The sequence below is a fragment of the Pseudomonas sp. NPDC090201 genome (assembly GCF_044746825.1).
In the GTDB taxonomy this organism is placed as follows: Bacteria; Pseudomonadota; Gammaproteobacteria; order Pseudomonadales; family Pseudomonadaceae; genus Aquipseudomonas; species Aquipseudomonas putida_AD.
In genome coordinates this window covers 1-89,181 of the sequence record NZ_JBIVCX010000019.1, presented here as the reverse complement: position 1 = coordinate 89,181, position 89,181 = coordinate 1, and the positions used below count along the sequence as shown (strand labels likewise).

72 protein-coding genes, 1 tRNA gene, 2 rRNA genes and 3 pseudogenes are annotated in these 89,181 nt (G+C 61.1%); 44 read left to right on the top strand and 34 right to left on the bottom strand.

The features are described 5' to 3' along the window. The coding region (locus tag ACIPOO_RS27050; protein WP_400611109.1) for a GTP-binding protein at positions 1-1,110 on the bottom strand (1,110 nt) is incomplete at its 3' end. A gap of 141 nt (positions 1,111-1,251) precedes the next feature. After that, positions 1,252-2,706 carry a tRNA uracil 4-sulfurtransferase ThiI gene (gene thiI, locus ACIPOO_RS27045; RefSeq protein ID WP_400611107.1) on the bottom strand — a complete coding sequence of 485 codons (1,455 nt, stop codon included), beginning with the start codon at positions 2,704-2,706 and terminating at the stop codon, positions 1,252-1,254. A gap of 331 nt (positions 2,707-3,037) precedes the next feature. On the opposite strand from thiI, the gene glnA reads away from it, so the two are divergent. The 6 genes from glnA to ntrC all read left to right on the top strand — a co-directional run bounded on the left by glnA (position 3,038) and on the right by ntrC (position 9,297). Further along, entirely contained in the window at positions 3,038-4,444 is a 1,407-nt protein-coding gene (gene glnA, locus ACIPOO_RS27040) for a glutamate--ammonia ligase (RefSeq protein ID WP_274135166.1), read from the top strand. Between the two features lie 194 nt (positions 4,445-4,638). After that, on the top strand, positions 4,639-5,199 hold the full coding sequence (locus tag ACIPOO_RS27035) for a chorismate mutase (RefSeq protein ID WP_400611105.1): 561 nt from the start codon (positions 4,639-4,641) through the stop codon (positions 5,197-5,199). A 119-nt stretch (positions 5,200-5,318) separates the two neighbouring features. Continuing rightward, on the top strand, positions 5,319-5,843 hold the full coding sequence (locus ACIPOO_RS27030; protein ID WP_400611103.1) for a DUF4124 domain-containing protein: 525 nt from the start codon (positions 5,319-5,321) through the stop codon (positions 5,841-5,843). Then, entirely contained in the window at positions 5,827-6,471 is a 645-nt protein-coding gene (locus ACIPOO_RS27025; RefSeq protein ID WP_400611101.1) for a DUF4124 domain-containing protein, read from the top strand. Before ACIPOO_RS27030 ends, ACIPOO_RS27025 begins: the two co-directional genes overlap by 17 nt. A 307-nt stretch (positions 6,472-6,778) precedes the next feature. Further along, positions 6,779-7,864: a nitrogen regulation protein NR(II) gene (glnL, locus tag ACIPOO_RS27020; protein ID WP_274135162.1), complete on the top strand. Its 1,086-nt coding sequence runs from the start codon at positions 6,779-6,781 to the stop codon at positions 7,862-7,864. Beyond that, a complete protein-coding gene (gene ntrC / locus ACIPOO_RS27015) occupies positions 7,861-9,297 on the top strand; it encodes a nitrogen regulation protein NR(I) (protein ID WP_274135160.1) in 1,437 nt (478 codons plus the stop codon). The genes glnL and ntrC overlap by 4 nt, the downstream gene beginning before the upstream one ends. A gap of 126 nt (positions 9,298-9,423) precedes the next feature. On the opposite strand, the gene mgrA is transcribed toward ntrC, so the two are convergent. Further along, positions 9,424-10,461 (bottom strand): L-glyceraldehyde 3-phosphate reductase, encoded by a 1,038-nt coding sequence (gene mgrA, locus ACIPOO_RS27010; protein WP_400611098.1) that lies wholly within the window; start codon positions 10,459-10,461, stop codon positions 9,424-9,426. Between the two features lie 131 nt (positions 10,462-10,592). Here mgrA and ACIPOO_RS27005 point away from each other — a divergent pair, with 131 nt between their 5' ends. Beyond that, positions 10,593-11,417, top strand: coding sequence for a LysR family transcriptional regulator (locus tag ACIPOO_RS27005; protein ID WP_400611096.1), 825 nt, complete (start codon positions 10,593-10,595; stop codon positions 11,415-11,417). A gap of 109 nt (positions 11,418-11,526) precedes the next feature. On the opposite strand, the gene betT is transcribed toward ACIPOO_RS27005, so the two are convergent. Beyond that, on the bottom strand, positions 11,527-13,521 hold the full coding sequence (gene betT / locus ACIPOO_RS27000; RefSeq protein WP_400611094.1) for a choline transporter BetT: 1,995 nt from the start codon (positions 13,519-13,521) through the stop codon (positions 11,527-11,529). A gap of 353 nt (positions 13,522-13,874) precedes the next feature. Further along, complete coding sequence (epsC, locus tag ACIPOO_RS26995) at positions 13,875-14,837, bottom strand: serine O-acetyltransferase EpsC (RefSeq protein WP_400611092.1); 963 nt, start codon at positions 14,835-14,837, stop codon at positions 13,875-13,877. A gap of 200 nt (positions 14,838-15,037) precedes the next feature. Between epsC and ACIPOO_RS26990 the strand changes: the two genes are divergently transcribed. The 10 genes from ACIPOO_RS26990 to ACIPOO_RS26945 all read left to right on the top strand — a co-directional run bounded on the left by ACIPOO_RS26990 (position 15,038) and on the right by ACIPOO_RS26945 (position 24,884). Next, a complete protein-coding gene (locus ACIPOO_RS26990) occupies positions 15,038-16,036 on the top strand; it encodes a D-cysteine desulfhydrase (RefSeq protein ID WP_400611090.1) in 999 nt (332 codons plus the stop codon). 315 nt (positions 16,037-16,351) lie between these two features. Continuing rightward, positions 16,352-17,149 (top strand): cystine ABC transporter substrate-binding protein, encoded by a 798-nt coding sequence (gene tcyJ / locus ACIPOO_RS26985; protein ID WP_400611088.1) that lies wholly within the window; start codon positions 16,352-16,354, stop codon positions 17,147-17,149. Beyond that, positions 17,146-17,814 (top strand): cystine ABC transporter permease, encoded by a 669-nt coding sequence (tcyL, locus tag ACIPOO_RS26980; protein WP_274134193.1) that lies wholly within the window; start codon positions 17,146-17,148, stop codon positions 17,812-17,814. The genes tcyJ and tcyL overlap by 4 nt, the downstream gene beginning before the upstream one ends. Positions 17,815-17,817: 3 nt before the next feature. Further along, entirely contained in the window at positions 17,818-18,561 is a 744-nt protein-coding gene (tcyN, locus tag ACIPOO_RS26975) for an L-cystine ABC transporter ATP-binding protein TcyN (RefSeq protein ID WP_274134192.1), read from the top strand. 562 nt (positions 18,562-19,123) lie between these two features. Continuing rightward, a complete protein-coding gene (locus ACIPOO_RS26970) occupies positions 19,124-19,858 on the top strand; it encodes a hypothetical protein (protein ID WP_400611085.1) in 735 nt (244 codons plus the stop codon). Positions 19,859-20,055: 197 nt separating this feature from the next. Next, complete coding sequence (locus ACIPOO_RS26965) at positions 20,056-21,423, top strand: LLM class flavin-dependent oxidoreductase (RefSeq protein ID WP_400611083.1); 1,368 nt, start codon at positions 20,056-20,058, stop codon at positions 21,421-21,423. A 118-nt stretch (positions 21,424-21,541) separates the two neighbouring features. Beyond that, a complete protein-coding gene (locus ACIPOO_RS26960; RefSeq protein ID WP_274134189.1) occupies positions 21,542-22,336 on the top strand; it encodes a MetQ/NlpA family ABC transporter substrate-binding protein in 795 nt (264 codons plus the stop codon). Positions 22,337-22,338: 2 nt separating this feature from the next. Beyond that, positions 22,339-23,466, top strand: a complete 1,128-nt coding sequence (locus ACIPOO_RS26955; protein ID WP_400611080.1) for a methionine ABC transporter ATP-binding protein — start codon at positions 22,339-22,341, stop codon at positions 23,464-23,466. Further along, positions 23,456-24,100 (top strand): methionine ABC transporter permease, encoded by a 645-nt coding sequence (locus ACIPOO_RS26950; RefSeq protein WP_400611078.1) that lies wholly within the window; start codon positions 23,456-23,458, stop codon positions 24,098-24,100. The genes ACIPOO_RS26955 and ACIPOO_RS26950 overlap by 11 nt, the downstream gene beginning before the upstream one ends. A 157-nt stretch (positions 24,101-24,257) precedes the next feature. Next, positions 24,258-24,884, top strand: coding sequence for a class I SAM-dependent methyltransferase (locus tag ACIPOO_RS26945; RefSeq protein ID WP_400611076.1), 627 nt, complete (start codon positions 24,258-24,260; stop codon positions 24,882-24,884). A gap of 118 nt (positions 24,885-25,002) precedes the next feature. On the opposite strand, the gene ACIPOO_RS26940 is transcribed toward ACIPOO_RS26945, so the two are convergent. The 7 genes from ACIPOO_RS26940 to ACIPOO_RS26910 form a co-directional block, all read right to left on the bottom strand. Beyond that, complete coding sequence (locus ACIPOO_RS26940; RefSeq protein ID WP_274134185.1) at positions 25,003-28,131, bottom strand: efflux RND transporter permease subunit; 3,129 nt, start codon at positions 28,129-28,131, stop codon at positions 25,003-25,005. Beyond that, the gene (locus ACIPOO_RS26935; protein WP_400611074.1) at positions 28,128-29,198 is read right to left on the bottom strand and encodes an efflux RND transporter periplasmic adaptor subunit; all 1,071 of its coding nucleotides are present in this window, start codon (positions 29,196-29,198) and stop codon (positions 28,128-28,130) included. Before ACIPOO_RS26935 ends, ACIPOO_RS26940 begins: the two co-directional genes overlap by 4 nt. Then, entirely contained in the window at positions 29,195-30,322 is a 1,128-nt protein-coding gene (locus ACIPOO_RS26930; RefSeq protein ID WP_400611072.1) for an efflux RND transporter periplasmic adaptor subunit, read from the bottom strand. The genes ACIPOO_RS26935 and ACIPOO_RS26930 overlap by 4 nt, the downstream gene beginning before the upstream one ends. Positions 30,323-30,553: 231 nt before the next feature. Then, positions 30,554-31,573, bottom strand: a complete 1,020-nt coding sequence (locus ACIPOO_RS26925; protein WP_400611070.1) for an ABC transporter substrate-binding protein — start codon at positions 31,571-31,573, stop codon at positions 30,554-30,556. Positions 31,574-31,691: 118 nt separating this feature from the next. Then, positions 31,692-32,558: an ABC transporter permease gene (locus ACIPOO_RS26920; protein WP_400611068.1), complete on the bottom strand. Its 867-nt coding sequence runs from the start codon at positions 32,556-32,558 to the stop codon at positions 31,692-31,694. 129 nt (positions 32,559-32,687) lie between these two features. Next, on the bottom strand, positions 32,688-33,569 hold the full coding sequence (locus ACIPOO_RS26915; RefSeq protein ID WP_400611066.1) for an ABC transporter ATP-binding protein: 882 nt from the start codon (positions 33,567-33,569) through the stop codon (positions 32,688-32,690). A 28-nt stretch (positions 33,570-33,597) separates the two neighbouring features. Further along, complete coding sequence (locus tag ACIPOO_RS26910; protein ID WP_400611064.1) at positions 33,598-34,494, bottom strand: TauD/TfdA dioxygenase family protein; 897 nt, start codon at positions 34,492-34,494, stop codon at positions 33,598-33,600. Between the two features lie 261 nt (positions 34,495-34,755). Between ACIPOO_RS26910 and ACIPOO_RS26905 the strand changes: the two genes are divergently transcribed. After that, on the top strand, positions 34,756-34,914 hold the full coding sequence (locus ACIPOO_RS26905; RefSeq protein ID WP_400611062.1) for a hypothetical protein: 159 nt from the start codon (positions 34,756-34,758) through the stop codon (positions 34,912-34,914). Between the two features lie 128 nt (positions 34,915-35,042). On the opposite strand, the gene ACIPOO_RS26900 is transcribed toward ACIPOO_RS26905, so the two are convergent. From ACIPOO_RS26900 to ACIPOO_RS26885, 4 genes and pseudogenes are all read right to left on the bottom strand, one after another. Continuing rightward, positions 35,043-35,825: a MetQ/NlpA family ABC transporter substrate-binding protein gene (locus ACIPOO_RS26900; protein WP_274134179.1), complete on the bottom strand. Its 783-nt coding sequence runs from the start codon at positions 35,823-35,825 to the stop codon at positions 35,043-35,045. Between the two features lie 315 nt (positions 35,826-36,140). Next, positions 36,141-36,956: pseudogene (locus ACIPOO_RS26895) on the bottom strand (sigma 54-interacting transcriptional regulator); the annotation flags it as partial. 99 nt (positions 36,957-37,055) lie between these two features. Continuing rightward, complete coding sequence (locus tag ACIPOO_RS26890) at positions 37,056-37,637, bottom strand: alpha/beta hydrolase (RefSeq protein ID WP_274134178.1); 582 nt, start codon at positions 37,635-37,637, stop codon at positions 37,056-37,058. 242 nt (positions 37,638-37,879) lie between these two features. Further along, entirely contained in the window at positions 37,880-38,923 is a 1,044-nt protein-coding gene (locus tag ACIPOO_RS26885; protein WP_400611059.1) for a fatty acid desaturase, read from the bottom strand. A 112-nt stretch (positions 38,924-39,035) separates the two neighbouring features. Here ACIPOO_RS26885 and ACIPOO_RS26880 point away from each other — a divergent pair, with 112 nt between their 5' ends. Further along, complete coding sequence (locus tag ACIPOO_RS26880; RefSeq protein ID WP_400611057.1) at positions 39,036-40,040, top strand: AraC family transcriptional regulator; 1,005 nt, start codon at positions 39,036-39,038, stop codon at positions 40,038-40,040. A gap of 3 nt (positions 40,041-40,043) precedes the next feature. On the opposite strand, the gene ACIPOO_RS26875 is transcribed toward ACIPOO_RS26880, so the two are convergent. After that, positions 40,044-40,748, bottom strand: a complete 705-nt coding sequence (locus tag ACIPOO_RS26875; RefSeq protein WP_400611055.1) for a Crp/Fnr family transcriptional regulator — start codon at positions 40,746-40,748, stop codon at positions 40,044-40,046. A 107-nt stretch (positions 40,749-40,855) separates the two neighbouring features. Between ACIPOO_RS26875 and ACIPOO_RS26870 the strand changes: the two genes are divergently transcribed. Then, positions 40,856-41,392, top strand: coding sequence for a DUF962 domain-containing protein (locus tag ACIPOO_RS26870; RefSeq protein WP_400611053.1), 537 nt, complete (start codon positions 40,856-40,858; stop codon positions 41,390-41,392). A gap of 111 nt (positions 41,393-41,503) precedes the next feature. Here the strand turns inward: ACIPOO_RS26870 and ACIPOO_RS26865 are convergent, their stop codons facing one another. From ACIPOO_RS26865 to dibA, 6 genes are all read right to left on the bottom strand, one after another. Continuing rightward, positions 41,504-42,493, bottom strand: a complete 990-nt coding sequence (locus ACIPOO_RS26865) for a sulfate/molybdate ABC transporter ATP-binding protein (RefSeq protein WP_400611051.1) — start codon at positions 42,491-42,493, stop codon at positions 41,504-41,506. 3 nt (positions 42,494-42,496) lie between these two features. Beyond that, on the bottom strand, positions 42,497-43,369 hold the full coding sequence (gene cysW / locus ACIPOO_RS26860) for a sulfate ABC transporter permease subunit CysW (RefSeq protein WP_400611049.1): 873 nt from the start codon (positions 43,367-43,369) through the stop codon (positions 42,497-42,499). A 13-nt stretch (positions 43,370-43,382) separates the two neighbouring features. Further along, entirely contained in the window at positions 43,383-44,204 is an 822-nt protein-coding gene (cysT, locus tag ACIPOO_RS26855) for a sulfate ABC transporter permease subunit CysT (RefSeq protein ID WP_274134171.1), read from the bottom strand. A gap of 161 nt (positions 44,205-44,365) precedes the next feature. After that, positions 44,366-45,376 carry a sulfate ABC transporter substrate-binding protein gene (locus ACIPOO_RS26850; protein ID WP_274134170.1) on the bottom strand — a complete coding sequence of 337 codons (1,011 nt, stop codon included), beginning with the start codon at positions 45,374-45,376 and terminating at the stop codon, positions 44,366-44,368. Positions 45,377-45,444: 68 nt separating this feature from the next. Next, entirely contained in the window at positions 45,445-45,627 is a 183-nt protein-coding gene (gene oscA, locus ACIPOO_RS26845; RefSeq protein ID WP_274134169.1) for a sulfur starvation response protein OscA, read from the bottom strand. Positions 45,628-45,857: 230 nt separating this feature from the next. Beyond that, positions 45,858-47,783, bottom strand: coding sequence for a phosphodiesterase DibA (gene dibA, locus ACIPOO_RS26840; protein WP_400611046.1), 1,926 nt, complete (start codon positions 47,781-47,783; stop codon positions 45,858-45,860). Positions 47,784-47,960: 177 nt separating this feature from the next. On the opposite strand from dibA, the gene desA reads away from it, so the two are divergent. Together desA and ACIPOO_RS26830 are read left to right on the top strand one after the other, a co-directional pair. Further along, entirely contained in the window at positions 47,961-49,145 is a 1,185-nt protein-coding gene (gene desA, locus ACIPOO_RS26835) for a delta-9 fatty acid desaturase DesA (RefSeq protein WP_400611044.1), read from the top strand. 139 nt (positions 49,146-49,284) lie between these two features. Then, the gene (locus tag ACIPOO_RS26830) at positions 49,285-50,256 is read left to right on the top strand and encodes a sensor domain-containing diguanylate cyclase (protein WP_274134166.1); all 972 of its coding nucleotides are present in this window, start codon (positions 49,285-49,287) and stop codon (positions 50,254-50,256) included. A gap of 135 nt (positions 50,257-50,391) precedes the next feature. Here the strand turns inward: ACIPOO_RS26830 and ACIPOO_RS26825 are convergent, their stop codons facing one another. From ACIPOO_RS26825 to gabD, 3 genes are all read right to left on the bottom strand, one after another. Beyond that, on the bottom strand, positions 50,392-51,615 hold the full coding sequence (locus ACIPOO_RS26825; RefSeq protein WP_400611042.1) for an HDOD domain-containing protein: 1,224 nt from the start codon (positions 51,613-51,615) through the stop codon (positions 50,392-50,394). 154 nt (positions 51,616-51,769) lie between these two features. Beyond that, positions 51,770-53,053, bottom strand: coding sequence for a 4-aminobutyrate--2-oxoglutarate transaminase (gene gabT / locus ACIPOO_RS26820; RefSeq protein WP_274134164.1), 1,284 nt, complete (start codon positions 53,051-53,053; stop codon positions 51,770-51,772). Positions 53,054-53,348: 295 nt separating this feature from the next. After that, a complete protein-coding gene (gene gabD, locus ACIPOO_RS26815) occupies positions 53,349-54,791 on the bottom strand; it encodes an NADP-dependent succinate-semialdehyde dehydrogenase (protein WP_400611039.1) in 1,443 nt (480 codons plus the stop codon). A gap of 336 nt (positions 54,792-55,127) precedes the next feature. Between gabD and ACIPOO_RS26810 the strand changes: the two genes are divergently transcribed. From ACIPOO_RS26810 to ACIPOO_RS26790, 5 genes and pseudogenes are all read left to right on the top strand, one after another. Then, positions 55,128-55,204 (top strand) — tRNA-Arg (locus ACIPOO_RS26810). A gap of 335 nt (positions 55,205-55,539) precedes the next feature. Next, positions 55,540-57,791: pseudogene (locus ACIPOO_RS26805) on the top strand (type VI secretion system Vgr family protein); the annotation flags it as partial. 1,664 nt (positions 57,792-59,455) lie between these two features. Beyond that, a complete protein-coding gene (locus ACIPOO_RS26800; RefSeq protein WP_400611037.1) occupies positions 59,456-60,094 on the top strand; it encodes a DUF2931 family protein in 639 nt (212 codons plus the stop codon). A 45-nt stretch (positions 60,095-60,139) separates the two neighbouring features. Further along, positions 60,140-60,775: pseudogene (locus ACIPOO_RS26795) on the top strand (DUF2931 family protein). Positions 60,776-60,821: 46 nt separating this feature from the next. Beyond that, a complete protein-coding gene (locus tag ACIPOO_RS26790) occupies positions 60,822-61,460 on the top strand; it encodes a DUF2931 family protein (protein WP_400611035.1) in 639 nt (212 codons plus the stop codon). A 110-nt stretch (positions 61,461-61,570) separates the two neighbouring features. Here ACIPOO_RS26790 and ACIPOO_RS26785 read toward each other — a convergent pair whose 3' ends face one another. Continuing rightward, positions 61,571-62,290 (bottom strand): DUF4431 domain-containing protein, encoded by a 720-nt coding sequence (locus tag ACIPOO_RS26785; RefSeq protein WP_400611033.1) that lies wholly within the window; start codon positions 62,288-62,290, stop codon positions 61,571-61,573. 162 nt (positions 62,291-62,452) lie between these two features. Beyond that, on the bottom strand, positions 62,453-62,797 hold the full coding sequence (locus ACIPOO_RS26780; RefSeq protein ID WP_400611031.1) for a transcriptional regulator: 345 nt from the start codon (positions 62,795-62,797) through the stop codon (positions 62,453-62,455). Between the two features lie 297 nt (positions 62,798-63,094). On the opposite strand from ACIPOO_RS26780, the gene ACIPOO_RS26775 reads away from it, so the two are divergent. The 4 genes from ACIPOO_RS26775 (at position 63,095) to cysC (ending at position 68,052) form a co-directional block, all read left to right on the top strand. Beyond that, the gene (locus ACIPOO_RS26775) at positions 63,095-64,789 is read left to right on the top strand and encodes a molecular chaperone HscC (RefSeq protein ID WP_400611029.1); all 1,695 of its coding nucleotides are present in this window, start codon (positions 63,095-63,097) and stop codon (positions 64,787-64,789) included. 5 nt (positions 64,790-64,794) lie between these two features. Beyond that, on the top strand, positions 64,795-66,402 hold the full coding sequence (locus tag ACIPOO_RS26770) for a J domain-containing protein (RefSeq protein WP_400611027.1): 1,608 nt from the start codon (positions 64,795-64,797) through the stop codon (positions 66,400-66,402). 317 nt (positions 66,403-66,719) lie between these two features. Continuing rightward, positions 66,720-67,415, top strand: coding sequence for a sulfotransferase family 2 domain-containing protein (locus ACIPOO_RS26765; RefSeq protein ID WP_274134154.1), 696 nt, complete (start codon positions 66,720-66,722; stop codon positions 67,413-67,415). After that, positions 67,408-68,052 (top strand): adenylyl-sulfate kinase, encoded by a 645-nt coding sequence (cysC, locus tag ACIPOO_RS26760; RefSeq protein ID WP_400611025.1) that lies wholly within the window; start codon positions 67,408-67,410, stop codon positions 68,050-68,052. The genes ACIPOO_RS26765 and cysC overlap by 8 nt, the downstream gene beginning before the upstream one ends. Before the next feature lie 7 nt (positions 68,053-68,059). Here cysC and ACIPOO_RS26755 read toward each other — a convergent pair whose 3' ends face one another. Next, entirely contained in the window at positions 68,060-69,547 is a 1,488-nt protein-coding gene (locus ACIPOO_RS26755; protein ID WP_400611023.1) for a YdgA family protein, read from the bottom strand. A 178-nt stretch (positions 69,548-69,725) separates the two neighbouring features. Between ACIPOO_RS26755 and ACIPOO_RS26750 the strand changes: the two genes are divergently transcribed. After that, positions 69,726-70,418: an HAD-IA family hydrolase gene (locus ACIPOO_RS26750; RefSeq protein WP_400611021.1), complete on the top strand. Its 693-nt coding sequence runs from the start codon at positions 69,726-69,728 to the stop codon at positions 70,416-70,418. 200 nt (positions 70,419-70,618) lie between these two features. Beyond that, entirely contained in the window at positions 70,619-70,921 is a 303-nt protein-coding gene (locus tag ACIPOO_RS26745; RefSeq protein WP_400611019.1) for an addiction module antidote protein, read from the top strand. Positions 70,922-70,973: 52 nt separating this feature from the next. Here the strand turns inward: ACIPOO_RS26745 and ACIPOO_RS26740 are convergent, their stop codons facing one another. Continuing rightward, entirely contained in the window at positions 70,974-71,939 is a 966-nt protein-coding gene (locus ACIPOO_RS26740; protein ID WP_274134149.1) for a LysR family transcriptional regulator, read from the bottom strand. A gap of 306 nt (positions 71,940-72,245) precedes the next feature. Between ACIPOO_RS26740 and ACIPOO_RS26735 the strand changes: the two genes are divergently transcribed. The 5 genes from ACIPOO_RS26735 (at position 72,246) to ACIPOO_RS26715 (ending at position 77,324) form a co-directional block, all read left to right on the top strand. Then, positions 72,246-73,124 (top strand): amino acid ABC transporter permease, encoded by an 879-nt coding sequence (locus tag ACIPOO_RS26735; protein WP_274134148.1) that lies wholly within the window; start codon positions 72,246-72,248, stop codon positions 73,122-73,124. Positions 73,125-73,145: 21 nt separating this feature from the next. After that, on the top strand, positions 73,146-73,910 hold the full coding sequence (locus ACIPOO_RS26730; protein ID WP_400611016.1) for an amino acid ABC transporter ATP-binding protein: 765 nt from the start codon (positions 73,146-73,148) through the stop codon (positions 73,908-73,910). A gap of 22 nt (positions 73,911-73,932) precedes the next feature. Continuing rightward, positions 73,933-74,754, top strand: coding sequence for an ABC transporter substrate-binding protein (locus ACIPOO_RS26725; protein WP_400611014.1), 822 nt, complete (start codon positions 73,933-73,935; stop codon positions 74,752-74,754). Between the two features lie 169 nt (positions 74,755-74,923). Next, a complete protein-coding gene (locus ACIPOO_RS26720; protein WP_400611012.1) occupies positions 74,924-76,111 on the top strand; it encodes an MFS transporter in 1,188 nt (395 codons plus the stop codon). A gap of 208 nt (positions 76,112-76,319) precedes the next feature. After that, a complete protein-coding gene (locus tag ACIPOO_RS26715) occupies positions 76,320-77,324 on the top strand; it encodes an aldo/keto reductase (protein WP_400611010.1) in 1,005 nt (334 codons plus the stop codon). Between the two features lie 103 nt (positions 77,325-77,427). Here ACIPOO_RS26715 and lapD read toward each other — a convergent pair whose 3' ends face one another. Next, positions 77,428-79,371, bottom strand: a complete 1,944-nt coding sequence (lapD, locus tag ACIPOO_RS26710) for a cyclic di-GMP receptor LapD (protein ID WP_400611008.1) — start codon at positions 79,369-79,371, stop codon at positions 77,428-77,430. Positions 79,372-79,398: 27 nt separating this feature from the next. Beyond that, positions 79,399-80,109: a cysteine protease LapG gene (gene lapG / locus ACIPOO_RS26705; RefSeq protein ID WP_400611006.1), complete on the bottom strand. Its 711-nt coding sequence runs from the start codon at positions 80,107-80,109 to the stop codon at positions 79,399-79,401. 328 nt (positions 80,110-80,437) lie between these two features. Here lapG and ACIPOO_RS26700 point away from each other — a divergent pair, with 328 nt between their 5' ends. The 6 genes from ACIPOO_RS26700 (at position 80,438) to ACIPOO_RS26675 (ending at position 88,539) form a co-directional block, all read left to right on the top strand. Then, entirely contained in the window at positions 80,438-81,181 is a 744-nt protein-coding gene (locus ACIPOO_RS26700) for a GntR family transcriptional regulator (RefSeq protein WP_274134141.1), read from the top strand. A 175-nt stretch (positions 81,182-81,356) separates the two neighbouring features. Further along, positions 81,357-82,112, top strand: a complete 756-nt coding sequence (locus tag ACIPOO_RS26695; RefSeq protein WP_400611004.1) for a thioesterase II family protein — start codon at positions 81,357-81,359, stop codon at positions 82,110-82,112. Positions 82,113-82,792: 680 nt separating this feature from the next. Beyond that, the gene (locus ACIPOO_RS26690; RefSeq protein ID WP_274134139.1) at positions 82,793-83,569 is read left to right on the top strand and encodes a DUF3050 domain-containing protein; all 777 of its coding nucleotides are present in this window, start codon (positions 82,793-82,795) and stop codon (positions 83,567-83,569) included. Between the two features lie 49 nt (positions 83,570-83,618). After that, a complete protein-coding gene (locus ACIPOO_RS26685) occupies positions 83,619-84,563 on the top strand; it encodes a diiron oxygenase (protein ID WP_400611002.1) in 945 nt (314 codons plus the stop codon). After that, complete coding sequence (locus tag ACIPOO_RS26680) at positions 84,560-88,009, top strand: non-ribosomal peptide synthetase (protein ID WP_400611000.1); 3,450 nt, start codon at positions 84,560-84,562, stop codon at positions 88,007-88,009. The genes ACIPOO_RS26685 and ACIPOO_RS26680 overlap by 4 nt, the downstream gene beginning before the upstream one ends. A 41-nt stretch (positions 88,010-88,050) precedes the next feature. After that, on the top strand, positions 88,051-88,539 hold the full coding sequence (locus ACIPOO_RS26675) for an SRPBCC family protein (protein WP_400610998.1): 489 nt from the start codon (positions 88,051-88,053) through the stop codon (positions 88,537-88,539). A gap of 333 nt (positions 88,540-88,872) precedes the next feature. On the opposite strand, the gene rrf (ACIPOO_RS26670) is transcribed toward ACIPOO_RS26675, so the two are convergent. Together rrf (ACIPOO_RS26670) and rrf (ACIPOO_RS26665) are read right to left on the bottom strand one after the other, a co-directional pair. Further along, positions 88,873-88,988, bottom strand: a 5S ribosomal RNA gene (gene rrf / locus ACIPOO_RS26670). Positions 88,989-89,095: 107 nt separating this feature from the next. Continuing rightward, positions 89,096-89,181 (bottom strand): 5S ribosomal RNA (rrf, locus tag ACIPOO_RS26665); the annotation flags it as partial.

Genomic DNA, 89,181 nt, shown 5'->3' with positions numbered 1-89,181 from the left:
GATCAGTACCGAGAGGTGCAGCTCACCACGGCCGGAGACTTTGAACTTGTCGGCGGTGTCGCCTTCTTCAACGCGCAGGGCAACGTTGTACAGCAGCTCTTTGTCCAGACGGTCCTTGATGTTACGGGACGTCACGAACTTGCCTTCCTTACCGCAGAATGGCGAGTCGTTGACCTGGAAGGTCATGGAAACGGTTGGCTCGTCAACGGTCAGAGGCTTCATCGCCTCGACGGTGTTGATGTCGCACAGGGTGTCGGAGATGAACAGCTCGTCGAAACCGCTGATGCAGACGATGTCGCCGGCAGCTGCTTCTTCAACGTCCACGCGGTGCAGGCCGTGGTGACCCATCAGCTTCAGGATACGACCGTTGCGGCGCTTGCCGTCAGCGGTGATCGCGACAACCGGAGTGTTCGGCTTGACGCGACCACGAGCGATACGGCCAACACCGATAACACCCAGGAAGCTGTTGTAGTCCAGAGCGGAGATCTGCATCTGGAACGGGCCGTCACGGTCAACGGCTGGCGCTGGAACGTGGTCGACAACCGCCTGGTACAGCGCGGTCATGTCTTCGCCCATTTCGGTGTGGTCCAGACCGGCAATGCCGTTCAGGGCCGAGGCGTAGACGACTTTGAAGTCCAGCTGTTCGTCGGTGGCACCCAGGTTGTCGAACAGGTCGAAGATCTGGTCCAGAACCCAGTCAGGACGCGCGCCCGGACGGTCAACCTTGTTGATCACGACGATCGGCTTCAGACCGGCTTCGAAAGCCTTCTTGGTCACGAAACGGGTTTGCGGCATAGGGCCGTCTTGAGCGTCGACCAGCAGCAGAACGGAGTCGACCATCGACATCACGCGCTCTACTTCACCGCCGAAGTCGGCGTGGCCAGGGGTGTCGACGATGTTGATGTGGTAGCCATTCCAGTTGATCGCGGTGTTCTTCGCGAGAATGGTAATACCGCGCTCTTTTTCCTGGTCGTTGGAGTCCATCACGCGTTCGTCGTTGAGCTCGTTGCGCTCAAGAGTGCCGGACTGACGCAGGAGCTTGTCGACGAGGGTAGTCTTACCATGGTCAACGTGAGCAATGATGGCGATGTTACGTAGATTTTCGATCACTTGTGTATCTCGATCAGAGGATTCGGTGAGCTGACTGATTGTAGCCAGCTATGAAAGCGAACAACCGGCGAAAGCCGTTACGGCTGACGACTGGTGTCGGGGGGCCGGTGACGCAAGCCACAGGCAAACAGCCCCGGGCACTTAGCTCGGTCGATAAACGCGCACATTGGCATGCCCCTCACTGAGCAGATGGTGAGCATGCAGGCGACTCATGACGCCTTTGTCGCAATAGAGCAGGTACTGGCGCGTGTCATCCAGTTCCTTGAAACGGCTGTTCAATGCAAAGAACGGCAGCGTTTGTACTTCGATGCCTGCCAGCTCCAGCGGGCGGTCTTCGGCTTCATCCGGGTGACGGATGTCGATGACCACTTGTCCGGCCAGGGCCTGGCTGACTTCCTCGACCTGGACGTCCTGGCCCAACTCCTCGATCACGCGGTCGATGGGCACCAGACGGGCGTTTTCGAGCGCACGCTCGAGCACGGCCATGTCGAACTCTTTTTCTTCATGCTCGACGCGGTGGCGCTTGGCTGCCGTTTTCGGGTTCACCGAAATCACGCCGCAGTATTCAGGCATGTGGCGGGCAAAAGCGCCGGTGCCGATCTGATCGGCTTCATCGATGATGTCCTGCTTGTGACTGGCGATCAGCGGGCGCAAGACCAGCTTCTCCGTCACGCAATCGATGACCGACAGGTTGGGCAGCGTCTGGCTGGACACCTGGGAAATCGCCTCGCCGGTGACCAGCGCGTCGATTTCCAGCCGGTCGGCAATATTGGTCGCAGCGCGCAACATCATACGCTTCAATACTACGCCCATATGACTGTTATCGACTTTTCCGAGAATTTCTCCCAGAACTTCCTCGAACGGTACGCTGACGAACAGCACACGCTGGGAACTGCCGTACTTCTTCCAGATGAAATGCGCGACTTCCATCACGCCCAGCTCATGGGCCCTGCCGCCCAGGTTGAAGAAGCAGAAGTGGCTCATCAGGCCGCGGCGCATCACGTGGTAAGCCGCAACCGTGGAGTCGAAACCGCCGGACATCAGTACCAGGGTCTGCTCCAGCGAGCCCAGCGGGTAACCGCCGATGCTGTTGTGCTGGCTGTGGATCACGTACAGGCGCTGGTCGCGGACTTCGATCCGCACCTCGACCTCGGGGTCCTTGAGGGAGATGCCGGCCGCACCGCACTCGCGACGCAGCTTGCTGCCCACGTAGCGCTCGACGTCCATGGAGCTGAAGTCATGGTGGCCGCCGCGCTTGCAGCGTACCGAGAAAATCTTGCCGGGCAGGGCATCGCCGAAATGCAGTTTGCACTTCTCATAGATGTCGTCCATGTCGCCCAGCGGGTACTGATCGACCTGCAGGAAATGCGCGATGCCGGGCATGCAGCTCAGGCGCTCGGTCATTTCGTGCAAAATTTTCGCGTCCTCGACCTTGGTTTCGACCTCGAGGTTGTCCCACACGCCATCGACCACCAGCGCCGGGTCCAGATCACGGAGCACGGTGCGGATGTTCTTGGCCAGCTGCTTGATGAAGCGCTTGCGTACAGGCCGGCTTTTGATGGTGATTTCCGGGAAAACTTTAACGATTAGTTTCATGAAAACAGCGCGCGAGGTGCCGGTCGAAAAAGGGGGGCGCGGATTATAGCGGAAATTGCTCAAGGTTTGACCAACTATCTCACAGCCGATCATCAGCGCACCAAAATGGCACTGTATACAATCCATGAGCACCAATAAGGTGCATCGATTTTCACAATTGCGACGTTTAACGCCCTAAAACAGGTGGTTTTCGCGGAAAAACCCATGACGGGGCACTGGCATGCAAATTGCTCCCTTGTGAGGCAGGTTGCCTTGGCCGACTATTCGCGCCCGGCATCACCCAAATTTAAGGGCCCACAACTACCCGCCCTAATCCACCCCGGAGGACAACATGTCGAAGTCGGTTCAACTCATCAAAGATCATGACGTTAAGTGGATTGATCTGCGCTTCACGGACACCAAAGGTACTCAGCACCACGTGACCATGCCTGCTCGCGATGCGCTGGAAGATGACTTCTTTGAAGTCGGCAAAATGTTCGACGGTTCGTCCATCTCCGGCTGGAAAGGCATCGAAGCCTCCGACATGATCCTGCTGCCAGACGACGAAACTGCCGTTCTGGACCCGTTCACCGAAGAGCCGACCCTGATCCTGGTTTGCGACATCATCGAACCTTCGACCATGCAAGGTTACGACCGCGACCCACGCGCCATCGCTCACCGCGCCGAAGAGTACCTGAAGACCACCGGTATCGGTGACACCGTATTCGCAGGCCCAGAGCCAGAATTCTTCATCTTCGACGAAGTGAAGTTCAAGTCCGACATCTCCGGCTCCATGTTCAAGATCTTCTCCGAACAAGGCTCCTGGATGTCCGACGCTGACATCGAAGGCGGCAACAAAGGCCACCGTCCAGGCGTCAAGGGTGGTTACTTCCCAGTTCCTCCGTTCGACCACGACCACGAAATCCGCACCGCAATGTGCAACGCCCTGGAAGAAATGGGCCAGGTCGTCGAAGTTCACCACCACGAAGTGGCAACCGCTGGCCAGAACGAAATCGGCACCCGCTTCAACACCCTGGTGAAGAAGGCTGACGAAGTTCAGACGCTGAAGTACGTTGTTCACAACGTTGCCGACGCTTACGGCCGCACCGCTACCTTCATGCCTAAGCCTCTGTACGGCGACAACGGCTCGGGTATGCACGTTCACATGTCCATCGCCAAAGATGGCAAGAATACCTTCGCTGGCGAAGGCTATGCCGGCCTGTCCGACACCGCTCTGTACTTCATCGGCGGTATCATCAAGCACGGTAAGGCACTGAACGGCTTCACCAACCCGTCGACCAACTCCTACAAGCGTCTGGTCCCAGGTTTCGAAGCTCCAGTAATGCTGGCCTACTCGGCTCGCAACCGTTCCGCCTCGATCCGCATTCCTTACGTCTCCAGCCCACGTGGCCGTCGTATCGAAGCTCGCTTCCCGGATCCGGCTGCCAACCCATACCTGGCTTTCGCAGCTCTGCTGATGGCCGGCCTGGACGGTATCCAGAACAAGATCCACCCAGGCGATGCTGCTGACAAAAACCTGTATGACCTGCCGCCTGAAGAGGCCAAAGAGATCCCACAAGTTTGCGGCAGCCTGAAAGAAGCCCTGGAAGAGCTGGACAAAGGCCGTGCGTTCCTGACCAAGGGCGGCGTTTTCAGCGACGACTTCATCGATGCCTACATCGCTCTGAAATCGGAAGAAGAAATCAAGGTTCGTACTTTCGTACACCCACTGGAATACGAGCTGTACTACAGCTGCTGATCCGGTGACGCTGGCGCAAGCCGCGTGATTTGAAAGAGGCCTCCTTCGGGAGGCCTTTTTTATGCCCGCGATTTTGTCCGCAGCATAAAACGCGGTATCAAAGGCAATATCCTGATACCGCACACTCACCGAATGATCAGGGAATAATCGCCAGCACGGCCCGACACGCTTCCCACACCAAGAAGGACCCCGACATGTTCAAGCCCATTGCCTACATCCTCACGACCCTGGTCCTGATCTCAGGCTGCGCCACGGCGACGTCCCCCGCGCCTGCAGCGCTGCGCCCCCTGATCGATGCCCTGGGCCAGCGGGCGGAAGTGGCCAACGATGTCGCGCTGAGCAAGTGGTACAGCGGCAAGGAGGTGCAGGACAGCGAGCGCGAGCAGCAGGTGATTCTCAATGCCGAAAATCAGGCCACGGCCTACGGTTTGGCCAAGGACGATGTACGTCGCTTCATGACCGCGCAAATCGAAGCCAACAAGCAGGTGCAGTACGCCCGCATCGCCCAGTGGCACGCGACCGCCCAGGTTCCCGCCGAGCCTGCCGCCAGCGCCTTTCAAGGTATTCGCGCCCGCCTCGACACCCTGCAACCGGTGATGATGCAGAAGTACGCAGCCTTTCTGCCCTGGCAACATGACGCCGCCTGCCCGGACTGGGTACAGGCGGAAATACACCGTCACACATCCGACCCGATCATCGTGACCGCAATGCAGACCGCCACGGCTACCCTGTGCAGTGCACCCGGCAAAGCCTGAGTCCAGGCTCGCCGCGAATGACACGATCGCCACGCTTTGCTCTATGCTGGCGCCTGTGCCGCGCGTCGTACGTGCGCGGCACAACCAGTCGTTCTCCTGATCGTGGTACTGGAGCAGTCATGCGTCAAAGCCTTGCCCTTTTGCTGCTGTTTTTAGCCTTGCCCGCCGTCGCGCAGATCTACAAGTACACCGACGCCAACGGCAACACGGCGTACACCAATCAGCCGCCCGATGGCATCAAGGCCCAGACGGTGGATCTGCCGCCGCTCAACAGCGTGCCCACCAACACGCCCCCGGCCCCGTCCGGTGCGCCTGCGCCACAGGGCCAGGCACCGCAGAACACAGCGGCCTATCAGGTGCTCGCCTTGACCGACCTGCCCACCGAGGAGGCGCTTCGGGCCAACAACGGCAACTTCACCGTTGGCGTGGCGATTCAGCCGCGCCTGCAACAGGGCCATCTGCTGCAACTGATCATCGACGGCAAGCCTTACGGCCAGCCGACCAACGTGCCGCGCATGCAGGTGATGGAAATCGACCGTGGCGAACACAGCCTCTCGGTGGCAGTACTCCAGGGCAACCAGGCGATCCAGCAAAGCCAGACCATCAACCTGACAGTGCAGCGGGTCCATGTCGGCAAGCCTTGATGTGAAGCGATTCGGAACAGTCCTCGTCTGCCTGCTGATGCTCTGCTGCCAACTGGCCGTAGCCGATGTGTACACCTACGTCGATGCCGAGGGGAACCGGGTCTACACCGATCAGCCCCACCGTGGCGCGAAGAAGGTCGATATCGCCCCCAGCAACCAGATCAAGGCTGCCCCCAAGGCCCCTCGCCAGGCAGCCAGCAGCAAACAGCAACCCGGGCCGCTGTTTCGTTACCAGTTGCTGCGCATTCTCGCCCCGGAACCGGACAGCACCATCCGGGACATCCAGGGCAACCTGATCGTGACCGTCACCAACGATCCCGAACTGCAACCTCGCCACACCTACCGCCTCTTGCTGGACGGCAAGACCTTCAGCGAGCAGGGACGCAGCCCGGTGTTCCCGATGACCAACATCGACCGCGGCACCCACCAGTTGTCCATCGAAATCGTCGACGAGTTTGGCCGGGTGGTCGAGCGCACTCCCAATCAACCTTTTCACATGATGCGCATCTCACTGGCGCAGAAACGTCTGGCTCAACCGTGCAAGACGGACGACTACGGCGTGCGCCCCGAATGCCCGCTCAAGGACAAGCCGCCAGAAGAGAAAAGCAGCATCCTGCCTTTTTTCTAATGGCGCCCTTTTCAGGGTCTAAGCTCCAAAATGGTGCATAAGCTGAACGAACGACCTGACCAAAACACCATTTTGGGTCACAAATTGCGCCGCTCGGCCGCCCACTCGATCAAACGGTGCAGAAAAGGCCCGAAATGACTCGGCCAACGCTTCTTTTCGGAGCTTGGTTTGGTTTTTGCATTTTCCAGCGAATATGCGAGGAATACGCCCCTGAATCAGTGGCTTTTCCACGCTGGCCAAGACCAACCAGAGCCTGCACTTTCGGGCTTGCCCCAGTGCGATGTGCCAAAAGAGGTCAACGAGATTCATGACTATCAGCGATACGTTGCACCGACTGCTGCTCGACAACCTGACCACTGCCACGATTCTGCTCAATTCGGATCTGCGCCTTGAGTACATGAACCCGGCTGCCGAAATGCTGCTCGCCATCAGTGGCCAGCGCAGCCATGGGCAGTTCATCAGCGAGCTGTTCACCGAATCCGCCGAAGCCTTGAGTTCGCTGCGTCAGGCGGTGGAGCAAGCCCATCCGTTCACCAAGCGCGAGGCAATGCTGACCGCGCTGACCGGCCAGACGCTGACGGTCGATTACGCCGTGACGCCGATCCTGTCCCAGGGCGAAACCCTGCTGTTGCTGGAAGTCCACCCTCGTGACCGCCTGCTGCGGATCACCAAGGAAGAGGCACAACTGTCCAAGCAGGAAACCACCAAGATGCTGGTGCGTGGCCTGGCTCACGAAATAAAGAACCCGCTGGGCGGGATTCGCGGCGCGGCACAACTGCTGTCCCGCGAGCTGCCCGATGAGGGCCTGAAGGACTACACCAACGTCATCATCGAAGAGGCCGACCGCCTGCGTAATCTGGTCGACCGCATGCTGGGTTCGAACAAGCTGCCTTCGCTGGCGATGACCAACGTCCACGAGGTGCTGGAGCGCGTCTGCAGCCTGGTGGAGGCCGAAAGCCAGGGCTGCATCACTTTGGTGCGCGATTATGACCCAAGCATTCCTGATGTATTGATCGACCGCGAGCAGATGATCCAGGCCGTGCTCAACATCGTGCGCAACGCGATGCAGGCCATCAGCGGGCAGAACGAGCTGCGCCTGGGCCGCATCAGCCTGCGCACCCGGGCCATGCGCCAGTTCACCATCGGCCACGTGCGCCATCGCCTGGTGAGCAAGATCGAGATCATCGACAACGGCCCCGGCATTCCCCAGGAACTTCAGGAAACCATTTTCTACCCAATGGTCAGCGGCCGCCCGGACGGTACCGGGCTGGGCCTTGCCATCACCCAGAACATTATCAGTCAGCACCAGGGGCTGATCGAGTGTGACAGCCATCCTGGCCACACCACTTTCTCGATCTTCCTGCCGCTGGAACAAGGAGCAGCTTCGACATGAGCCGTAGTGAAACTGTCTGGATCGTCGATGACGACCGTTCCATCCGCTGGGTACTGGAAAAGGCCTTGCAGCAAGAAGGCATGACCACGCAGAGCTTCGACAGCGCCGATGGCGTGATGAGCCGCCTGGCGCGCCAGCAGCCGGATGTCATCATCTCCGACATTCGCATGCCCGGCGCCAGCGGCCTGGATCTGCTGGCGCGCATCCGCGAACAGCACCCGCGCCTGCCGGTCATCATCATGACGGCGCATTCGGACCTGGACAGCGCGGTGGCGTCCTATCAAGGCGGCGCCTTCGAATACCTGCCCAAGCCGTTCGACGTCGATGAAGCGGTGGCGCTGGTCAAGCGCGCCAACCAGCACGCCCAGGAACAACAGGGCATGGACGTTGCGCCAACCCTGACCCGCACCCCGGAAATCATCGGCGAAGCGCCGGCGATGCAGGAAGTGTTTCGCGCCATCGGCCGCCTGAGCCACTCCAACATCACCGTGCTGATCAACGGTGAATCCGGCACTGGTAAAGAGCTGGTGGCCCATGCGCTGCATCGCCACAGCCCGCGTTCGGCCTCGCCTTTCATCGCCCTGAACATGGCGGCGATTCCGAAAGACCTGATGGAATCCGAGCTGTTCGGTCACGAAAAAGGCGCGTTCACCGGCGCTGCCAACCTGCGTCGCGGCCGTTTCGAACAGGCCGATGGCGGCACGCTATTCCTCGATGAAATCGGCGACATGCCGGCCGACACCCAGACCCGCCTGCTGCGCGTCCTGGCTGACGGCGAGTTCTATCGCGTGGGCGGCCATGTGCCGGTCAAAGTGGACGTGCGCATCATCGCCGCGACTCACCAGAATCTGGAAACCCTGGTGCAGGCCGGCAAATTCCGTGAGGACTTGTTTCACCGCCTCAACGTGATCCGCATCCACATCCCGCGCCTGTCGGACCGTCGCGAAGACATCCCGACCCTGGCCAAGCACTTCCTCAGCCGCGCCGCGCAGGAACTGGCGGTAGAGCCCAAGCTGCTCAAGGCCGAGACCGAGGAATACCTCAAGCACCTGCCATGGCCAGGCAACGTGCGCCAGCTGGAAAACACCTGCCGCTGGATCACGGTGATGGCGTCGGGTCGCGAAGTGCACATCAGCGACCTGCCACCTGAACTGCTTAGCCTGCCCCAAGACGCAGCGCCAGTGACCAACTGGGAGCAAGCACTGCGTCAATGGGCCGACCAGGCGCTGGCCCGCGGGCAGTCAAGCCTGCTGGACAGCGCCGTGCCGACCTTCGAACGCATCATGATCGAGACAGCTCTCAAGCACACCGCAGGCCGCCGTCGCGACGCCGCCGTGCTGCTGGGCTGGGGCCGCAACACCTTGACCCGCAAGATCAAGGAGCTGGGCATGAAGATCGATGGTGGGGATGATGATGAAGGGGATGAGGGTTAACCGTCTCTAACAAACGCCACCGAACTGTAGGAGCGCGCTTGCCCGCGATTGCGGTGTGCCTGTCACGGATATGGTGGCTGACACAACGCTGTCGCGGGCAAGCGCGCTCCTACAGGCGTAGGTGCCTCACTCCGCCAACGACGGCCTGGCCCACAGGTTGATCCCGCCTTCCTGCGCGAACCGGTCGATCTCGGCCAGTTCTTCCTGGCTGAACACCAGGTTATCCAGCGCGCCCACGTTCTCGATGATCTGCTCCGGACGGCTCGCACCGATCAGCGCCGAGGTGACGCGAGGGTCGCGCAGAGTCCAGGCCAGGGCCATCTGTGCCAGGCTCTGGCCGCGACGCTTGGCGATCTCGTTCAACGCCCGCACATGTTCGATGTTCTGCTCCGACAAGTGCGAAGCCTGCAGCGAACCTCCGCCCGGACGATTGACCCGCGCATCCTTCGGAATGCCGTTCAGGTACTTGTCCGACAGCAGCCCCTGTGCCAGCGCCGTGAACGCAATCACCCCCGAGCCCAGCTCGTCGGTGGTGTCCAGCAAGTCCTTCTCCACCCAGCGGTTGAGCATGTTGTACGCCGGTTGGTGAATCAGCAGCGGCACTTTCCATTCTTTCAGAAGCCCTGCGATTTCCCGCGTCTTGGCGCCCGAGTAGGAAGAGATACCGATGTACAGCGCCTTGCCCTGCTGCACGGCGGTGGCCAGCGCGCCTGCGGTTTCTTCCAGCGGGGTGTCCGGGTCGAAGCGATGCGAATAAAAGATATCCACATAGTCCAGGCCCATGCGCGCAAGGCTCTGATCCAGGCTTGCCAGCACGTATTTGCGCGAGCCGCCGCCCTGGCCGTACGGGCCTGGCCACATGTCCCAGCCGGCCTTGGTGGAGATAATCAGCTCGTCGCGGTACTGCTTGAAGTCTTCCTTGAGCAGACGCCCGAAGTTGATTTCGGCGCTGCCATAGGGCGGGCCGTAGTTGTTGGCGAGGTCGAAGTGGTTGATGCCCAGATCGAACGCCGTACGCAGCATGGCGCGCTGGGTGTCCAGCGGCGTGCTGTCGCCGAAGTTGTGCCACAGGCCCATGGACAGCGCCGGCAGTACCAGGCCGCTGCGGCCTACGCGGCGATAGGGCACGCGCTCATAGCGGTTTTCGGCAGCGATATAGGTCATACGGTCCTCTCTTCTGTATCTGAACGGATCAGCGATAAGAAACGCCAATGGATAAGCAGTGAAGCGAGTATATTCAGCCCTCGCTTACGCTGAAAAATGCTTTATTCCTCTGGCTGACATCGGTTCTTGATATGGATATTCGCCAACTCAATGCGTTCATCGCGGTGTTCGAAGAACGCAACATCACTTCGGCCGCCCAACGCCTGTTCACCAGCCAGCCCACGCTGTCGGTCACCATTCGCCAGCTGGAAGAGGCACTGGGCACGACGCTGTTCGAGCGCATGCCACGGGGCGTGGAAGTCACCGACGACGCGCGCACGCTGTACCCGCAGGCCCGTCGATTGCTGGCCGAAGCCCAGGCGCTGAGCAATCAGTTTCGTCAGCGCAATGACCGGTTGCTGCTGGGGATCGGGGTCGAGGGCGATATCGCCGCCAGTCATCTGGAAGCGTTTCTGGAGATGGCCTACCGGGTGGTGCCCAATCTGCAACTGACCCTGCAGGACGGTTGCAGCGGCGATGCGCGGCTGTCGGTGGAAGAGGATTGCTGCGAAGACGAGCTGTTTCTGCCGCTCTGGGAAGAGACTTTCGTGCTGGCGCTGCCCGCTGACCATGCCCTTGCTGGACGCGCCGAGTTGAGCGAGGCCGATCTGCTGGATGTGCAGTGGATTACCTGCCCCTCGCATCCGTCTCATCAGCGCTTGATGGAGTTCTACACCCGCAGCGCCGTACCGGTGGCTGCGGTGGCAGGTTCGTTGACTCTGGCGTTGCGGCTGGTCGCAGCGGGTGCGGGGCTGGCGATGCTGCCGGCGTCGATGCTCAACGCGCATCAGGGGGTCGTCACCCTCCCCGCGCCGATCCCCAACCTCATTCGCCGAGTCGGGCTGTGCTACGCGGCACAAGCCCTCGACACCCCGGCGTTGACGTTGCTGCATGGGCATCTGCAAACCCGCAGCTAACGCACCTGTAGGAGCGCGCTTGCCCGCGACAAGGTTGTGTCAGCCAATATATCCATGACCGACACACCGCAATCGCGGGCAAGCGCGCTCCTACAGTAGCTAGCCAGGCCTATCGCACCAAATGCAAAAACTGCATATGCCGCTCGTACTGATCGAGGATGTCGTTGATGACCTGCTCTTTGGTGTAACCCACCAGGTCGTAATCCTGGCTGCCCTCGCTCAGGTGCACCTCGGCGCGGTAGTAGCGGCGGTTGTTCAGTTGTTTCGAGCCCATCCCCGCACGGGCGAACGACGGCGTGAAATACCCGCGCATCGCCACCTGGTAGATGAATGGCCGCTCTTCGCCGTGGCCGATTTCCAGGCTGACGGTGTGGGTGACCGGGTCGGGCTGGGCGATGACGCTCAGGCCTTTCTCGACGAACACTGCCGTCACCTCTTCGATGGCCGGGCGCACCGTCTGGTCGAGGAAGCGATAGACCTCGTCCCGGGACGGAAAATGCACCGCCTGGCTCAACCGCTGACGCCAGCCGCCACGACGTGATCCGGACACCGGCGCCAGCGAATACAACTGCGCGATCTGCCGCTGGGACTCCATGTAAAAGGCCTTGTGCAGCCCCCACATCATCGTCAGCAGAATCAGCGAGAACGGCAGCGAGGTCAGCACCACCGCCGACTTCAGCGCATCGATGCTGCCGGAGAACAACAAGCCGCTGGTAATCAGCGCCGTCATCACGCCCCAGAACACCCGCAGCCATTTCGGCCCGTCTTCGTCCGGGCTGCCGCCTTTGGCCGACAACGTGGACAGCACCACGGTGCCGGAGTCTGCCGAGGTAACGAAGAACACGAAGCTGATGAACACCGTGACCGCGATGACGGTCTTGCTCCACGGGTAATTTTCCAGCATCAGGTACAAGGCCATGGACGGGTCGTCGATGGCCGCCTGCCCCAGCGCCGTCATGCCGTGATTGAGCAACTGGTCGATGGCGCTGTTGCCGAAGATCGACATCCACGCCAGGGTGAACCCGAGCGGGATCAGCAGCACGCCGAAGACAAACTCGCGAATCGTCCGGCCCCGGGAAATACGCGCGATGAACAGGCCCACGAACGGCGACCAGGCGATCCACCAGGCCCAGTAGAACACCGTCCAGTCACCCAGCCAGGCGCTGGGACCGTCATAGGCGTACACATCGAAACTCTTGACCGGCAACGCCCCGAGGTAATCACCGATGTTCTGCACCAGGGTGTTGAGCAAATGCTGGGTGGGACCTGCGAACAACACGAACAGCAGCAGCGCGCAGGCCAGCAGCATGTTGATGTCGGACATGACGCGCACGCCCTTGTCGACACCGGCCACCGCCACCAGGATCGCCGCGCCCATCATCAGGGTGATGAGTCCGACCTGAATCCACTGGGTATGGGGCACGCCGAACAGGTAATCCAGCCCCGAATTCAGGTGCAGCACGCCAAAACCCATGTCGGCGCCCAGGCCGAAGATGGTGGCGATGATGCCGAAGCCGTCCACCGCATAACCGATGGGCCCGTTGATGCGCTTGCCGATCAGTGGGTACAGCGCCGAACGCAGCGCCAGCGGCAGGTTGTGGCGATAGGCGAAGTACGCCAGCGCCATGCCGACGAACGCAAACACACCCCAGCCGTGCAAGCCCCAGTGCAGAAACAGCAACTGCATGGCCTGACGTGCAGCCTCGGTGGTGCCGCCTGCGCCTTGTGGCGGTTGCTGCAAATGAGTCAGCGGCTCGGACACGCAAAAGAAAAACAGCGTGATGCTGATCCCGGCGGCGAACAGCATGCCGGCCCATGACAGGTAGCTGAACTCCGGTTCGTCATGATCGGCACCGAGCTTGATCTTCCCGTAACCGGAAAACGCCGTGACGATCACGAACAGCAGGTACAGGGTCATGGCCAGCATGTAGTACCAGCCGACGGTATTGGCCGCCCAGTTCTGCGCAGCGAGCAGCCACTGGCCTGCGGCCTCGGGGAAGCTGATGACCACCAGCCCGAAGATCAGGATGAAGGACGCAGCGAAGTAGAAAACGGGGGCATTCATGCGGACCGGCGCGCTGTTCTGCGCGTTCGGAACACTCATGCGGCCACCGTTGCGAAGGTGGAAGAAACGTTCATGCAAGGCTGATGCGGCAAGGGTAGGCCTCCTGTTGTGAGGGCAGCGAACCACCGGTTTAACTTGATTGAACGTTCAATTAAAGCACGGATAGGGGGTGGAGGACCAATTGGAGGGACTGACGGGTACACATGAGACCCGTCGCACCACGTCCATGTAGGAGCGCGCTTGCCCGCGAAGGCGTTGTGTCAGCCACCATATCCATGTCAGACACACCGCCGTCGCGGGCAAGCGCGCTCCTACAGGCGGTCTTCGACGCGGAGCGTCACATGATGGTTACCACGCAGAGCGTGGGAACCATCAAAAGATCAGCGAGGGATTTACTTCTGCGTCCCGTCATCATGCTGCAGGTTCGCCTGGTTGACGTTGCTGCCCGCCGGTACGCCGCGGGTCAGCCAGACGTTACCGCCGATGGTCGAGCCCTGGCCGATGGTGATGCGTCCCAGAATGGTCGCCCCGGCATAAATCACCACGTCATCTTCCACAATCGGATGGCGCGCATGGCCCTTCTGCAACTGGCCGTCTTCATCGGCCGGGAACCGTTTGGCGCCCAGGGTCACGGCCTGATAAATCCGCACGCGCTCGCCGATGATCGCCGTCTCGCCGATCACCACACCGGTGCCGTGATCGATGAAGAAGCTCGGGCCGATCCTGGCCCCAGGGTGGATGTCGATACCGGTGGCCGAGTGCGCCAGCTCCGAGCTGATCCGCGCCAGCAGCGGCAGGCCGTTGAGGTACAGGTGGTGGGCCAGGCGGTGATGAATGATCGCCAGAATGCCCGGGTAGCACAGCAACACCTCATCGACACTGCGCGCCGCCGGGTCACCGTGATAGGCGGCCAGCACGTCGGTATCGAGAATCCGGCGGATGCCCGGCAGCGCACTGGCGAAATCCTGAATCAGCCGCTCGGCGTGCACGTCGGCGCAACTGGCGTCTTCGCCACGCTGGCGAGCGACATAACGCAGCTCAAGGCGCGCCTGGGCCAGCAGGGAATTGAGCGCCACGTCCAGGGTGTGGCCCACGTAGAAGTCTTCGCTTTCCTCGCGCAGATCAACCGGCCCCAGACGCATCGGGAACAACGCACCACACAAGGCTTCCAGGATGTCGCGCAGGGCTTCGCGCGAAGGCAGCTCGCGGCCGCCCTTCTCGCCACTGATGCGGCCGTTGCTGGTGCGCCAGTCATCACGTGCGGCGCGCAACTCACCAACGATCCGCTGCAATTGCCAATGGCCGGTCACGCCCTGGGCACAGTCTTGCGGGGACAGTTCAGGAATAGTGCTCACGCAGATTTCTCCTCAGTTCGACGGCTCGTCAGGCTGGACATGGCCGAAGGTTGGATCACTCTACGGCAATCATTCAGGGCAAAAAAATAACAATTTTCGTGAGGTCATAACCCGCAGTCATCAGCGATCGGTCAGGTTGCCCTGCAGGAAGGGTCTGCCTATAGTCCAGCGACTCACTCGCAAGACGTACCGACATCATCATGATCAAACAACAGCTCGACCGCTTCAATCGCCTGGAACTGCTGGGCGCGCCAACGCCACTTGAAAAGCTCGAGCGCCTGTCGGCCTGGGCCGGCCGCGACATCTATGTGAAGCGCGACGACATCACGCCGCTGGCGATGGGCGGCAACAAGCTGCGCAAGCTCGAATACCTGGCTGCCGATGCGCAGGCGTTGGGCGCCGACACGCTGATCACCGCAGGCGCGATCCAGTCCAACCACGTTCGCCAGACCGCGGCACTGGCCGCCAAATTGGGTCTGGGTTGCGTTGCGCTGCTGGAAAATCCGATCGCCACGGATGACAGCAACTACCTGGGCAACGGCAACCGCCTGCTGCTGGATCTGTTCGACGCCAAGGTCGAGCTGGTGGAAAACCTGGACAACGCCGACGAGCTGCTCCAGGCCCTGGCCGCGCGCTTGCAGGCCAGCGGCAAGAAGCCGTACCTGGTGCCCATCGGTGGCTCCAATGCGCTGGGGGCCCTGGGTTATGTGCGGGCAGGCTTCGAGCTGGCCGAGCAGATCGAGGCCACAGGCGTTGATTTCGCTGCCGTGGTGCTCGCCTCCGGCAGCGCAGGCACCCACAGCGGTCTGGCGCTGGCGCTGGCCGAAGCCTTGCCGCAGTTGCCGGTGATTGGCGTGACGGTCTCGCGCCCGGAAGAAACCCAGGCACCCAAGGTTCAGGGCCTGGCCGAGCGTACCGTGGAACTGCTGGGCACATCGCTGCCCCAGGCGTTCAAGGTGCAACTGTGGGACGAGTATTACGGCCCGCGTTATGGCGAGCCCAACGCCGGCACGCTGGCGGCGGTCAAGCTGCTGGCCAGCCAGGAAGGCCTGTTGCTGGACCCGGTGTACACCGGCAAGGCCATGGCCGGGCTGCTGGATGGCATCGGCCGCCACCGCCTGGACGACGGCCCGGTGATCTTCCTGCACACCGGCGGCGCGCCTGCGCTGTTTGCGTACCCGGATGTGTTTTCGGGCTGATCAGCACCCCGTAGCAGCACGGCTTGCCGGCGGGCGCGGTGGGTCAATCGATACTGCATTGCCTGACACGACGCCCCCGCCGGCAAGCCGTGCTGCTACGGGAAGGTGTCGTGTCACCTGGTTGCGCAAAGTTCTATATTCAAAAACAAGATAAGCGATTCATTTTTAATTATTTTTAATCCTAACCAACGCCTCATATGATTCACGCCAGCACCCGCCAAGCGCGCTAAAAAAGCTGGATAAACACGCGGTGCCACAGTAGTTTCGTCAGGTCTGACGCTAACCTGACATACCAATTAAAAACAGGGGACTCACATGAACATGTCTGCTATCCGTCGTACCTTCCTGCTATCGGCTCTGGGTCTGGTGCTGGGCACCGGCCTGGTGACTCAGGCCGTCGCTGGCGAGCAACTGGCGACCATCAAAAAGAACGGCACCCTCAACGTCGGCCTGGAAGGCACCTACCCGCCTTTCAGCTTCGTGGGTGAAGACGGCAAGCTGACCGGTTTTGAGGTCGAGTTCTCTGAAGCGCTGGCCAAGGAGCTGGGCGTCAAGGTCAAGCTGAGCGCCACCCCATGGGCCGGCATCCTGGCAGCGCTGGAATCCAAGCGTCTGGATGTTGTGGTCAACCAGGTGACCATCTCCGACGAGCGCAAGAAGAAATACGACTTCTCCGAACCCTACACCGTCTCGGGTATCCAGGCGCTGGTGCAGAAGAAGGACGAAAACAAGTTCCCGACGCCCAAGGACCTGGATAACAAGAAGGTCGGCGTGGGCCTGGGTACCAACTATGAGCAGTGGCTCAAGGAAAACGTGCCGGGCGCCGTCGTCAAGACCTACGACGATGATCCAACCAAGTACCAGGACCTGAAAGTCGGCCGTATCGACGCCATCCTGGTTGACCGCCTGGCGGCACTGGACCTGATCACCAAGACCAAGGACAACCTGGCCATCTCCGGCCCCGCGTTCTCCCGTCAGGAAGCCGGTATCGCACTGCGCAAGGGCGAGCCTGAGCTGCTGGAAGCCCTGAACAAGGCCATCGACAAACTGCGCGCCGACGGCACCCTGGCCAAGCTGTCCGAGAAGTACTTCAAGGCTGACGTGACCAAATGATTTCAGAGAGCATTCAGCTCGCGCTGGACTCCGCGCCCTTTCTACTCAAGGGCGCGTACTACACCGTTGGCTTGAGCCTGGGCGGAATGTTTTTCGGATTGGTGCTGGGCTTCGGCCTGGCACTGATGCGTCTGTCCAAGGTCTGGATCATCAGCGCCATCGCCCGGGTCTACGTGTCGTTCTTTCGCGGCACGCCCCTGCTGGTGCAGCTATTCGTGATCTATTACGGCCTGCCTGACCTGGGCATCGAACTGGATGCCATCAGCGCAGCCTTGATCGGTCTGTCGTTGAACATGGCTGCCTACGCCTGCGAAATCCTGCGTTCGGCCATCGGTGCCGTGGACAAGGGCCAATGGGAAGCGGCCGCCAGTATCGGCATGACCCGTGCCCAGACCATGCGCCGGGCGATCCTGCCGCAGGCTGCACGCACGGCATTGCCGCCGTTGGGCAACAGCTTCATTTCGCTGGTCAAGGACACGGCCATGGCCGCCACCATCCAGGTGCCGGAAGTGTTCCGCCAGGCGCAGTTGATCTCTTCCAGAACCCTGGAAGTCTTCACCATGTACATCACCGTTGCGTTGATCTACTGGGTACTGTGCAGTGTGCTCGCGCACTTCCAGAACCGTCTTGAATCGCGGGTCAACCGCCATGATCAGGAGTCCTGAGGCATGATCACGGTTGAGAAACTGACCAAGGAATTCAAGGGCAACCAGGTGCTCAAGGGCATCGATCTCAAGGTACAGCCGGGCGAGGTGGTGGCGATCATCGGCCCCAGCGGCTCGGGCAAGACCACCCTGCTCCGCTGCCTGAACCTGCTTGAGGAACCGAGCAGCGGCACCATCACTGTGGGTGACATCAGGATCGACGGCAGCAAGCCGCTGAGCCAGCAAACCGCACTGATCCGCCAGTTGCGCCAGCACGTGGGCTTCGTGTTCCAGAACTTCAACCTGTTCCCCCATCGCACCGCGCTGGAAAACGTCATCGAAGGCCCGACCGTGGTCAAGAAGGTGCCGCGTGAACAGGCCATCGAACTGGGCCGCAAGCTGCTGGCCAAGGTCGGCCTGGCAGGCAAGGAAGACGCCTACCCACGGCGCCTGTCGGGCGGGCAGCAACAGCGCGTGGCGATTGCCCGGGCGCTGGCGATGGAGCCTGAGGTGATTCTGTTCGACGAACCCACCTCGGCCCTCGACCCGGAACTGGTGGGCGAGGTGCTCAGCGCCATTCGCGCCCTGGCCGAGGAAAACCGCACGATGGTCATCGTCACCCACGAGATGAAGTTCGCTCGCGACGTGGCCAACCGCGTGGTGTTCATCGACAAGGGCGTGATCGTCGAACAGGGCGACGCGAAGGAGTTGTTCGCCAATCCCAAAGAGGAACGTACCCGGCAGTTTCTGGAACGCAGCAGAAACTAGTCCTACACCTCTGCTACTTGAAACGGCGCCATCGAGCGCCGTTTTCTTTTTTCTAACATTTGGCAAACACCGAACAGGTCAGTTTTTTTGGGGCCTCAAGCGTTGGTGCTTGCGTCTCCTATCAGGTTTTTCTATCAAACCTGGCTGCATCTGCCTTTTCCCTTCCCCCCGACAATTGAGTCTCTACGCGCGGACAAATAACCGGTTCACAGCGCCCCCCCCCTACTCGGTAGGCATCAGATAAATGGGAGCCGTGAGTAGGACACAAGGGCAGTCGCCCGCACCCCTGATAGAGAAAACTCTGTAGGAACATTCTGTTTCACTCACTAATAAAGCCTCATATCTTTTTGATTGTTGACTTAAATGCTGCAACACAATTAGCTCAGTGACGGCCTCGAAAATAATCTCGGAAAAATAGCAATCCTGAATATTGCACCGTTTGTAATGTTTGCCTTCGCTAGACATCAGGCATGTACTAGCGGCGCCGCTGTGAACTTGCACTTGCGTTGAACAACATCGGCAAACGCCTTTTCTGTCGTTTAATTCCAATGAGTATTCGAACATGATCAAGACCCCTGTCAGCCACACACCCCTCCAGCTCCTGGCGCCTTGTCTGCCGCAGTCGAACAAGCACGGTATTGGTGCCCTGGCGGCCGCGAACCTGGTGGTTCACATCCCTGCCTACAGCGAAATGGAATGCGCAGACCTCATCGAACTGTTCTGGGGAGACTGTTACGTCGCATCAAAACTGTTATCCGAGTCCGACATAGGGAATACATGCGTCCTACATGTTCCGGAAAGTTTTCTACAAAGTGGAAAGGTGAAGACTTACTACAAAGTAACCAAGATCGGCAGCGAACCCGTGCAATCACCGGCATGCAAACTTTGGGTCAAACTGGAGATGCCTGGCGGTCATTTGGTGAGTGCCGACGGAGAGGAAAACCAGGGATTGGCACCCGTGACCTTTGCAAGCGCGGTGATGCGTGATGGCCTGAGTACACAGCAACTCGAACGCGGCGTCGACATCACCATCGCCGGTTATCCCAACATGCAGGCTTACGACGAAATCACATTGCGCTGGGGGGATATCCGGATGGACCTGCCGGTACTCACCGAGCATCAGGTCGGCAAGGCTATCGACGTCCACGTCCCGGCTGAACTGATACGGGAAGCCGGGGAAGATCTGCATCAGGAGGTGACCTATTGCGTCATCGATCGGGTCGGAAACAACTCGCGCTGGGCGCCGGCCAGGTCGATCCGGGTGGGCGTCGATGGCACTCGGGATGACGATGCATGAGAGGGCGGAAAGCGTCGATGCTCCCTTCTATGGTTATTCCGAAATGTTAGTTCTGTAATTTTTTATAAGCGATTAGGGTATATGCACCGGACCACCGGACCCCATTCAGTTTTCCTGCCGCTCAAGCGGTATCGAATTGAGGTTCCAATGGTCACGTACAACCACCAAAGTGCCCGCGCTCAGGGGGCTACCCGCCCATGAGCAAGAAAAAAATCCTGCTCAATGCGTTCAACATGAACTGCATCGGCCATATCAACCACGGGTTCTGGACCCATCCACGGGACACCTCGACCCAGTACAAGACGCTCGACTACTGGACGAATCTTGCACAACTGCTTGAGCGCGGACTCTTCGACGGCCTATTCATCGCGGATATCGTCGGCGTATACGACGTCTACCAGAAATCCATCGACGTGCCGTTGAAGGAGTCGATCCAGCTTCCCGTCAACGATCCGCTGCTGCTGGTTTCGGCCATGGCAGCGGTCACCAGGCACCTGGGGTTCGGCCTGACCGCCAACCTCACCTACGAAGCGCCCTATCTGTTCGCCCGGCGCATGTCGACGCTCGATCACCTGACGCGCGGCCGGGTGGGCTGGAACATCGTCACCGGCTACCTGGACAGCGCCGCCAAGGCCATGGGCCTGACGGAGCAGATCGAGCACGACCGCCGCTACGACCAGGCCGACGAGTACCTCCAGGTGCTCTACAAGCTCTGGGAAGGCAGCTGGGAAGACGATGCAGTGATCGAGGACCGTGCCAGGCGCGTGTATGCGCAGCCGGAAAAAGTGCACTACGTGCGCCACAGCGGCGAGTTCTACCAGGTCGAGGGCTACCACCTGTGCGAGCCCTCGCCACAACGCACGCCGGTGCTGTTTCAGGCTGGCAGCTCGGAGCGGGGCCTGGCGTTCGCCGGCAGCAATGCCGAGTGCGTGTTCATCAGTGGGCAGAACAAGGCCGCGACCCGCGAGCAGGTCGACAAGGTACGCGCCAGCGCCGTGGCAGCCGGCCGCAACCCGGACGACATCAAGGTGTTCATGGGGCTGAACGTGATCGTCGGCGCCACCGAGGAGGCGGCTCGGGCCAAGCACGCCGAATACCTGGGATACGCCAGCGCCGAGGCAGGGCTGGCGCATTTTTCGGCGTCCACTGCCATCGATTTCTCTGAATACGAACTCGACGAGCCGATCCAGCACGTCAAGAGCAACGCCATTCAATCGGCGACGAAGATCCTCAAGAATAACGACTGGACCCGCCGCAAGCTGCTGGACCAGCACGCGCTGGGCGGGCGCTATATCACGGTGATCGGCTCGCCGCAGCAGGTGGCCGACGAACTGGAATCCTGGATCGCCGAGACAGGCCTGGACGGCTTCAACCTGACCCGCATCGTCACCCCGGAGAGCTATGAGGATTTCATCGACCTGGTGATCCCCGAGCTGCAAAGGCGCGGCTCGTACAAGACCGCCTACGAACACGGCACCTTGCGCCAGAAGCTGTTTGCCGAGGATTCAGCGCGACTGCCTGAGCGGCATCCCGGAGCCCAATTCAGAACACACACAACCCTGTAGGAGCGCGCTTGCCCGCGACCGCGGTGTGTCTGTGCCAGGAGCGCCGCCTGACACACCGCCTTCGCGGGCAAGCGCGCTCCTACAACGACTTCTTCAGACTGAACAATCGGACGACAACATGACAAAAACCCTCCTCACCCTGGCCCTCTCACTGGGCCTGTTCACCGGCATCACCCACGCCGCCGAACAACCCTTGAAGGTCGGCACCACCGCCGCGTTCGCCATCCCGCTGGAAGCCGCCGTGGCGGAGGCCGACAAGCAGGGCCTTAAAGTCGAACTGGTGGAGTACACCGACTGGATCGCGCCCAACGTCAGCCTCAACGCCGGCGACATCGACGTGAACTACTTCCAGCACATCCCTTTCCTGGAAAACGCCAAGGCTGCTTCCGGTTTCGACCTGGTGCCTTTCGCCCCCGGGATCATCAACAACGTGGGCCTGTATTCGAAGAAGTACAAAAGCTTCGACGAGCTGCCCACCGGCGCCAGCGTGGCCATCGCCAACGACCCGATCAACAGCGGACGCGGCCTGCAACTGCTGGCCAAGGCCGGGCTGATCACCCTCAAGCCGGGCGTGGGCTACAAGGCCACCGAAGACGACATCACGGCCAACCCCAAGAAGCTCAAGATCATTCAGGTCGAGGCGGTGCAACTGGTGCGCGCCTATGACGACGCCGACCTGGTGCAGGGCTACCCGGCCTACATTCGCCTGGCGAAAACTTTCGACGCAGGCTCGGCGATTCTCTTCGACGGCCTCGATCACCCCGAGTACGTGATCCAGTTCGTCATCAAGCCGGACCACAAGAACGACCCGCGCCTGGCGAAGTTCATCGACATCTACCAACACTCCCCTGTGGTACGCGCCTCGCTGGATAAAGTGAATGGCTCGCTGTACCAGGTCGGCTGGAAGAACTGACCATGACCGCCACCGCGCAACGCTCACTGTCGCTGCAAACGCCCGATAGCCATAGCGCCGTCCAGACCGAACTGCACCCGGAAAAAGCCAGTGCCCACGTGCGTTTCAGCCAGTTGGGCAAGGTGTACGAGGGCCAGCAGGGACCGGTTGCGGCACTGCAAAGCATCGACCTGGATATCCAGCGCGGCGAGGTGTTCGGCATCATTGGCCGCAGTGGCGCAGGCAAATCGTCGCTGATCCGCACCATCAACCGCCTTGAACAACCCAGCAGCGGCCGGGTGCTGATCGATCAGATCGACATCGCCGCCTTCAACGAAGACAAACTGGTGGAACTGCGTCGACGCATCGGAATGATCTTCCAGCACTTCAACCTGATGTCGGCCAAGACCGTGTGGCAGAACGTCGAGTTGCCGTTGAAAGTGGCCAAGGTGCCCAAGGCGCAGCGCCAGCGCAAAGTCGCCGAGTTGCTGGAGCTGGTGGGCCTGCAGGATAAGCACCACGCCTACCCGGCGCAACTGTCGGGCGGCCAGAAACAGCGCGTCGGGATCGCCCGCGCCCTGGTGCATGACCCGGCCATCCTCCTTTGTGACGAAGCGACTTCGGCACTGGACCCGGAAACCACGCAGTCGATCCTGGGCCTGCTGCGCCAGATCAATCAGCGCCTGGGCCTGACGATCATTCTGATTACCCACGAGATGGCCGTGATCCGGGAAATCTGCGACCGCGTGGTGGTGCTCGAACAAGGCCGGATCGTCGAGCAAGGCCCGGTGTGGCAGGTGTTCGGTGACCCTCGCCACGAGGTCAGCAAGACCCTGCTTGCGCCCCTGCAACACGCGCTCCCGGATGACCTGCAGGCACGTCTGCAACCCCAGCCGTCGGCCAGCCATGCCAGCGTGGTACTGGACCTGCAATTCACCGGCGGCAATGGCAGCGAGCCGGACCTGTCCGCGCTGTTCAATGCCTTCGGCGGACGGGTCAGCCTGTTGCATGGCGGCGTCGAACGGATTCAGGGGCGGGCTTTGGGTCACCTGTTGCTCGCCGTCGCTCACTCGCCACTGTCGGTGGACGAACTGCTCATCCGCGCCCGCAAACAGGCGCAACACGCGAAGGTACTGGGTTATGTGGCTTGATCGTTTGTGGCAAGGCGTCATCGACACCTTTCTGATGGTGGGCGTGTCATCGCTGATCGCGCTGATTCTGGGGATTCCGCTGGCAGTGATCCTGGTCACCAGCGGCAAGGGCGGTATCTTCGAAGCGCCGAACGTCAACCGCGTGCTCGGCGCCTTCGTGAACATCTTTCGCTCGGTGCCCTTCCTGATCCTGATGGTCGCGCTGATCCCTTTCACCCGCCTGATCGTCGGCACCACCTATGGCGTATGGGCCGCCGTCGTGCCACTGACCATCGCCGCCACACCGTTCTTCGCCCGCATCGCGGAAGTCAGCCTGCGCGAAGTCGACCACGGCCTGATCGAAGCCGCCCAGGCCATGGGCTGCCGCCGCTGGCACATCGTCTGGCACGTCCTGCTGCCCGAAGCCCTGCCCGGCATCGTCGGAGGCTTCACCATCACCCTGGTGACCATGATCAACTCATCGGCCATGGCCGGCGCCATCGGAGCAGGCGGCCTGGGCGACATCGCCTACCGCTACGGATACCAGCGTTTCGACACGCAGGTGATGCTGACCGTCATCGTGTTGCTGGTGATTCTGGTCGCCGTGATCCAACTGGGCGGCGACCGGCTGGCGTTGCGGTTGAACAAGCGCTGACCTCGTAGCAGCACGGCTTGCCGGCGGGGCGGTGTGTCAGTCGGAAATTCTTTATCTGACACACCGCTCCCGCCGGCAAGCCGTGCTGCTACGGGGCAGGTTGCGGGAAGCGAGGGGCGGGGTATATTGGCCGCTTCCCCGCTCAGAATGTGTACCGATGAAACTCGATCCGCAGGACCTCGCCCAGATCACCGCCGTCACCCTTGGCAACTACAACGATGTTGCAGAGGATTTTCGTGAGGGTACGCGCGATCACGATGTCAGCCAGAACATCGACGCCTTGTTGCGCAATATTCAGGGCCAGGGGCCGTTTCAGATTCTGGATTTCGGCTGCGGACCGGGGCGGGATCTGCGCACTTTTACCGCCATGGGGCATGTCGCGGTCGGTCTGGATGGCTCTGAGCGCTTCGCCGAGATGGCCCGGGCCGACAGTGGTTGCGAGGTTCTTCATCAGAACTTTCTGGTGCTGGACCTGCCTGACCAGCGCTTTGACGGGATTTTTGCCAATGCCTCGCTGTTCCACGTTCCCCGGCAGGAGTTGCCGCGTGTACTGAAGGAGTTGCGGGCGGCGTTGAAGCCCGGCGGTGTGCTGTTCAGTTCAAACCCGAGGGGGAGCAATCAGGAAGGCTGGAAGGGCGAGCGCTATGGCTCGTTCCATGATCTGGCGTCCTGGAGTGGGTTGCTGACTGAGGCGGGGTTTGTCGAGGTCGAGCATTATTACCGTCCGGCGGGATTGCCGCGAGAGCAGCAGCCGTGGCTGGCGAGTGTCTGGCGCAGGGTTTGAGACACCCGCATCCCGTAGCAGCACGGCTTGCCGGCGGGGGCGGTGTATCAGTCGAATAATGTTTGGCTGACACACCGCTCCCGCCGGCAAGCCGTGCTGCTACGGAGTAACCTGAGGATCATTCCACTGCTGGATGTGCCCCTTCGTCGCTCTGTTCCTCCTTGCGCCGCTGTTTCTCGGCTTCGGCCTTCTCGCGCTGCTCTTTGGTTGGCTCCTTGATCTTGTACCAGGCCACATACAGCGCCGGCAAAAACAGCAGAGTCAGCAGTGTGGCGATGATGATCCCGCCGATCATCGCGTAGGCCATCGGCCCCCAGAACACTTCGCGGGCGATGGGGATCATGCCCAGGCTCGCGGCTGCGGCGGTGAGCAGGATCGGCCTGCGGCGGTGCTCGGTGGCTTCGGCCACGGCGTCCCACGGCAGGTAGCCGGCCACCTCGTACTCGTGAATCTGCGTCACCAGAATCACCGAGTTGCGGATGATGATGCCGATCAGCGCGAGGATCCCCAGGATCGCCACGAAGCCCATCGGCGTGCCGGTCGGCACCAGCGCCAGCACCACGCCGATCAGGCCCAGCGGCGCGACGCTGGCCACCAGAAACATCTTCTGCACGCTGTGCAGCTGGATCATCAGGAAGGTCGCCATCAAAAAGATCATCAACGGCACCACCTTGGCAATCGGCCCCTGGGCCTTGCCACTCTCCTCTACCGTACCGCCCGTGGCGATCTTGTAACCCACCGGCAGGTCGGCCGCGAACTTGTCGATATCGGGCTTGAGCTGCTTGACCAGATCGGTAGGCTGGATCTCGTCGCGCACCGCCGCCTTGAGGGTAATCGTCGGTTTGCGGTCGCGGCGCCAGACCAGCGGCTGCTCCAGCTCGTACCGCACATTGGCGAACGCCAACAACGGAATCGAGGTGCCGCCCTGGGTGACGATCTGCAGGTTCTGCAGGGTTTCCGGCGAGCCGCGCTCCGAATCCACCGCACGCCCGACCACGTTGATGAGGTAGATGTCGTCACGCACCTGGGTCACGTTGGCGCCCACCACGATGGTGTTCATCAGTTGCGCCACGTCCTCGGACGACAGCCCCAACTGGCGGGCCTTGTCCTGGTTGATGTCGATGCGCAGCACTTTGCCCGGCTCGTTCCAGTCGTAGATCATCTCGCCGATGTGCTGGTTCTTGTCCAGCAGGGTGGCCAGGTCGATGGCGTGCTGACGCACCTGATCGATGTTGTCGCCGCTGACCCGGTACTGAATCGGCCTTCCCACCGGCGGGCCCATCTCCAGCGGCTGCACGTAGGTACCGATGCCAACGAAGTCCTCGCGCAGGCGCTTTTTCAGCCGTTCCATCAGCGCGCCCCGCTCTTCCAGGCCCTTGCTGACGATCACCAGTTGCGCGTAGTAAGGGTTTTCCAACTGCTGGTCCAGCGGCAGGTAGAACCGCACCGCGCCCTGGCCGATGTAGGTGCTCCAGCGCACGATGTCCGGGTCGTCCTTGATGATCGCTTCGAGCCTGTCGACCGCCTTGCGCGTCTCGTTGATTGAAACGTTCTGCGGCAGGTTGAGGTCCAGCAGGATTTCCGGACGGTCCGATGACGGGAAAAACTGGTTCTGCACGAAGCGCATGCAAAACAGCGCGGTGGCGAACAGCGCGATGGTGATGATGATCGCCAGCCAGCGATTGCGCATGGCCCAGAACATCGACGCGTTAAAGCCCCGGGCGATGCGTCCCGGTGGTTTCTCGTCATGTTTCTTGATCTTGTCGCTGAGGATGTGAACCCCGATCACCGGCGCGAACAGCACCGCGACCACCCACGACACCAGCATCGCCACGGCAATCACCGCGAACAGGGTGAAGGTGTACTCGCCCGCCGAACTGGCGTTCAGGCCGATGGGCACGAACCCCGCCACGGTCACCAGGGTCCCGGTCAGCATCGGGAATGCCGTGGAGGTGTAGGCGAAGGTCGCGGCCTGTTCCTTGGAATCCCCAAGCTCCAGGCGGGTGACCATCATCTCCACGGTAATCATCGCGTCGTCCACCAACAGGCCCAGCGCGATGATCAGCGCGCCGAGAGAGATACGCTGCATGGTGATGCCGCTGTATTCCATGAACACGAAGACCATCGCCAGCACCAGCGGGATCGAGCAGGCCACCACCAACCCTGCCCGTACGCCAAGGCTGATGAAGCTGACCACCAACACGATGATGACCGCCTCGAACAGCGCGCTGGTAAAGCCGCCCACGGCCTTCTCGACCACCTGCGCCTGATCGGACACGACGTGCACACCCACCCCGATGGGCAGGTCGGCGGTGGCCTGGTCCATGCGCGCGTGCAGGTCCTTGCCGAACTCCTGGACGTTGCCGCCCTTCTTCATCGCGATGGCCAGGCCGATGGCAGGCTTGCCGTCGAAGCGGAACAGCGGCTTGGCTGGATCGACATAGCCGCGGCTGATCTCAGCGACGTCGCTCAACCGATAGAAACGGTCGTTGAGCCGCAGATTCACGTTCTCGAGATCTTTCTCCGACTCGAACTGCCCGGAGGTGCGCACGGAAATCCGCTCGGGCCCGGCTTCGATCACCCCCGCAGGCGTCACGGCGTTCTGCGCTTGCAGGCTCTGCACGACCTGCCGCTGGTCGAGCCCCAGCGCCGCCAGCTTACGAGTGGAGAAATTCAGGTAAATCACTTCGTCCTGCTGGCCGATCATCTGGATCTTGCCCAGCCCCGGCACATCGCGAATCTGCACCCGCACCTGCTCCACGTAATCGCGCAACTGGCGCAGGGTCAGGCCGTCGGAAGTGAAGGCGTAGATGGAGCCGAACACGTCACCGAATTCGTCGTTGAACGCAGGCCCCTGAATGCCTTGGGGGAAGGTGCCGCGAATGTCGTCGATCTTCTTGCGCACCTGGTACCAGATTTCAGGAATCGCGGCGGCGCTGGTGGTGTCCCGCAGGTAGACGTAGACCGTCGATTCCCCTGGCCGGGTGTAGCTTTTCACGTAGTCGAGGGAGTCGAGCTCTTCGAGCTTCTTCTCGATGCGGTCGGTGACCTGTTCGAGGGTTTCGTCCACCGTCGCGCCCGGCCAGCGGGTCTGGATGACCATGGTCTTGATGGTGAACGACGGGTCTTCCTCGCGGCCCAGGTTCATGTAGGAGAACACGCCCATCAGCAGGCCGACGAACATCAGGTACCAGACGAAAGACTGATGCTTGATCGCCCATTCGGAGAGGTTGAAGTTCCCTTTCATCGTGGGCTGTCCTTATCGACTTTGACTTTCTGGCCGGGCTTGAGGCTGTTCACCCCGGCCGTGACCACACGCTCGCCACCCTTGACTCCACCGGCCAGCACCACGGTGTTGCCGTCACGGCTGACGACTTTTACCGGGTGCGGGGAAACGGTCTGGCTCTGCATGTCGACAATCCAGATCCGGGTCTGGCCGTCGGCCTCCTGCAGCACGTTGGCGGGCAACTCGATGCGCGGCTCGATGGCCGAACTCAGGGTGACGCTGATCGCCGTGCCCAGCCGGAATGCCGTTGGCGTGTCAGCCAGCGTCAGGCGTGCACGACGGGTGCGGGTCGAGCTTTCGGCCTGGGGTTCCAGCTCGCGAAGGGTCGCGGTGGTGTTGATGTCCGGCTCAAGCTGACTGGCGACCTTGAACACCACATCCTGCGGCAACTGTTCGGCCAGCGGCGCGGGCAGGTCGATCACCGCTTCCTTGATGTCGGGGCGAGCCAGGGTCACCACCTGTTCACCGGCGCTGACCACTTGCCCGGCCTCGGCTTTCCATTGAGTCACGACGGCGGCGTGGTCGGTTCGCAATTCGCTGTAGCTCAATTGATCCTGCGCCTGCTGCACCGAAGCCTTGGCCTGATCGAAGGACGACTGGGTGGTTTTCAGGTCGGTCACCGCGACGTCCAGCGCCGCCTGGGCGCCCACGCCACGGTCGAACAGTTCCTGCTGGCGCCGGGCATTGGCCTGGGCATTGATGTACTGCGCCTGCACCCTGGCCAGGTCGCCCTGGCTGGCGCGTACCTGGTTTTGCAAGTCCGTGGGGTCGAGGGTCGCCAGCAGCTGGCCTTTTTCGACTTCGCTGCCGACGTCGACGCTGCGCGACGCGATGCGTCCCGAGACACGAAAACCCAGGGTGCTTTCATAGCGCGCCGCGATGTTGCCGGCGAAGCGACCCAGGCTCTCTTCGGCCTGAGGCTTGACCTCCATGAACAGCACCGGACGAACCGGCTCCGGCGCAGGCTCTTCCTTGCTACAGGCCGCCAACAGCAGCGCGCCCATCATCACCAGCGGCAGACGCTTCATTGCGTTGCTCCCGTCGGTTGTTTGTAGACTTGGGCCAGTTCGACCTGCATGTCCGGGTGCAGCAGCTGATTGCCCGCGATCACCACCTTTTCGCCGTTTTTCAGGCCATCGACGATGATGACTTTCCCGGTCAGATAGCGCCCCACCTTGACGCCGCGCAAGCTGGCCTTGTTCTGGTCATCGACCACCCACACCGCAGGCTGGCCGAGCTGATCGCCCAGGCCCTTGGTCAGCGCCGACCACGGCAGTTCGACACTTTGCCTGGCGGGCACCGTCAGCGCGGCGCTGACCACTGAACCCAGGTCCATGCCTTCGGGCAACGAACTGAGGGCGATTTTCACCTGCAAAGTTCCGGTCTGCGCGGACACCGCCGGGGTGACTTCGCGCACCTTGCCGCTGGCCTTGATTTTCGGGTTGTCGAGCAGGGTGACTTCCACCGGTTGATCGGTGGGCGGCTGAACGAACAGTGATTCGTAGACGTTGAACACCGCGTCACGTTCGCCATCGCGGGCCTGGCTGAAAATCGGCATCGTCGCCTGCACCACCTGGCCGACTTCCGCCTGACGCGCGGTGATGATCCCCGGCGCATCGGCGATCAGCGCGGTGTAACCCAGTTGCTCGCGGGCATTGGCCAGTTGCGCCTGGGCGGCCTTGAGCGCGCTCTGGCTGCTGCGCAGTTGCGTCTGGGCGGAGTCATATTCGCTCTTGCTGGTGTAACCCTTGGGCAGGAGTTTCTGCTGGCGCACGAACGCCGCAGCGGTCTGTTTGACCCGCGCCTGCTCGGCGGCTTCGGCAGCCACGGCCGAATCGACGCTGGTTTGCAAATCCTTGGGGTCGAGCCTGGCCAGCACTTGCTTGGCGGTGATGCGATCGCCGACATCCACCGAACGCTGAATGATCTTGCCGCCTACGCGGAACGAGAGCTGGGTCTGCACCCGGGCCTGAATATCGCCCGTCAGGGTGACGGCGGCGGCGAATTCGGCGGTTTTGACTTCCTGAATCTGAACGCGCGGACGCACCGGTTCGCTGGGTTTCTTGTCGCCACACCCGGCCATCAGCGCCAGGCAAAGGCACAGCCCAAGGATGGGCAGTCTGAATCCACGCGTCGAAGGTTGGGCGGGCATGCAAGCTCCTTTGCGGCGAGTCCGTTGTCCACAACGTGGCCAGAAAGACTGGCGCGACGTGACCATGCGACTCTGAGCGTAGATCAGGGTTCCTTTCAACGCTCATGGCATTGCCCAAACCGCCCCCACCACAACCATTGTAGGAGCGCGCTTGCCCGCGACCGCGATCTGCCTGTGCCACACTTTCCAGCTGACACACCGCGTTCGCGGGCGCGCTCCTACAGGATGGGATCAGCTACCCGCGCCGCCGTGGGCTTCTTCGAAGAAGAAATCCTTCCAGCTGTCGGCCTTGTTCTTCAGCACGCCCAGTTCATGCAGCTTCTCGGCGTAGATGAAGGTACGTTGCGGCACGACGGTGAAGTCGATTTCCGGATCGGAGACGATCTTCTCCACCAGCGGCAACGGCAGCCTGGACTTCTCGACCTCGATGTAGGTCTTGGCCGCTGCGTTCTTGTCGGCCTTGATGATCTTCTCGGCCTCAGCCAGCGCGTCGTAGAACGCCTTGTAGGTCTTGGGGTTTTCGTCGTGGAATTTCTGGGTGGTGTAGAGCACGTTGAACGTCGCCTGGCCGCCCAGCACGTCGTAGGAACTCAGCACCTTATGCACCTTGTCGTTTTCCAGTTCCTGATACTGGAACGGCGGGCTTGAGAAGTGCGCGCTGATTTCCGAGCCGCCTGCGATCAGCGCCGAAGTGGCGTCCGGGTGCGGCAGGCTGACAGAGATGTTGTCGAATTTCTTGAAGTTGTCGTTACCGAACAGCTTGGCGGTCTCGATCTGCAAGGTCCGCGACTGGAAGCCCACACCGGCGGCCGGCACGGCAATGCGGTCCTTGTCGGTGAAGTCGTTGAGGGTCTTCACGTTCGGGTTGTTGCTCAGCAGGTAGTTGGGCATCGATCCCAGCGAGGCGATGGCTTTCACGTTCTGCTTGCCCTTGGTGCGGTCCCAGATGGTCAGCATCGGCGGCACGCCAGCCGATACCACATCCAGCGCGCCCGCCAGCAGCGCTTCGTTCATCGCGGTAGCGCCGGAGATGCTATTCCAGTCGACCTTGATGTCGATGCCCTGCTCCTTGCCGTGCTTCTCGATCAGCTTCTGTTGCTGCACCACGTCGAGAATCAGGTAACCGATACCGAATTGCTGGGCGATGCTGATCTTGCCTTCGGCCTGGGCACCGCTGCTCGACAGCACGCCCACCAGACCCAGAGTTGCCGCCAGCGCAGTCAGCAGCGGGCGTTTGATTGAATTCCCCATGAAGCCCTCACAAATAAAAAACCATTGAAGTGGATGAAGATTTCGTAGCAGCACGGCTTGCCGGCGGGAGCGATCTTGAGTACGTCCCCGCCGGCAAGCCGTGCTGCTACGGGAACAGTTAGCGCTGCATGCCCCACCGCTTCACGGTCAGGCGCTCTACATTGCTGAACAACAGGTTTTCCACCAGCAGGCCGATGATGATGACCGCCGCCAGCCCCGCGAAAACCTTGTCGGTGTACAGCTCGTTGCGGTTCTGGAAGATGTACCAGCCAAGGCCGCCCTTGCCCGACGAAGCGCCAAACACCAGCTCGGCGGCGATCAGGGTGCGCCAGGCGAAGGCCCAGCCGATCTTCAAGCCGGCCAGGATCGACGGTAGCGCGGCGGGAATCAGGATGTGCCAGACGAAGCGAATGCCCTTCAGGCCATAGTTGCGACCGGCCATGCGCTGGGTTTCCGAGACGCCGAGAAACCCTGCGTAGGTGTTCAGCGCCAGCGCCCACAGCACCGAATGCACCAGCACGAAAATCAGGCTGTTTTCGCCCAGGCCGAACCACAACAGCGACAGCGGCAACAGCGCGATGGCCGGCAGCGGGTTGAGCATGGAGGTCAGCGTGCTGAGTAGATCGCGGCCCAGTTGGGTCGAGACGGCAAGGGTGGTCATGCCGAACGCCAGCACGATGCCGATCAGGTAACCCTTGACCAGCACAGTCAGGGAAATCCACACCTTGGCCAGCAGCTCGCCAGTGACGACGCCGTCGACAAAGGCCTTGGCGGTTTGCAGGAAGCTGGGCAGCAGCAGGTCGTTACCCTGGATGCGCGCCGCGATCTCCCAGATCACCGCCAGGGCAATCAGGATCACGGTCTTGCGCACCCAGCCCTGTTGCCAGATGCGTTGGGCCAGAGGAATCTCACGCGCAAGGTCAGCCTGGGTGAAAGGCTCCAGCGCGATTTCGTATTCCTCGCGGATCGGAGGGGAAAGGCTCATGGTGAAGTCTCGTATGGGCCACCGTCCTGTAGGAGCGCGCTTGCCCGCGATGGCGTTGTGTCATTCAGCGGTTGCGTCGCTGATCGATCGCAGTCGCGGGCAAGCGCGCTCCTACAAGAGAGGGCGGTGTTAGTAGGCAATCCGGATATCCTGAAACCGCAGATCCTGCTCGACCACCGGCGCATCGCCCTCGTCGAACAGCAAGTTGTGGATGCGTTGGGCCGAGCGCTGGAAATCCACGCCGCCCAGGCTTTTCAGGTCGTACTGGTGGCTGTTGATCTCCGCCCGCACACGCCCCGGATGGGGCGACAGCAGCAGGATCCGGTTGCCCACCACCAGCGCTTCCTCGATGGAGTGCGTGACGAACAGCAAGGTGAAGCGCACCTCTTCCCACAGCTCCAGCAGCTCTTCCTGCATCTTGCGGCGGGTCAGGGCATCGAGCGCCGCGAACGGCTCGTCCATCAGCAGGATTTTCGGCTGCATTGCCAGCGCACGAGCAATCGCCACGCGGGCCTTCATGCCGCCGGACAAGGTGTGCGGATACGCATTGGCAAACGCGCTAAGCCCGACCTTCTCCAGATAATGCCGCGCCCGCTCCTCGGCCTCGCGGCGCTTGAGGGTGCGCGACGCCAGCAACGGGAACATGACGTTCTCGATCACCGTTTTCCACGGCGGCAACTGGTCGAACTCCTGGAACACCACGATGCGGTCCGGGCCCGGTTCCCTGACCTGCTGGCCAGCGAGACGAATCTGCCCTTCAACCGGGGCGATGAACCCCGCCACGGCCTTGAGCAGCGTCGACTTGCCGCAACCCGAGGGGCCGAGCAGCACGAAGCGGTCGGCCGGGTCGATTTCAAAACTCACCTGGTGAGTGGCGCGCACCACGCGTTCCGGCGTGCGGTATTCAAGGCTTACGCCCTGGACTTGCAACAGCGCTTCAGCGGTAGGCTGGTTGGCCTGTTGCGCGTTCAAGCGATCGCTAGCCGTGTGGCTTTGCAGAACAGCATTCATGGAGCGGGCTCCCGGATTGGTGCATGAATCAGAACGGAGCATCGCCCTGGATGGTGGTGCGGTGCAGACGACGGCGCAGGTGATCCGGCGTGCCGCCCGCCAGGTGGATAAGCGAACGGTTGTCCCAGAAGACCATGTCGTTTTCCTGCCACTTGTGACGCAGCACGTTTTCCGGACGCACGCTGTGGGCGTAGATCTCGTCCAGGATTGCGCGGCTTTCGTCTTCAGGAATACCGACGATATGAGTGGTGAAGCCTTCGCTGACGAACAGCGCCTTGCGGCCGTTCTCAGGGTGCGTGCGCACGATCGGGTGGCTGACCACGGCGACCTGGGCCAGTTGCTCGGCGCTCAGGGTCGGGCGCCAGTTTTCGGCGTTGCGGCCATCGCGGTAGCGCGAGGTGTAGCTGTGCACGGCACTGCGGCCTTCGACGGCTTTGCGCAGGTGCTCAGGCAGGGTTTCCCAGGCCTGGTGCATGTCGGCGAACAGGGTGTCGCCCCCTTCGCTTGGCAGCTCCTGGGCGTAAAGCATCGAGCCCAGGCTCGGCAGTTCCTTGTAGGACAGGTCCGAGTGCCAGTATTTGCCGGCGTCACCCAGGCCCACCGGCTGACCGTTCTCGACGATGTTGGAGACGATCAGGATTTCCGGATGGTTGGCGAGCAAAAACTGCTTGAGCACGTGAATCTGCAGCACGCCAAAGCGGCGGCTGAAATCGATCTGCTGTTGCGGGGTGATCTGCTGGTCGCGGAAGACCACGACGTGGTGATCCAGGTGCGCGCGATGCACACGGGCGAAATCTGCGTCATTGAGCGGGCGGGACAGGTCCAGACCGACGATCTCGGCACCCACCTTCTCGGCGAATGGACGTACATCGAACTGCTGATCCGGCGCTTGTGCGGACGTAGAAGCTTGGGAGGCTGCTGGCATGAGTACTCCGACTCCAAAAAGGCATTGGCTTTGAAGTAGAGACTTTATAGATATAAGAAACGATATTTAAATACCGTTGGGGAATATGGTTAGCGCTGAACGTGCTAGCGCTATTGATATGCCATCTCCTGGTAACCACGGCGTTACCAAATTCTCATCTTCGGGTGCGAACCCAGGGAGCAAGATGAGTGTCTATCCCCGGTCTCGCAGCGAAGCAGCTGCGATCCACCGATGTCAGGGATAACAAAAAGAGGACCGATCATGCCGGTACGTGGAAACGACAACGCGCTCGACAAGGCTCAGGAAGACAACGTCAAGCTGCTCATTGCCCTTGAGCGTGCGTTGGGCCGTGCCCTGGGCACGCACGCAAAAACGCCGACGCGGGTACAGGCCGTCGGCGTTGGAAACGTAGGGCAGTGAGCCTCGTAGGAGCGCGCTTGCCCGCGATTGCCATCTGTCTGAGAAAACCACTCGACTGGCACACCGCGGTCGTCCGGATGCGGCCCAGGCCAAGCGCGCTCCTACAATGAAATGCGTTTCAGTTTGAATCAGAACGCTGGCAATACCGCGCCGTCGTACTTCTTGTTGATGAAGTCCTTGACCTGCTGGCTGGTCAGCGCCTTGGACAGCTTCTCGATAGCGTCAGCATGGGCGTTGTCGGTGCGGGTCACCAGGTAGTTCACGTACGGCGAGTCGGCACCTTCCAGGATCAGCGCGTCTTTTTTCGGGCTCAGCTTGGCTTCCAGCGCGTAGTTGGTGTTGATCATGTCCAGGTCGACCTGATCCAGAACACGTGGCAGTACAGCCGATTCCAGCTCGCGGAACTTGAATTTCTTCGGGTTCTCGGCGATGTCTTTCGGCGTTGCCAGAGCGTCGGTCGGGTTTTTCAGCTTGATCAGGTCAGCCTTCTGCAGCAGCAGAAGTGCACGGCCGGCGTTGCTGCCTTCGTTTGGAATGGCGATGGTCGCGCCCACTGGCAGGTCAGCCAGGGACTTGTACTTCTTCGAGTAGCCGCCGAACGGTTCAACGTGTACGCCAACGCCGGTGACCAGGGTCGCGCCCTTGCCTTTGTTGAAGCCGTCCAGGTAAGGCTTGGTCTGGAAGTAGTTGGCGTCCAGGCGTTTCTCGTTCAGTTGAACGTTTGGCTGTACGTAGTCGGTGAAGACCTTGATTTCCAGATCCACGCCTTCCTTGGCCAGCTCAGGCTTGATCAGCTCCAGGATCTCGGCGTGGGGAACCGGCGTCGCGCCGACAACCAGTTTCTCGCCGGCTTGAGCCGCGCCGATGGAAAGGGCAGCCGCGAGTGCGGTGAACAACAAGGTCTTTTTCATGCGAATTCCTTAGGATGAACCGGTCACCTTGTGGGCAACCCTTATTGAGAGTGCCGCGGAGTCGAACCGGTCGGGTTGGCGGCTGAGGCGGACATTACCGAGATTTTTTATTCCGAGACAATACTTTTTCATCTCGGATATATGCTTTTTAGTTCTCAGAAGGCTTTTGGCCACTAGCGATGCGTCTAACATGCACCTTGTAGGAGCGCGCTTGCCCGCGACGGCGGTGTGTCTGTCATGGGTATGGTGCCTGACACACCGCCGTCGCGGGCAAGCGCGCTCCTACAAGTGCTCACCGCAAATTCAGACTTTTTGCGGGAGATTCAAATGCTCCGGCAGAATCTCCGCCCCGCTGCTGACCAGCAGCGCAAAGTGAATGACATTCTCAAGCTCCCGGGTATTACCCGGCCAGTAGTGCGCTTCGAGCACACTCTGGGCGGCTTCACTGATCAACGGCATCGCGAAATCCAGGCGCTGGCTGTAGATTCCCAGGAAGTACTCGGCCAGCGGCAGGATGTTGCCCGGCTGTTCGCGCAGCGCCGGCAGATCCAGCCGCCCCTCGCTCAGGTAACGATACAACCGCTCGTGAAACTTCCCGGCGGCCACGGCCAGGCTCAGGTCGATGCTGGTGGCCGCAACAAGGCGTACGTCCACCGGGCTCGGCTGGGACGCGCCCACGCGGGTCACTTCGTGATTTTCCAGCGCCGCCAGCAGCTTGATCTGAATCGTCAGCGGCAGATCGGCGATTTCATCCAGGTAAAGCGTGCCGCCCGTGGCCGAACCAAACCAGCCCGCCCGGCTGCTGGCCGAGCCGCTGTGGGCGCCTGCGGCGTAGCCGAACAACTCGGCATCGGCGTAAGTAGGGCTGATCGAGCCGCAGTTGACCGATACAAAAAGCCCCGAACGGTCGCTGCCGCGATGAATGTGCCGCGCCAGCAGTTCCTTGCCCGTGCCCGGTTCGCCACGGATCAGCACCGGCAGGTCCAGCGGCGCCAGTTGCTCCATTTCTTCGCGCAGGCGGCGTGAGCGCGGGTCGAAAAACACCAGCGCCTTGGCGCGTATGCTCAGGGGGCTTTTTTCAGCTTCGGGGAATGTGAGGAGGGGCTGGGTGGGTACGTCGGTCTGGCTCATGGCAGTCTCCCGCCCAAGCCTTCCGTGGACTTGAGCGTTAAAAAAAAGGCCGCAGCGCCTGTCGGATCACTGCGGCGAAAAAGATCGTGTTATGCGCACTCATGCTCGGCGGCGAGCCTGTTGTTCGATGCGGCTCTGCAGGCGGTAGAGGTAGGCGAAACCCTGCTCCCAGCGCTGATGACCGGACTTCACGTTGATGTGCCCGGCGCCGCTCAGGATGCCGATCTCGGCGCCCCAGTTGCGGGCCATTTCCATCGCCCGCAAGGCGCTGACGGCAGAGTCGTTGTCGGAGCTGACCACTTGCGCCGGGAAGGGCAGCAGGTGTTCGGGAACAGGCGCAAAATTGCGGATGGCAGGCGGGCAGTTGGGCCGCTCGACGTCTGCCGGGGCGACCAGCAGAGCACCACGCACCTGACGCAAGGTTTCCAGCGGCGCCAGTTGCGCCCAGTGAGCCACGGTCACGCAGCCCAGGCTGTGGGCGATCAGGATCACCGGCGAGCTGTCGGCGGCGATGGCCCGTTGCAACTCACCGACCCAGTCTTCGCGCCGCGGCGTCAGCCAGTTGGCCTGCTCCACGCGCACACTGTTGGGCAAGCTGTTTTGCCAATGGGTCTGCCAATGGTCTTCGGCGGATCCTTGCCAGCCTGGCACGATCAGGTAACGGATCGATTCGTTATGCATGGCCTTCGCCTCCTGCATTTTTGCGTTCATGGCGGCGAGTATAGGGATGGGATATATATTCGAAAAAGAATAAGAAGATATTTATTAATAACTCGAATTCATATATCGCAAAAACAGGTGATTGCCGCCGGAAAAAAAGAGGGCCACCCCCTGCCTTAAGGAGCGGCCCTGATAAATCACGCTGTCTGCCCCCAGCTCGCCGGGGATGAGCAGAGAATACGGTGGGGTTGTTACAGAAATTTTTATCCCGCGAGACTTTTCGCAAATCTGTTCGCCCGGGCGAAGGTACCGAAGTCGTTGAACCTCACACCCATCTCGGCCATGACCCGGTGCGCGACCGGCGCGGTCAACTGGCGGATGTAGAACGGCTCCTTCACCACAAAGTGATGGATGCCATGGGTGCTGCCGAAATTGAAACAGAACGCCTGCATCGGCCACAGCCACCACGGGTTGAGCACCTGGGTCTGTTGCATGACGTTGCCACTCTCGATATCGCCGTAGTAATGCATGTTGGAACTGACGAAATGCAGGCAGAACGTGCGCAATACATTGGGACCCACCAGCACTACCACGGCGATGTCGATCACCTGCATCACGGCCAGGGTGTCGCTGGACCAGGCCAGCGAAGTGCCCATCAGGCTCGCAACGCCGTTGGCCGCATGAAAGCCGAGGAACACATACCAGGCGCCCCAGTTGAGCAAGGCCAGCGGCGCATACACCCGCAAGGTGCGCTTGAGGATGCTCAACTTGTGCGTCCAGGTTCTGGCCCGCAGCATGCGGATCAGCGACGACATGACGTTGTCGCCCACCATCAGCAGCCGCGCGATGCCCCAGGGTTCGCCGTTGGTGATGGCCCGCTCTTCCATGTCCGCCTCGGTGCCGGACACCTTGTGGTGATTGAGGTGCAGGTGCCTGCGAATCCATGGGTTGATGGTGCTCGGGCGCGCCATCCACACCAGCGCCATCATCAGGTTGTGGGGCACACGCTGCTTGCGAAAGTACATGCTGTGGATCAGGTCATGCTCCAGTTCGTGGATCAGCGAGGCGAAGAAGGCATTGAGCAACAGGCACACCCACCAGGCCATGTAACCCCCAAGGTAGAGCGCTGCGCAGCCAGTCATGCCCGCCAGCGCGAACAGCAGAATGCCGGCGCCGATTGCATCCTGATGCGCAAGGATCGGGTAGCGCTGGCGCAACTCGACACCGCGGGCCGTAACCACCGCGCGAATATGGGCTGATCGCTGTTGTGCATTCAGTCCGGCCGCACTTGCAGAAGTCTCGTGCATGCTTCCATTCTCCGGTTTTATGATGAAGAAAAACGAGGCTCCACTGTGCCGTGCAGGGCCCAAGACTGCCCGGCCGTGGACGCCAAGCTGTTGACCGCAGGCGCCAATCTTTATGTCTGACCCAAGTGTTCTCGCCAGCTGGACCCGTGCCCTGCGCAAGCAACTCGACGCGCTGGGCCTGGACAGTCTCGCGCTGAGCCAGGCGGCGGGGCTGGACCCGCACTTGATGGACGACCCCAACGCGCGCTATCCGGTGGCCGTGACCACGCGCTTCTGGGAGTTGTCGGTGCAGGCCAGCGGCGATCCGGCGCTGGGTTTGCGGGTGTCGCGGTTCGTCAGCCCCACCACCTTTCACGCCCTGGGCTACGCGCTGGTGGCCAGCGGTTCGTTGCGTGAAGTGTTCGAGCGGATCGTGCGCTACCACCCCGTGGTCAGCGACGCGCTGGACCTGAGCTTCATCCGCGTGGGCGAGCGTTACGAGTTTCGCTTTCGCGTGCCCGAGGGCGGCCCGATGCCGGCCAATGAGGCCATGGATGCCTTCGCGGCGATTTACGTGAGGACGTGCCGCAACCGTCTGGGCCGGCATTACGCGCCGCTGGCGGTGCATCTGGTCAGGCCCGAACCTGCCGACGCCAAGCCCTGGCATGACGTGTTCCGTGCCCCGCTGCACTTTGCCGCCACGGAAAACCTGCTGGAGTTCGCCTGCGCCGATTTCGACAGCCATCTGGACGATGCCAACCCGGAACTGGCCGAGCACAACGAGGCCGTGCTCAATCGCACGCTGGAAAAACTCAGCCCCCTGACCTGGGAGCGCAAAGTGCGCGCGGCCATCGAAGCGCAACTGCCCGAAGGCGAACCCTCGGCGGAGCGCATCGCCCAGCACCTGCACCTGAGCCTGCGCAGCCTGCAACGGCACCTGGCCGATGAAGGCTGCAGCTACGACCTGCTGCTCAACCAGTGCCGCCAGAACCTGGCATTGCTGCACATGCGCGACCCAGGCAGCTCGCTCAGTGAAATCGCCTTTCTCCTGGGCTTTGCCGACACCAGCAGCTTCAGCCGGGCGTTCAAGCGCTGGACCGGCATGACGCCCAGCCAGTACCGCGACGGGATGCGCTGACTGCTAGCCCCCGGTCAGACGGTGACGCGCAGCCTTGCGCAAGCGCTCGACGTCGAGCACGCTGATGAAATCGCCGTCGCGGTGCACGATGCCGCGTTCCGCGAAATACCCGACCACCCGGTCGACGACTTCCGGCGTCAGCCCTAGCCCCCGCTCGCTCAGCACGTCGTTGATGGAAACGCTGCGGGTCGAGCGGTCGATTTCACCGTAGCCTTCGGTGAGCAGCAGCAGGCGATAGGCGACACGCTCATCGGTGGGTAACAAGGTCACGTGATCGTTCGGCGGCACCTCAAGGCCGAGCTTGCGCCCCAGAAGTCGTGCGAAGTAGCGCCAGTGGTGCGGATTGTCTTCGAGGATTCTGGTCAGGATGGCCTGGGGCAGATGCAGCACGATGATCTGGTCTTCGGCGAAGACATCGTGCAGTCGAGGCAACGCGTCGAACAGCGAAACCTCGCCGAACCAGTACGGCATGCGGGTTTTGGCAGGTGGCAGGTCCAGGCGTTGCTGCTTGATACCGTTGAAGCGGATCGACCCGGCCAGCAGGGCGTACAGGCCGCAGGACGGCTCGCCATGCTCGAAGACCAGTTTGCCGGGCGTGAACCGCCGCTGCCGCATCCCCACCAGCAGGCTATCCTGCAAGGAAGTGGGCAGATCGTTGAACCAGTTGTCGTTATCCAACCATGAGCGCCATTGGGTTCCATTCGTCACGTGAATCTCCTTTTTCTTGATGGCGTTTTATTGCAGGCTGGTTCCTCCGATGGATCCGCCAGATAGAAATGAGCGGGCATGATCCACGTATCCATAGAGGAATAACAATGAAAAACCTCGTCGATCATCTCAGTCAGTACGCGTCCTACCACCGTGACACCCGCAACATCGCCACGCATTTCGTGGGCGTGCCGCTGATCGTGCTGGCAGTTTCCGTGCTGCTGTCACGCCCCGGCTGGAGCAGTTGGGCACTGGGCGAGCTGTGGCTTTCCCCGGCCCTGTTGGCGACCGTGGCGGCCACCTTGTTCTACCTGCGCCTGGACAGGCCGCTGGGCATCGCGCTGGGCGTCGTGCTGGCGCTGTTCCTGTGGATCGGCGCACATCTGGCGCAGCAGAGCACCATGGTCTGGCTCGCGTCGGGCGTGGGCCTGTTCGTGGTGGGCTGGATCATCCAGTTCGTGGGGCATTATTACGAAGGTCGCAAGCCGGCGTTTGTCGACGACCTCTCAGGCCTGATCATCGGCCCGCTGTTCGTCACGGCCGAAGCGGCGTTTCTGATGGGAATGAGGAAGAAGTTGCAGGGCAACATCGAAGGCCGCGTGGGCCGTACCCATAAGCGAAACCTGAAGAAAGCCGCCATATAAGACGTACGACTGTAGGAGCGCGCTTGCCCGCGACCGCGATCTGCCTGTGCCAATTGCATCGGCTGACACACCGCCATCGCGGGCAAGCGCGCTCCTACAAGTCATCTTTGGTTAGATATTCCCGACCTTCTGCCAAACCTTCGGCTTGAAGAACAGCGTCTCCCCGCGCGCCAGGCCGATCAGGCTGTCGTGGTCCTTCACCACTTCGGCCTCAATCAGGTCCGGCTGGCCTTCAACCTTCAAGGTCACACGGGTGGTCGCACCCAGCGGGCGAATGTCGCGCACTTCGGCGACGTGGTGTCCTTCCACTTCATGCCGCGACAACGACACTTCATGGGGACGGAACAACACATGGTTGTCTTCGCCCAGGTGCAGGCGGTTGGAGTCGCCGAGGAAGTGGTAGACGAAATCACTGGCCGGATTTTCGTACACCTCGCCCGGTGAGCCGATCTGCTCGATCACGCCCTTGTTCATCACCACGATGCGGTCGGCGACTTCCATGGCCTCTTCCTGGTCGTGGGTCACGAATACCGACGTCAGGTTGATGTCTTCATGCAGGCGCGCCAGCCAGCGGCGCAGTTCCTTGCGCACTTTGGCATCCAGGGCACCGAACGGCTCGTCGAGCAGCAACACTTTCGGCTCCACCGCCAGGGCACGAGCCAGGGCGATACGCTGGCGCTGGCCACCGGACAACTGCTCCGGGTAGCGATCGGCCAGCCAGTCCAGTTGCACCATGTTCAGCAGTTCGTGAACCTTGGCGGCGATCTGGGATTCGTTCGGGCGCTGGTTCTTCGGCTTCATGCGCAGGCCAAAGGCGACGTTGTCGAACACCGTCATGTGGCGGAACAGCGCGTAGTGCTGGAACACGAACCCGACGTTGCGATCACGCACATCGTGACCGGACACATCCTCGCCGTGGAACACGATGTTGCCCTGGTCCGGCGTTTCCAGCCCGGCAATGATGCGCAGCAGCGTGGTCTTGCCACACCCGGACGGACCCAGCAATGCCACCAGCTCGCCGCTCTGGATATCCAGATCGATGCTGTTGAGGGCCTTGAAGGCGTTGAAATTCTTGCTGACGTTACGGACTTCGATCGACATGAATTATTCCTCCGCCGCGCTTTGGCGCAGACGGCTAATGCGCGCTTCGCTCCACTGCTTGAGCAGCAGGATGAACAGCGCAAGGATCAATAACAGGCTCGCCACGGCAAATGCAGCCACGTGGTTGTACTCGTTGTAGAGAATCTCGACATGCAGCGGCAGGGTGTTGGTCACGCCGCGAATGTGGCCGGAAACCACCGACACCGCGCCGAACTCACCCATGGCCCGCGCGGTACAGAGCACCACGCCGTAGATCAGGCCCCATTTGATGTTCGGCACGGTGACGTGCCAGAACATCTGCCAGCCATTGGCGCCCAGCAGTCGCGCTGCCTCTTCTTCCTGCGTGCCCTGCTCCTGCATCAGCGGGATCAGCTCACGGGCCACGAACGGCACGGTGACGAAGATGGTCGCCAGCACGATGCCCGACAGCGCGAAGACGATCTGGATGTCGTGATCCTGCAGCCAGGGGCCGAACACGCCACGGGCGCCGAACATCAGGATGTAGACCAGACCGGCGATCACCGGCGACACCGAAAACGGCAGGTCGATCAGCGTCACCAGGAGGGCCTTGCCACGGAACGAGTACTTGCTCACGCACCAGGCCGCCGCCACGCCGAACACCACGTTCAAGGGCACGGAAATCAGCACCGCGTAGATCGTCAACTTCAGGGCCGACAGTGCGTCCGGCTCAAGGATGGCGGTGAAGAATCCGCCCAGGCCGTTCTTCAGGCCCTGGCTGACCACCACCACCAGTGGCAACAACAGAAACAATGCAAAGACCAGCCAGCCAAGGCCGATCAGGATGCGCCGCGACACCGCACTGCCACGACGGGCAGCGTTGGCGGAGGAAGCGGCGATAAGCGATGGACCAGACATAACGTGCGCCTCCTCAGTTAGGGGTTTCGATGCGTCGCTGCAACAGGTTGATCAGCAGCAGCAGGATAAACGACACCACCAGCATCATCACGCCGATGGCTGTTGCGCCGGCGTAGTCGTACTGATCGAGCTTGACCATGATCAGCAGCGGCAGGATCTCGGTTTTCATCGGCATGTTGCCGGCAATGAAAATCACCGAGCCGTACTCACCCACGCCCCGGGCGAAGGCCAGCGCAAAGCCGGTCAGCCAGGCGGGCAGCAGGGCCGGAACCAGGATGTAGCGGAACACCTGCAGCGGCCGGGCGCCCAGGCAGGCGGCAGCCTCTTCGACTTCACGGGGAATGTCCGCCAATACCGGCTGCACGGTACGCACCACGAACGGCATGGTGACGAAAGTCAGCGCCAGGGTGATGCCCAGGGGGGTGTAGGCGATCTTGATACCCAGGTCAGTCGCGAATTGCCCCACAAGGCCCGTCGGCGTGTACAGCGCGGTCAGCGCGATACCGGCAACGGCGGTGGGCAATGCGAACGGCAGGTCGATCATCGCGTCGATGATCTTGCGTCCCGGGAAGGTGTAGCGCACCAGCACCCAGGCCAGCAGCGTACCGATGATGCCATTGATGATCGCCGCGAAGAACGCCGTGCCGAAGCTCAGCTTGAGCGCGGCCAGCACCCGTGGCGCGGTGACGATGTTCCAGAACTGGGCAGCGCTCAGCTGGGAGGCGTGGATGAACATGACCGCAAGCGGTATCAGCACAATCAGGCTGAGGTACACCAAGGTGTAACCCAGCGTCAGCCCGAAGCCGGGTATGACGGGGGATATGCGTCGAGACATAAGTGTCCTTGGTTGATACAGGTTACCCGGAGCGAGTCCGGGTAGGTTTTATCTGCAATGTCCTGCGCTTGTAGGAGCGCGCTTGCCCGCGACCGCGATCTGCCTGTGCCAATTGCATCGGCTGACACACCGCCATCGCGGGCAAGCGCGCTCCTACGGCATTACTGCGGTACGTAGATCTGATCGAACACGCCGCCATCATCGAAGAATTTAGGCTGCGCCGATTTCCAGCCGCCGAAGTCCTTGTCGATGGTCACCAGGTCCAGTTTCGGGAACTGCTTCTCGTACTTGGCCGCCACTTCCTTGTCACGCGGACGGTAGAAGTTCTTCGCCGCGATTTCCTGGCCTTCCTTGCTGTACAGGTGCTTGAGGTATTCGGTGGCGATTTCGGTGTTGCCTTTCTTCTCGGCGTTCTTGTCGACGACCGCCACAGGTGGCTCGGCCAGGATAGACAGCGAAGGCACGACGATATCGAACTTGTCGGCGCCGCCGTCTTCTTTCAGCGACAGGAAGGCTTCGTTTTCCCAGGCCAGCAGCACGTCGCCCAGGTTGTTCTGCACGAAGCTGATGGTAGCGCCGCGAGCACCGGTGTCCAGCACTGGAACGTGCTTGAACAGCTCGGTGATGTAGGCCTTGGCCTTGGCTTCGTCACCGTTGTTGGCCTTCAGGCCGTAGGCGTAGGCGGCCAGGAAGTTCCAGCGAGCGCCGCCCGAGGTTTTCGGGTTTGGCGTGATGACCGAAACGTCTTTCTTGACCAGGTCACCCCAGTCCTTGATGCCTTTCGGGTTGCCCTTGCGCACCAGGAACACGATGGTCGAGGTGTACGGGGTGCTGGCGTCCGGCAGGCGTTTTTGCCAGTCGGCAGGCAGCGATTTGCCCAGCTTGGAGATTTCGTCGATGTCGCCGGCCAGCGCCAGGGTCACCACGTCGGCAGGCGAGCCGTCGATCACCGAACGGCCCTGTTTGCCCGAACCGCCGTGGGACTGGTTGATCTTGACCGTGTCGCCTGGGTGGGCCTTGGTCCAGTAGTTGATGAACTCGGCGTTGTAGTCCTGATACAGCTCACGCGTCGGGTCGTAGGACACGTTCAACAGCTGGTAATCCTTGGCAACGGCGGATCCGGCAAACACGGCACTGGCCAGAGCAGCCAGCGCGTAACGGCGAATGGACATGAATCAAGCTCCTGGAAATCGGTGTTGTTGGCGTTTTTCTAGTTTTTGGTGAAGCTTTTTTCCGTCAATCAGCCCTGCTGTTTGCCCGGGTTCTGCAAACGGAATTTTTCCTTGCGCTCGATCTGCACCACCTGTGCGTTGTGCACGGTGATTTCCACCGCGCCGAAGCGCAGATCGCGCAGCGCGCTTTGAATTTCACGCAGAATGCTTTGTTCGTCCTGACCGTCGACGCTGCGAAGAGATGCGCTCATTGTCGTGCTCCTGAAAATGAAGTGCCCGCAGCGTCGTGGGAAGGCAGCTGCTTGTGGCGTAGGAGCGATATTAGAGAGGAGCGGTTATTCTTAAAAATACTATTTAAGAATGCAGATATAACCAAAATGAATTTAGCGGTGAACCGCTGTAGGAGCGCGCTTGCCCGCGACCCGAACCCCGCGCTGTGTCGGGCACACCGCGTTGAATGTGTTCGCGGGCAAGCGCGCTCCTACAAGGCTTGTGCGAAGACCGGTGCATGCTCCCAGTCGATCTGCTCGGCTGGCACCGGGCGGGCGAACCAGTAGCCTTGGCCCAACTCGCACTGGTTATGCAACAGGAACGCCGCCTGATCGGCCTGCTCGATGCCTTCGGCCAGCACCCGCATGCCCATGGCTTTGGCCAGCGCGATGATCGCGCGAACGATGGCGATGTCGTCATCGTCCCCCGGCAGGCCCGCCACGAATCCCTGGTCGATCTTGAGCTTCTGCACCGGCATGCGTTTGAGGCGCAGCATCGACGAATACCCGGTGCCGAAATCATCGATGGACAGCTTCAGCCCCAGCTCACGCAACCGGTGCATCTGCTCGATGGCCTGCTCGGGGTCGTCCATGACCGCGCTCTCGGTCACTTCAAGCTCCAGGAACTCAGGCGCCAGCCCCGTTTCGGCCAGCACCTGGGCAACGCGAGTGTCCAGGTCACCACGCCCGAACAGCCGGCTCGACACGTTGACCGCCACGAACGACAGCCCGACTCCCGCCTCATGCCACAGGCGCATCTGCCGACACGCCTGGGTCAGCACCCAGTTGTCGATGTCGGCGATCAGGCCGCTCTGCTCGGCCACCGGAATGAACTCCCCCGGCGATACCATCCCGCGCTGCGGATGGCACCAGCGCACAAGCGCCTCGACGCCTTCGATACGGCGAGTCTTGAGGTTGTGGATCGGCTGGTAGAACACCCGCAACTCGTCCAGCTCGATGGCCCGCCGCAATTCAGCCGTCAGCTCCAGCCGGCGCTGGGCGTGGGCGGTGAGTTCTTCGGTGTACAGCGCATAGCCTTCACGGCCCTGACTCTTGGCCTGGAACAGCGCCGTGTCGGCATTGCGCAGCAGTTGCGCGGCGTTCATCGCGTCATTGGGGAACAGGCTGATGCCGATGCTGGCCGTCAGAAACAGCGTCTGTTCAGCGATGACAAACGGCTCACGCAGCCCGTCCAGCAGCGCCTGCGCCAGCTCCACCACATGCACGGACTGCCCCGGGCCCTCCACCAGCACTGCAAACTCATCGCCGCCAAGCCTGGCCAGCGTCGCGCCCTTGCCCACCAGCCGGACCAGCCGTTCGCTGACCGCCTTGAGCACCTCGTCGCCGGTGTTGTGGCCCAGGCTGTCGTTGATGTGTTTGAAGTGGTCCAGATCGATCAGCAGCAGCCCCAACGACTGCTTGCTGCGCCGGGCATGGGTGTGAGCCTGCTCGGCACGGTCCGAGAACAGCAGACGGTTGGGCAGGCCGGTCAGTGCGTCGTAATGCGCCGCATGGGCCAGTTCCTGCTGGGAATGCTTGATCGAGGAAATATCGGAAAAGACTGCAACGAAATGTGTGATCGCGCCCTGATCGTTCTTGACGGTGCGAATACTCTGCCACTGCGGGTAGATTTCACCGCTCTTGCGCCGGTTCCAGATTTCGCCGCTCCATTGCCCTGCACTCAGCACAGTCTTGTACATGCGCTCGTAGAAATCAGGGCCGTGGCGCCCGGACTTGAACTTGCTGGGCCGCTGGCCGAGCACTTCGTCCTGCTGGTAGCCGGTGATTTCCATGAACGCCCGGTTGACGTGGACAATCACTCCGTCGGCGTCGGTGACCAGCACCCCTTCCAGCGTGCAGTCGAACACCGCCGCGGCCAGCCGCAGGCTTTGCATGTCCTTGTCCTGGCGGGCGCGGCTCCTTGCGCTCATCAACCCCGACAACCGCGCACGAGCGAGGAAAATGCACAGCGCACTGAGCGCCAGCCAGCCATAACCGCTCATCAGTTGGGCACGGGCGAGCTGAATCGAATCATCGATCAGAAGGGGGAGCAGGTAGTCGCTGAACGCTAGCCAGAAAATCGACAGCAGCCCATACAACAGTGCGGTTTTGAGCGCATCACGGGTAATAGTCGACATGGAAAAGCCAAAGCCATACGAAATAAACGGATTATAGAGGAAGAAACATCCTGCGACGCTTTACGAAATCGCCGACTGGTTTTCTCTGCTGGCTAAGTGATAATGCGCGCTGCCGCATCGGGTCGGTCCATCGCCGCCCGCCATCTGTTCGCGTTACAACCGAGGGCATTTCAGCCTATGTGGAACAACGGTCTGCTCGACCTTTCCGTCTGGCAATTGGTCGCAGTCATTCTGGCAATGACCCACGTCACCATCGTCGGCGTCACGGTCTATCTTCATCGCTATTCAGCTCACCGCTCGCTGGAACTCAACGCCGGCCTCAAGCACTTTTTCCGTTTCTGGCTGTGGCTGACCACGGCGCAGAATACCCGCGAGTGGACGGCCGTCCACCGCAAGCACCACGCCAAATGCGAAACCGCCGACGACCCCCACAGCCCGGTGGTCAAGGGCCTGTCGACCGTTCTGCGCAAGGGCGCGGAGCTGTATCGCAGCGAAGCCGAGAACCCTGAAACGCTGCGCATCTACGGCAAGAACTGCCCCGAAGACTGGATCGAACGCAACCTGTATTCGCGCTACCCGAAACTGGGCATCGGGATCATGGCGGTCCTGGACCTGGCGCTGTTCGGCGTCATCGGCATCACCGTCTGGGCGATCCAGATGATGTGGATTCCGCTGTGGGCTGCCGGCGTGGTCAACGGCCTGGGTCATGCCGTGGGCTATCGCAATTTCGAATGCCGCGACGCGGCGACCAATCTGGTGCCGTGGGGCATCCTGATCGGCGGCGAAGAACTGCACAACAACCACCACACCTACCCCAACTCGGCCAAGCTCTCGGTCAAGCGCTGGGAATTCGACATGGGCTGGGCGTGGATCAAGCTGTTCTGCTGGCTGCGCCTGGCCAAGGTGCAGCGGGTCGCCCCTATCGCGCACCGCGTCGAAGGCAAAGGCCACGTGGACATGGACACCGCCATGGCGATCCTCAACAACCGCTTCCAGATCATGGCCCAGTACCGCAAGCTGGTCATCGCGCCGCTGGTCAAACAGGAACTGGCCAAGGCCGACGCCTCGGTTCGCCACCAGTTCCGCCGCGCCAAACGCCTGCTGTCCCGGGAAACCAGCCTGCTGGATGACAAGCATCAGTTGCACATCCAGACCATGCTCGAGCACAGCCAGGCGCTGAAGGTGATCTACGAAAAACGCCTGGCGCTGCAACAGATCTGGGCCCGCACCAGCAGCAACGGCCACGACATGCTGGCCGCCATCAAGGACTGGGTACACGAAGCCGAAGCCAGCGGCATCCAGTCCCTGCGCGACTTCGCCGATCAGCTCAAGACCTACTCGCTACGCCCCTCTCACGCCTAGGCCGTTAATCAGCGCGTGCTCCATGAGCACGCGCTCGTCGGAACTTAGTGCCACTATGCCCATCTCATTAGCACCTTCGCACTATGCTGTGTGACATGTTGTGGCTGTGCGCCGCACCTTATTCTGAGATGCAGTGCTCATGGACAACTCGACATCCTCGATCGAAACACCCGCAACAGCAGAAACCCTGCTGGCATTGATGCACGCACAGGCCGAAGTGGCACGCCTGAGCGAGCGGGAACAGCTTTTCAGTTCTCTTCTGGTCAGCGTCAACGCGGTGCTCTGGGCGTTCGACTGGCAGACCCAGCGCATGATCTACGTAAGCCCCGCGTACGAGCGTATTTTCGGTCGCTCCGCAGGGCTGCTGCTGGCCGACTTCGGCGAGTGGCGCGACAGTATCTACCCCGACGACCTGGACTACGCCGAGCGCAGCCTGAGTGAAGTGCTGGAAAAGGGCTCCATCGAAGATCGCGAATACCGCATCATCCGCGCCGACGGCCAGGTGCGCTGGCTCAGTGACAAATGCTTCGTCAGCCATCAGGCCGGCCAGCGCCTGACCGTGGTCGGCATCGCCGAAGACATCACCGAGAAGAAACAGCTCGAAGATGAACTTCAACGCCTGGCCACCACCGACGTCCTCACCCAGAGCAGCAACCGTCGTCACTTCTTCGAGTGCGCGCAACGCGAGTTCGAACAGGCCCGCCTGCAAGGCACGCCGATGGCGTTTCTGCTGCTGGACGTGGATGACTTCAAGCTGGTCAATGACACCTATGGGCATCAGGAAGGCGACGTGGTGCTGCAACGTATTGCCGAATGCGGTCGCAAGACGTTACGACGCGGCGACCTGTTCGGGCGGATTGGCGGCGAGGAGTTCGCAGCGGTGTTCCCTGGTTGCGCACCGGACATGGCCAAGCAGATCGCCGAACGTCTGCAACGGGAAATCCAGCGCCTGGTGTTCACCCGTGACGACAAGAGCTTCGGCATCACGGCAAGCCAGGGACTGACCAATCTCGGCAAACAGGACCAGAGCCTGGAAGCCCTGTTCGCCCGCTCCGATGCGGCGATGTACCAGGCCAAGCGTCAGGGCAAGAATCAGATTGTGTTGGTATAAAAGCCGCGCGAATTAATCCGCGAATCCATCGTAGGAGCGCGCTTGCCCGCGATGGCGGCGTGTCAGCCAACACAACTGGCACAGGCAGATCGCAATCGCGGGCAAGCGCGCTCCTACAAGCGCTTGGTTCCCATCTCACGCCACCAGCTTGTTCCGCACCCGCTCAAGATCCGTCGCATTGACCTTCAGCAGCCGCGCCGATTTGCTCTTGGCCAGCGTCTCCAGCGGATCCTCCAACCCCAGCCGCCCCATTTGCCCAGCCAGGTTCATCGCCAACACCTCACGGGTATAGACCCCGGTGTTGTACTGATAAACCGCTGCTATCAGCTCACGCAGCTCCAGCGGCAAGCGCCAGCGGGTGCGCAAGGCCGAGCCGAACGCGGCGGAATACTGCTCAAGGGCACGGGCGATGGTGGTCTCGTCCAGCGTGCCGCCGGCCTGCAACCACTCCTGCAGACAACGCACCACGGACAGATCCCCCAGGCTTCTGAGCAATCCGGCGCAATAACAACGCTCGTGGTTCAAATCCAGCGTGCGCGCCAGGATGCGCGCATAACCTGCGGTGCGCCGCGAGACATCCCAGATCTGGCTGGCCTGCAGGATGAGATTGGCGTCCGTGAGGATCGCGCCGCGCTTGAGTGCCAGCCCCTGAACCAGATTCGCGCTTTGGGTGGCGCCCAACGTGGTCAGCGCCTGGCCGAGGGTCTGCTGCGGTTTGCCCTGGTGCTGCGAGGCGCTGTTGGATGCCGCAATCAGCACAGCCGTGACATGCGGGTCCTCGATCAGCTCGTGTTCCAGCAGCTTGAGATCGACGCCAGCGGCGTTACGGCTGCGCGTCAGCACTTCTCGCACATCGACGTACAACGGCCCGCCATCGGCCAACTCGCGACGCTTTTCCAGAAATGCATCCAGCCCCACGCCCGGAGCCAGTGCCGGCACTTCGCAGGCCACGTGGGCGCCATCGCGCAGCAACAGGTTTTCCAGCCGCTGACGCAGATTGTCGATATTCAGGGGTTTGGTCAGGTACGCCGTGGGCGCCAGTTGCACGGCCTCGCGCACACTGGCGCTGTCGTTGCGGCTGCTGAGCAGGATGAAGCGTACGGGCGTCTGGCGTTTGAGCATCCGCACGCCACGCAGCAGGCTCAGGCCATCCACGCCGGGCAGCTCGCGGGAGGCGATCACCAGGTCAGGAATGAACCCGCGCATGAGGTCCACCGCCTGCTTTCCATCCGGGCACACATCCAGTTGTGCATCGCAACGCACATTCAGCACCAACTCACTGAGCATCTCACGGGCCCAGGGATCGGCTTCGGCGATCAACACACGGGGAACGGAAGGCGCCTCTACAACGGTCATCATGACTCTCCGGCATCCAGTCTTCGTACATTAGTCAAAGACTGGCGTGGGAGACAGGCCGAAAGCAAAATTTCTGACGTCAATAAACGAAAAAACCTGCCGAAGCAGGTTTTTTCTGACAAACAGGTCACATTTTCAACAATGCGCCCTTCTGGCATCAGCCGATTTCAGCGAAGCACTCTTCGATGATTTTCAGGCCCTTGTCCAGTTGCTCGTCTGGCGAGGTCAGCGGAACCAGCACGCGCAGCACGTTACCGTAGGTGCCGCACGACAGCAGGATCAGACCCTTCTCGCGCGCCTTGGCGACCACGGAAGCCACGGCAGCGGCGTTTGGCTTGTGGGTGTCACCGTTCTCGAAGCACTCGACAGCGATCATCGCGCCCAGGGCACGCACTTCACCGATCACGCCCGGGTGCTTGGCCTGAATGGCCTTCAGACCGGTCACCAGGTGCTCGCCGACAGCCTTGCAGCGGTCCAGCAGGTGTTCTTCTTCGAACACTTCCATCACCGCCAGGGCCGCCGCGCACGCGATCGGGCTACCGGCGTAGGTGCCGCCCAGGCCGCCTGGAGCGATGGCGTCCATGTATTCGGCCTTGCCGCAGACACCGGCCAGCGGGAAGCCGCCAGCGATGGACTTGGCGAAAGTGGTCAGGTCGGCGGCAACGCCCATCTGTTCCATGGCGAAGAAAGTGCCGGTACGGCCAGCGCCGGTCTGCACTTCGTCAGCGATCAGCAGGATGCCGTGCTTGTCGCACAGTTCGCGCAGGCGAGCCATGAAGGCTTTCGGCGCGACGTAGAAACCGCCTTCGCCCTGCACTGGCTCGATGATGATCGCAGCGATGTCTTTAGGCTCGGCGTCGTTCTTGAAGATGCGCTCGATGCTGGCGATGGAGTCATCAACGCTCACACCGTGCAGCTCGTTCGGGTACAGGGCGCGGAAAATGCCGCCTGGCATCAGGCCCATGCCGGCCGAGTAAGGCACGACTTTACCAGTCAGACCCAAAGTCATCATGGTACGGCCGTGGTAAGCGCCGGTGAACGCGATCACGCCAGCACGGCCAGTGGCAGCGCGAGCGATCTTGACGGCGTTTTCAACGGCTTCGGAACCGGTGGTGACCAGCAGGGTTTTCTTGTCGAAGTTGCCTGGAACCTTGGCGTTCACTTTTTCGCACAGCTCGACATACGGCTCGTACGCCAGCACCTGGAAGCAGGTGTGGGTCAGCTTGGTCAGCTGCTCTTGAACGGCCGCAACGATTTTCGGGTGCAGGTGACCGGTGTTCAGTACCGCGATACCGCCTGCGAAGTCGATGAACTCACGACCTTCAACGTCGGTAACGGTAGCGTTCTTCGCGGACTCGGCGAAGATCGGGTGAATTTGACCAACGCCACGTGGTACAGCGGCTTCGCGGCGTTTCATCAGGGATGCGTTGGTTTTGCTCATGATTTCCTCATTCACCGCTCATCGGGCGGCGTGGTTCAAGGATCAAGCGGCGGGGTCAACAGCGGCAGCATACGATGATCGACTGCCGCGGCCTCCCGGCCACCAAATGGGTGGGTGCTACAAATACCCGCGCAACGTCGCTCTCGCGCTACGCGGGTTAGATCTTCTACCGACTCTTGAAGCGTCGCGAGCGACGGTCAGGCAAGGCGGCAAGGTTCGAAGAAAACGGAGTTGGCTGTAGCCAATGAGTATTTTTTCGAACCTTGCCAACGCAGCCTCACCGAGCGCAGCAGCTTCAAACGCTAAGGCAGAGGTATTTGATCTCCAGATAGTCTTCAATGCCATATTTCGAGCCTTCACGGCCCAGGCCCGAAGCCTTCACGCCACCGAACGGCGCGACTTCGTTGGAGATTAGGCCGGTGTTGATACCCACCATGCCGTACTCCAGCGCCTCGGCCACGCGGAACACGCGGCTCATGTTCTGAGCGTAGAAGTACGACGCCAGACCGAACTCGGTGTCATTGGCCATCGCGATCACTTCCGCTTCGTCTTTGAAGCGGAACAGCGGCGCCAGCGGGCCGAAGGTTTCTTCCTTGGCCACGGCCGCGTCCTTGGACACGTTCACCAGAATAGTCGGTTCGAAGAAGTTACCTTCCAGGCTGTTGCCGCCGCTCAGCACTTTCGCGCCTTTGCCCAGCGCATCAGCGATGTGTTCCTTGACCTTGGCGACCGCTTTCTCGTCGATGAGCGGGCCAGTAGTGGTGCCATCGGCCAGGCCGTCGCCAACCTTCAACTTCGCGACCGCCGCCTGCAGCTTCTCGGCGAACGCGTCGTAGACCGAATCCTGAACATAGATGCGGTTGGCGCAGACGCACGTCTGGCCGTTGTTGCGGTACTTGGAGATGATCGCGCCTTCGACGGCCTTATCCAGATCCGCGTCGTCGAACACGATGAACGGCGCGTTGCCGCCCAACTCCAGCGAGACCTTCTTGATGTCGTGGGCACATTCGGCCATCAGCTGACGACCAATCTCGGTCGAACCAGTGAACGACAGCTTGCGCACAATCGGGTTGCTGGTCAGCTCGGTGCCGATGTCGCCAGCGCTGCCCGTCACGACACTGAACACGCCAGCAGGAATGCCCGCACGCTCGGCCAGTTCAGCCAGCGCCAGCGCGGAGTAAGGGGTTTGCGAAGCAGGTTTCAGAACCATGGTGCAACCGGCAGCCAGCGCAGGGCCGGCTTTACGGGTGATCATCGCAGCCGGGAAGTTCCACGGGGTGATCGCAGCGGTCACGCCGATTGGCTGCTTCAGCACGATCAGGCGCTTGTCCGGCTGGTGGCCAGGAATCACGTCGCCATACACGCGCTTGGCTTCTTCAGAGAACCACTCAATGAACGACGCAGCATAGGCAATCTCGCCCTTGGCTTCAGCCAGCGGCTTGCCCTGCTCCAGCGTCATCAGACGGCCCAGGTCTTCCTGGTTTTCCAGCATCAGCTCAAACCAGCGACGCAGCTTCGCGCCACGCTCTTTGGCAGTCAGAGCACGCCAGGCCGGCAGCGCCTTGTCGGCAGCTTCGATCGCACGGCGGGTTTCGGCCGCGCCCATCTTCGGCACGGTACCCAGAATCTCGTTGTTCGACGGGTTGTTGACCTTGATGGTCTGGCCACTGTCGGCATCGGCCCAGGCGCCATTGATGTACGCCTGCTGGCGGAACAACTTCGAATCTTTGAGCTGCATGTCGGCCTCCTAAACAGCACCGCGCAAGGCGGGGCGAATTATTGATTGTTCAAAGGCGCCTCTTATAGAGGCTGCCGTCAGGAAAACTGCTGCTGGCCCCTGCGCATCTCGCAGACAGCAGGGCGAGCGAATGGGAGCGTTTGAAATCTCAAACGAATCCTAGGTTCAACAGCAGCAAAGGACAATAGGGTGTTCGAAAAAAAGAACGCACGCCGTCGCATTGGCAAAAAACTCTGGTCGACGCTGCTTACAACATCCGGAAACGTACGAAATCGACAACAGTCACTCGCCAGCATGGACGCACGCAGGCCAGATGAGTATCATGGCGCCCGCGTTGCACCTGTAGCTCAGCTGGATAGAGTACTGCCCTCCGAAGGCAGGGGTCGTGGGTTCGAATCCCGCCAGGTGCGCCATTTTTTGATTCCAGTGCGTGCGAGATGTTCTGTGAATCAGCTGTATATAAAAAGCCCGCCGATGTGCGGGCTTTTTGTGGGTGGGGGTTTGGTGTGCCTCAGGTAGCAGGCTGAATTTGACGCGGTCTTTCTGCGCCCTCCCGATTTTGTAGGAACCGTCTCCAAATCCCGTATGAACGGTCCCGATTCCGGGTTCCCCTCTAGAGCCTCGCTCTGAAATCCCTCATCGTCCCTCCCTCCTGAAAAGCGCTGACACCTGTCGGCGATCACACCTCATCCCGACCACCGCGCCATGGAGGCCCCGGGTCACTGCTGCCTGCCATGGATGCCTGCACATGCTCAACGAACTGCGCACCTTCTTCGATCATTCCCGCCACAAACTCTGGATCAGCGAACTCGACACCACCCTCGACGTGCTCGTCTTCACCGGCACCGAACGCCTCAGCGAGCCGTTTTCCTACACGATTGAATTCACTTCAACCGACCACGACATCGCTGTCGAGCGCGTGCTCAATCGGCAAGCCAGCTTCAGCCTGTATGCCGCGCCCAAGCCGTTGCTCAAGGCCTTTCCCGGCTTTCCCGAGCCCCAGATCAAGCCGTTGCGCACCCTGCACGGCGTCATCACCGGCTTCCAGCGCCTGTCCGGTTCCAACGACGAAGCGCGCTATGCCGTGACCCTGGAACCGCGCTTGGCCCTGTTGGGCCGGGGCAAGCAGACGCGCATCTACCAGCATCAATCGGTGCCGCAGATCGTCGAAAAAGTCCTGCGCAGCCGACACGAGTTTTTGGGCCAGGATTTCTACTTCAACATCGTCCGCGAGTACCCGCCGCGTTTGCAGGTGATGCAGTACGACGAGAGCGACCTGGCCTTCATCACCCGGCTGCTGGCCGAGGTCGGCATCTGGTTCCGCTTTGCCACCGATGAGCGCCTGCGCATCGAAGTGGTCGAGTTTCACGACGACCAGCGCCATTACCTCGACCCGCGCCCGAGCCTGCCTTCGCGACCGCCTTCGGGCCTGAGCGGCGGTGATCAGGACGCGGTATGGGCCCTCCAGGCCAGTCATCAGGTGGTTGAGCAACGCATCAACTTTCGTGCCTATGATCCGCGCAAGGCCACGGCCTGGCTGGACGGCGAAGTCGATCAGACCCGCGGCGCCATCACCACCTACGGCGAGGCCTATCACTACGCCGAGGCATACACCGAGCTGGGCGGCAAGCTGGACCAGGACGAAGACCTGCTCAGCGAAAGCGGCTTCTTCTATGCGCGCCTGCGTCACGAACGCTACCTGAACGAACAGACTCGCCTGAGCGGCACCAGCAACAGCCCCACGCTAGCCCTGGCCCACGTACTGGAAATCTCCGGCGCAGCTCCGCAAGCCTTCGCCCCGGGCGCGGTGATTACAAGCCTCACCTTGAGCGCTGCCCGCGACACCAGCCTGCTGGTGAACTTCGAGGCGATTCCCTACGTGGAAACCGTCTGCTTCCGACCGCCGTTGCAGAAAAAACCCAGCATCGCCGGCACGCTGCCCGCCCGCGTCACCAGCAACCGCGCCAACGACCCTTACAGCCACATCAACCTGGAAGGTCGCTACAAGGTCAGCTTCCTGTTCGACCGCGACGAATGGAAACAGGGCGAAGAAAGCCTCTGGCTGCGCCTGGCCCGGCCCTATGCCGGCGACACCCACGGCCTGCACCTGCCACTGATCTGCGGCACCGAAGTGGCCATCGCCTTCGAACAGGGCGACCCCGACCGCCCCTACATCGCCCACGCCCTGCACGACAACAAACACCCCGACCACGTGACCCTGGAGCGCCGTGACTACAAGCGCAACGTGCTGCGCACCCCGGCCAACAACAAGCTACGGATGGAGGACGAGCGCGGCCAGGAACACATCAAACTCAGCACCGAGCACAGCGGCAAGAGCCAACTCAACCTCGGGCACTTAGTAGATGCGCAGAAGCAGAACGTGGTGAGGGGTTTGAACTGCGTACCGATGGCTGGGGCGCGATTCGCGGTGGCAAGGGCATCTTCATCAGCGCCGAGGCACAGGACAAAGCACAGGGCGAGCAACTGGAGATGGCCGCCGCCGTCGAGCGTTTGCAGCAGGCCGGCGAGCAACTGCAAAACGTCTCCGACGATGCCGCAGCCTCGGAAACCGACCCCGCCGACGTGCAGGCGCAACTGGACCTGCTCAGAAAGGAAATCGACCAGCTCAAGGCCTCAGGATTGCTCCTCAGCGCCCCGGACAGCATCGCCGCCACCAGCGGCAAGCACCTGCAACTGGCGGCTCAGCGCAACCTGATGCTCAACGCCGGGCACAACGCCGATGTCAGCGTGGTCAGGCAACTGTTCATGGGCGTCGGCCAGGGTCTGCGCCTGTTCGTGCGTAAGCTCGGCATCGACCTGATTGCCAACAGCGGTCCGGTCAGGGTGCAGGCGCAAAATGACCAGTTGGAAATCCTCGCCCGGCAGGGCCTGACCATCACCAGCACCGAAGACGAAATCCACATCACCGCCAAGAAGAAAATCGTGCTGAACGGCGGTGGCAGCTACATCAGCATTGATCCATGCCGAATCGAGTCGGGCACGGCCGGAGACTACAAGGTCAAGGCGGCCGACTTCGAGTACAGCGACCGGATTAGCCAGGACGCCATCGTACCGGCGCTGCCGCCACTGCTCGACATACCGCCTGAGTTGCATGCCTTCTTGCCGAGTTTCAGCGGCGGCAGCGGCCCTGCGTCTCAGGTGCAGCCCAAGCCTGAGGATGTCGAGGAGCTGGAGGAAGAAGAGGAAGAGGAGGAGCTCGCCGAAGGCATCACATTGCGCATAGGGCTGTTCTTCGACGGCACGGGCAACAACATGGCCAATTCGGCGGCGACCGAACAGTGCCGACGTGAAGACCTGGAGATGTACAGCGAAAGCGATCTGGAGAGCATTGCGGCGGCGTGTCGCGAGTATGGGTTTGATGGGTTTACCGGGAGTGCGTTTACTCGGGCGCCGGACAATAGTTACGGGAATGCGCCGAGTAATGTGGTGTATTTGCAGGAGCTGTACCCGGACAATGCAGCAACTCGTGTGTCAGCGAAAGCAGAGGTCGGTTATATCAAGGTCTATGTGGAAGGCATTGGTACTCGGAGTGGAGGCAAGGATGCCACCGTAGCGGGGCAAGGCTTGGGTCGTGGTGAGACGGGCGTTGTCGCTCGAGTTGACCAAACGCCCAGATTGCTCAAAGAGCAATTGAACCTCTTCCAGCAAACAAATCTGCATAGAGCTGTTCAACGTATAGAGGTTGATATCTTCGGCTTCAGTCGCGGAGCAGCTGCAGCCCGTCATTGCGCCAACGAGTTCCTAAAAACCGGTCGCGGTGTGTTTGGCGATCTACTGGAAGCCGGGCGGTTTGGACTACTGGAAAGCTTTGATCCATCTGTGGACATCAGACTTAACCTGATCGGTCTGTTCGATACCGTCACAGCCATCTCCACTCCAGAGCGTGGCGACTTCAGCCCAGCCAACAACGAGAACCACGGTATCAACCTGTACCTGCCGCCCGGCTGTGCGCGCAAAGTCATTCAGCTTTACGCCCGTGACGAACACCGGCTCAATTTTGGCCTCAACGCGGTAGGGAGCGATCACTTGCAGATCGCCTTGCCCGGCGTGCACTCCGACGTCGGGGGCGGCTACCTGCCCTATGCAACCGAAAGCGTCTGGCTGGTGCAACCTCAGCGGATCACCGTGGACGCTGGAAAATCCCTGGAGTCGCACCCGGAATGGCAGGCGATGGTCGTACAGGCGCAGCGCCTGCGGGATAGGGGACTGACAATCAGTGGCCGCGTCGAAGCCAAGGCTTGGCTCGCTGCTCAGACGCCTCCACAAAAAAATGCAAAAGAAACTCAAGCTTACTGGACGACAGTGACCCTTGAGCGCGACATTCGTGGCGAACTGGCGCTCGTGGCCCTGCGTGTGATGCGGGAGCTTGGCGTGCGTCATGGCGTGCCATTTGACGAAATCAGTGACGAAGACTCTCGCTTCAAGATGCCTGTGGAGTTACGCCCAGTTGCCGAGCAGGTACTGCAGCAGGTGCTGGCAGGTTCATCGGTCAAGCTGTCCATCGTGCAGGAAAGTCTTTTGCGTGAAAGATACATCCACCGCTCAGCTCACTGGACGCCCACCAAAGGATTCATGCTTGCCAAGCCAGCGCCGGATATCCGTCGCAATGTCTTCCCCGATGAGCCACAGCCGGGGTACCCCCAATGAAACGACTGATCGGAATGACGGGCCTAATGATCAGCCTGTGGGCATGTGCGAGCGGGCCTGTTCCACTCCCCTCCCCAAAGTTACCGTATCAATTTTGGTATGTAGGATTGGTCGCGCCCAAACATATGGAAGTTTGGGTAGAAACAGTGGATGTGCTCGACCAGCGACGATTGCCGTTTTTCCATGTAACTGGAGGGGTCGCCAGTTACACGGGCAAGTCTCAAGGTTGGCATAACGGAGTCTCGGGGGGGATGCCCGTCAACAACGTGGATCTCCCGGAACGGTTGTTTCTGCGCTGGCAATCGTTGGTTGAACCTCAGGCCTACAAACTCCGTATTCCTATTCCACAATGGGTGCGAGACGAAATGGTGAGACCTGAGAAGGTGTACTGCCAAGGAGCAAAAGAGTGGATCAATGATTATCGGAAAGTGATCTCACTTGGTATGGCTCCTGGCGGCATCGTCAAAGTCTGGCTCGGGGGACCGTGCCTAAGCTTCAAAGAAGTAGGCCGGTACCAGGCGGAAATCGAACCACGCGGCCCGTTCCTGAGCGGTCGGGGCATCTACTACCGAGAACCAAAGCCGGAAGCCAAGGCGTGGATAGAGAAGAATGGAATCCCCTATGGCAGCTGGTAACCGTCGCAATGTCTTCCCCGATGAGCCACAGCCGGGGTACCCGCAATGAAGCGATTGATTCTTGCTGTCGGGATGTTGATGAGCTTGTGTGCTTGCGCTAATGGGCCGTCATCTGTGGCACCGCCACAGTTGCCATACGACGCTTGGCATTTAGCATTGGCAGCTCCCAAGCATATGGAGGTCTGGGTTGAGACCGTAGACGTTATTGATCTGCGAGGGCTACCGTTTTTTCACATACACGGTGGCGTTGCAGGCTATCCCCGTAAAACAGTGGGCTGGCATGTCGCAGGCTCTTAAAAGCCCATCAATAATGTAGATCTGCCAGAACGGCTTTTCCTCCGCTGGCAGTCTTTGGTTGAGCCACAGGCGTACAAGATTCGCATTCCAATCCCGCAATGGGTTCGTGACGAAATGATTAAGCCGGAGCACGTGTTCTGTACTGGGTCAAAAAAATGGAAAGTCGACTACCGAGATATCATCACGTTGGGCATGGCTCCGGGTGGAATTGTAAAAGTGTGGATCGGAGGAGCCTGCCTAAAAGATAAAGAGATCGGCCGCTTTCAAGCTGATGTCGAACCACGCGGACCTTTTCTGAGCGGGAGGGGCATCTATTACCGTGAACCGAAACCGGAGGCCAAGGCGTGGATCGAAAAGAATGGGATCCCCTATGGCAGCTGGTAACCGTCGCTATGTTCATCCCTGATGAGTCACGACAGCGATACCCTCAATGATTCGTTTGACTCTCGCGGCTGGATTGCTGGTTAGCCTCTGCGCCTGTGCGGGTGGGCCACCTTCCGTGGCACCACCAAAACTACCTTACGACGCTTGGTATGTGGGCTTGGTCGCGCCTGCGCATATGGAGGTCTGGGTCGAGACTGTTGACCTTATCGACCAGCGAGGGCTGCCATTTTTCCACGTAACTGGAGGTGTTGCCAGTTACACCGGTACGCCGGAAGGCTGGCACAACGGAGGGTCGGGGGGGATGCCCATAAACAACGTAGATCTCCCTGTGCGGCTTTTTCTTCGCTGGCAATCGCTGGTTGAACCTCAAGCTTACAAGGTACGTATTGCCATACCCCAGTGGGTACGCGACGAAATGGTCAAGCCACAGACGGTATTTTGTAAGCCCGCCAGAGAAACCCTCACCCTACACCGCAACAAGATCACACTGGGCATGGCTCCCGGCGGTATCGTCAAAGTCTGGGTAGGAGTTGGTTGTCTGGGATACATCGAGGTAGGCCGCTTTCAGGCGGAAATCGAACCACGCGGCCCGTTCCTGAGAGGTCGGGGCATCTACTACCGAGAACCAAAGCCGGAAGCCAAGGCGTGGATCGAGAAAAATGGAATCCCCTATGGCAGTTGGTAACCGTCCCAATAGGGCGATCTGCAACTAAACCGAATGCTTCACAAGAGAACCCCGTCTGGCGCAATTCTTAGTGGAGGATTTTAGGAGAGCCCCTCAAGCCTCTCCTCCACTCAATCATCCCCCAACCCCAACAACACCTGCGCCTGATCCAGCCACACCGCCAGCGGCTTGCCGCCATTGCCCGCGACCTCCGCACGCACCCACCCGCCATTCGCTATAGACGTCACGCTGATCGGCGTGCCTTGGGCGATGAATTGGCGTTTGTCGCTGCACGTCGGGTTGGGCGCCTGATAGATCCACGCCCTGCCGCCGATGACTTTGCCCTGCAACGACGGCGTGTAGGTTTCTTCGTGCATGCCAACTTTCTGGTTCAGCAGTTCGCAATCCACAGGCGCAGCCTTCATGCCGCTGACCAGTTGCACCTGCTGCATCAACACTTGAGTGTGGTGAAAGCCGGTAACAGCGCCGAACAGTGTGCCGTTGAGCACCACCGGCTGGTCCAGATAGGGGCGCAGGTTGTCGTAGTCGGTGGCCTGGAGTACCAGTTGCACCAGTGTTTCGTTGTCTTCGACGCTGATGTCGGCCTCGTTCTGGTTGCCGGTCATGCACAGGGGCTCGGAGAGCGACAGGTAGAAGCCTACTTGTGGTTCGTCACCGGTGACCACGTCTTCAAAGCCTGGAGGGCCGGGGAAGACCTGGCGCGTCAGGGTACCGCTCAAGGTCGCATCTGCGGGCTCGTATTGATTGCATTCGCTTGCATGCGCGACAGCCATTGATGACAGACAGAGGGCGAACATCAGGAACTGATAGAGACGCGAGATGACAGTCATGGAGGCGGTATCCGGCAAGACACGGGAAGGCATGATGAGAGGTTAGAGAAATCTCTGATGGGTGCCAGTGATTCGACGCGGATTACCGAGAAATAAGGGAAAGTAAAGGCGTCAACAACTCTTCAGTCTGCGGATGCTCCATGTAGATATAGGCACGAGACATCAGAAGTCCTCCGGCTTGGGTTTGACCAGTCTTACCCGCCGGGACGCGAGGCTTTGGTAGGTGTCGTCGTCCTGGACATATCGGCTGATCTGCGACGACTGCTCGATCCCGTCCAGCGAGGCAAAGACTTGTTCGGTGAGCCCCAGGCGCCAGAGCACGAGCATGAAAGACCGCAGGTCTATGCGTTCGGAGCCGCCTTCGATCTTGCGAAGGGTATGGGCGGAGACGCCGATGGCTTGGGTGATGTCGGACTGACGCAAGCCCAGGGCCAGGCGCCTGGCCTTGACGAGAAGTCCGATTTTGCTGAGGCTATCGGCGCAGGCGACGGGGAAGAAGGCTTCCATAATGTTCACTGAATTGAGCGTTAGGCTAGATAATATCGACTTTAGCACGCTTTAAAAGATGGACTACGGCTATTTAATGTTTGCCAGAATAGACATTATCTGACTTAACACTCACTAAAGTAGATATTAAGTTTGGCCGACACTGAGGGAGTTTGTGCAGCACGGCTTCGTGGCCAGGGCTCAGAACGCACCCCAATCTCAAGCCCACCCCCTCCCCGCCGATAACCTCTAATCACCACCCTGTCTTTTTCGTCTACCTGATACAGACACAGCAGTCCCGCAAGGAGCACGTTCGGCATGATCGTCGGTATAGATCTTGGTACCACCAACAGCCTGGTCGCCGTCTGGCGCGATGGCGCCACGCAACTGGTCAGCAATGCGCTGGGGGAGTTGTTGACGCCTAGTGTCGTCGGGCTGGATGACGAGGGGCATGTGCTGGTGGGCAAAGCCGCTCGCGAGCGTTTGCAGACGCATCCGGGTACGACTACGGCGCTGTTCAAGCGGCACATGGGCAGTGCTCATGAGGTGAAGCTGGGTGCGCGCAGTTATCGGCCGGAGGAGTTGTCGGCGCTGGTGCTCAAGAGTCTGAAGGCGGACGTGGAGCGCGCCTTTGGCGAACCGGTGACGGAGGCGGTCATCAGTGTGCCGGCGTATTTCAGTGATGCGCAGCGCAAGGCGACGCGGGTAGCCGGTGAGCTGGCGGGGCTGAAGGTCGACAAGCTGATCAACGAACCCACGGCGGCGGCGCTGGCCTACGGGCTGCATCAGAAGGAAGGCGAGACTTCCTTTCTGGTGTTCGACCTGGGCGGCGGCACGTTCGACGTGTCGATTCTGGAGTTGTTCGAGGGTGTGATGGAGGTGCGCGCCAGCGCGGGGGATAACTTCCTGGGCGGCGAGGATTTCGATCAGTTGCTGATGGAGCATTTCGTTTCGCTGCACAAGGGCGAGACGGCGTTCCCGACCATTCACTCGGTCAAGCAGGCGCTGCGCCGCGAGGCGGAGCGGGTGCGCAAGGCGCTGGGCCAGGAGGCGAGCGTCGATTTCGTGCTGCGTCACGCTGACCGCGAATGGCGCCAGAGCATCACTCAGGACCAGTTGATCAAGCTCTACACGCCGCTGCTCGACCGCCTGCGCGCGCCCATCGAGCGTGCGCTGCGGGATGCGCGTATTCGCGTCGCGGATCTGGACGAAATCCTGCTGGTGGGCGGCACCACGCGCATGCCGCTGATTCGTAAGCTGACGGCCAGTCTGTTTGGCCGCTTCCCGTCCATCACCCTCAACCCCGACGAGGTGGTGGCCCAGGGCGCGGCGATTCAGGCGGCGCTCAAGGCTCGGGATTCGGCGCTGGAAGAAGTGGTGCTGACGGATGTCTGCCCTTACACGCTGGGCATCGAAGTGTCGCGCACCATGGGCAAGGTTCAGGAGGCAGGCCATTACCTGCCGATCATCGAGCGCAACAGCGTGGTGCCGGTGAGCCGGGTGAAAACGGTGAACACCCTGCAGGACAACCAGCGCCACGTGATCGTGAATATTTTCCAGGGTGAAAGCCGGCTGGTGAAGGACAACATTGCGCTGGGCGAACTGGAAATCCAGGTGCCGCCACACAAGGCGGGCGAGGTCGAGATCGACGTGCGTTTCACCTACGACAGCAACGGCATCCTGGAAGCCGACGTGCGCATCCCCATGACCGGCGAGGCGCACACGCTGGTCATCGAGAACAACCCCGGCGTGCTGTCTGCCGCCGAGATACAGGAGCGGCTCAAGGCGCTGGAGTCCTTGAAGATCCATCCACGCGAGCAGCAGGTGAACACCCATATGGTGGCGCGTCTGGAGCGGCTGTATCAGGAATACCTGGGTGATGCCCGCGAGTTGATCGGCATGTGGGCGAGTCAGTTTCAGCAGGTGCTGGAGACTCAGGATGAACGCCAGATCGGCGAGGTGCGCAAGCGTCTGGTCGAGCAGGTGGACCGGTTCGAACGCGGGGAGTGGTAAGCCAGATGGATCATTGGAGCGTTCTTGAACTGGACCGCGATGCTGACGAGCGCAGCATCAAGCGTCAGTACGCCAGGCTGTTGAAGGTCAATCGTCCGGACGACGATCCGCAGGCGTTTCAGCGCCTGCGCGAAGCCTATGAACATGCGCTCAACTGGGCGCGGATGCGCGAATACGAAGACGAGGACGAGTACGTTGAGGTCGAGATTTCCTCGATCAGCGACGAGCCTGAAATCGCGCCGCAGCAGATGAGTGCCGAGCAGCCTGCGCTGACCGATTGGGGCCCGACGTCTTCGGAGCTCGCCGCCAAGCTGGCACTGGAGCTGGCCAGCCACACGACCGACAGCAACCTGCAGCAACAGTATCTGCAAGCCCAGGAGCAAGGCTGCGCGGCGCCGTTCCAGCAGGCGTTGCTCAACCGTTGCCTGCAGGACCCCAAGGCCAATATTCCCCTGTTGCAGGCGGGTATTGCGCACCTGCACTGGCTGACGCCCTGGCAAACCACGCCCATCAACCCCGATCAGGAAGGCTGGCTGACCGAAGCCTTGCTGGACGACCAGCGCGAGGGCTTCGAGGCGTCGCTGGCCAAGGGCGACGAGCGTGGTCTGTTCGGTGCCATAGAAACCTTGAGCCGCCAGCCGTGGCTCAATGCCCTGGAGCGCCGCCAACAGTTGTATCGCTGGATGCTGGTGTTTCTGCACAACACCCAGGGCTGGTCGCCATCGCTGTTCGACCGGATCTGCACCTTGTTTGGCTGGGACATCAACAGCCGCACGACACCGCAGCCCGATTTCATCTGGCACGGCCTGATCGAGCGTTGCGAGAAACAGGAGTACCTCAAGCAGCTTCAGCGCAGCCTGATCCGTGGCTCGACCCGCACCGATGAGCAAGCCGCCGTACTGGTGCTCGACCCACCCGCCAGCAATGCCGAGCGTGTGCATCTGGTGCGCAACGGCAATGCCGATCTGTGGGAAGCCTGCGAGCTGTTGTGCAGCAAGTTGACCCATCGCTTCCCGGACCTGCTGGAGCATTTCCCCAATGCCGACCTGCAAGGCTGGCGTGAATTGCACACGCGCCCGGTTCACGTGCGCCGCTGGCTGTGGATTGGCTGGATGCTCATGGCGCTGACCTGCACCCTGCCGCAGCACATGCTGTCGCGGCCGACCTCGTTTGCGGATGTCGCGGCACTCTTGGGTGTGTACCCGGTGCTGATGACTGCGGTGTGCATGTTCGTCATGCGCATCTGGGGGCCGGTCGCGACCGCCCTGCAACGTCAGGACGAGTGGCTGAGCAGCCGGTTGCTGCCGGATTGGCTGAGCTGGCCCGGGTGCCAGGCGCTGGTGATGCGTCACGGCGTGCCGCTGGCGCTTGCGAGCTACATGGGTTCGCAAGTGGGGGCGTGGGAATCGGGGTGTTTTGCCGTGCTTATGCTGCTGTGGATATTTGCCTCGCCCGGACGCTATCCGAAGGCATATGCGGCGCTGCGCGAGAAGATCGGTGAGCGGTTTGCCAGGGTGAAACGCGGGCCGCTGATATTTGCCGCGGTGGTGCTGGTGTTTACGGCGTACAAGGCGCTGACCTACCCGGAGTTTCAGGTCTGGTTCGCCCGGTAAGCCTGTAGGAGCGCGCTTACCCGCGATTGCGTCGTGTCATTCAACACATTTGGCACAGGCAGATCGCGGTCGCGGGCAAGCGCGCTCCTACAAGGTGAGCGGTGATTCACAAAATAGATACTTTTTAACAGCAAGGAAAACAGCCAGTTAGTGCATGTTACAAAATCCAAAACAGGAACATGTAACAACAACCATACAAACTATACATTTATCAGTTGAACTTGCCACTTACGTAAAGTATTTGCAAAGTTCGCCCCGCCCGTTATAACTGCCTGTAACCTGAAATTCGCTACATACCTCGTTACAGGTCACCCCTCATGAATCACCTACTCTGGAAGTTGTTTCCAAAGAGCCACCGCGAGTTTCTGCTGGAGCGGCTTTCTGTCGTCGACCGCCAGGTGGTCAACAAGACGCTGTCGCGCAAGGCCCGGTTTCCCGAGGCTTTCGACCATTTCGAATGCATCTTCATCCACGTCCCCAAGTGCGCTGGCAGCAGCGTGGCGATGTCGATATTTGGCGACACGCCCACCGGTCATCTGCCGTTGTACTGGTATGAGAAGCAGTTCAAAGACCGCTATGAGCAATACTTCAAGTTTGGCTTTGTACGCGATCCATTACATCGAGCACTGTCGGCTTATCGTTACTTACTGCAAAATCCGCAGCCCCGGGATAGAGCGGCTTACGAGTTGGTCAGCCGTTATTCGCGCTTCGACGCATTCGTGGATGGCTGGCTGCATCCGGAAAACGTATCGAAACAAATACATTTCGCGCCGCAATATCATTTTCTGCAAAACAGCATGGGCCAGATCGCCGTCGATTTCATTGGCCGCCAGGAACACCTGGAGTCGGATTTCGCCGCGCTCTGCGAGCACCTGGATATCAGCGCTCAACTGCGCCACCTCAACCGCTCGCCCGGCCCGCGCTATCAGACCGCCGGCCTGTGTTCCGACGCCTCGCGCAAGCGAATCCGCGAGGTCTACGCCCGAGACTACGAGTTGTTTTCCTATGATTGAGCCACGTCCGACCATCATCGCCTCGCCCCTGTCCGTGGGCCAGGACGAGCGTGAATCGCTCAAGCGCCAGCGCGCCTGCTGCATCTGGTTCACGGGGCTGTCCGGGGCCGGCAAGACCACCCTGGGAAACCGGCTGGACCAGACACTCGTCGCCCACGGCCTGCACAGTTACCTGCTTGACGGAGATCGCCTGCGTCGGGGCCTGTGCCAGGATCTGGGCATGTGCGAGCAGAGCCGTCGGGAAAATGTCCGGCGCATCGGCGAGGTCGCGAAGCTCATGGTGGATGCGGGGCTGATCGTGATCGTTTCGGCGATTTCGCCGTATCGCGAAGACCGTGATGCCTGTCGCCAGCTCTTCTCCGAAGGGCAGTTCATCGAGGTGCACGTCAACACGCCGCTGAGCGAATGCATGCGCCGCGATGCGAAGGGGCTGTACAAAGCTGTGCGCGAAGGACGGATCCGCAACTTCACCGGCATCGACAGCCCTTACGAGCCGCCGATCGAGCCGGAGTACGTAGTCGATACCAGCGTGGAAAACGGCGACCAGTTCATCGACCAACTGCTTGCGCAACTGCTCGAAACCCGGCCGCCGGGTGCTTACCGCGCGTTCACCGGCTCACACGCGCTGGCAAGATAACGGTGGTTCACTGCCCGCCGTTGAGCATGACCACTTTGCCCATCATCGCGGCGGCAAACTGCTGGGCGCTCATCTTCACGCCGTTGAAGTCCACCACATCATCGGCGTAGTGCAGATTGGAGACGATGTTGTCGCCTTCGACCTTGCCCACTTGCAGCATCACCGCCATGCCACCGACCGATTCGGCCGTGCCTTGGGCGTGCTGTGCGATGGCGGCGGGGTCGGTCTGGCCAGCAGATTTGGCCTGCAGCGCGGCCAGGTCCTGAATCATCGGCTTGGACAGCACCAGCCTGGCGTCCAGTTGGGTCAGCAGTTGCTTGAGCAGTTGCGCGCCAGGCTGGTCGAGGGAAGTCGGGTTGGCCAGGTCCATCGCCAGGCTGAAATGGCTTTCGCCGCTTGCGGTCTTGAGGGACAGCTTTTCCAGCTCGATATGGGGTTTGGCGGTCAGCAGCTTGCCGACTTCAGCCTGCACCAGCGCCTGGTCCGCTGCGCTCAGATGTGGCGTATAGGATTCGCCCATCGCCGCTGCGGCCTGGGCCTGCGGCTGGACTTTTTCCTGATAGATCTTCAGCAGGGCCTTGGTCGAGTCGATGTCGAAGTTGGCGAATTTCCAGAGCATCCGCGCAGAGCCGATCTCCTTGCCATCGACGTTGATCGTGCCGATGTCGTAGCTCACCTGGGCGTTGAGGTTGCCTTCGACTTCCTGCAACAGGCTGGTGTTGACGAAGTTCTTGAACTCGATCGGCGGGCGACCGGCAGCTTCGAACATCGCCGAGCTTGCCTTCGCATCGCTGTGGCCCAGATAGAAGCCGGACTTGCCTTTGGTGCCACCGGTGTTGAACGTCAGATCGCGCAGGCTCAGTTTGACCGGGCCCTCTTCGGAGGTGGCGGTCACGTCCAGGCTACCCAACAAGCCGTTGGCTTCGAGCTTCTCGCCATCGGCGCTGCCAGTGGCATTGAGGGTAAAGCCAGAGAAGCTGAACGAGCCTTGCTGATTGCTGAACTGGAACGGTCGCACCTCGACGCGGCCTTTGGTGGCCCGGTCGTAGCCCATGCTGAAATGCCCGGTCAGCGGCGGCTGGTCGCCCGTCATGGCGAACCATTTTTCGGCGTAGAGGTTCTTCTCCAACTGCGTGTTGCTGGCGGCCATTGCCGGCACCAGTTGCAGGGATTTCACGCGGCTCCATGGAAACGGACCGTGCTCGATGTTATCCACGAACAGCAACTCGACCGGCTGGCCGTCGTTGAGTTTTGGCGTCTGGAAAGTGAGCTTGTAATGCGCGGTGCTGGTGAAGAAATGGCGTTCGAGGGAAACCAGTTGCACGCTCCCGCTGCCCTGGTGGCCGACAAGCGCAGCCTGCATCTGCTGATTGGCCTGGGCAACGGCATCACCGAGCACGCCCTCAAGACGCGTCCCTGTGTACCAGGCGCCTGCGGTGATGACAGCGCCTGCAACCACGACGATGCCTACGGCAAATTTGGCTGATTTATTCATGTATTGGCTCGAAGATGTCCGTTCTTGAAAAGAAATCGTGTCTTCCCTGACCCCGAAGGGCGGCGAGAACTGCGCCGAGGTTAGCACCTGCCGAGGGTATTTTGCAGTCGTTGCGCCTAGCCATGGCCCTTGCACCGGCGTTAGGCTGGGTTTCAACCTGCGATAAGGGATCGATGAGATGAGCGACACGCGCAAGCCCAAGGGACCGATCAAGGCGGTGATCTTCGACATGGACGGCCTGCTGCTGGACACCGAGGGCATCTACACCGAAGTGACCAACACCATCGCAAACTGGCACGGCAAGACCTTCGACTGGTCCGTCAAACAGCACTCCATCGGCCGCGGCTCGCAGGACTTCGCCGAATACGTGATCGGTGCGCTTGAGCTGCCGATGTCCGCCGACGAATTCCTCACCGTGCGCCAGCCCATGCTCGACGAGCGCTTCCCTCACGCCCAGCCGATGCACGGCGCCGAAGCGCTGGTGCGTCATCTGGCCGAGCACAACATTCCGATTGCCGTGGGCACCAGTTCCTCGCTGCACTACTTCCACGTGAAGACGAGCAACCACCGTTCCTGGTTCGAGCTGTTCAGGCACGTGGTGACGGCTGACCACCAGGACGTGACCGCCGCCAAGCCTGCGCCGGACATCTTCCTGGTCGCCGCGCGCAATCTGGGCGTAGATCCTGCCGATTGCCTGGTGTTCGAGGACTCGCCCTTTGGCGTGACAGCCGCCAAGACAGCCGGAATGTACGCCGTAGCCGTGCCGGACTCGAACATGCCCGCCGAGCAGTACGCCCACGCCGACCTGATGCTGGGGTCGCTGGCTGAGTTTCCGCTGGAAGACTGGGGCCTGCCGGGGTATGGCCGCTAAGACTTGCGAAATTCAGAGGTAGCAGTCCGGCTTGCCGGCGATAGCGACTTCGCAAACGCCGTCGCCGGCAAGCCGGACTGCTACGGGCATAGGCAACCCATTTTTTGGCTGCGGTCGGCTATCGGTCATAGCGTCCGATCAATTCACATCCAGCGGGTAAACCTGGGATGTACCAACCACCTCACCCAGCGGAGAAAGCCATGACCAGATCACGTGATCACGACGATACAGTCATTGCGATGATTCGTGATGATCCACAATTCGCGGCGGAATATCTGCGGATCGCGTTCGAGGAGTTGGACCAGGAAGGCGGTGAGTCTGCCTTTCTGTCAGCCTTGAGGCATGTGGTTGAAGCACGCGGCGGCCTGGCCGTGGTAGCAGAGAAAACCGGGCTCTCCCGTGAAAGCCTGCGTCGGGCACTCGCCCCAAGCGGCAATCCAACCTTGAAAACAATGCGCCGGGTTGTCCACGCAACCGGGCTGACATTTGCAGCTATCGCCTGATTGCCGACGCTTTGCGGGCAAGCTCCCGCACAGCGAGCGAACTCGACCGCGCCTACACCTCCCGCTTCAAATCCACCCCCAACGCCTGTGCGAACGCTTTGACCAGCGGGCTGCGTGGGGCGTTGTGGCGCAGGATGAGGTTGAAGGGGGTGCGCAGGTGGATGAGGTCCGGGCGCAGGGCGCGCAGTTGGCCGTCGCGAACCAGGTTGCGGGCGTAGTGCTCCGGGAGGAAGCCGATGAACCGTCCCGTCAGGATCAGGATCGCCACGGCTTCGACCTGTGAAGCGGACGCCGACTGGCTGTCGTAGTTGACGAAACTGGCCTTGTCCCGGTGGATTGCGTAACGGTGGTTGATGACCTGATGGTGGCGCAGGCTGTCGACGTCTAGCGCCTGGTCGTCGGCGTCGAACAGCGGATGCCCCTCGGCGCAGTAGGCGTGGGCATGTTCTTCGTACAACTCGAAATAGTCGAACTCTTCGCGGCGCTGGTAGACCGGCACGATCCCGACGGTCAGCCGACCTTCGACCACCCCGCGTTCGATTTCATCAAGTTGCGAAGCATGCAGGCGCAGTCTTACTTTGGGCGCTTCATCGTGCATTGTTCGAAGCGATGTTATTAAGGGCGAACTTTTATCGGACATCGTGTTGTCGATAACGCCGATACTCAAGTCTCCGATCAGTTCGTTCTGCGCCGAACTTATGCGGTCGCGGAAAGTGTCCACCGAGGCAAATAGTTCGATGGCGGCCTGATAGACCAGCTTGCCTTCTTCTGTCAGATGAAACCCTTCCCGGCCCCGGGTACACAGCCGCATGCCGATGCGGATTTCAAGGTCCGAAATCTGTTTGCTGATCGCGGCGAGCCCCACGTTCAGCTCGTTCTGCGCGGCGCTGAAGCCGCCGGCCTCGACCACCGCCTGAAACACTCGCAGCAGTTTGAAGTCCATCCCGCTGAGGGAAATGGGTGGGCGATAGCCCGGTTGAGGTGGCACGTTTCCAGAAGTGGAAAGTGGAGTTTCCATAATGCTGATTTACCTCGCCCGTCATATTCAACAGGCTTTGACCCGCAACAAAAACATGCCCGAATGACAATAATGACCACAGAAAATGGCGATTGGCAACCATCGACTCGACGCCCGGATCAATGACCCGGCCGCTGATCTAAGCCCCATGAAACCTGACACTTCGATCAGGACTTTTAACGCAAGACTGCCCCTCACTCTCAGCGAACACCCAGCCTCGAAAGCGTGCCCGAACACACTGACCGGCCCGACGATGACTCGCTGAAATCGAATACGCACGGCCAGCACACGCTTCGGAGACACACCATGAACCAGAACCAGGCAGAGCGTCTGCAAGCCGAACGCAAGAAGACCGAGAACGAGTTCGACATCACCCAGTACGAACACGTCCCGCGTCGCTATTACGGACGGATCTTCTTCGCCACGCTGATCGTCATCGCCCTGGCGGGCCTGGCCCGGGCATTTGCCAACGGGCAGATCGAGTGGGGCTACATCGGCCAGTTCCTGACTTCCGAAGCCATTCTGTGGGGCCTGGTGAACACCATCGTCATGTCGATTCTGGCGATGATCCTGGGCGTGGTGATCGGCGTGATCACCGCGATCATGCGCATGTCGGCCAACCCGATCCTGCGCTATGTGGCCATCACCTACACCTGGCTGTTTCGCGGCACGCCGCTGATCCTGCAACTGCTGCTGTGGTTCAACCTGGCGCTGATCTTCCCGGTGATCGGCATTCCCGGCGTGTTCCAGCTCGACACGGTCAGCCTGATGACGCCGTTCGTGGCCGCACTGCTGGGCCTGTCGATCAACCAGGGCGCGTACACCGCCGAGGTGGTGCGCGCCGGCCTGCTGTCGGTGGACACCGGCCAGTACGAAGCGGCCAAATCCATCGGCATGCCGCGCCTGCAAGCGCTGCGCCGGGTGATCCTGCCCCAGGCCATGCGCGTGATCATTCCGCCGGTGGGCAACGAATTCATCAGCATGGTGAAGATGACCAGCCTGGCCAGCGTCATCCAGTACTCCGAACTGCTGCACAACGCGCAGAACATCTACTACGCCAACGCCCGCGTGATGGAGCTGCTGATCGTCGCCGGCATCTGGTACCTGGCCGTGGTCACGGTGTTGTCGTTCGGTCAAAGCCGTCTGGAGCTGCGTTTCGCTCGCGGCGCCGGCAAGCGTTCGTAAGTCAGGCCCTGGAGAACAAGCATGAGAAGCATCGTCAAAGCCGTCGGCCTGAACAAATACTACGACCAATTCCACGCCCTCAAGGACGTCAGCATCGAGGTCGAACAAGGCGAAGTGCTGTGCATCATCGGGCCTTCGGGCTCGGGTAAGAGCACCCTGCTGCGCTGCGTGAACCAGCTGGAAAAGATCGACAAGGGCGGCCTGTGGGTCGATGGCGAGCTGGTCGGTTATCGCGTGGTCGGCAACAAGCTGCACGAACTGACTGACGCGCAAGTCGCCCGCCAGCGCCTGAGCACCGGCATGGTGTTCCAGCGTTTCAACCTGTTTCCGCACATGACGGCGCTGCAGAACGTCATCGAAGGCCCGATCCAGGTGCTCAAGCGCTCGCCCAAGGAAGCCAACGAGGAAGCAATCGAATTGCTGGCTCGCGTAGGGCTTGCGGACAAGCGCCATTCCTATCCCGTCGAACTGTCGGGCGGGCAGCAACAGCGCGTGGCGATTGCCCGCGCGCTGGCCATGCGGCCCAAGCTGATGCTGTTCGACGAGCCCACTTCCGCCCTCGATCCGGAGCTGGTTGGCGAAGTGTTGTCGGTGATGCGCGATCTGGCGCACAGCGGCATGACCATGATCGTCGTGACCCATGAGCTGGGCTTCGCTCGCGAAGTGTCCAACCGCATGATGTTCATGGACGGCGGCCAGATTGTGGAGGCCGGTAGCCCCGAAGACATTCTAATAAGCCCACAAAACCCACGAACCCAAAGCTTCATTTCTGCCGTTCGCACCTAAACCAGAACAAACGAGAACGACCATGAAAAAACTGATCCTCCCGACTCTGCTCGCCGGCCTGATGGCTTCCACTGCGGCCTTCGCCGAGCTGCCCGCCAGCATCAAGGACAAAGGCGAAATCACCGCCGCCATCGTGCCGAACTACCCGCCGATGGACTTCAAGGACACCGCCACCAACACCCTGACCGGCCTCGATGTGGACCTGGGCAACGCTCTGGCCGAACGTCTGGGCGTGAAGATCAAATGGCAGGAAACCGCCTTCGAGCAGATGGTCAGCGGCCTGGTGACCAAGCGCTTCGACATCATCCTGTCGGGCATGACCGATACCGCCGAGCGCCAGAAGTCGGTGACCTTCGTCGACTACTTCACCAGCGGCCCGCAGCTGTACACGCTGACCAAGAACACCGAGCTGAACCAGTTGACCGACCTGTGTGGCAAGAAAGTCGGCACCAGCCGCCGCACGACCTGGCCGGCTGAAATCGCCGCGTGGAGCAAGGAGAACTGCGAAGCGGCGGGCAAACCGGCAATCATCGTGACCGGCTCCGAAGGTTCGGCCGACGCTCGCGCTCAATTGCGCCAGGGCCGTCTGGACGCCGCCATGCAAGGCAGCGAAACCATTCCGTACCTGATGTCCCAAGAGAAGGACACCTACAAGCCGATCGGCCTGGCGATTTCCAAGCAGTTCACGGGGCTTGGTGTGAACAAGTCCAACCCTGAACTAGCCCAGGCTATCGCCGAAGCGATGCAGGCGATGGTCGACGACGGCACCTACGGCAAGATCCTCAAGAAGTGGGAGCTTGAGCAAGGTGCGGTGAGCAAGGTGGGGATGAATCAGGGGCAGTGATCGATCGCGCGGACGATTTCGCGATTCCGATCTTGTAGGAGCGCGCTTGGTCTGGGCCGCATTCGGACGACAGCGGTGTGTCAGCCAACGTTGATGTCTCTGACACACCGCAGTCGCGGGCAAGCGCGCTCCTACACGGTGACACCGAACACAGGACGTAAGAACAACAGTGGCCACCTACTCCCTCGTCATCCGTCGCCTGATGGTCTGTTCGCTGACCATCGTCATGAGCCGGGCGATGACCAGTCCCTTGCTCACGCTGTTCCTGAGCACAAAGCTGGGCCTGAACCAGCAGGACGTCGGGCTGTTGATGGGCATCGCGGTGTTTCTCGCGACGCTGCTGGGGCTGTACGGCGGCTACATCATCGACCGTCTGGAAAAGCGCAAGCTGCTGATTCTGGCGATGCTCTCCAGCTCCATCGGCTTCACCCTGCTGACCTTTGCCAGCAACGTCTACCTGACCACCCTGACCCTGGTCATCACCGAAACCGCGTCGGCACTCTTTCTCATCGGCTCCAAAGCCATCATCAGTGAGAACCTGCCCATCGGTCAGCGGGCCAAGGTATTTTCCCTACGCTACACCCTGACCAACATCGGCTACGCCACCGGCCCGATGCTCGGAGTACTGATTGCCGGGCAACTGCCCTTGGCGCCCTTTTTCATCGCCGCCGCCATCGCGTTCGGCAGCGTGTTCCTGATGATCGGCATTCCGCCGACCGTGGCGGACAACGAGAACCAGCCGCGCAGCTTTCTCGACACCCTCGCCACGTTGAAGAACGACCGCACGCTGATTCTGTTCACCGGCGGCAGTCTGCTCAGCACCATCGTGCATGGGCGTTACACGCTGTACCTGTCGCAGTTCCTGTTGGTCACCCACACCTCGGAACAGGCACTGAAAATCCTCTCCGCCGTGCTGGCGTGCAACGCGATTACGGTGATCTTGATGCAGTACCAGATCGGCCGTTTTCTCAAGCGCGAGCAACTGCCCTACTGGATCTGCCTGGGCACTGCGCTGTTCGCCCTCGGCCTGTTCGGCTTCAGCTTCGCCCAGACCACCCTGGCCTGGTGCGCGGCGATGTTCGTGTTCACCCTGGGCGAGATGATTATCTACCCGGCCGAGTACCTGTTCGTCGACACCATCGCCCCTGAGCACCTGCGTGGCAGCTATCTGGGGGCGCAGAACCTGGCGGCATTCGGCGGCGCCATGAGCCCGGTGATCTGCGGTTACCTGCTGATCAACTCGCCTGCGCCGACGATGTTTTATGTGCTGGCGGGGCTTACGGCTGTGGGAGGGACGCTGTGCTTTCTCGCGGGGCGGCGTGCAAAGCTCACGCATCCTGACCTCCAGACCTTGTAGGAGCGCGCTTGCCCGCGACCGCGGTGTGTCATAAACATCAACGCCGACGGACACACCGCCGTCGTCCGAATGCGGCCCAGACCAAGCGCGCTCCTACAGGTGAAACCTGTTTGAATTTGTCACTTTTCAAATCCGTCTCGAACAGGCGAGTATGTCCGGTCTAGAGCTGTCCTGATTTCCACTTCCCTGACGAAAAGGATATCGAGCAATGATCTACCGTACGCTGGGCCAGTCCGGCCTGAAGGTTTCCACGCTGACCCTGGGCTCCATGATGTTCGGGGTGCAGACCAGCACCGAAGAATCCCTGCGCATCATCGACAAGGCCTGGGATGAAGGTGTGAATTTCATCGACACCGCCAACGTCTACAACGCCGGCCGTTCGGAAGAAATCGTCGGCGAAGCCATCGCCTCGCGCCGCAGCGAGTGGGTGCTGGCCACCAAGGTCGGCAGCAGCTCGGGCAACACCGCGCCCAATACCAGCGGCCTGAACCGCAAGCACATCTTCAATGAGATCGAGTCCAGTCTGCGTCGTCTGGACACCGACTACATCGACATCCATTACCTGCACAAGGAAGACCACAGCACGCCGCTGGAGGTGACGGTTTCGGCCATTGGCGATCTGATTCGCGAAGGCAAGATCCGCTACTGGGGCGTGTCGAACTTCCGTGGCTGGCGCATCGCTGAAGTGGTCAACGTCGCCCAGCGCCTGGGCGTGGACAAGCCGGTCATCAGCCAGCCGCTGTACAACATCGTCAACCGCCAGGCGGAGCTTGAGCAGATCACTGCGGCGAAGTTCTACGGGCTGGGTGTGGTGCCCTACAGCCCGCTGGCCCGGGGCGTGCTCAGCGGCAAGTACGCACCCGATGTCACCCCCGACAGCAGCACCCGCGCAGGGCGGCAGGACAAGCGGATTCTGGAAACCGAATGGCGAACCGAGTCGCTGCACATTGCGCAGAAACTGCAGCAGTACACCAAGGACAAGGGCGTCGGCCTGGTGGAATTCGCCATCGCCTGGGTGCTCAACAACCAGGCCGTGACCTCGGCCATCGTCGGCCCGCGCACCGAAGAGCAGTGGGACAGCTACACCAAGGCGCTGAGCGTGAAGATCACCGCCGAAGACGAGGTGTTCATCGATTCCCTGGTGACCCCGGGCCACGCCTCGACGCCGGGCTTCAATGATGTGCAGCATTTTGTGACAGGGCGCTATCTCTAAGTAAACGCGCTGTAGGAGCGCGCTTGCCCGCGATTTCTATCTGTCTGTGCCATTTCATTTGGCTGACACACCGCCATCGCGGGCAAGCGCGCTCCTACAAGGTTTATTCCCAAGGGGCGGGGTCGCCGAACAACTGCCCCTGAACCCCCGCAATCCCCATCTCCCGCAACACCACAAACTCCCCTTGCGTCTCCACCCGCTCGGCAATAAGCGGCAAATCAATGCTGTGCGCCGCGCGCTGGATGGCTTCGATGAACAGCCGCTTGTGCCGCTGCTGGTCGATGGCGCGGATGTAGCTGCCCTCGATCTTCAGGTACGCCAGGCCCAGGCTCGACAGGTTGCCGATCATGCTGAAGCGCCCGCCAAAATGCTGCAGGGCCAGTGAGTAACCCAGGTCCTTGAGGCGTCGGGTCAGGTCTTCGAGCTCCTGTTGATCCGGCACCTGCTCTTCGCCGATTTCCAGAATCAGCCGGTGGGCTAGCTGCCCGTTGCGCTTCAACACCTCCATCACCTCGTTCAGCGCACCGGGATCGGAGAGGGTCGCCGCCGACAGGTTCAGCGCCAGCATCTGGTCGTGCCGGGGCAGTTGCTCGAAGACGGTTTCCAGCATCAGCAAATCATGCCGCGCCGACCAGCCGAAGCGTTCGATCCAGGGCAGGAAACGGCCAGCGGGCAGGGTTTGTGATTCCTCATCGATCACCCGTGACAGCACCTTGAAATGCAGCACCCGGCTTTCATCGCGGGCATCCATGACCGGCTGGAAAAACAACTGAAAGCGGCGCTCGGTCAGGGCCTGGTCGAGCAATTCGTACCAAGCGTGATGATCGTCCTCAAGGCTGTTCACCGCGCCATGCTCGATGCAGTGCCAGATTTGCCCGGTCTGGGTTTCGGCCTGGGAAATCGCCTGGTCGGCCAGGCCCATGAGGGTTTGCGCCGAATCACCGGGGGTGTAGGGCGCAAGGCCGATATAGGCCGCCGGGCTGACGTCCGAAGCGCCGGTGCCGCGCAGGCTTTTCAACGCTGTTTCCAGCTCGCGGGCCAGTTGCAGCGCTTCTTCCTTGACCAGTCCGGGCGCCAGCACGGCGAACTCGCCGCCGCGAATCCGGCTGATCAGGTGCCGCGCCTCGGCATGGTTGAAGCACTGACGCACCAGCACATCGCTGACGGCCACCAGCAACGCGTCGGCTTTCTTTCCCCCCAGCCGCTCGTTCAGGCCGGTCAGGTCGTTGACCCTCATCAACAGCAGGTAACCCGAGCGGGCGTCCTCGACCTGGCTGACGTGCTGATCCAGGCGCATGTCGAAGTAGCGCCGGTTGGCAAGGCCGGTCAGGCTGTCTTCGTAGGATTCGATCCGCAGTTTCTCGGTGCGCTCGGCATGCTCATGAAACAGCGCCTTGAGCTTGTCGACCATCTGGTTCATGGCCTGTACCACCCGCCTGAGCTCGGGGGTGGCGGGAAGCTCCTGCAAGCTGAGAAATTCCCGTCGGCCAATCGCCTGGGACTGCTCGACCATGTAGTCCAGCGGCCTGAGCTGGCGCCGCAACAGCCAGGCGCCCAGCAGGAAACTGATCGCCCCGCACAGCACCAGCCAGCCCAGATTGCCCAGCGCGCCTTGCCACAGCTTGCCGATGGCGAACATCGGATGGCTGACGACTTCGACCCGCGCTGCCGGGCGCCAGCCGCGGCTGATGATCGCACTGGCCCCGGCCGGCTCCAGCGCGATCAGCTTGATGAACCAGTCCGGTGCCGTGGCGGCAGGCATGGCGCTGCGCTCGACCAGGACCTTGCCCGTTGCAGGGTTCACCACGCGAATGCGCGCGTAGTAGCCACTGTCGAAGATCGAACTGACCATCAGTTCCATCATGGTCGGGTCGTCCACCGAAGGCGTCAGCGACAGGGCTAGCGCGGTGGCCGCATCCTGAGCGTGGGAGCGCAGCTGATTGACGTACTGGTTACGCGAGCTCTCCAGGCTGACCATGAAGCCGCCGCTGAAGGCGACCAGCATGAACAGGCAAATGGCGATCAACAGCTGTTTGAACAGGGTCATGGGTCAATCCTTGTTCTGTCGGATGGGTCAGGGCGTATTGCCCTCGACCGGAAAACCTTCGGCTTTCATCTTGTTCAACACGTCCTGCCAGCGGGACAGCTGTTTGATATCCCCCGCAATGCTGTTACTGCCAATGGTGCTGTCCGTCGCATCCGGCAACCACACGCCCTCCCCGTTGAAGGCGTACACCGGCAACAGGTCCTTGCGCGCATCGGCAGGTTCAATGGTGTCGACCAGACTGTCGAGCACCAGCGGCTCGCCATCTGCGTCGGGGTAGTACGTCAGGACCATGTGTGCCCGCTCCGGATTGAGCACCTTGACGTAGGTAATCAGCAGCTTGTCTGCGGGCATTCCCCATTGCCGCAGGCTGAAATACTTGGCGATGGCGAAATCTTCACAGTCGCCTGCGCCCTTCCACAGCGCCTGGACGGGCGTGGCCCAGTAATCGTCCATATGCCACAGATCGATATCCTCCACATACCGCAGTTCGCCATTGAAGAACCGGTTCACGCGCTCCAGCATCTCCAGATCACCGGCCGGTTTACTCCCGCCGAGCATCGCTTTCCATTCATCGACACGGTGCCGCCCCTCCACCGATGGCCCGTACAGTGCGCTGGCCCGCCGCACAATCAGGGAAAAGTCCCAGTCGGCGTAGGCAAAACCGGCCAGCACGACGCCCGTCAGCAATAACTGACAGCACCTGCGTGCAAGCCGGTCGAAAGCGCAGCGGGTCGCCAAAGTTCTCTATCCATGGGATCGACCGGAGGTACTCGATAGCGAGCCTCCAACCGAGGACAATAATGGCATCTGGCGATCATTGGCTTGCAATTCAATGACTTCGAATGTCTGCCGGAGTGAACGTGAAAATGCCACGTCCAGGCGACCGTTTTCCGACGCCTCGTATCGTTCAAAGGATAGAACACGGTGCGCACATTCTCGCCACAAAGCCTTGTAGAATGCGGTCTGCCGCGACAGGACCGAGGATGTTACAAAGTTTGACAAGGTAAGCCGGGGCTTCTAGTGTTCCATTGGATCCAATATTTGAACAATGAAGAAGAAGTAATCGATGCGCAGGACTGAGAGAGAGCAATTTCTGCGGGAAATCCTGGGGGACGAACAGCCTCCTGCACATCTGGCACGCGCCGTGATCGAGGAAAAACTGCGCAGCGCAATCCTCGACGGCCGACTGTCGGCGGGCATGGCATTGCGTCAGCAGGAGCTGGCCACACTGTTTGGCGTCAGCCGCATGCCCGTGCGCGAGGCCCTGCGCCAGCTTGAAGCCCAGTCGCTGTTGCGGGTCGAAACCCACAAGGGCGCGGTCGTCGCTCCCCTGATCAATGAAGACGCCACCGACGCCTATGCCCTGCGCATCCTGCTGGAATCCGAAGCCCTGCGTCAGTCGATCCCGCTGCTGACCGCCGAAGACATCGCCCGTGCCCGCGGCTACATCGAGCAACTGGAGATCGAAACCGACTACGCCAAGATGGGCACGCTCAACCGCCTGTTTCACATGGCGCTCTACAGCCGTGCGCCAAACAAGCGCCTGCTCAAGCTGGTCGAAGACGGTCTGAACGAAGAAGAGCGCTTCCTGCGCTTCAATCTCAAGCACATGGGCCTGGGCAAGCTCTCCCAGCACGACCACTACGAACTGCTGCAGATGGCCGAAGCCGGCGCCGCCGAATCGACGGTAAGCGCCCTCACCCACCACTTGAACCGCGGTGTGGAAGCCATCAACAACTATCTGAAAAGCCGTCCAGCGGAAGTCGCCAGACCCGCCTCGGCGTCAAGGAAGCGCGCCCTCGCCCAGTGAGGGTTCAACGATCGTGAACGGCGACTGTTCACGGTCCAGCATTCGCGCCTCTGCTCGCGGTCATCGACCGGATTGGGCATGGGGCTGATACGGCATCGCCTGTTGCGGTGCCAGCGCCGAAGGACCCGGCCCCACGGTAGTAGCTGGCTTGCCGTCGCAGGCCCGGGGATTGCGAGTGTACGCCGCGAAAAGCAAATGGCTGATGGTGGTCAATTCCGGACAGCCTATCCGCACGCGCCTGATCTGTTTTCCGGATGCCGGGGCCGATCCCGAGCTGTTTCGTGACTGGTCACGGGGCCTGGCCGATCACATCGAGCTTGTGACACTGCGCCTGCCCGGGCATGGCAGCCGCCTCAAGGAAACGCCTTACGATCAGTGGGCGCCGCTGCTCGAGGACGCCTTTCCGGCCCTCGAACCCTACCTGAACGAACCCCACGCCTTTTACGGCCACAGTTTCGGCGGCCGGATCGCCTACGAGATGGCGCGCCTGGCGCAAGCCCACTCCCCGGGCCTGACCCGCCATCTGTTCATCTCCGGCTGCCGCAGCCCCGACAGCCAGCAAGCCCGGCCTTACCTGCACACGCTGCCCAAGGACGACTTCATCCAGGCGCTGACCAGGCTCGGCATCGTTCCCGAATCGGTGCTGCATGACAGCAAGCTCATGCGCCTGTTCGAACCGGTCATGCGCAGCGACCTGAAACTCTCCGAGCTGTGGTCCCATCGCCCGGACGAAGGGCTGAACATTCCGTTGACCGCGCTCTACGGCAGCGACGACGCACGCGACACCGCCGCCAGCATGATGAATTGGCGCGAATTCACCCGCCGTGAGTTCGAGCTGATCGAAGTGCTCGGCAATCATGACTTCCTCACCTCGCAGCGCACTCGCCTGCTGCACATCATCAACACTCACCTGGGGCTGCTCGACGTCTGAGCCCCGGCGGTGAGCGCCCTCTGCCGATTCACCCCCTCCTGCGACCGTCCCGCCCATTGCACCCCCTGTGATTTCTGCCAGCGTTAAGCCTGCGCATTCCTGTGTTTCAGGCACACTCGCCAAACGGACCCGCCTGCAGTCAGGCGCGCAACAGGTCACTTTCATGGAGCAATAAAAGGAGCAGTACAACGGGTGCGGTCGTATCGGGATGCCTAACAACGCCGCCCACACAAAATTCCTTCTTATTCGATTATTCAGTTAACGCGCAATGCTGAACGAGGCATTCGTTCATTGTTATCAATTCTGACTCCAGTGAGTTGGAAGGGTTGCGCTCATCCCAATAAAACTTATTTCAATAGTTTTATCAGCCCACTTCGCGCCGTGTTTTCATACACTTTAAAATAAGTAAAAAACTATTTGATAAGTTATTAAAAAGTGATTTAACGTTTTCTCGTCGCCAACTGCCAGGCGCCGGAATTTCAACGGCATCCAGCGCCTGGCAGCCACGCGACGCCTATGCCACGGGCATTTGGCTGATCATCCAACTGACCATTTGACGAAGTATCTGTTCGCGGCCTGCGCTCGCCTGTCTTTCATGAAACTTGCGCAAGCAGCCTATGAAGCAGGCCACACCTCCGTCTGGACCGCACAGAACTTTCCCACATCAAGGACGCCATAACATGCAGACCCAACAACAACTATTGAACCGTAAGAAGTCTGAACTAAGCGCTCATCCGATCTTTTCCGAAATCGACTCTCTGGCGGTATTGCGGCGCTTCATGGAGGCCCATGTGTTTGCCGTCTGGGACTTCATGTCACTGACCAAGCGCCTGCAACAAGAGCTGACCTGCACCCGCTTGCCCTGGCTGCCGCCCAAGGACCCCAAGGCTGCGCGCCTGATCAATGAAATCGTGTTGGGGGAGGAGTCAGACGACCGCGTCGATCACGGCCACTACAGCCATTTCGAGCTGTACCTGGACGCCATGCGTGAAGTCGGCGCGAGCACCGCCAATATCGAGCGCTTCATCGCGCTGCAGCAGGAGGGTGTGCATGTCGACACCGCGCTGGACAGCGTCGACGCCGACCGGGCGGCGATCCGCTTCGTTCGCGACACCCTGGCGACAGCGCTCGAGGCCCCGGCCCACAGCGTGGCGGCCGCGTTCCTGCATGGCCGCGAGAGCGTCATCCCGCTGATGTTCCAGAGCATTCTCGACGACTGGGGCATCACCGCCCACCAGGCACCGACCTTTCGTTACTACCTGCAACGCCACATCGAAGTCGATTCCGAGGATCACGGGCCGGCCGCCGAGTCGCTGCTGGCGCGCCTGGTCGACGGCGATGCGCAGCGCGAGCACGAGGTCTACGCCGCCGCCATCGCCGCCGTGGAGAGCCGCATCGCGCTGTGGGATGCCCTGCGCGTAAGCATGCGCAACCCCGCACTGCAAGTCAGCGCATGAGCCGCCCACCGGCGGCCCCCTCTTCCGCTCACCGCACAGGGACAAGACCATGAAAGCCGAAGACTACCTGTCTTTCGTCGACGCCTGGGAAGGCCGTGCCACGATCCGCACCCGCCCGCGCCGCATCGTCGAGAACGACGAAAAACTCATCTACCCCTTGAGTCGCCAACCGCTGGTGCTCAGCGAAACCTTCACCCGCGAATGCCCGCACCTGCGTGATTTCGCGCTGATCCAGAGCCTGTACAAGTTCATCAACGATGTGGTGATTTTCGAGACCGAGATCGTCGACAAGACCGCCCGCAGCATCGCCAAGGACAACTTCGCGATCCGCTTCCCCTTCGCTTGCCGCTACGACGCCATGACGGTGGTGGTGGACGAGGATTACCACGCGCTGGTGGCCATGGACTTCATGCAGCAGACCATCGCCCTGACCGGCATCGAGCCCATCCACCTGCCCCTTGAAATCGAGCTGAGCCGCGCCATCCCTGCCGCACTGGCCCTGGCGCCCGAGCACCTGCGCAGCGCCGTCGAGCTGATCTGCGTGGCCATTGCCGAGAACACTGTTACCAACGATGTGGCGGCGTTTGCCAAGGACGAGACGGTCAAGCAATCGATCAAGGGCCTGATGGCTGACCACTTGCTCGACGAAGGCCGGCATTCGGGCTTCTGGGCGCGGCTGGTGCGCATCTACTGGCACGCCGCATCCGAGGAAGACCGCGCAACCATCGCGCAGATCATGCCGGTGTTCATTGCTCAATATTTGACCAATGACATTCAGAAGTCCTTCGACTTCGTGCTGATCGATCATCTCGCGGTTTCCGAGCCCGTCAGGCAGGCGCTGCGCGATGAAACCCAGGCGATGTGCTTCCCGATCAACCGCCATCACCCGCTGGTGGGCAACATCGTGCGCTTCTTCAAGACCAGCTCGATGCTCGAGTCCTCCTGTGTGCAACAGGCGCTGGCTGACTATCTGCCAGCAGGAGGCGCGCTATGAAACGCCTGGAGATCGTGCTCATCGGCCATAGCAGGGCCTTGAGCGAACTCAGCGCCGAGCTCGACAGCCACGGCCATTTGATACACCACCTTGCCGACGCGCAGGCACTTGATGACAGCGCGTTGCAAAGCCCTTCGATGCTGATCGAAGACGGCACGCTGGACCTCAACAGCACCTGCCTGCAGGCCTTCAGCAGCCGCGTGCATCTGGGTTTGCGGGTCGGCCTGACGCCTGATCTGGCCCAGGGCCTGCCACGGCTGGAATTGCTGTGCTGGTATGGCAGCGCGACGGCGCAGCGGTTGATACTGCGCGAAGCCATGCCAGCCCAGCCTTCGGGCAATGGGCGCATGCTGCGTGACGCTGCGGTGGCCGCGCTGATCGACAGCGTCGCGCTGATGGTCAGCCGGTTCTCTCGCGACGGCGAGCATTTCACCCGGGCCGAATCGGCTCTGCCGCCGCAGAGCGAATGGCAGGAAGGGTTGCAGCAACTGGACCGCCTGGCCTTCGAACACCGCTTCAATCATACCGCGCAGCCCCATCTGCTGAGCATCGCCCAAGTGCCGCTGACGGCCCGACTCGACGCCAGCTTCAGCGCCTTCGGCGAACGCTGTGCGCTGAACATCGACGGGCAGCGCATCAGCTACGACGCATTGCGCGCGCACAGCGTGGCGATTAAGGCGCAGATCAGGCCGCTGCTGGGGGCGTCAAATGAACCGGTCGTGATCGGCATTTGCCTGCCCAAATCGACGGCTTTGTTCGCAGGAATTCTCGCCATCCTGGGTCTGGGAGCGGTGTACCTGCCTCTTGACCCCAGCCAGCCACTGCCACGTCAGCAGTACATCCTGGAAAACAGTGCAGCGGTGTTGTTGCTGCACGACGGCCAGCATCCACTGGCGGGGGGCTGTGTGCCGGGGCTGGACATCAGCGCCATCAAGGCCACGCCCGGCACTGAACCGCTGATGACTCAGCGCCCCGACAGCCACGCGCCGTGCATGGCGCTGTACACCTCGGGCACCACTGGGCATCCCAAGGGCGTGATGCTCAGCCAGCGCAACCTGAGCCACTTCACGGCCTGGTACGCCGAATATGTGGGGCTGTCGGAGCACAGCCGGGTGTTGCAGTTCTCGACCCTGAGTTTCGACTCTTCGGTGATCGACATCTTCCCGACCCTGCTCAGCGGTGCCGAGCTGGTGGTCGCCAGCGAGGATCAGCGTCGCGATCCGCTACAGCTGCGCGATCTGCTCGACGACAACCTGACCCACGCCTTCCTGCCGCCCGCCTTGCTCAGCATCCTGCCGATGGAGCAGCCGCTGCGTCTCGGGCATTTGATGACCGGTGGCGACGTCTGCGAGCCCTACGTCATCGAGCGCCTGGCCGCGCAGTGCCAGTTCCACAACCTGTACGGCCCGACCGAGGCCACGGTGCTGATCACCGCCGGGCAATTCAAGCCCGGCAGTAGCAACCGCAACCTGGGCCGTCCGATTGCCAACAGCCAGCTGTTGATTCTCGACGAGCAGATGCAGCCGGTGGCGGAACAGACGCCGGGCGAGCTGTACATCGCAGGGCCTGGAGTTTGCCTGGGTTACATACATAACCCGACGCTGACCGACGAGCGCTATGTCCACATTGCCCTGGGTGACGGCGAAACCCTGCGTGCCTACCGCACCGGTGATATCGGCAAGTGGACCGACGAGGGTGTCGAGCTGTCGGGACGGCGGGACAATCAGGTGAAGATCCGCGGCTTTCGCGTTGAGCCCGAGGAGATCGAACACTGCCTGCGCGACAGCCAGTTGTACCGGCAGGTGGCGGTGGTGGTCGACGAGCAGCGGCGCATCCTGGCGTTTCTGGCGCAACCTCACGGGGTCGAGCCGGATGCGGCGCGGCATCTGCTCAAGGCCCACGTCGAACGGCTACTGCCGGACTACATGCGCCCTGCCGCCTATACGGAACTGGCGAAGATGCCCTTCGCCCAGAACGGCAAGATCGATCGCAAGGCACTGCTGCAATTGCCAGTGAACATGATCGAGCAGGCACCGCGTCGTGAACCGGCCACCGACAATGAGCGACTGCTGCTGGGGTTGTGGGCGCAATTGCTGGAGCTGCCGCCGGGGGATATCTCCACCGACGAAAGCTTCTTCAATCTGGGTGGCCACTCGATCCTGCTGTCGCAGATGCTGCTGGGGATTCGCGAGCAGTTCGGGCGCAGCATCCCCATCAACCGCTTCATCGAAGCGCCGACGCTGATCAACCTGGCGTCGCTGATCGAAAGCGACGGGGCATCCGGCTGGACTGTCAGCCCACAGGCGATCAAGGACGCCACCAGGCCGCTCGATTTGCCGATCCTGCCAGTGGGCAAGCTGGGTGATGTGCACAAGGTGATTGTCAGCGGAGCCAACGGGTTTCTCGGCGTGCATATCGTCCAGGCGTTGCTGGCGTGGGGCGCAACCGAAGTGGCGTGTCTGGTGCGTGAAGGCGGCGGAATGACGGCCCGGGACCGCTTCATCGATGCGCTGCGCGAGAACCGCCTGGAACACCTGGACCTCAGCCGGGTACGCGTGTACGCCGCTGACGTGACACGGCCTCAATTGGGCCTGGCCGATGAGGTGTACGAGCGCCTGGATCGCGAGTTCGGTGCGCTGGTGCATAACGCAGCCAACGTCAATCACGTCCAGGACTACGAGACGCTCGCCAGGGACAACGTGGCGCCGATCTTCGAATGCCTGCGCCTGTGCGAGGGGCGCAGCAAGAAGGTCTTCAACTTTGTCTCGACGCTGTCGGCCTCGAGTGCGGTGGCCGCCGACGGCAGCGTGCTGGAAGCCCCTGCAGCCGAGACGCCGCCGATCTACATCAAGAACGGCTACAACCTGTCCAAGTGGGTCGCCGAACGCATCCTGCAGCAGGCACGGGAGCTTGGGGCGTGGGTGAACATCTATCGCCCCGGCAACATCGCGTTCAACAGCGTCACGGGCGTCTGCCAGCCGCACAAGAACCGACTGATGCTGATGCTCAAGGGCTCGATGCAGCTGGGCCAGGTGCCGGACTTCTCGATGACCTTCGACCTGATGCCGGTGGACTTCCTGGCGCGCTTCATCGGCTTTCACAGCAGCCGCTATCACCCTGCCCGCGCGGTTTTCAACCTGCATAACCCAGAGCCTCTGAGCTGGAGCGGTTATGTCGATGCGTTCCGTGAAGCGGGGCGTGAGTTCGAGATGGTCAGCGTGGCGCACTGGCAGACCCAGCTCAATCGGGTCGACAGCCAGAACGCGCTGTTCGGCGTGCTCGGCTTCTACCTGGACGGCTTCGAGGAAGACATCGGCGACATCTCGATGATCGCCTACCAGAACGCCCTGGCCGGCGTTGAGCGCATGGGCGAGCGCTACCCGCAGAAAACCCCTGCGCTGCTGCGCAAGGGCTGCGACTACCTCCGGGAAATCGACTTCATCTGACTTTACCCAACGCAATACCCAACTACGTAATGGAGAACGACATGAACGCAATCAACCAGATCCAGCCGCTCAAACCCGACACCCTGGTGAGCAACCCTGCGGGTACGCCGGTGGTGTCATCGGTCAAGGTCGCGGCGCCGGCCAAGGACGTGTGGAAGGTGGTCGGCGATTTCGGTGGCTTTACCCGTTTCATCCCGGCGCTGGCCAGCATTGAAGTGATCGGCAATGGGGTGGGCTCGGTCCGTCACAAGAAATTCAGGGAAGGCGGGCTGGAGGTGGTCGAGCAGTTGAACTCGCGTGACGACAGCGCCCTGTCGATGACCTGGACCACCATCCACAACAACCTGGGCGTCGGCAACCTCTGGGCCTCGATGACGGTGGTGCCTGCAGGGGATGCTGGCAGCATTGCCACCTGGACCATCATCGCTGAGCCTGCTGTGGGTAATACGATGAGCGCAGACGAGTTCGAGGCATTCCTGCAGGGGTTTGCCGATGACGCGATGAGTAACGTGCAGAAGCTGTTTGGCTGAGAGGTGTAGCCCTGGATCAAGCCAGCCATCGGAGACGGTGGCTGGCTTTTTTGTGGGCGAAGAATAACTGCCTGCGTAGCGGCACGGCTTGCCGGCGGGGTGGGCGGCACGATCGCTGTAGGAGCGCGCTTGCCCGCGATGGCGGTGAGTCAGGCGCTGCGGTGGTGTCGGTAATGACGCCTTCGCGGGCGAGCCCGCTCCCACAGAAATCGGCGGCGCCTCGACCCTTGTGGGAGCGGGCTCGCCCGCGAAGGCGGTTGGGGATCTGAGCATTTTCCAGGCGCAAAAACAAAACCCCTGTCTGCGTCAGCAGACAGGGGTTTCGGAATTTAATCTTGACGATGACCTACTCTCACATGGGGAAACCCCACACTACCATCGGCGATACATCGTTTCACTTCTGAGTTCGGGATGGGATCAGGTGGTTCCAATGTTCTATGGTCGTCAAGAAATTCTGTGGCCGACTCGTTCAGGTGAACGCTTCAGCGAAAATTGTGTGACCTTCACTAAAAGACAAAACCCCAACCGCGTTAGCGATTGGGGTTTCGGAATTTAATCTTGACGATGACCTACTCTCACATGGGGAAACCCCACACTACCATCGGCGATGCATCGTTTCACTTCTGAGTTCGGGATGGGATC

Excerpts from the sequence above, each read along its gene's own strand:
- cysC (WP_400611025.1), top strand. The coding sequence starts at position 67,408 with ATGATTGAGCCACGTCCGACCATCATCGCCTCGCCCCTGTCCGTGGGC.
- ACIPOO_RS27005 (WP_400611096.1), top strand. The coding sequence starts at position 10,593 with ATGGATATTCGCCAACTCAATGCGTTCATCGCGGTGTTCGAAGAACGC.
- dibA (WP_400611046.1), bottom strand. The coding sequence starts at position 47,783 with ATGTCGACTATTACCCGTGATGCGCTCAAAACCGCACTGTTGTATGGG.
- ACIPOO_RS26715 (WP_400611010.1), top strand. The coding sequence starts at position 76,320 with ATGATCTACCGTACGCTGGGCCAGTCCGGCCTGAAGGTTTCCACGCTG.
- ACIPOO_RS26965 (WP_400611083.1), top strand. The coding sequence starts at position 20,056 with ATGAGCAAGAAAAAAATCCTGCTCAATGCGTTCAACATGAACTGCATC.
- ACIPOO_RS26930 (WP_400611072.1), bottom strand. The coding sequence starts at position 30,322 with ATGCCCGCCCAACCTTCGACGCGTGGATTCAGACTGCCCATCCTTGGG.
- ACIPOO_RS26900 (WP_274134179.1), bottom strand. The coding sequence starts at position 35,825 with ATGAAAAAGACCTTGTTGTTCACCGCACTCGCGGCTGCCCTTTCCATC.
- gabD (WP_400611039.1), bottom strand. The coding sequence starts at position 54,791 with ATGCAGCTCAAAGATTCGAAGTTGTTCCGCCAGCAGGCGTACATCAAT.
- betT (WP_400611094.1), bottom strand. The coding sequence starts at position 13,521 with ATGAGTGTTCCGAACGCGCAGAACAGCGCGCCGGTCCGCATGAATGCC.
- ACIPOO_RS26775 (WP_400611029.1), top strand. The coding sequence starts at position 63,095 with ATGATCGTCGGTATAGATCTTGGTACCACCAACAGCCTGGTCGCCGTC.
- thiI (WP_400611107.1), bottom strand. The coding sequence starts at position 2,706 with ATGAAACTAATCGTTAAAGTTTTCCCGGAAATCACCATCAAAAGCCGG.
- ACIPOO_RS26765 (WP_274134154.1), top strand. The coding sequence starts at position 66,720 with ATGAATCACCTACTCTGGAAGTTGTTTCCAAAGAGCCACCGCGAGTTT.
- ACIPOO_RS26755 (WP_400611023.1), bottom strand. The coding sequence starts at position 69,547 with ATGAATAAATCAGCCAAATTTGCCGTAGGCATCGTCGTGGTTGCAGGC.
- ACIPOO_RS26935 (WP_400611074.1), bottom strand. The coding sequence starts at position 29,198 with ATGAAGCGTCTGCCGCTGGTGATGATGGGCGCGCTGCTGTTGGCGGCC.
- ACIPOO_RS26730 (WP_400611016.1), top strand. The coding sequence starts at position 73,146 with ATGAGAAGCATCGTCAAAGCCGTCGGCCTGAACAAATACTACGACCAA.
- ACIPOO_RS26770 (WP_400611027.1), top strand. The coding sequence starts at position 64,795 with ATGGATCATTGGAGCGTTCTTGAACTGGACCGCGATGCTGACGAGCGC.
- ACIPOO_RS26955 (WP_400611080.1), top strand. The coding sequence starts at position 22,339 with ATGACCGCCACCGCGCAACGCTCACTGTCGCTGCAAACGCCCGATAGC.
- oscA (WP_274134169.1), bottom strand. The coding sequence starts at position 45,627 with ATGAGCGCATCTCTTCGCAGCGTCGACGGTCAGGACGAACAAAGCATT.
- ACIPOO_RS26970 (WP_400611085.1), top strand. The coding sequence starts at position 19,124 with ATGATCAAGACCCCTGTCAGCCACACACCCCTCCAGCTCCTGGCGCCT.
- ACIPOO_RS26785 (WP_400611033.1), bottom strand. The coding sequence starts at position 62,290 with ATGACTGTCATCTCGCGTCTCTATCAGTTCCTGATGTTCGCCCTCTGT.
- ACIPOO_RS26890 (WP_274134178.1), bottom strand. The coding sequence starts at position 37,637 with ATGCATAACGAATCGATCCGTTACCTGATCGTGCCAGGCTGGCAAGGA.
- ACIPOO_RS26915 (WP_400611066.1), bottom strand. The coding sequence starts at position 33,569 with ATGAATGCTGTTCTGCAAAGCCACACGGCTAGCGATCGCTTGAACGCG.
- ntrC (WP_274135160.1), top strand. The coding sequence starts at position 7,861 with ATGAGCCGTAGTGAAACTGTCTGGATCGTCGATGACGACCGTTCCATC.
- ACIPOO_RS26745 (WP_400611019.1), top strand. The coding sequence starts at position 70,619 with ATGACCAGATCACGTGATCACGACGATACAGTCATTGCGATGATTCGT.
- ACIPOO_RS26740 (WP_274134149.1), bottom strand. The coding sequence starts at position 71,939 with ATGGAAACTCCACTTTCCACTTCTGGAAACGTGCCACCTCAACCGGGC.
- ACIPOO_RS26865 (WP_400611051.1), bottom strand. The coding sequence starts at position 42,493 with ATGTCGATCGAAGTCCGTAACGTCAGCAAGAATTTCAACGCCTTCAAG.
- ACIPOO_RS27030 (WP_400611103.1), top strand. The coding sequence starts at position 5,319 with ATGCGTCAAAGCCTTGCCCTTTTGCTGCTGTTTTTAGCCTTGCCCGCC.
- ACIPOO_RS26750 (WP_400611021.1), top strand. The coding sequence starts at position 69,726 with ATGAGCGACACGCGCAAGCCCAAGGGACCGATCAAGGCGGTGATCTTC.
- ACIPOO_RS26920 (WP_400611068.1), bottom strand. The coding sequence starts at position 32,558 with ATGAGCCTTTCCCCTCCGATCCGCGAGGAATACGAAATCGCGCTGGAG.
- ACIPOO_RS26905 (WP_400611062.1), top strand. The coding sequence starts at position 34,756 with ATGCCGGTACGTGGAAACGACAACGCGCTCGACAAGGCTCAGGAAGAC.
- ACIPOO_RS26960 (WP_274134189.1), top strand. The coding sequence starts at position 21,542 with ATGACAAAAACCCTCCTCACCCTGGCCCTCTCACTGGGCCTGTTCACC.
- ACIPOO_RS26870 (WP_400611053.1), top strand. The coding sequence starts at position 40,856 with ATGAAAAACCTCGTCGATCATCTCAGTCAGTACGCGTCCTACCACCGT.
- ACIPOO_RS26680 (WP_400611000.1), top strand. The coding sequence starts at position 84,560 with ATGAAACGCCTGGAGATCGTGCTCATCGGCCATAGCAGGGCCTTGAGC.
- mgrA (WP_400611098.1), bottom strand. The coding sequence starts at position 10,461 with ATGACCTATATCGCTGCCGAAAACCGCTATGAGCGCGTGCCCTATCGC.
- ACIPOO_RS26950 (WP_400611078.1), top strand. The coding sequence starts at position 23,456 with ATGTGGCTTGATCGTTTGTGGCAAGGCGTCATCGACACCTTTCTGATG.
- ACIPOO_RS26850 (WP_274134170.1), bottom strand. The coding sequence starts at position 45,376 with ATGTCCATTCGCCGTTACGCGCTGGCTGCTCTGGCCAGTGCCGTGTTT.
- tcyJ (WP_400611088.1), top strand. The coding sequence starts at position 16,352 with ATGAACATGTCTGCTATCCGTCGTACCTTCCTGCTATCGGCTCTGGGT.
- ACIPOO_RS26825 (WP_400611042.1), bottom strand. The coding sequence starts at position 51,615 with ATGATGACCGTTGTAGAGGCGCCTTCCGTTCCCCGTGTGTTGATCGCC.
- ACIPOO_RS26940 (WP_274134185.1), bottom strand. The coding sequence starts at position 28,131 with ATGAAAGGGAACTTCAACCTCTCCGAATGGGCGATCAAGCATCAGTCT.
- ACIPOO_RS26830 (WP_274134166.1), top strand. The coding sequence starts at position 49,285 with ATGGACAACTCGACATCCTCGATCGAAACACCCGCAACAGCAGAAACC.
- ACIPOO_RS26725 (WP_400611014.1), top strand. The coding sequence starts at position 73,933 with ATGAAAAAACTGATCCTCCCGACTCTGCTCGCCGGCCTGATGGCTTCC.
- ACIPOO_RS26685 (WP_400611002.1), top strand. The coding sequence starts at position 83,619 with ATGAAAGCCGAAGACTACCTGTCTTTCGTCGACGCCTGGGAAGGCCGT.
- ACIPOO_RS26800 (WP_400611037.1), top strand. The coding sequence starts at position 59,456 with ATGAAACGACTGATCGGAATGACGGGCCTAATGATCAGCCTGTGGGCA.
- tcyN (WP_274134192.1), top strand. The coding sequence starts at position 17,818 with ATGATCACGGTTGAGAAACTGACCAAGGAATTCAAGGGCAACCAGGTG.
- ACIPOO_RS26885 (WP_400611059.1), bottom strand. The coding sequence starts at position 38,923 with ATGCACGAGACTTCTGCAAGTGCGGCCGGACTGAATGCACAACAGCGA.
- cysW (WP_400611049.1), bottom strand. The coding sequence starts at position 43,369 with ATGTCTGGTCCATCGCTTATCGCCGCTTCCTCCGCCAACGCTGCCCGT.
- gabT (WP_274134164.1), bottom strand. The coding sequence starts at position 53,053 with ATGAGCAAAACCAACGCATCCCTGATGAAACGCCGCGAAGCCGCTGTA.
- ACIPOO_RS26925 (WP_400611070.1), bottom strand. The coding sequence starts at position 31,573 with ATGGGGAATTCAATCAAACGCCCGCTGCTGACTGCGCTGGCGGCAACT.
- tcyL (WP_274134193.1), top strand. The coding sequence starts at position 17,146 with ATGATTTCAGAGAGCATTCAGCTCGCGCTGGACTCCGCGCCCTTTCTA.
- ACIPOO_RS26910 (WP_400611064.1), bottom strand. The coding sequence starts at position 34,494 with ATGCCAGCAGCCTCCCAAGCTTCTACGTCCGCACAAGCGCCGGATCAG.
- ACIPOO_RS26735 (WP_274134148.1), top strand. The coding sequence starts at position 72,246 with ATGAACCAGAACCAGGCAGAGCGTCTGCAAGCCGAACGCAAGAAGACC.
- ACIPOO_RS26780 (WP_400611031.1), bottom strand. The coding sequence starts at position 62,797 with ATGGAAGCCTTCTTCCCCGTCGCCTGCGCCGATAGCCTCAGCAAAATC.
- ACIPOO_RS26880 (WP_400611057.1), top strand. The coding sequence starts at position 39,036 with ATGTCTGACCCAAGTGTTCTCGCCAGCTGGACCCGTGCCCTGCGCAAG.
- ACIPOO_RS26690 (WP_274134139.1), top strand. The coding sequence starts at position 82,793 with ATGCAGACCCAACAACAACTATTGAACCGTAAGAAGTCTGAACTAAGC.
- glnA (WP_274135166.1), top strand. The coding sequence starts at position 3,038 with ATGTCGAAGTCGGTTCAACTCATCAAAGATCATGACGTTAAGTGGATT.
- ACIPOO_RS27025 (WP_400611101.1), top strand. The coding sequence starts at position 5,827 with ATGTCGGCAAGCCTTGATGTGAAGCGATTCGGAACAGTCCTCGTCTGC.
- ACIPOO_RS26675 (WP_400610998.1), top strand. The coding sequence starts at position 88,051 with ATGAACGCAATCAACCAGATCCAGCCGCTCAAACCCGACACCCTGGTG.
- ACIPOO_RS26700 (WP_274134141.1), top strand. The coding sequence starts at position 80,438 with ATGCGCAGGACTGAGAGAGAGCAATTTCTGCGGGAAATCCTGGGGGAC.
- ACIPOO_RS26945 (WP_400611076.1), top strand. The coding sequence starts at position 24,258 with ATGAAACTCGATCCGCAGGACCTCGCCCAGATCACCGCCGTCACCCTT.
- ACIPOO_RS27035 (WP_400611105.1), top strand. The coding sequence starts at position 4,639 with ATGTTCAAGCCCATTGCCTACATCCTCACGACCCTGGTCCTGATCTCA.
- lapD (WP_400611008.1), bottom strand. The coding sequence starts at position 79,371 with ATGACCCTGTTCAAACAGCTGTTGATCGCCATTTGCCTGTTCATGCTG.
- glnL (WP_274135162.1), top strand. The coding sequence starts at position 6,779 with ATGACTATCAGCGATACGTTGCACCGACTGCTGCTCGACAACCTGACC.
- ACIPOO_RS26790 (WP_400611035.1), top strand. The coding sequence starts at position 60,822 with ATGATTCGTTTGACTCTCGCGGCTGGATTGCTGGTTAGCCTCTGCGCC.
- ACIPOO_RS26990 (WP_400611090.1), top strand. The coding sequence starts at position 15,038 with ATGATCAAACAACAGCTCGACCGCTTCAATCGCCTGGAACTGCTGGGC.
- cysT (WP_274134171.1), bottom strand. The coding sequence starts at position 44,204 with ATGTCTCGACGCATATCCCCCGTCATACCCGGCTTCGGGCTGACGCTG.
- desA (WP_400611044.1), top strand. The coding sequence starts at position 47,961 with ATGTGGAACAACGGTCTGCTCGACCTTTCCGTCTGGCAATTGGTCGCA.